This window comes from Trinickia diaoshuihuensis, assembly GCF_003390925.1.
GTDB classification, from domain to species: domain Bacteria; phylum Pseudomonadota; class Gammaproteobacteria; order Burkholderiales; family Burkholderiaceae; genus Trinickia; species Trinickia diaoshuihuensis.
Map to the genome: position 1 here is coordinate 1 of NZ_QUBS01000024.1, position 113,230 is coordinate 113,230.

General features: G+C 64.1%; 104 protein-coding genes, 1 tRNA gene, 1 other RNA gene, 1 pseudogene and 1 riboswitch (1 of these 108 cut by a window edge). Of the genes and pseudogenes, 59 read left to right on the forward strand and 48 right to left on the reverse strand.

The features are described from left to right. Positions 1-1,282, forward strand: a 1,282-nt coding sequence (locus tag DXT59_RS05990; protein WP_116136012.1) for a sulfate adenylyltransferase subunit 1, incomplete at its 5' end; no start/stop codon positions are given. 57 nt (positions 1,283-1,339) lie between these two features. Beyond that, on the forward strand, positions 1,340-2,128 hold the full coding sequence (gene cobA / locus DXT59_RS05995) for a uroporphyrinogen-III C-methyltransferase (protein WP_116136013.1): 789 nt from the start codon (positions 1,340-1,342) through the stop codon (positions 2,126-2,128). Positions 2,129-2,159: 31 nt separating this feature from the next. Here the strand turns inward: cobA and DXT59_RS06000 are convergent, their stop codons facing one another. Genes DXT59_RS06000 through lptF form a run of 3 tightly spaced genes read right to left on the reverse strand, consistent with a single transcriptional unit; the run spans position 2,160 to position 4,841 of the window. After that, on the reverse strand, positions 2,160-2,558 hold the full coding sequence (locus tag DXT59_RS06000; RefSeq protein WP_116136142.1) for a sirohydrochlorin chelatase: 399 nt from the start codon (positions 2,556-2,558) through the stop codon (positions 2,160-2,162). A 35-nt stretch (positions 2,559-2,593) separates the two neighbouring features. Further along, positions 2,594-3,745: an LPS export ABC transporter permease LptG gene (gene lptG, locus DXT59_RS06005; RefSeq protein ID WP_116136014.1), complete on the reverse strand. Its 1,152-nt coding sequence runs from the start codon at positions 3,743-3,745 to the stop codon at positions 2,594-2,596. A gap of 4 nt (positions 3,746-3,749) precedes the next feature. Continuing rightward, positions 3,750-4,841 (reverse strand): LPS export ABC transporter permease LptF, encoded by a 1,092-nt coding sequence (gene lptF, locus DXT59_RS06010; protein WP_116136015.1) that lies wholly within the window; start codon positions 4,839-4,841, stop codon positions 3,750-3,752. A gap of 118 nt (positions 4,842-4,959) precedes the next feature. Here lptF and DXT59_RS06015 point away from each other — a divergent pair, with 118 nt between their 5' ends. The 3 genes from DXT59_RS06015 to DXT59_RS06025 are packed head-to-tail and all read left to right on the forward strand — an operon-like array spanning position 4,960 to position 7,453. Beyond that, on the forward strand, positions 4,960-6,471 hold the full coding sequence (locus DXT59_RS06015; RefSeq protein WP_116136016.1) for a leucyl aminopeptidase: 1,512 nt from the start codon (positions 4,960-4,962) through the stop codon (positions 6,469-6,471). A 34-nt stretch (positions 6,472-6,505) separates the two neighbouring features. After that, positions 6,506-6,934: a DNA polymerase III subunit chi gene (locus DXT59_RS06020; protein WP_116136017.1), complete on the forward strand. Its 429-nt coding sequence runs from the start codon at positions 6,506-6,508 to the stop codon at positions 6,932-6,934. A gap of 54 nt (positions 6,935-6,988) precedes the next feature. Beyond that, positions 6,989-7,453 carry a DUF2486 family protein gene (locus tag DXT59_RS06025; RefSeq protein WP_116136018.1) on the forward strand — a complete coding sequence of 155 codons (465 nt, stop codon included), beginning with the start codon at positions 6,989-6,991 and terminating at the stop codon, positions 7,451-7,453. Positions 7,454-7,497: 44 nt separating this feature from the next. Here the strand turns inward: DXT59_RS06025 and ilvD are convergent, their stop codons facing one another. Then, complete coding sequence (ilvD, locus tag DXT59_RS06030) at positions 7,498-9,171, reverse strand: dihydroxy-acid dehydratase (protein WP_116136019.1); 1,674 nt, start codon at positions 9,169-9,171, stop codon at positions 7,498-7,500. Positions 9,172-9,362: 191 nt separating this feature from the next. Between ilvD and DXT59_RS06035 the strand changes: the two genes are divergently transcribed. Beyond that, positions 9,363-10,355: a LysR family transcriptional regulator gene (locus tag DXT59_RS06035; protein WP_116136020.1), complete on the forward strand. Its 993-nt coding sequence runs from the start codon at positions 9,363-9,365 to the stop codon at positions 10,353-10,355. 71 nt (positions 10,356-10,426) lie between these two features. Next, on the forward strand, positions 10,427-11,329 hold the full coding sequence (lgt, locus tag DXT59_RS06040) for a prolipoprotein diacylglyceryl transferase (RefSeq protein ID WP_116136143.1): 903 nt from the start codon (positions 10,427-10,429) through the stop codon (positions 11,327-11,329). Positions 11,330-11,429: 100 nt separating this feature from the next. On the opposite strand, the gene DXT59_RS06045 is transcribed toward lgt, so the two are convergent. The 5 genes from DXT59_RS06045 to DXT59_RS06065 all read right to left on the reverse strand — a co-directional run bounded on the left by DXT59_RS06045 (position 11,430) and on the right by DXT59_RS06065 (position 13,649). After that, positions 11,430-12,149 (reverse strand): SIMPL domain-containing protein, encoded by a 720-nt coding sequence (locus DXT59_RS06045; protein WP_116136021.1) that lies wholly within the window; start codon positions 12,147-12,149, stop codon positions 11,430-11,432. Between the two features lie 78 nt (positions 12,150-12,227). Continuing rightward, a complete protein-coding gene (locus DXT59_RS06050; RefSeq protein ID WP_116136022.1) occupies positions 12,228-12,686 on the reverse strand; it encodes an EVE domain-containing protein in 459 nt (152 codons plus the stop codon). Positions 12,687-12,767: 81 nt separating this feature from the next. Further along, positions 12,768-12,949: non-coding RNA, 6S RNA (gene ssrS, locus DXT59_RS06055), on the reverse strand. A 38-nt stretch (positions 12,950-12,987) separates the two neighbouring features. Continuing rightward, positions 12,988-13,302 carry a cell division protein ZapA gene (locus DXT59_RS06060; protein ID WP_116136023.1) on the reverse strand — a complete coding sequence of 105 codons (315 nt, stop codon included), beginning with the start codon at positions 13,300-13,302 and terminating at the stop codon, positions 12,988-12,990. After that, a complete protein-coding gene (locus DXT59_RS06065) occupies positions 13,299-13,649 on the reverse strand; it encodes an ATPase (protein ID WP_116136024.1) in 351 nt (116 codons plus the stop codon). Before DXT59_RS06065 ends, DXT59_RS06060 begins: the two co-directional genes overlap by 4 nt. 184 nt (positions 13,650-13,833) lie before the next feature. Beyond that, positions 13,834-14,071: riboswitch (cobalamin riboswitch) on the forward strand. Between the two features lie 69 nt (positions 14,072-14,140). On the opposite strand from DXT59_RS06065, the gene DXT59_RS06070 reads away from it, so the two are divergent. The 6 genes from DXT59_RS06070 (at position 14,141) to cobC (ending at position 20,590) form a co-directional block, all read left to right on the forward strand. Then, a complete protein-coding gene (locus tag DXT59_RS06070; protein WP_116136025.1) occupies positions 14,141-16,021 on the forward strand; it encodes a TonB-dependent receptor plug domain-containing protein in 1,881 nt (626 codons plus the stop codon). A 99-nt stretch (positions 16,022-16,120) separates the two neighbouring features. Next, a complete protein-coding gene (locus DXT59_RS06075; RefSeq protein WP_116136144.1) occupies positions 16,121-17,131 on the forward strand; it encodes a FecCD family ABC transporter permease in 1,011 nt (336 codons plus the stop codon). Further along, positions 17,128-17,943, forward strand: a complete 816-nt coding sequence (locus DXT59_RS06080) for an ABC transporter ATP-binding protein (RefSeq protein ID WP_116136026.1) — start codon at positions 17,128-17,130, stop codon at positions 17,941-17,943. Before DXT59_RS06075 ends, DXT59_RS06080 begins: the two co-directional genes overlap by 4 nt. 183 nt (positions 17,944-18,126) lie before the next feature. Then, positions 18,127-19,182: a nicotinate-nucleotide--dimethylbenzimidazole phosphoribosyltransferase gene (gene cobT, locus DXT59_RS06085; RefSeq protein ID WP_116136027.1), complete on the forward strand. Its 1,056-nt coding sequence runs from the start codon at positions 18,127-18,129 to the stop codon at positions 19,180-19,182. Continuing rightward, on the forward strand, positions 19,179-20,009 hold the full coding sequence (locus DXT59_RS06090; protein WP_116136028.1) for an adenosylcobinamide-GDP ribazoletransferase: 831 nt from the start codon (positions 19,179-19,181) through the stop codon (positions 20,007-20,009). The genes cobT and DXT59_RS06090 overlap by 4 nt, the downstream gene beginning before the upstream one ends. After that, positions 19,994-20,590: an alpha-ribazole phosphatase gene (gene cobC, locus DXT59_RS06095; protein ID WP_116136029.1), complete on the forward strand. Its 597-nt coding sequence runs from the start codon at positions 19,994-19,996 to the stop codon at positions 20,588-20,590. The genes DXT59_RS06090 and cobC overlap by 16 nt, the downstream gene beginning before the upstream one ends. Before the next feature lie 31 nt (positions 20,591-20,621). Here the strand turns inward: cobC and DXT59_RS06100 are convergent, their stop codons facing one another. Beyond that, positions 20,622-21,575: a cobalamin-binding protein gene (locus tag DXT59_RS06100; protein WP_116136030.1), complete on the reverse strand. Its 954-nt coding sequence runs from the start codon at positions 21,573-21,575 to the stop codon at positions 20,622-20,624. Then, complete coding sequence (gene cobU / locus DXT59_RS06105) at positions 21,572-22,132, reverse strand: bifunctional adenosylcobinamide kinase/adenosylcobinamide-phosphate guanylyltransferase (RefSeq protein WP_116136031.1); 561 nt, start codon at positions 22,130-22,132, stop codon at positions 21,572-21,574. The genes DXT59_RS06100 and cobU overlap by 4 nt, the downstream gene beginning before the upstream one ends. 105 nt (positions 22,133-22,237) lie before the next feature. Between cobU and DXT59_RS06110 the strand changes: the two genes are divergently transcribed. The 4 genes from DXT59_RS06110 (at position 22,238) to DXT59_RS06125 (ending at position 24,372) form a co-directional block, all read left to right on the forward strand. Next, entirely contained in the window at positions 22,238-22,795 is a 558-nt protein-coding gene (locus DXT59_RS06110; RefSeq protein WP_116136145.1) for an RNA polymerase sigma factor, read from the forward strand. Positions 22,796-22,807: 12 nt separating this feature from the next. Continuing rightward, complete coding sequence (locus DXT59_RS06115; protein ID WP_116136032.1) at positions 22,808-23,116, forward strand: hypothetical protein; 309 nt, start codon at positions 22,808-22,810, stop codon at positions 23,114-23,116. A 2-nt stretch (positions 23,117-23,118) separates the two neighbouring features. Next, a complete protein-coding gene (locus DXT59_RS06120) occupies positions 23,119-23,415 on the forward strand; it encodes a 4Fe-4S dicluster domain-containing protein (RefSeq protein ID WP_116136033.1) in 297 nt (98 codons plus the stop codon). Between the two features lie 63 nt (positions 23,416-23,478). Beyond that, positions 23,479-24,372: an SDR family oxidoreductase gene (locus tag DXT59_RS06125; protein WP_116136034.1), complete on the forward strand. Its 894-nt coding sequence runs from the start codon at positions 23,479-23,481 to the stop codon at positions 24,370-24,372. Positions 24,373-24,376: 4 nt separating this feature from the next. On the opposite strand, the gene DXT59_RS06130 is transcribed toward DXT59_RS06125, so the two are convergent. After that, on the reverse strand, positions 24,377-24,796 hold the full coding sequence (locus DXT59_RS06130; RefSeq protein ID WP_116136035.1) for a PaaI family thioesterase: 420 nt from the start codon (positions 24,794-24,796) through the stop codon (positions 24,377-24,379). A gap of 167 nt (positions 24,797-24,963) precedes the next feature. Here DXT59_RS06130 and DXT59_RS06135 point away from each other — a divergent pair, with 167 nt between their 5' ends. After that, entirely contained in the window at positions 24,964-25,587 is a 624-nt protein-coding gene (locus DXT59_RS06135; protein ID WP_116136036.1) for a ParA family protein, read from the forward strand. Between the two features lie 22 nt (positions 25,588-25,609). Here DXT59_RS06135 and panD read toward each other — a convergent pair whose 3' ends face one another. The 4 genes from panD to DXT59_RS06155 all read right to left on the reverse strand — a co-directional run bounded on the left by panD (position 25,610) and on the right by DXT59_RS06155 (position 28,037). Further along, positions 25,610-25,996, reverse strand: a complete 387-nt coding sequence (gene panD / locus DXT59_RS06140) for an aspartate 1-decarboxylase (RefSeq protein WP_116136146.1) — start codon at positions 25,994-25,996, stop codon at positions 25,610-25,612. A 28-nt stretch (positions 25,997-26,024) separates the two neighbouring features. Then, a complete protein-coding gene (gene panC, locus DXT59_RS06145; RefSeq protein ID WP_116136037.1) occupies positions 26,025-26,858 on the reverse strand; it encodes a pantoate--beta-alanine ligase in 834 nt (277 codons plus the stop codon). A gap of 118 nt (positions 26,859-26,976) precedes the next feature. Then, complete coding sequence (locus DXT59_RS06150; RefSeq protein WP_116136038.1) at positions 26,977-27,846, reverse strand: segregation and condensation protein A; 870 nt, start codon at positions 27,844-27,846, stop codon at positions 26,977-26,979. 2 nt (positions 27,847-27,848) lie between these two features. Next, entirely contained in the window at positions 27,849-28,037 is a 189-nt protein-coding gene (locus DXT59_RS06155) for a DUF3460 family protein (RefSeq protein WP_116136039.1), read from the reverse strand. 408 nt (positions 28,038-28,445) lie between these two features. Here DXT59_RS06155 and DXT59_RS06160 point away from each other — a divergent pair, with 408 nt between their 5' ends. From DXT59_RS06160 to DXT59_RS06170, 3 genes are all read left to right on the forward strand, one after another. Next, a complete protein-coding gene (locus DXT59_RS06160) occupies positions 28,446-30,131 on the forward strand; it encodes an autotransporter assembly complex protein TamA (protein WP_116136147.1) in 1,686 nt (561 codons plus the stop codon). Positions 30,132-30,166: 35 nt separating this feature from the next. Then, entirely contained in the window at positions 30,167-34,225 is a 4,059-nt protein-coding gene (locus DXT59_RS06165; RefSeq protein ID WP_116136040.1) for a translocation/assembly module TamB domain-containing protein, read from the forward strand. Positions 34,226-34,316: 91 nt separating this feature from the next. Beyond that, positions 34,317-34,901 carry a hypothetical protein gene (locus DXT59_RS06170; RefSeq protein WP_116136041.1) on the forward strand — a complete coding sequence of 195 codons (585 nt, stop codon included), beginning with the start codon at positions 34,317-34,319 and terminating at the stop codon, positions 34,899-34,901. A gap of 48 nt (positions 34,902-34,949) precedes the next feature. Here the strand turns inward: DXT59_RS06170 and metG are convergent, their stop codons facing one another. After that, a complete protein-coding gene (gene metG / locus DXT59_RS06175) occupies positions 34,950-37,133 on the reverse strand; it encodes a methionine--tRNA ligase (RefSeq protein WP_116136042.1) in 2,184 nt (727 codons plus the stop codon). 404 nt (positions 37,134-37,537) lie between these two features. Beyond that, positions 37,538-38,185, reverse strand: coding sequence for a YiaD family glycine zipper/OmpA-like lipoprotein (locus DXT59_RS06180; RefSeq protein WP_116136043.1), 648 nt, complete (start codon positions 38,183-38,185; stop codon positions 37,538-37,540). Between the two features lie 298 nt (positions 38,186-38,483). Here DXT59_RS06180 and apbC point away from each other — a divergent pair, with 298 nt between their 5' ends. From apbC to DXT59_RS06205, 5 genes are all read left to right on the forward strand, one after another. Beyond that, positions 38,484-39,572: an iron-sulfur cluster carrier protein ApbC gene (gene apbC, locus DXT59_RS06185; protein WP_116136148.1), complete on the forward strand. Its 1,089-nt coding sequence runs from the start codon at positions 38,484-38,486 to the stop codon at positions 39,570-39,572. Positions 39,573-39,741: 169 nt separating this feature from the next. Further along, positions 39,742-40,284 carry a superoxide dismutase family protein gene (locus DXT59_RS06190; RefSeq protein ID WP_116136044.1) on the forward strand — a complete coding sequence of 181 codons (543 nt, stop codon included), beginning with the start codon at positions 39,742-39,744 and terminating at the stop codon, positions 40,282-40,284. Positions 40,285-40,307: 23 nt separating this feature from the next. Further along, positions 40,308-40,877 (forward strand): dCTP deaminase, encoded by a 570-nt coding sequence (dcd, locus tag DXT59_RS06195; protein ID WP_116136045.1) that lies wholly within the window; start codon positions 40,308-40,310, stop codon positions 40,875-40,877. Positions 40,878-41,019: 142 nt separating this feature from the next. Then, the gene (locus tag DXT59_RS06200; RefSeq protein ID WP_116136046.1) at positions 41,020-43,299 is read left to right on the forward strand and encodes an arginine/lysine/ornithine decarboxylase; all 2,280 of its coding nucleotides are present in this window, start codon (positions 41,020-41,022) and stop codon (positions 43,297-43,299) included. A 2-nt stretch (positions 43,300-43,301) separates the two neighbouring features. Continuing rightward, on the forward strand, positions 43,302-44,168 hold the full coding sequence (locus DXT59_RS06205) for a lysozyme inhibitor LprI family protein (protein ID WP_116136047.1): 867 nt from the start codon (positions 43,302-43,304) through the stop codon (positions 44,166-44,168). Here the strand turns inward: DXT59_RS06205 and argH are convergent. The 4 genes from argH to DXT59_RS06225 form a co-directional block, all read right to left on the reverse strand. Further along, a complete protein-coding gene (gene argH, locus DXT59_RS06210; RefSeq protein ID WP_116136048.1) occupies positions 44,165-45,568 on the reverse strand; it encodes an argininosuccinate lyase in 1,404 nt (467 codons plus the stop codon). The two genes, DXT59_RS06205 and argH, sit on opposite strands and share 4 nt — an antisense overlap. Positions 45,569-45,664: 96 nt before the next feature. After that, a complete protein-coding gene (locus tag DXT59_RS06215) occupies positions 45,665-46,492 on the reverse strand; it encodes an anti-sigma factor (protein ID WP_116136049.1) in 828 nt (275 codons plus the stop codon). Position 46,493: 1 nt separating this feature from the next. Then, positions 46,494-47,084, reverse strand: a complete 591-nt coding sequence (locus DXT59_RS06220) for an RNA polymerase sigma factor (RefSeq protein WP_116136050.1) — start codon at positions 47,082-47,084, stop codon at positions 46,494-46,496. Between the two features lie 69 nt (positions 47,085-47,153). Then, positions 47,154-48,032, reverse strand: coding sequence for a helix-turn-helix transcriptional regulator (locus tag DXT59_RS06225; RefSeq protein ID WP_116136051.1), 879 nt, complete (start codon positions 48,030-48,032; stop codon positions 47,154-47,156). Between the two features lie 234 nt (positions 48,033-48,266). Between DXT59_RS06225 and DXT59_RS06230 the strand changes: the two genes are divergently transcribed. After that, positions 48,267-49,034: a class I SAM-dependent methyltransferase gene (locus DXT59_RS06230; RefSeq protein ID WP_116136052.1), complete on the forward strand. Its 768-nt coding sequence runs from the start codon at positions 48,267-48,269 to the stop codon at positions 49,032-49,034. Between the two features lie 40 nt (positions 49,035-49,074). Here the strand turns inward: DXT59_RS06230 and DXT59_RS06235 are convergent, their stop codons facing one another. The 4 genes from DXT59_RS06235 to ppc form a co-directional block, all read right to left on the reverse strand. After that, positions 49,075-50,283 carry an EAL domain-containing response regulator gene (locus DXT59_RS06235; RefSeq protein WP_116136053.1) on the reverse strand — a complete coding sequence of 403 codons (1,209 nt, stop codon included), beginning with the start codon at positions 50,281-50,283 and terminating at the stop codon, positions 49,075-49,077. Positions 50,284-50,308: 25 nt separating this feature from the next. Beyond that, positions 50,309-51,298 (reverse strand): response regulator, encoded by a 990-nt coding sequence (locus tag DXT59_RS06240; RefSeq protein WP_116136054.1) that lies wholly within the window; start codon positions 51,296-51,298, stop codon positions 50,309-50,311. A gap of 15 nt (positions 51,299-51,313) precedes the next feature. Beyond that, on the reverse strand, positions 51,314-55,054 hold the full coding sequence (locus tag DXT59_RS06245) for a PAS domain S-box protein (protein WP_116136055.1): 3,741 nt from the start codon (positions 55,052-55,054) through the stop codon (positions 51,314-51,316). 213 nt (positions 55,055-55,267) lie between these two features. Next, the gene (gene ppc / locus DXT59_RS06250; RefSeq protein WP_116136056.1) at positions 55,268-58,204 is read right to left on the reverse strand and encodes a phosphoenolpyruvate carboxylase; all 2,937 of its coding nucleotides are present in this window, start codon (positions 58,202-58,204) and stop codon (positions 55,268-55,270) included. Positions 58,205-58,451: 247 nt separating this feature from the next. Here ppc and hemC point away from each other — a divergent pair, with 247 nt between their 5' ends. The 3 genes from hemC to DXT59_RS06265 are packed head-to-tail and all read left to right on the forward strand — an operon-like array spanning position 58,452 to position 62,726. Further along, a complete protein-coding gene (hemC, locus tag DXT59_RS06255) occupies positions 58,452-59,435 on the forward strand; it encodes a hydroxymethylbilane synthase (protein ID WP_116136057.1) in 984 nt (327 codons plus the stop codon). Between the two features lie 16 nt (positions 59,436-59,451). Next, the gene (gene hemDX / locus DXT59_RS06260) at positions 59,452-61,530 is read left to right on the forward strand and encodes a fused uroporphyrinogen-III synthase HemD/membrane protein HemX (protein ID WP_116136058.1); all 2,079 of its coding nucleotides are present in this window, start codon (positions 59,452-59,454) and stop codon (positions 61,528-61,530) included. 2 nt (positions 61,531-61,532) lie between these two features. Then, positions 61,533-62,726, forward strand: a complete 1,194-nt coding sequence (locus DXT59_RS06265; protein WP_116136059.1) for a heme biosynthesis protein HemY — start codon at positions 61,533-61,535, stop codon at positions 62,724-62,726. A gap of 55 nt (positions 62,727-62,781) precedes the next feature. Here the strand turns inward: DXT59_RS06265 and DXT59_RS06270 are convergent, their stop codons facing one another. The 3 genes from DXT59_RS06270 to DXT59_RS06280 form a co-directional block, all read right to left on the reverse strand. Next, complete coding sequence (locus DXT59_RS06270) at positions 62,782-64,098, reverse strand: MFS transporter (protein WP_116136149.1); 1,317 nt, start codon at positions 64,096-64,098, stop codon at positions 62,782-62,784. Between the two features lie 56 nt (positions 64,099-64,154). Then, on the reverse strand, positions 64,155-64,913 hold the full coding sequence (locus DXT59_RS06275) for an SDR family oxidoreductase (protein ID WP_116136060.1): 759 nt from the start codon (positions 64,911-64,913) through the stop codon (positions 64,155-64,157). Between the two features lie 67 nt (positions 64,914-64,980). Then, complete coding sequence (locus DXT59_RS06280) at positions 64,981-66,420, reverse strand: aldehyde dehydrogenase family protein (RefSeq protein WP_116136061.1); 1,440 nt, start codon at positions 66,418-66,420, stop codon at positions 64,981-64,983. 218 nt (positions 66,421-66,638) lie between these two features. Here DXT59_RS06280 and ppa point away from each other — a divergent pair, with 218 nt between their 5' ends. Further along, entirely contained in the window at positions 66,639-67,166 is a 528-nt protein-coding gene (ppa, locus tag DXT59_RS06285; RefSeq protein WP_116136062.1) for an inorganic diphosphatase, read from the forward strand. Here ppa and DXT59_RS06290 read toward each other — a convergent pair. Together DXT59_RS06290 and DXT59_RS06295 are read right to left on the reverse strand one after the other, a co-directional pair. Next, positions 67,156-67,428 carry a GIY-YIG nuclease family protein gene (locus tag DXT59_RS06290; protein ID WP_116136063.1) on the reverse strand — a complete coding sequence of 91 codons (273 nt, stop codon included), beginning with the start codon at positions 67,426-67,428 and terminating at the stop codon, positions 67,156-67,158. The genes ppa and DXT59_RS06290 overlap by 11 nt on opposite strands. 71 nt (positions 67,429-67,499) lie before the next feature. Then, positions 67,500-68,663, reverse strand: a pseudogene (locus tag DXT59_RS06295) (GNAT family N-acetyltransferase); the annotation flags it as partial. Positions 68,664-68,758: 95 nt separating this feature from the next. Here DXT59_RS06295 and DXT59_RS06300 point away from each other — a divergent pair. Together DXT59_RS06300 and DXT59_RS06305 are read left to right on the forward strand one after the other, a co-directional pair. Beyond that, entirely contained in the window at positions 68,759-70,453 is a 1,695-nt protein-coding gene (locus tag DXT59_RS06300; RefSeq protein ID WP_116136065.1) for an NAD+ synthase, read from the forward strand. Positions 70,454-70,514: 61 nt separating this feature from the next. Continuing rightward, positions 70,515-70,853, forward strand: a complete 339-nt coding sequence (locus tag DXT59_RS06305; protein ID WP_102649078.1) for a P-II family nitrogen regulator — start codon at positions 70,515-70,517, stop codon at positions 70,851-70,853. A gap of 163 nt (positions 70,854-71,016) precedes the next feature. On the opposite strand, the gene DXT59_RS06310 is transcribed toward DXT59_RS06305, so the two are convergent. Beyond that, positions 71,017-72,144, reverse strand: coding sequence for a porin (locus DXT59_RS06310; RefSeq protein WP_116136150.1), 1,128 nt, complete (start codon positions 72,142-72,144; stop codon positions 71,017-71,019). Between the two features lie 669 nt (positions 72,145-72,813). Between DXT59_RS06310 and DXT59_RS31085 the strand changes: the two genes are divergently transcribed. The 11 genes from DXT59_RS31085 (at position 72,814) to DXT59_RS06350 (ending at position 82,320) form a co-directional block, all read left to right on the forward strand. Continuing rightward, positions 72,814-73,239, forward strand: coding sequence for a contractile injection system protein, VgrG/Pvc8 family (locus DXT59_RS31085; RefSeq protein ID WP_240324413.1), 426 nt, complete (start codon positions 72,814-72,816; stop codon positions 73,237-73,239). Next, entirely contained in the window at positions 73,173-75,035 is a 1,863-nt protein-coding gene (locus DXT59_RS06315) for a type VI secretion system Vgr family protein (protein ID WP_240324414.1), read from the forward strand. The genes DXT59_RS31085 and DXT59_RS06315 overlap by 67 nt, the downstream gene beginning before the upstream one ends. Positions 75,036-75,446: 411 nt before the next feature. Further along, a complete protein-coding gene (locus DXT59_RS06320; RefSeq protein ID WP_240324415.1) occupies positions 75,447-78,095 on the forward strand; it encodes a muramidase in 2,649 nt (882 codons plus the stop codon). Further along, positions 78,092-78,610: a hypothetical protein gene (locus DXT59_RS31090; protein WP_240324416.1), complete on the forward strand. Its 519-nt coding sequence runs from the start codon at positions 78,092-78,094 to the stop codon at positions 78,608-78,610. Before DXT59_RS06320 ends, DXT59_RS31090 begins: the two co-directional genes overlap by 4 nt. 132 nt (positions 78,611-78,742) lie before the next feature. Then, the gene (locus tag DXT59_RS06330) at positions 78,743-79,210 is read left to right on the forward strand and encodes a hypothetical protein (protein ID WP_162877967.1); all 468 of its coding nucleotides are present in this window, start codon (positions 78,743-78,745) and stop codon (positions 79,208-79,210) included. Continuing rightward, the gene (locus DXT59_RS30470; protein WP_162877968.1) at positions 79,210-79,578 is read left to right on the forward strand and encodes a hypothetical protein; all 369 of its coding nucleotides are present in this window, start codon (positions 79,210-79,212) and stop codon (positions 79,576-79,578) included. The genes DXT59_RS06330 and DXT59_RS30470 overlap by 1 nt, the downstream gene beginning before the upstream one ends. After that, a complete protein-coding gene (locus DXT59_RS06335) occupies positions 79,578-80,153 on the forward strand; it encodes a hypothetical protein (protein WP_116136068.1) in 576 nt (191 codons plus the stop codon). Before DXT59_RS30470 ends, DXT59_RS06335 begins: the two co-directional genes overlap by 1 nt. Next, positions 80,153-80,548 (forward strand): DUF5991 domain-containing protein, encoded by a 396-nt coding sequence (locus DXT59_RS30475; protein WP_162877969.1) that lies wholly within the window; start codon positions 80,153-80,155, stop codon positions 80,546-80,548. The genes DXT59_RS06335 and DXT59_RS30475 overlap by 1 nt, the downstream gene beginning before the upstream one ends. Before the next feature lie 181 nt (positions 80,549-80,729). Further along, positions 80,730-81,155, forward strand: coding sequence for a hypothetical protein (locus DXT59_RS06340; RefSeq protein ID WP_116136069.1), 426 nt, complete (start codon positions 80,730-80,732; stop codon positions 81,153-81,155). 192 nt (positions 81,156-81,347) lie between these two features. Beyond that, positions 81,348-81,785, forward strand: coding sequence for a hypothetical protein (locus DXT59_RS06345; protein ID WP_205417378.1), 438 nt, complete (start codon positions 81,348-81,350; stop codon positions 81,783-81,785). 130 nt (positions 81,786-81,915) lie between these two features. After that, a complete protein-coding gene (locus DXT59_RS06350) occupies positions 81,916-82,320 on the forward strand; it encodes an LAPAL motif-containing putative phage structural protein (RefSeq protein ID WP_162877970.1) in 405 nt (134 codons plus the stop codon). Between the two features lie 28 nt (positions 82,321-82,348). Here DXT59_RS06350 and DXT59_RS06355 read toward each other — a convergent pair whose 3' ends face one another. The 4 genes from DXT59_RS06355 to DXT59_RS06370 form a co-directional block, all read right to left on the reverse strand. Next, positions 82,349-83,116 (reverse strand): ABC transporter ATP-binding protein, encoded by a 768-nt coding sequence (locus tag DXT59_RS06355; RefSeq protein WP_116136071.1) that lies wholly within the window; start codon positions 83,114-83,116, stop codon positions 82,349-82,351. 3 nt (positions 83,117-83,119) lie between these two features. Beyond that, on the reverse strand, positions 83,120-83,833 hold the full coding sequence (locus DXT59_RS06360; protein WP_116136072.1) for an ABC transporter permease: 714 nt from the start codon (positions 83,831-83,833) through the stop codon (positions 83,120-83,122). Positions 83,834-83,851: 18 nt separating this feature from the next. Continuing rightward, complete coding sequence (locus DXT59_RS06365; protein ID WP_116136073.1) at positions 83,852-84,541, reverse strand: ABC transporter permease; 690 nt, start codon at positions 84,539-84,541, stop codon at positions 83,852-83,854. Between the two features lie 422 nt (positions 84,542-84,963). Next, entirely contained in the window at positions 84,964-85,584 is a 621-nt protein-coding gene (locus tag DXT59_RS06370) for a Spy/CpxP family protein refolding chaperone (RefSeq protein ID WP_116136074.1), read from the reverse strand. A gap of 204 nt (positions 85,585-85,788) precedes the next feature. Between DXT59_RS06370 and DXT59_RS06375 the strand changes: the two genes are divergently transcribed. After that, on the forward strand, positions 85,789-86,511 hold the full coding sequence (locus DXT59_RS06375; protein ID WP_116136075.1) for a response regulator: 723 nt from the start codon (positions 85,789-85,791) through the stop codon (positions 86,509-86,511). Then, positions 86,495-87,811 (forward strand): ATP-binding protein, encoded by a 1,317-nt coding sequence (locus tag DXT59_RS06380; protein WP_116136076.1) that lies wholly within the window; start codon positions 86,495-86,497, stop codon positions 87,809-87,811. Before DXT59_RS06375 ends, DXT59_RS06380 begins: the two co-directional genes overlap by 17 nt. A 40-nt stretch (positions 87,812-87,851) precedes the next feature. Here the strand turns inward: DXT59_RS06380 and DXT59_RS06385 are convergent, their stop codons facing one another. Next, positions 87,852-88,118 carry a double-stranded DNA-specific endonuclease gene (locus DXT59_RS06385; RefSeq protein ID WP_116136152.1) on the reverse strand — a complete coding sequence of 89 codons (267 nt, stop codon included), beginning with the start codon at positions 88,116-88,118 and terminating at the stop codon, positions 87,852-87,854. Between the two features lie 603 nt (positions 88,119-88,721). Between DXT59_RS06385 and DXT59_RS06395 the strand changes: the two genes are divergently transcribed. Together DXT59_RS06395 and DXT59_RS06400 are read left to right on the forward strand one after the other, a co-directional pair. After that, entirely contained in the window at positions 88,722-90,476 is a 1,755-nt protein-coding gene (locus DXT59_RS06395; protein WP_116136078.1) for an ABC transporter permease, read from the forward strand. A 71-nt stretch (positions 90,477-90,547) separates the two neighbouring features. Next, complete coding sequence (locus DXT59_RS06400; RefSeq protein WP_116136079.1) at positions 90,548-91,897, forward strand: ABC transporter ATP-binding protein; 1,350 nt, start codon at positions 90,548-90,550, stop codon at positions 91,895-91,897. Between the two features lie 62 nt (positions 91,898-91,959). Here DXT59_RS06400 and DXT59_RS06405 read toward each other — a convergent pair whose 3' ends face one another. Beyond that, a complete protein-coding gene (locus tag DXT59_RS06405) occupies positions 91,960-93,021 on the reverse strand; it encodes a sigma-54 interaction domain-containing protein (protein WP_116136080.1) in 1,062 nt (353 codons plus the stop codon). Positions 93,022-93,303: 282 nt separating this feature from the next. Between DXT59_RS06405 and DXT59_RS06410 the strand changes: the two genes are divergently transcribed. From DXT59_RS06410 to otsA, 4 genes are all read left to right on the forward strand, one after another. Then, a complete protein-coding gene (locus tag DXT59_RS06410; protein ID WP_116136081.1) occupies positions 93,304-93,588 on the forward strand; it encodes a hypothetical protein in 285 nt (94 codons plus the stop codon). A 179-nt stretch (positions 93,589-93,767) separates the two neighbouring features. Then, on the forward strand, positions 93,768-95,174 hold the full coding sequence (locus tag DXT59_RS06415; protein ID WP_116136082.1) for a sigma-54-dependent transcriptional regulator: 1,407 nt from the start codon (positions 93,768-93,770) through the stop codon (positions 95,172-95,174). Between the two features lie 493 nt (positions 95,175-95,667). Next, on the forward strand, positions 95,668-95,886 hold the full coding sequence (locus tag DXT59_RS06425) for a hypothetical protein (protein ID WP_116136083.1): 219 nt from the start codon (positions 95,668-95,670) through the stop codon (positions 95,884-95,886). 262 nt (positions 95,887-96,148) lie between these two features. Beyond that, entirely contained in the window at positions 96,149-97,570 is a 1,422-nt protein-coding gene (gene otsA / locus DXT59_RS06430; protein ID WP_116136084.1) for an alpha,alpha-trehalose-phosphate synthase (UDP-forming), read from the forward strand. A gap of 138 nt (positions 97,571-97,708) precedes the next feature. Here otsA and DXT59_RS06435 read toward each other — a convergent pair whose 3' ends face one another. Further along, on the reverse strand, positions 97,709-99,202 hold the full coding sequence (locus DXT59_RS06435) for an RNA polymerase factor sigma-54 (protein ID WP_116136085.1): 1,494 nt from the start codon (positions 99,200-99,202) through the stop codon (positions 97,709-97,711). 327 nt (positions 99,203-99,529) lie between these two features. On the opposite strand from DXT59_RS06435, the gene DXT59_RS06440 reads away from it, so the two are divergent. Then, entirely contained in the window at positions 99,530-99,901 is a 372-nt protein-coding gene (locus DXT59_RS06440) for a BON domain-containing protein (protein ID WP_116136086.1), read from the forward strand. Between the two features lie 17 nt (positions 99,902-99,918). On the opposite strand, the gene DXT59_RS06445 is transcribed toward DXT59_RS06440, so the two are convergent. From DXT59_RS06445 to DXT59_RS06460, 4 genes are all read right to left on the reverse strand, one after another. Continuing rightward, positions 99,919-100,509: a hypothetical protein gene (locus tag DXT59_RS06445; RefSeq protein WP_116136087.1), complete on the reverse strand. Its 591-nt coding sequence runs from the start codon at positions 100,507-100,509 to the stop codon at positions 99,919-99,921. 190 nt (positions 100,510-100,699) lie between these two features. Further along, positions 100,700-102,067: an MFS transporter gene (locus DXT59_RS06450; RefSeq protein WP_116136088.1), complete on the reverse strand. Its 1,368-nt coding sequence runs from the start codon at positions 102,065-102,067 to the stop codon at positions 100,700-100,702. Between the two features lie 139 nt (positions 102,068-102,206). Beyond that, a complete protein-coding gene (locus DXT59_RS06455; RefSeq protein ID WP_116136089.1) occupies positions 102,207-102,716 on the reverse strand; it encodes a YbhB/YbcL family Raf kinase inhibitor-like protein in 510 nt (169 codons plus the stop codon). A gap of 111 nt (positions 102,717-102,827) precedes the next feature. Beyond that, positions 102,828-103,745, reverse strand: a complete 918-nt coding sequence (locus tag DXT59_RS06460) for an NAD(P)-dependent oxidoreductase (protein WP_240324417.1) — start codon at positions 103,743-103,745, stop codon at positions 102,828-102,830. A gap of 146 nt (positions 103,746-103,891) precedes the next feature. Between DXT59_RS06460 and DXT59_RS30480 the strand changes: the two genes are divergently transcribed. Further along, a complete protein-coding gene (locus DXT59_RS30480; RefSeq protein WP_162877971.1) occupies positions 103,892-104,050 on the forward strand; it encodes a hypothetical protein in 159 nt (52 codons plus the stop codon). Here the strand turns inward: DXT59_RS30480 and DXT59_RS06465 are convergent. Beyond that, a complete protein-coding gene (locus DXT59_RS06465; protein WP_116136091.1) occupies positions 104,047-104,427 on the reverse strand; it encodes a DUF5594 family protein in 381 nt (126 codons plus the stop codon). The two genes, DXT59_RS30480 and DXT59_RS06465, sit on opposite strands and share 4 nt — an antisense overlap. Before the next feature lie 73 nt (positions 104,428-104,500). Continuing rightward, entirely contained in the window at positions 104,501-105,724 is a 1,224-nt protein-coding gene (locus tag DXT59_RS06470) for a CaiB/BaiF CoA transferase family protein (RefSeq protein ID WP_116136092.1), read from the reverse strand. Between the two features lie 314 nt (positions 105,725-106,038). Here DXT59_RS06470 and DXT59_RS06475 point away from each other — a divergent pair, with 314 nt between their 5' ends. From DXT59_RS06475 to DXT59_RS06490, 4 genes are all read left to right on the forward strand, one after another. Beyond that, the gene (locus DXT59_RS06475; RefSeq protein WP_420823366.1) at positions 106,039-106,869 is read left to right on the forward strand and encodes an IclR family transcriptional regulator; all 831 of its coding nucleotides are present in this window, start codon (positions 106,039-106,041) and stop codon (positions 106,867-106,869) included. 53 nt (positions 106,870-106,922) lie between these two features. Further along, positions 106,923-108,077: an acyl-CoA dehydrogenase family protein gene (locus DXT59_RS06480; RefSeq protein WP_116136093.1), complete on the forward strand. Its 1,155-nt coding sequence runs from the start codon at positions 106,923-106,925 to the stop codon at positions 108,075-108,077. A gap of 119 nt (positions 108,078-108,196) precedes the next feature. Beyond that, positions 108,197-109,459 (forward strand): MFS transporter, encoded by a 1,263-nt coding sequence (locus tag DXT59_RS06485; RefSeq protein WP_116136094.1) that lies wholly within the window; start codon positions 108,197-108,199, stop codon positions 109,457-109,459. A gap of 16 nt (positions 109,460-109,475) precedes the next feature. Beyond that, positions 109,476-109,634 (forward strand): hypothetical protein, encoded by a 159-nt coding sequence (locus tag DXT59_RS06490; RefSeq protein WP_205417379.1) that lies wholly within the window; start codon positions 109,476-109,478, stop codon positions 109,632-109,634. A gap of 1,263 nt (positions 109,635-110,897) precedes the next feature. On the opposite strand, the gene DXT59_RS31550 is transcribed toward DXT59_RS06490, so the two are convergent. The 3 genes from DXT59_RS31550 to DXT59_RS06505 all read right to left on the reverse strand — a co-directional run bounded on the left by DXT59_RS31550 (position 110,898) and on the right by DXT59_RS06505 (position 111,600). Continuing rightward, positions 110,898-111,005, reverse strand: a complete 108-nt coding sequence (locus DXT59_RS31550; RefSeq protein WP_420823364.1) for a hypothetical protein — start codon at positions 111,003-111,005, stop codon at positions 110,898-110,900. Positions 111,006-111,228: 223 nt separating this feature from the next. Further along, positions 111,229-111,303: transfer RNA gene (locus DXT59_RS06500), tRNA-Arg, on the reverse strand. 114 nt (positions 111,304-111,417) lie between these two features. Beyond that, on the reverse strand, positions 111,418-111,600 hold the full coding sequence (locus DXT59_RS06505; RefSeq protein WP_116136095.1) for a rubredoxin: 183 nt from the start codon (positions 111,598-111,600) through the stop codon (positions 111,418-111,420). A 207-nt stretch (positions 111,601-111,807) separates the two neighbouring features. On the opposite strand from DXT59_RS06505, the gene DXT59_RS06510 reads away from it, so the two are divergent. Continuing rightward, on the forward strand, positions 111,808-113,230 hold the 5' portion of the coding sequence (locus DXT59_RS06510; protein WP_116136096.1) for an ATP-binding cassette domain-containing protein. It continues 515 nt past the right edge of the window; only the first 1,423 of its 1,938 coding nucleotides appear in the window; its start codon is at positions 111,808-111,810; the stop codon falls past the right edge of the window.

Sequence of the window (113,230 nt, forward strand, 5' to 3'; positions counted from 1 at the left end):
GCGTTTCATCACGGCGGGCAGCGTGGACGACGGCAAGAGCACGCTGATCGGGCGCTTGCTGTACGACAGCCGCGCCGTGCTCTCCGACCAGCTCTCGGCGCTCTCGCGCGCGAAGAACAAGCGCACGGTGGGCGAAGACATCGATCTGTCGCTGCTCACGGACGGCCTGGAAGCCGAGCGCGAGCAAGGCATCACGATCGACGTGGCCTATCGTTATTTCGCGACGGCGCGGCGCAAGTTCATCATCGCCGACACGCCGGGGCACGAGCAGTACACGCGCAACATGGTGACGGGCGCGTCCACGGCGCACGCGGCGATCATCCTCGTCGATGCGACGCGCGTGACGAAGACGGACGACGGCCAGACGGTGCTATTGCCGCAGACCAAGCGCCATAGCGCGATCGTGAAGCTGCTCGGCTTGCAGCACGTGATCGTGGCGATCAACAAGATGGACTTGGTCGAATACAGCGAGACGCGCTTCAACGAGATTCGCGACGCCTACGTGGAGCTCGCTCGTCAATTGGGCATTGCGAACGTGCGCTTCGTGCCGGTATCGGCGCTCAAGGGCGACAACATCGTGCAGGCGAGCGAGCGGATGCCGTGGTACGCGGGCGAGCCGCTGCTCGACGTGCTCGAGGCGCTGCCGGTTGCGCAGCCCACGGGCGAAGCGCTGCGCTTTCCGGTGCAGTGGGTGGCGCGTCAAGACGGCTCGAGCGCGGACGACTTCCGCGGCTACATGGGCCGGGTGGAAGCGGGCGAGGTGCGCGTGGGCGATGCGATTGTCGTGTTGCCGGCGGCGCGCGAGGCGACGGTGGCCGAGATCATTGCGCCGGTTCCGGGCGGCACGGCGCAGGTGGACCGCGCGTTCGCGGGTCAGACGGTGACGATCCGCTTGGCGCAGGACGTGGACGTCTCGCGCGGCGACACGTTCGTGGCCGCGCAAGCGGCGCCGCAGCCGGCCAAGAAACTCGAAGCCGATCTGTGCTGGTTCGACGACGAGCCGCTTTCCACGCAGCGTAAATATCTGCTCAAGCAGACGACTAATACGGTATTCGCGCGGATCGGTTCGGTGAAGGAAGTGCTCGACGTTCACACGCTCTCGCATACGAGCGACGTACGCGACCTCAAAATGAACGATATCGGCCGCGTAGCGTTGACGCTGCAAAAGCCGATCGTCTGCGACGCCTATGATGCACAGCCGGCGACGGGCGCTTTCGTGCTCATCGACGAGGCCACGCATCACACGGTCGCAGCCGGTATGATTCGTGCATATTCCGCGTGATATAGAACGAGGCGGCGCGCGACGCGCCGTCCGGACACGCGAGAGGACGAAAGCGCAATGGGCAAGGTGTATTTGATCGGTGCAGGACCGGGGGCGGCGGATCTCATTACGGTGCGCGGTGCCCGCTTATTGGGCGCGGCGGAGGTCGTGCTGCACGATGCCCTCGTCGAGCCCGCGATGCTCGAATATGCGCCGCACGCCCGCAAGATCGCCGTCGGCAAGCGCTGCGGCCAGCGCTCGACGGCGCAGCAATTCATCAACAAACAGATCGTCGATGCGGCGCGTTCGCACGCGGTCGTCGTACGCCTGAAGGGCGGCGACCCGATGTTGTTCGGGCGGGCCGACGAGGAAATGCGCGCGCTCGAAGAGGCGGGCATCGACTACGAAGTCGTGCCGGGCATCACGGCGGCGCTGGCGGCCGCTGCGTCGGTGAAGCGCTCGCTGACGTTGCGCGGCGTATCGCGCAGCGTGGCGCTTGCAACGAAGAGTCGAGCGCCCGATACCGAAGCGATCCGCGAGGCCGTCAACGCCGATTCGCTCGTCTTTTACATGGGCCGCGACAGCGCGCCCGACATCGCCCAGCAACTGATCGACGCCGGACGTCCCGGCGCGACGCCCGTTGCGATCGTCGAGGCATGCAGCACGCCGCGCGAACGCACGCTGACGTTGACGCTCGAGGCCCTCGCCATGGGCGAGGCGCAGTCCTGGCTCGATGCCAGCCAGCCGAGCTTATTGATGATTGGAGAAGCGTTTGCACAGCGCACGCCGGCGACGGGCGATACGTCCCGATCCCATCCGGATGACACAAACGGCGTCGAACGCGACGGGTACGTGCACGCCGCCTAACCGTAGCCCGCGTCGAGGCCGAGCCTATCTGTCAGGCGCTCGCCCCGGGCGCCCCTTCGCCAAGCTGGCGTAAGCAGTAAGCCGCCAGCGCATCGAGCACGGCATCGTCTTCGCCGACGGGCACGGTGCCGCGGATATCGACGTCGGGATGCGCCGCCCGGCATGCGTCGATGATGAGCGGAAGATCGCGCCGTACGTGGCCGCCTTGCCCGAAAAACACCGGCACGACCGTAATCGACTTGCAGCCCGCCGCGACTTGTGCGGCGACGGCGCCCGCGAGATCTGGCGTCATCAATTCGAGAAACGCGAGCGATACCTGCGTGCCGGGCTCGCTCAGCGCGCGCAGCTTGGCGGCGAGCCGCTCGAACGGCTCGGCCCACCGCGCATCGCGCGCACCGTGCGCGAACAGTACGATACCGCGCGGAGCCATGACGTTTGCGTTCATCGGCGCCTGCCTTGCCGGCCTCAGTGCCGGTCGACCCACTTGAGCCCCGCCAGCCCGAGCGCGAGATAGATAAGACCCGGCGTGGCCGCCGTGACGGGCGCCGGCCACGTATTGAGCATGCCCACGTGCGAAAACAGCGTGTTGATGAGCTGGAAGCTCATGCCGAGCATGATGCCGCCGAACACTTTCGCGCCGACGACGCCCGCGCGCGTATGCAGATACCCGAACGGTAGCGCCAACACGAACATGACGAGCACCGCGAACGGATAGAGCAGCTTCTTCCAGAGCGCAATCTCATAGCGCTGCGTGTCCTGATGATTCTCGACGAGGTGCTCGATATAGCGGAATAGATTGAAGATCGACATGCGGTCGGGCGAAACCAGCAGCACCGACAGAATCTGCGGCGTCAGTTCCGAGCGCAGCGAGTACTCGGGCAACGTGACTTGCGCAGCGCGATAAACGGGATTGAGCGCGTCCGCGGGCGTGGCGGCCGCCGGCGTCGGCAAACTCTTGAGCTGGGTGTCGGTGACGCCCTTGAGCAGCCAGTGGCCGTTGCCTTCGTAGCGGCCTGTCTGCGCGGTGCGCAGATTCGTCAGCCGGAAGCCCGGATCGAATTCGTAGATCCGCACGTTGGCGATTGTCGTGTCGGGCATCAACTCGCCGACGTTCACGAAGCGCGTGACCTGTTGGCCGTCCTCGCGCGCCGTGAGCGTGTCCTTGACCCAGACGCCCGAGGCGAAATTGCTCGAGACGGCCGAGCCGAGCGCCTCGAGCCGCACCCGTTCGGACAGTTGATCGGAATAGGGGCCGACGACTTCACCGATGAAATAGGTCATCGCGACGAGCGGGATGCCGATTTTCAGCAGCGAGCGCAGGGCTTGCCCCGTGGACAAGCCCGACACGCGGAAGATCGTGTATTCGGAACTGGCCGCCATCTGCGCGAACACGTAGATCCCGCTGATCAGCGCGGCGACAGGAATGATCTCGTAAAAGCGCGACGGCGTTTGCAGCGCCACGCGCAGGACGGCGTAGCCGAATTTGTAGTTGCCGTGGCCGACCGTGTTCAGTTCATTGATCAGGTCGAAGAAGAAGAACAGACCCGAGAACGCAAATAGGATGAAGACGAACGCGAGATAGACCTGGCGCGCGAAATATCGTTCGTAGATGCGCATCGTGTCAGGCTCCTCGCGCGAACCATGCGCGCGGAATCAGCGGCCGATTGCGCACCCGCAGCCAAAACACGGCGACCACGACGAGCGCGGCCACGATGTGCAAGCCTACCAGCGCGACCACGAACGAGATCCTGCCCTGCTCGAGCCAAGACTGCACGACGTTGAGCAGGTTCGAATAGGTGAGGAAGATCAAGACGGCCATCACGAGATTGATCGTGCGTCCGCGCCGCGGGTTTTGATAGGCGAGCGGAATGCCGAGCAGCATCAGATTGATGGCCATGAGCGGCAACCCTGTGCGCCACGCGAATTCCGCGAGATTGTCGTGCGTGGGGTGGCGCAGCAGCGCGGCCGTCGAGAGGCTCGTCGTGCTCGGCGTGTTGACCACGGGCTGATGCGTGATTTTGACGCCGTAATTCTTGAATTCCATGATGCGGAAATCGGGCTTGCCCGGCTCGCCGTCGTACCGGCGGCCGTTCTCGAGGACGACGAAGCGCGAGCCGTCCTTCATCGTTTCCGTGCGGCCGTACTGCGACACGACGACACTGACCTTGCCGTTCTCCGTACTCGTGACGAATACGTTTTGGACGTGCGCTTGATCGGGCGTCATTTTTTCGATGAAAAAGACGCGATGCGAGGCGGGCGATTCGCGGAACTGGCCGGGCGCGAGCATCGACACCTCGTCGCGCTGCTGAAAGCGCGCGCGAATGAGCTTGCTCTGCGCGTTCGACCAGGGCCAGCCGACGTAGGCGAAAAATGCGACGAGCACGATCAGCGGCCCCGCGAATTTCGCGATCGGCTTGATGAATTGCGTGAGGCTCACGCCCGAGGCGAGCCACACGACCATCTCGGAGTCGCGATACCAGCGCGTGAGCACGAACAGAATCGAGACGAACATCGTGACGACGAGCATCACGGCGATGTAGCCGATGACGGTGAGGCCGATGAGGACGACGACGTCCTTGGGATCGACCTCGCCGGACGCGGCATAGCCGACGATGCGGATCATCATCGTCGTCAGGAAGATAGTGAGCAGCACCATGAATACGGCACCGGCCGTATACGCTAGCTCGCGCTGCAGGGAGCGTTCGAAGATCATCGTCGATGCGAGAGGGCGGCCGGCATTCGCGCGCGCGGTTCCGACGCCAAGGAAAAAATAGCGGATAATTGCGGCTTCGTTACCAAAGTTAAGCCGATTTTATCCGAGGACAAGCGCGATGGACTTTAGCATAAAAGCCTGTGACTGGACGAAGGGCACGACGGGCGGTTTTCTGACGGGGAAATCCGATTGCATCGTGATCGGTGTGTTTGAGGGGCAGTCGCTTTCGGGCGCGGCGCTTGAAATCGACGCCGCCACGAAGGGGCTCCTCACACGCATCGTGAAGGCGGGGGACATGCAGGGCAAGAGCGGCTCGACGCTGTTCTTGCATGAAGTGGAAGGAATCGGCGCCTCGCGCGTGCTGCTGGTGGGCCTCGGCAAGCAAGACGCGTTCGGGCAGAAAGCTTATACGGACGCCGCCCGGGCCGCCTGGCGCGCGATCCTCGGCACGAAGATCGTGCAAGCCACGTTCACCCTCGCGCAGTTGCCCGTCAAGGATCGCTCGGCCGAGTGGAACGCGCGCGCCGCGCTGCTCGCGTTGCGCGGCGAAACCTATCAGTTCGTGCAGCTCAAGAGCAAGCCGGAGCCGGCCAAATATGCGCTCAAGCGCGTCGTCGTGACCGTCGATCCGGCCGACGAAAAGCTCGCCAAGCTCGCGCTGAAACACGCGCAGGCCATCGCCAACGGCATGGATTTCGCGCGCGATCTGGGCAATCTGCCCGGCAATATCTGCACGCCGACCTACCTCGGCGAAACCGCGAAGCAGCTCGGCAAGGATTTCAAGCTCAAGGTCGAGGTGCTCGGCCAGAAGCAGCTCGAGGCGCTGAAAATGGGTTCGCTGCTGTCGGTCTCGGCCGGCTCGGTGCAGCCGCCGCAGTTCATCGTCATGCAATATCAGGGCGGTCCGGCCAAGGCGGCGCCGATCGTGCTCGTGGGCAAGGGCGTCACGTTCGACAGCGGCGGCATCTCGCTGAAGCCGGGCGAGGGCATGGACGAGATGAAGTTCGACATGTGCGGCGCGGCTTCCGTGTTCGGCACGCTGCGTGCCGTCGCCGAACTGGGCCTGAAGCTGAACGTCGTCGGCATCGTGCCGGCCGTCGAGAACATGCCGAGCGGCCAGGCCACGAAGCCCGGCGACATCGTCACGAGCATGTCGGGCCTCACGATCGAAGTGCTCAACACCGACGCCGAAGGGCGCCTGATATTGTGCGATGCGCTGACCTATGCGGAGCGTTTCAAGCCCGCGGCCGTGGTCGACATCGCGACGCTCACGGGCGCTTGCATCATCGCGCTCGGCCATCACAACGCGGGCCTGTACTCGAAGGACGACGCGCTTGCCGGCGAGTTGCTCGACGCCTCGCGCGAAGCGGTGGATCCGGCCTGGCGCATGCCACTCGACGAGGAGTACCACGAGCAGCTCAAGTCGAACTTCGCCGATTTGGCGAACATCGGCGGCCGTCCGGCGGGCAGCGTGACGGCGGCGTGCTTCCTGTCGCGCTTCACGCAAGCCTATCCTTGGGCGCACCTGGATGTCGCGGGCGTCGCGCACAAGGGCGGCGCGGCCAAGGGCGCGACGGGCCGTCCCGTGCCGCTGCTCACGCAGTTCCTGATCGATCGCGCGGGGCAATGATGGCGGTGGGTAGGCAAGCAGGCGGAGTGCCGCGGTGACGCGTATCGACTTCCATACGAACGTCGGCGATCCGTTGCTGTATGCCTGCCGGCTCGCGCGCAAAGCCTATCAGGCCGGCCAGCCGCTCGTCGTGCTGGCCGATCCGGGGCGGTTGCGCGCGTTCGACGAGCGGCTTTGGACGTTCTCGCCGCTCGATTTTCTGCCGCATTGCATGGCGGACAGCGCGCTGGCCGCGCGCACGCCGATCGTGCTGGCCACGGATCTTGCCCGCGTGCCGCATCATCAGATCTTGTTGAACCTCGCGCCTGCCGTGCCGGCGCAGTTCGCGCGCTTCGAGCGGCTGCTCGAAATCGTCGGCACGACCGACGAGGAACTCGGCGCCGGGCGCGAACGGTATCGTTTCTATCGCGATCGCGGGTATGCGCTCAACAATTACAAGCAGGGCGAGACCCAGGGCGCATGAGCGTTCGCGCTGGCGCATTTGCGCCGACGCGTTCAATGATTTAGGGAGACACCCATGACCGATCCCCACGACCCGAATTCGATTCCGATGTTGACCGACGTCATCGTTCCGGGCCGGCCGTCGATCGGCCGTCCGGGCGAGACGCAGGCGCATGGCGCGCCCGAGACGTCGAGTGCGCCTCGGAGCGCGTTCGCGCCGGCGCCTCAGGCCGAATCGCATCCTACCTCGGAGCCGGGTGCGTACACGCCGCCCGTTGCGAGCACCGGCGCGGCGCCCGTATTCGACGCACGCGATGTCGAATTCATCGCCGAGCGCTTGCGCGGACGTTTCGCGAGCTATTTGCGGCAGGACGCGCGCGCGGTGGTGGAAGCGCGATGCCGCGATGCGATCGAGGAGCACACGAACTGGCTCGTGCGGCAAGTGACGCGCGAGGTCCTCGGCGCGCTCGAGCAAGAACTCGGGCATTGGGTGCGCGATGCCGTGAGCGAGGAGTTGGCGCGGCATACACCGCGCCGTTAGTCCGCGTCGTTAGCCCGCGCCGCAACTTCGCGCCGTAAGTCCGGCTAGCCCGTCACGGCGCCCTTGTCGGCGGGCTGCGCGAGCGCCGCGAATTTCGCCAGAACGCCGCGCGTGTAGCGCGGGGGCGGCGGCGTCCATGCCGCCCGACGCCGCTCCAGTTCCCGATCGTCGACGTTCAGTTGCAGCAGCAGCTTGTGCGCGTCGATCGTGATCGAGTCGCCTTCTTGCACGAGGGCGATCGTGCCGCCCACGAATGCCTCGGGCGCGACATGCCCCACCACCATGCCCCAGGTTCCACCCGAGAAGCGGCCGTCCGTGATGAGACCGACCGATTCGCCGAGCCCTTTGCCGATCAACGCGGAGGTCGGCGCGAGCATCTCGGGCATGCCGGGTCCGCCTTGCGGGCCTAGGTAGCGCAGCACGAGCACGTCGCCTGCGCGAATCCGGTCGTCCAAGATCGCGGCGAGCGCGCTTTGTTCGTCTTCGAAAACGCGCGCGGGTCCCGTGATGACGGGGTTCTTCAGGCCCGTGATCTTCGCCACGGCGCCGTTTTGCGCGAGGTTGCCTTTCAAAATAGCAAGATGCCCTTCGGGGTAAAGCGCCCGGTCGATCGGAAAAATTACTTGCTGATCGGCGCGCGGCGCGCTCGGGATATCTTTCAGTTCCTCGGCGATCGTCTTGCCCGTGATCGTCATGCAGTGGCCGTGCAGCAGGCCCGCATCGAGCAAAATCTTGAGCACCTGCGCAATGCCGCCCGCGCGATGCAGGTCGGTCGCCACGTACTCGCCGGACGGCTTGAGATTGCAGATGACGGGCACGCGCTTGCGAATCCGCTCGAAGTCGTCGATCGTCCAAGGTACCTCGGCCGCGTGGGCGATGGCGAGATAGTGGAGCACCGCGTTGGTCGAGCCGCCCGTTGCCATGATCAATGCCACGGCGTTCTCGATCGATTCGCGCGTGATGATGTCGCGCGGTTTCAAATCGCGCTTCACGGCCTGCACGAGCACGCGCGCCGATTCGGCGCTGGAGGCGACTTTTTCCTCGTCGGGGTTGGCCATCGTCGACGAGTAGAGCAGCGACATGCCGAGCGCTTCGAACGATGAGCTCATCGTGTTCGCGGTGTACATGCCGCCGCACGAGCCCGTGCTCGGACAGGCATTGCGTTCGATGCCCTCGAAGTCTTCTTGCGACATCCGTCCGGCCGTGAACTCGCCCACGGCTTCGAACGACGAGACGATCGTCAGGTCTTTCCCCTTCCAATGTCCGGGCCGGATCGTGCCGCCGTAGACATAGATGCCGGGTACGTTCATGCGGGCGAGCGCGATCATGCCGCCCGGCATGTTCTTGTCGCACCCGCCGATCACGACCGCGCCGTCCATCCATTGGCCTTGCACGCAAGTCTCGATGCAATCGGCGATGACTTCGCGCGAGACGAGCGAGTATTTCATCCCCTCGGTGCCCATCGACATGCCGTCCGAGATCGTCGGCGTGCCGAACATCTGCGCGTTCGCGCCCGCTTCCTCGACGGCGGCCACGGCGGCGTCGGCCAGCTTTTGCAAGCCCGCGTTGCACGGCGTGATCGTCGAGTGCCCGTTGGCGATGCCGATCATCGGCTTGTCGAAGTCGTCCTTCTCGTAGCCGAGCGCATAGAACATCGAGCGGTTCGGGGCGCGCGCGACGCCTTGCGTGATGTGCTGGGACCGACGGTTGTAAGCCATATCAGAGCTCCGGTTCGTGGATCGGAAACGGGGACGGCGGGCCATGGTGCGGGAGTACGCCGCCGGCGCGGCGCGCGCCGCGCGTGAGGCGTGGGCCAGCATGCCGCGCTCGGTGGTGCGTGTCCAATATATGATTCATCACGCACTAAGTCGAATTCAATATCGAAGACGTCGCCTCCGGAGCCGCTGCCATGACCCCCGATCTGCGCCAATTGCGCTACTTCGTCGCCGTCGCCGAGGAGCGCCACTTCGGACGCGCGGCGCGCAGGCTGTCGATGACGCAGCCGCCGCTGTCACAGGCGATCCGCGCGCTCGAGGACGCGCTCGGGGTCGAATTGTTCGCGCGCACGAAGCGCACGGTCGAGCTGACCGCGGTGGGCGCCGACCTGCTGCCGGAGGTGCGCAAGTTGCTTGCCGCGGCCGAGACGCTGCGCCCGCTCGCCCAGAGCCTGGCGCGCGGCGAGGCCGGGGCGCTGGCGCTCGCGTTCGTTTCGACGGCCGATTACGGCTTGCTGCCGCAACTCCTACGCGAGTTCGCGGTCCGTCATCCGCGCGTGCGGTTGAACTTGACGGAGGCGACGAGCGACGTGCAGGTCGAGGAACTCGTCGCGGGCCGCATCGATGCCGGTCTCATCATTGCCCCGCTGCCGCCGCGCCACGCGGCCGCGTTGACCTATCTGCCCGTCATGCGCGAGCCGCTCGTGGCGGCGCTGCCCGCGTCCAGCGTGCGTCATCGCGGCCGCGGCGAGCCGCCCGATTGGGCCGACGAGCCCGTTTCGCTTGCCGATCTCGGACAATTGCCGCTCGTGATCTTCCCGCGCCGTTTGGCGCCGGGCTTTTATGACATCATTACGGGCTGCTACGGCGCGGCCGGGCTCACGCCGCGCATCGGCCAAGAAGCTATTCAGATGCAGACGATCGTGAGCCTCGTGTCGGCCGGGATGGGCGTCGCGCTGGTGCCGCAATCGTTACGTAATCTGCGGCGTACCGGGGTGGTCTACCGGCCGCTGGCCGAGCGGGCGCCGCTCGTCGAGACTGGCCTCGTCTGGCGGACGGCCGACGTGAGCCCGGTGCTGGCCGGTTTTATCGATATCGTGCGCGCGGTGCAAGGGCACGGCGTGCCGCGAGCGGGTGCCGCGCGCCGGCCGGCGCGAGCGAAGGATACGCGCGAACACGGTGCGTAAAGCGATGCTTAAACGCGATGCCTAAGCGCGGCGCATGCGCCGCCTCACTTTTCAATGCCGAAAGCCATACGATGCTGATTCATCCAAATTTCGATCCCATTGCGATTCATGCCGGTCCGCTTGCGGTGCGCTGGTACGGCCTCATGTACCTCGTCGGATTCGTGCTGGCGATCGTCGTCGCGCGGCTGCGTTTGCGTCTGCCGCACGTGGCGGCCCAGGGCTGGACGACCAAGGACATCGACGACATCCTGTTCTACGGCGTGCTCGGTACGATTCTGGGCGGGCGGCTCGGTTACGTTCTGTTTTACAAAGCCGATTACTACTTCGCGCATCCGCTCGATGTCTTCAAGGTCTGGCAAGGCGGCATGTCGTTTCACGGCGGCTTTCTCGGCGTCACGCTGGCGATGGTGCTGTTCGCCTATCAACGGGGACGCACCTGGCTGCAGGTGACCGATTTCGTGGCGCCCATGGTGCCCACGGGCCTCGCGGCGGGCCGCTTGGGCAACTTCATCAACGGCGAACTGTGGGGCCGCGTGACGAGTCCCGATGCGCCGTGGGCCATGCTGTTCCAGAACGCATCGGCCGACGATGCGCTTTGGCTCACGCGCCATCCGCAACTGGCGGCGCAGTGGCATCTGGCCGACGTGTTCGCGAAGTACCACATGTTGCCGCGTCATCCGTCCGAACTCTATGAGATCGCGCTCGAAGGGGTGACGCTCTTTTTCGTATTGTGGTTCTTCACGCGCAAGCCGCGGCCGGTCGGGGCGGCTTCCGCCGTGTTTCTGATCGGCTATGGGCTGGCCCGCTTCATCGTGGAATTCGCGCGCGAGCCGGACGATTTCCTGGGGCTGCTCGCGCTGGGATTCTCGATGGGGCAGTGGCTTTCGCTGCCGATGATCGTCGCGGGCATCGCGATGCTCGTGTGGTCGTATCGGCGCGGCCGTCCGGCGCCCGCGGGCGCCGCATCGAGCTGACGTTCACCGGATCGCGCGGCCAGCTCGGCCGTGCGATCGCTTAAGCGTTTCAGGAAGGCGCGACGACGGTCATCGCCGCCATCGTTGCCGATCGTTGCAACTACCGCGTCATCTGCACCGAGCCGGACACGTTCACGGTCACTGTGGACGTGCCCCCTTCCACCGGCACTGGCGCGGCGGCTTTGGCCTCGGCTGCCATCGCGCGCATCGCGAACATCGGGCGCGGCTGCGAGCCGCTATTGCTGTTCACGTCCACTTCGCGAATCGTGAAGCCCCCATAACCGAACGCCTTCGCGGCCGTCTGCGCTTGCTCCCGGAAGTTTTGAATGGCCTGGCCGGCTAGGCCTTGCGCCACGGTGCGCTGTGCCTCGGGCGACAGCGAGAACGTCACGTTGCCCACCTGCATGACAGACGCCAGCTTGCCCGCGAGCTTTGAGGCCGCGCCGAAATCGTGCGACTTCAGAACGATCTCCGTGCGGCCGCGCCATGCGGAAATCCGTCCGTCGCGATCGGTCATCGGGTAAATCGAGAAGGTCCCCGTGCGCGCCTGTACCTCGCTCACGCCTTTGGCTTGCGCAAGCGCGGTCTCGGCATGCGAATTGAGCGCGTTCGTCAGCGACGACGGATCCGCCGCCTCCTGTTCGTAGAACAGCGTGATTTCAACGGTGTCTTGCGCGACTTCCCGGCTTGCTTGCGCCGAGAGCGAGAGTACGCCCGAGGGCGGCTGTTGCGTGACGACGGTATCCGCACTCGAGCCTCGCGCAGCCAGCGCGAGCGGCAAGGCGGCCGCGAAAGAAAGCGCGGCGATTGTTTTTCTCATTGATTGGGCTCCACTTCATGACATGGCGTTGGGACCGGGACCATGCAAACCCGGGTAGGGCGCCTGCCTCGCCGCGCGCTACGCCAACCGCTCGGTGATGAAACGCCATTCGTCCTCGGTCACGGGTGTGATCGACAACCGGTTGCCCTTGGCGAGGACGCGCATACCGGCAAGCTCCGGGTAGGCGCGCAATTGCGCTAGCGGCACCAACGGCGTTTTCTTCACGAAGCGTACGTCCACGAGCATCCAGCGCGGCGTTTCGCGCGTCGATTTGGCATCGTAGTACGCACTCTTGGGGTCGAATTGCGTGGGATCGGGATAGGCGCCCGACACGACTTCGGCAATGCCGGCGATGCCAGGTTCCGCACAGCTCGAATGATAGAAGAGCACGCCGTCGCCGATTCCCATCATGTCGCGCATGAAGTTACGCGCCTGATAGTTGCGCACACCGGTCCAGGGCAGCGTGCGGTTCGGGGCCGCGTAGAGGTCGTCGATGCTTGCTTCGTCCGGTTCGGACTTCATGAGCCAGTAGCGCATAGGCGAATCGAGTCAGTCGAGCGAATCGAAAGGGGCGGGCCACAAATGAAAACGGCATCGGTAGCACCGATGCCGTCGAATAAAGTCCCCGCCTTAGCCGCTAGGCCGGCATCCTGAACCTGAGGTTCAGAATTGGTCGCAGTTAGCAGCACTTCGGGTACATCAGACAGAGTGACGCGCACACCCGTGCTACAAATTTCCGCAACCGTGCACATGGCATTGGTTCAAGGAATCTATGACCTTGGCGAACCAGGCAGGGAAGCCGTAAAACCTTTTATTGAAACCGTGGAACTGCCGCTCGTTACAGCGCCTCGTGTTGATCGAGCACCGCACCGAGTTTTTCGTTCATTTGCCGCATTGTACGCCGGATTTCTTCCGCGGGAAACGCCTCTCCGTGACGCACGCTTTGTTGCAGCTTCAAGAGCTCCGATGCGAGCGAGAGCGCGGCCATCACGGCGATCCGATCGGTGCCCCGTACGTTGCTCGCGTTGCGGATTTTCGTCATCTCGGCATCGACGCGCGCCACCGCTTCGAGCAGTGCGGCTTCCGTTTCGGGCGAGCACGCCAGGCGGTAGCTTTGTCCGAGTATCGTAGCTTCGATTTGTTTCGTCGTCATGCATCTTCTCCGTGCTGCACGGCGCCGGGTTCGACCTTCTCTTGCTGCGAAGCGAGCAGATCGAGTTGGCTGTCGGAATCGTACGGGCCTTTGCCGCGCGGCAGTTTCTCGAGAATCGCATTCAGGCGCACCTGCGCGTCGTCGATCTTCGCCACGAGCGCGTCGCGCTCCGCTTGCAGCGCGTTACGCGCTTCACGCAACTGTGCGAGCTCGGCCTGGGCCGTTTCATTTTCTTGACGCAATTGCGCGAGCTGTTCCTCGAGCGCGTGGCGTGCCTGCTGCTGGCGTTCGTTGACCGCGATCAGCCGGCCGATATTCTGTGAGAGGGATTCGAGTTCGTTGAGCATCTGCTGCGTCCTCTAAAGACCCCGCATTTTAGCGCTAAATAGCCGCAGTTCCGATCGTTCTCTCGTATCCAGACGTAACCGTGCTGCGTTTTCTTCTCGATCGCGCGTTTTAGCACGATGTTTGCAGGGTTTTTTTGACTCTCCGGCCGCGGGTGCGTTTCTTGACGCTCTCGCAACCCGCTCCTACACTGGCGGCACTTTGGTGCTCGCGCGCAGGTCTCACTCGCGCGCGGTTAAACGGGAAACAGGGAGCGAAGTCCGCCCGGACGAGCCAACCTGTGCTGCCCCCCGCCAACGGTAAGCGACTTGCGAGATAGGCGAATGCCTGTCGCGCACCCGCTCCATGGCCACTGCGCGTCCGCGCGGGAAGGCGGAGGCGGTTCGTCGTCAGCCCGGATACCGGCCAAAGGGGGAGCGCGATACGAAGCGCTCGATGACGGCGCGGTCTGCGGGGAGAGAGCCGCGCGCCGGCCCCACGGGAACACCATAAGATGTCCACGCCTACTGTCCGCGCGGCGCTCGTTGCGTTCGCGGCTTCGCCGTTCGTCGCGCTCGCGCAAACGGCATCCGCTCCTTGCGATGCATCGCTCGACCCCTCGGGATCTTGCCGCTCGCTCGAACCGATCGTCGTGACCGCGCAGCGCGGCCCGCAGCCGCTCTCCGAAGCCATCGCGCAAACGACACGCTTCTCGCGGCAAGACGTCGCCGATTCGACGGCCACCGATCTCCCCGGTTTGCTGTCGCAGGCGCCGGGTGTGCAGATTGTGCGCAACGGGCCGCCCGGGTCGAACGTGACGATGTTTTTGCGTGGGGGCTCGGGCCCGCAGTCGCTCGTGCTGATCGACGGCGTACGCGTCGATTCGGTCAGCCTGGGCCAGAGCCAGCTCGGGCAGATTCCGTTATCGGCGGTGGACCACGTCGAGGTGGTGAACGGCGACGTCTCGGCGCTCTACGGCTCGGGCGCGATGGGCGGCGTCGTGCAAGTGTTTACGAAGCAAGGCGGCGATCATCCGCCGCGTTTCGATTTCTCGCTCGGCTACGGCAGCTATCACACGCAGACGCAGCAAGCCGGTGTGAACGGCGCGCTCGATAAGGACGGCAAGACTACATTGAGCGTGCACGTCGCCCGTTCCAAGGACGACGGTTTTTCGGCGATCGACCCGGCGCTTGCGCCGAATGCGAATCCGGGCGCCGACGGGTATTTGAACGAGAGCGTGTCGGCCACGCTGCGTCATACGTTCGAGCACGGCTGGGACGCGGGCGCGCGCTACTTCCAGTCGAACGGGAAAAACTCGTTCGACAACGCCTATGGCCTGCCGACCGACGTCAACTATCTCTACAGCATGGTCCGCGTGGCTTCCGTATTCGCGAACGGCAAGCTGACCGATTGGTGGACCACGCACTTCACCGCGGGGCTCGGCGACGATCGCGCGGTGGACAAAACGAACGGCGTCTACAACAACCGTTTCGATACCGACAATCGGCAATTCAGTTGGCAGAACGATTTCAAGCTTACGCCGCGGCAAAAGCTCCAAGCCGGCTACGAGCGGCTCGATCAAAGCCTGCGATCGGATATGGTCAGCGCGCCCGATCGGCACGTAAATTCGGTGTTTGCCGGATACACCGCCCGTTTCGGCGCCAATCAAATCCAAGCGAACGTGCGGCGCGATCAGTATTCGGATTTCGGCGGCGCCAACACGTACTATCTCGGTTATGGGCTCGATTTCACCGAGCATTGGAAGGCTACCGCGAGTTATTCGAGCGCGTTTCGCGCGCCGAGCTTCGACGACCTTTATTTTCCGGGCAGCGGCAATCTGTCGATTCGGCCGGAGCGAAGCCACTCGGTGGAGGCGGCGCTGCAATACGCTTCGGATTCGCTCGGCGTCGTGCGGCTGACGGCGTTTCAGACGCACTACACCGATCTGATCAACTACGTGCCGACGCAGGGCGGAATGTTTTATCTCGCGGAAAACGTCGGCCGAGCGAAGGTGCAAGGGCTCGAAGGCTCCTTTAGCGGGCGCGTGGGCAAAACGGACGTGCGCGCCGCGCTGACGGTGCAAAATCCTGTCGACGAGATTGCCGATACCGACCTCACTCGCCGCGCCAGGCACTTCGCGTCCCTTTCCGCCAACCGCTCGTTCGGCGCGTGGCGGGCCGGCGGGGAATGGATCGTCAGCGGGCCGCGCAACGATAGCGGCACCCCGCTGGGCGGATTCGGTATCGTGAACCTATCGGCGCGTTACGACATCAGCAAGGCTTGGTACGTCAGCGCCCATATCGACAACTTGTTCGACAAGCACTATGAACTCGCCTATACCTACAACACGTCGCGTCGCGGCGCCTTTGTCACGATCGGCTGGCAGCAGCAGTGAAATGCGGGGCGGTTCGGATCGCTTCGCCTATCGGTCGCGCCGATGCCAAGCCGCGAGCGCGCGGCGATGAACCTATCGGCCTCGCGCGCGCATGCAGTGATGACGGCTAGGCGGGCCGCGCTCGTATGGATCGTCCTCGCGTTGGCCGCGCTCGTCGTATTCACGGCCGCGCTGATGCTCGGCAGCGTCCCCGTGCCGCCCGCTCGCGCCTTGCTTGCGTTGGTGCATTGGCCCACGCACGACGGCGCGGGCCCCGACCTTGCCGGCGAAATCGTGCGCACGCTGCGCCTGCCGCGCGCCCTCGCGGGGTTCGGGTGCGGGGCGTTGCTCGCCCTTGCCGGCGCGCTGCTGCAGGTGCTGCTACGCAACCCGCTGGCCGAGCCTTATGTGCTCGGCGTCTCGGGCGGTGCGGCCGCGTTCGCGGTGGCGGCGCTCCTCGCCGGCGGAGCGTGGTGGCTCGTCGATCTCGCCTCGTTCGGCGGCGCCGTGCTGTCGGTCGCGCTCGTATTGGGTCTCGCGCGCCGCGAGTTTTGGCGCGGCGAGCCGCAAGAAGCGTCGCCTCGGCTGCTGCTGACGGGTGTCGTCGTCGCGACGGGGTGGGGCGCTCTGATCACGCTTCTCATCGCGCTGGCGCCCGACGACCGGTTGCGCGGCATCGTGTTTTGGCTGACCGGCGATTTGAACGGCGCGGCCAATCCTAGCTGGGCGCTCGCCGCCCTCGTACTCGCGCTCGCGGTGTGCTTGCCCGTCGCGCCGCAACTGAACGTGCTGTTGCGCGGCGATGCGCTGGCCGCATCGCTCGGCGTCCCCGCGACGCGGCTGCGGCTGCGTATTTATCTCGTGGCCTCGCTCGCCGCCGCCGCCAGCGTCACGACGGCAGGCACGATCGGTTTCGTCGGCCTCGTGGTGCCGCATGCGTTGCGGCTCGTGCTCGGCAACGACCAGCGCATGCTCGTCCCGGCCAGCGCGCTGGCCGGCGGCGTGGCGGTTATGAGCGCAGATCTCGCCGCGCGCACGGTCATCGCGCCGGCGCAATTGCCGGTCGGCGTCGTGACCGCGCTCGTGGGCGTTCCCGTCTTTCTGTGGATGCTCGGTTCCGTCCGTCGATGAAATCGCTGACCCCGATCGATCCCGAACGCCGTCCCGCGTCCCTTGGGGCGCAGCATTTGACGTTGCGCGCCGGCTCGCGCACGCTGCTCGAGGACTTCACGCACACGTTCTATCCCGGCGAGATCTGGTGCATCGCCGGGCCGAACGGCGCGGGCAAGACCACGTTGCTGACGACGCTCGCCGGCCTGGCGCGGCCGGCCGGCGGCCGCGTGGCAGTAGACGGCGAGGACATCGAGGCATGGCCCGCCGCGGCGCTCGCGCGGCGGCGCGCATTGATGCCGCAGACGTCGCACGATGCGTTCGGCGCGAGCGTGCTCGACATCGTCTTGCTCAATCGTTTTCCGCATTTGACGGGCTGGGGATGGGAGGGGCCGGCCGACCGGGCGGCCGCGCTCGCGGCGCTGGCGCGCGTCGGGCTCGATGCGTTTGCCTCGCGCAACGTCCTATCGCTCTCGGGGGGAGAGCGCCAGCGCGTTGCGCTCGCCGCGGCGCTGTGCCAGGATGCGCCGCTGCTGCTGCTGGACGAGCCGCTCGCATTTCTCGATTGGCATCACCAGATCGAGTGCATGAACGCGCTGGTGCAATGGTCTCGGGCGTTGCCGCGTACGATCGTGTTTTCGTGCCACGACTTGAATCTCGCCCGGCGTTTCGCGACCCATGCGCTGTTGCTCGACGGCAACGGCAACGCGTATCCCGGCGCCGCGCGCGAAGTACTCGCGCCGGCGCTCGCGAGCCGTGTCTTCGGTTATCCGATGGTGCTGATCGAGCAGGGCGGCTACGAGGCGCTGGTGCCCGCGTTGCCCGCTCAGTGATCCCGGCGGCGCGCGGCGTGCCAGATAGTGACTCCGCCACAGCCGGCCGGGCCGCGTGGCGGTTTTACCGAATTGTGGTCAACCCGTGCATGCGAGTATGGTGAGTCCTTCGCTGAGCGCGATCAGGCCTTTTATGCGAGAGTCTCGCCGGCCTCGCAATCAGCTTCGATATTTGAACCGAGTATGAACGCATCACTTCCTTTGCCCATCGTCGAACCGCTCGATCGCTCGCTGCGCGGCGCGCTTTCGCACATGATCGACAACAAGACGAAGCCGCTCGGCAGTCTCGGTATGCTCGAGGTGCTCGCGCGTCAAATGGGCATGATCCAGCAGAGCACGCGTCCCACCGTCGAGCGCCCGGCCATGATCGTCTTCGCCGGCGACCACGGCATCGTGCAGGAGGGCGTGAGCCCCTATCCTCAGGAAGTCACGGCACAAATGGTGGCCAACTTCCTGACGGGCGGGGCGGCGATCAACGCGATCAGCCGCGTGTCCGAGGTGGCGCTCGAAGTCGTCAATGCGGGCGTCGCGACGCCCATCGCGCCGTTGCCCGGACTCATCGATGTGCCGATTCGCCCCGGTACGCGCAATTTCGCCCACGGGCCCGCGATGACGCGCGAGGAAGCCCTTGCGGCAATGCGTGCGGGGGCGGCGCGCGTACGTCACCATGCGGCGCTCGGCACGAACGTGATCGGCTTCGGCGAAATGGGAATCGGTAATACGTCGTCGGCCGCATGTTTGATGAGCCGGCTGTGCGGCGTGCCCATCGATGACTGCGTGGGCCGCGGCACCGGTCTCGACAATGCGGGCCTTGCGCGCAAGCGCAATGTTCTAGCGAACGCACTCGCGCTGCATAGCGGCGTGAGCGGGCCGATCGACGTGCTGGCCACGTTCGGCGGATTCGAAATTGCGATGATGACGGGCGCCTACCTGGCCGCCGCCGAGGCGAAGATGACGATCCTCGTCGATGGCTTCATCGCTACGTCGGCGCTGGTCGTGGCGGACGCGATCGCGCCGGCCGTGCGCGATTACTGCGTCTTCGCGCATCTGTCCAATGAGGCCGGCCATCGGCGCATGCTCGATTACTTCGGCGCGAAGCCTTTGCTGTCGCTCGATATGCGGCTCGGCGAAGGGACGGGCGCGGCGCTCGCCGTGCCGGTGTTGCGCGCGGCCGTCGCGGTCCTGAGCGATATGGCCAGCTTCGAATCGGCCGGCGTCGCTGGCCCCGAGGTTCGATGAAAGAAGAGCGATCGACGAGCGCATTAGCCGCTGTGCCGAACGACGGCGCCGCAGCGCTCGCGCACCGCGCGTTTTGGCGCAAGCAGGCGCGATATGTCCTCGCCGCGCTCGGCTACTTCACCCGTATCCCCATCCCGCGGTCGATCGCGCTCGACGCGGACGATCTCGCCGGCGCGGCGCGTTACTTTCCGCTCGCGGGGGCGCTCGTCGGAGCGTGGGGAGCGCTGATCTACCTCAGCGCAATGCGCGTCTTCCCCGCCGGTGTCTCGGTGTTGCTGTCGATGATCGGCACGCTCGCCGCCACTGGGGCATTGCATGAAGACGGGCTGGCCGATTGTTGCGACGGCTTCGGTGGGGCGGCGAGCCGCGACGATGCGCTGCGCATCATGCGCGATCCGCGCCTCGGCGCGTTCGGCGCGATCGGGCTTATGATGGCGCTCGCGCTCAAGTGGCAGACACTGGCCGCGCTGCCTGCGGCGACCGTCGCGTGGACGATGGTGGGCGCGCATGCCGCGAGCCGGGCGCTGGCCGTCAGCTATCTGGCCACGCACGAGTACGCGCGCGAGCAGGGCAAGGCCAAGCCGGTCGCGCAGCGTATGTCCCCGCGTGCGCTTAGCGTCGCCCTTGCGCTCGGTCTCGTGTGGCTTGCCATGCCGGACTGGCGAGCGGGAGTGGCCGGGCTCGCGCTCGCGTTGGTTCTACGCTTTTTATTGGGCCGGTATTTCACGCGCCGGCTCGGCGGCTATACGGGCGACTGTCTCGGATTCGCCCAGCAGAGCTTCGAACTCGTTTTCTACTTGACCGCACTCGCGTGGACCTCGTTCTGATCCGCCACCCGGCGCCCGCCATCGAAGCCGGCATCTGCTACGGAAGCACCGATGTGCCGTTGGCCGGCGATGCGGCCGAGTCGGCTCGTGCGCTCGCCGCCCGTCTCGCGGCGCTGGCCGTACCGCCGCCGTCGCGTTTCGCGACGAGTCCTTTACGTCGCTGCGCCGATGTCGCCCACCGGCTCGCGCTGCTGCTCGGCAAAGCGTGCGGCAGCGATATCCGCCTGCGGGAGATCGATTTCGGCGCATGGGAAGGGCAGCGCTGGGACGCGATCGATCGCGCGGCGCTCGACGCCTGGAGCGCCGATCTGCGTCATGCGCGTGCTCACGGCGGCGAGAGCGTCGCGCAATTCGAGGCGCGTGTCGATGCGTGGCTCGCGATGTGCCGCGAACCGGCGGCTGCATCCGGCGCGAGCGTACTGGCCGTGACGCATGCGGGCGTCATGCGCATGATTGCGGCGCTACTGCTCGGCGAGTCGATCGAGACGACCCTCAAATGGCCGCTCGAGATGGCCGCCGTCGTGTGGTTCCAGCGTGGCGAGCACGCGGGCGATTGGCGGCTGTTGCATTGGAATGTCTGACCGGGCCGAGCCGCGACGGTGACGTCGCGCCTCAGTGCGCGCCCGAAGCGTCGGCGCCCGGCCTGCGCGCTCGCGCAAGATCCAAATCGCGGCACAGTGCTTCGGCGCCTTGCGCGAGACGCGGCGCGGGCCGCGTGATCAGATCGCCGTCGATCGCGAACAAATTGCCGCGCGCGACGGCCGTCATGCGTGGCCAGGCGCGCCATGCCGCAAGGCTCGGCAGCACCGCATCGGGCTTCGTTGCGCCCGCGCTCGCGGTGACGATCGCTTCGGGATCGGCCGCGACGACCGCTTCCGTCGATACCGTCGGTACGAGCGGCGCGAGGTTCGCAAAGACGTTGCGTCCGCCGCATAGCGCGATGACGTCGCTGATGATTTGGGCGCCGTTCAACGTCATGAGCGGATCGGCCCATGCCTCGTAAAACACGCTGACGGGCGAGCGCCGCTCGTAGCGGGCGCGCAGCGCGGCGATCTTGCCGCGATAGTCGGCGGCCGCCGCTTGCGCTTGGCTTGCGGTGCCCATCAGCGTGCCGAGCGCGATCAAATCGGTGGCGACGTCGTCGATTTTGTGCGGCTCGCTCCGATACAAGGCAATGCCGAGTTCCCGCAGACGATCGAGTTGGCGTTGACTATTGCCGTGGCGCCAGACGATGACGAGGTCGGGCCTCAAGGCGGCAATGCGTTCGAGATCGAGCGTCGTATTCGTACCCACGCGCGGCAGCGTTTTCGCGGCACTTGGATAATCGCTGTAGGAGACGGCGCCGACGAGCTTGGCGCCGCCGCCGGCCGCATAGACCAGCTCGACTGCGTGCGGCGCGAGCGCAACGATGCGCTCGGCCGGCGCGGCGAGCGTGACGCGCTGGCCCCCGTCGTCGGTGACTGTGACCGAGGCCTGAGCCGAACGCGCGCCGAGCGCCGCAAGCGCGCATCCGAAGACCAACGCGGCAGCATGCCGCACCACGCCCGCATGCGCCGCGGCCTTCATTGGGGCCGCCCGCTTTTGACGGTCATCGGCAGGCCCGCCACCATCAGCGTGACCTCGCGAGCGATCGCCGCGACGCGTTGATTGAGCCGCCCCAGTTCGTCGACGTATTGGCGCGTCATCGCACCCATCGGTACGACGCCCATGCCGATTTCGTTGCTGACGACGATGAGCGGCCCCTTGGCTTGCAAAAGCGCGGTTTCGAGCGCATCCGCGCGGGCCGCGTAGTCGCGCGCCGGTTCCCCATCGGCCGGGCAGAGGACATTGGCGAGCCAAAGCGTGAGGCAGTCGAGCAAGATGCACGTGCGGCCGTCGTCGGCTTGCGCGATCGCGCCGGCCAGATCGACACCCGCTTCGACCACCCGCCAATGCGCGGGCCGACGGGCTCGATGCTGAGCGATGCGTGCGGCAAATTCGGCGTCGCCCGTCTCGCGCGCCGTCGCGACATAGGTGACGGGCGCGGTCAGTTCTGCCGCGCGCGCATGCGCAAGCTGCTCGGCGTGGCGGCTTTTGCCCGAGCGGGCGCCGCCGAGCACGAAGGTAAGGTCGGATAAGCTCATGGCTCGATTGTATCGAGGCTGGCGCAAATTTTTTTCGCTTGCCCACAATATTCGCGTGCCTGAAACGTCTTCAGAGGCATGCAATCGCCATCCACTTCGCGCACGATGACCGACCCAGACCGCGACATCACCGCGATAGTGATGCTTGAACGAACGAGGCTGGTGAACTTCATCCGGCGCCGCATACGCGACCCGGACGATGCCGAGGACATCCTCCAGGACGTGTTTCACGAATTCGTTCAGGCGTACCGGCTTCCCGCACCCATCGAACAGGCGAGCGCGTGGCTTTTTCGCACGGCGCGCAACCGGATCATCGATCGTTTCCGCAAGAAGCGGGAGCAGCCGCTGGCCGATCTGTCCGAGCCCGACGACGATCCGGACGGCGAGTATCGCCTGGACCTCGCACTGCCGGCGCACGACGCGGGCCCCGAAGCGCGTTACGCCCGAACGGTCTTGCTCAAGGCCTTGCAGGACGCGCTCGACGAGTTGCCGCCGAATCAACGCGAGGTGTTTATCGCGCACGAACTGGAGGGCCGCTCGTTCAAGGAGCTGGCCGCGCAAAGCGGCGTCGCGCTCAACACGTTGCTCGCGCGCAAGCGCTACGCGGTCTTGCATCTGCGCGGCAGATTGCAGCCCGTTTATGACGAATTGGACAATCTTTAAAGGAGTCGACGGATGAGTTTTCGAATCAGATGTGTGGGCAAAGCCGTGTTTGCGGTCATTGCCATCGGTGTGCTCGGATGGGTCGTCATGATGTTGTGGAATTGGGTGACGCCGGCGCTCTTCGCCGGCGCCCGCACGATCGACTTCGCCCACGCGCTGGGCCTGCTCGTGTTGAGCCGCATCTTGTTCGGCGGCTTCCGCGGACACCGCGGCTGGCACGGCCGGCGCCATTGGCGCAAATGGGAAGCCATGACCCCCGAGGAGCGCGAGCGCTTCCGGATGGCGGGCCGCTCGGGCGGCGACGAGCGCACGGGAGCGTGAACATGCGCGAGAAATCGGCGAGCGAGTGCAAACAGGAGCCCGGCGTCATTGCGCCGGTCGTCAATCTGAAACGGTGCGAAGGCAAGGGCGATTGCGTGACCGTGTGCCCGGAGAACGTGTTCGAGATCCGGCGTATCGATGCAGCCGATTACCGCGGCCTCGATCTCATGCATCGCTTGAAGCAGCGGGTGCACGGAATGAAAGTCGCCTACACGCCGAACGCGCACGCCTGCCGGTCTTGCGGGCTTTGCGTTGCGGCGTGCCCCGAACGCGCCATCACGCTCGCTCGAACGGCGTAGCGTGCTCGGCCTTCGCCGATCGACATCGGCCAACCCCGTTCAACTCATCGTGCAAGAGCAAGCATGCGACAGATAAGAAAAATCGCCGTCGTCGGCGCAACGGGCCGTCTCGGCGCACCGGTCGTCGCGGAGCTGGCAAAGACCTTTCAGGTACGGGCGATCGTGCGTTCTCCGGAGACGGCGAGGGCCAAGCTGCCGCCCAATGTCGAAATCGTCCGAGGCGATTTACGCGATGTTGCAAGCCTGCGCGCCGGCCTCGACGCGATGGACGCTATCTATCTCAATCTCGCGACCGAGACGGCGCAGTTGAACCTGCCGTTCTACGAGGAGCGCGAGGGCGTCCGAAATCTGATCGCCGCGACGCAAGGGCTGGACATCCAGTACATCGCGAAGATCGGCGCATTGGGCGCTTACCCGCCGGCCGTGGCGACCATGAAAAACAACATGGTGCCGAACCTGATCCGGATGCAGGGGCACGAGATCATCGCAGCCTCCGGGATCCCCCACACGTTCTTCGCGCCGACTCATTTCATGGAGCTCCTGCCGAACATGATTCAAAAGCGCGCGCTCCAATGGATCGGAAACACGAGCGTGAAAGTCTATTGGATCAGCGCGGCCGACTATGCGCGGCAAGTAGTCAAAGCCTTTCAGCACCCCGCGGCGATGCCCGAGCACTGTCCCGTCCAAGGACCTGAAGCCCTCTCCGTGAAGGAGGCGATGGAGCAATTCGTGCGGAACTACGACCCTGCGTTGAAAATCCGTGTGGCGCCGCTATGGGTGATCAAAGCGCTCGGCCTCGTCAGCCCCAGGATGAAGTTCGTCGCCCATTTGTTTGCCTATTTCGGCAACCATGAAGATCCGTTCTATGCGGACGGAACTTGGCGCGAACTAGGTAAGCCGGCGACCACGCTCGAAATGTTCGCCAAAGGCTTGCGGCAGACCCCGACAGCCCGATGACCGCCTAAGCGAGAATCATCTGCGTGCAGCGGAACAGCGCGATCGTGTGGCCGTCGGGATCGAAGACGCTCGCGTCCCACACGTGCGTGCTGCGGCCGAGGTGAACGGCGCTCGCGACGGCGCGCACGGTCCCCGCTCGGCAAGTGCCGAGAAAATTGCTTTTGAGCTCGATGGTCGTGAACCCGCGCGCGTGTTCGGGCAGATGCGCCATGCACGCATAGCCGCAGCAGGTATCGGCCAAGCCGATGACGGTCGCCGCGTGCAAATAGCCGTTGGGCGCCAGCAGTTGCGGCCGCACGGCCAGCTTACCCGTCAGCGTGCCTTGCCCGAGCGCGACGATGCGTACGCCGAGCAGATCGGGCAACGTGCCCTGCTGATGTTCATGAATGGTCTCAATCGTGTAATCGGGGCGTAGCGTCGACATCGAGAGAACCTCCTGGCGGCCGAATTTGCCGATATTATCGGGACCTGCGATGCTTTTTGATAGCTTAGCGGGCGGATAAAGGGCGAATAAGCATGCCCGAAGCAATCGGCCCGGCGGCGTAACCGGTTAACCGGCCGTATCCAGCGGTCTTCTACTCGGGAGTGTTCATGACGGTGATCGTGGTAGCGAACCCCAAAGGCGGCGTGGGCAAGAGCACGTTGTCGACGAACTTGGCGGGCGCCTTCGCGGCGAACGGCGAATGGGTGGCGCTGGCCGACCTCGATCGGCAGCAATCGTCGCATGGCTGGCTGGCCTTGCGGCCGGAAGCGCTGCCTCCCATCGAAACGTGGCAGGTCGATCCCGACGCGCCGGTCAAGCCGCCCAAGGGGCTCGAGCGCGCGGTCATCGACACGCCGGCAGGCTTGCACGGCGCGCGTCTGGCCGCCGCGCTGGAACTCGCCGATAAGGTCATCGTGCCGTTGCAGCCGTCGATGTTCGACATCCTGGCCACGCAGCATTTCCTCGAGCGGCTAACAAAGGAGAAGGCCGTCCGCAAGGGGGCGATCGAGGTGGGCGTGGTCGGTATGCGCGTCGATGCGCGCACGCGTTCGGCCGAGCAGTTGCACCGCTTCGTCGAAGGACTCGATCTGCCCGTGCTCGGTTTCTTGCGCGATACGCAAAACTACGTCCAACTCGCGGCCCACGGGCTGACGCTTTGGGATGTCCCGCAAAGCCGCGTCGAGAAGGATCTCGAACAGTGGGAGCCGATCTTGGCCTGGGCCGCGAAATAAAACGCAGCCCGCCCCCGCCCGCTTAACTCCAGCTTTGCACGGGCACGTGGCCGCGGCTGCCCTTGATCTTGTTCTCGTCGTCGACGAATACGAGCTTCGGCTCCCAGCCGGCCGCGAGCTCGGCGTCGTCCACGACCGCGAATGCGGCGATGATGACGAGGTCGCCGAGCTGAGCGCGCCGCGCGGCCGAGCCGTTCAGCGAGATCATGCCGCTGCCGCGTTCGCCGCGGATCGCGTACGTCGAAAAGCGCTCGCCGTTGTTGACGTTCCAGACGTCGATTCGCTCGTTCTCCACGATGCCCGACGCGTCGAGCAAATCTTCGTCGATGGCGCACGATCCTTCGTAGTGAAGCTCGCAATGCGTCACGACAGCGCGGTGGATCTTCGATTTCAGCATGTGTCGCTGCATGGTCGTTCCTTCGGACACCGTGGCGGCGTCAGATTTCAAGGTTATCGATAAGGCGCGTCGCGCCGAGCTTGGCGGCCGCCAGCACGACGAGCGGGGCGTCGAGTTCGTGCGCGGCCGGCGCAATCAGGTTCGAGCGCTTGCGCACGGCGATGTAATCGGGCGCCCAGCCCCGCGCCGCCAGGCTTTCCATCGCTTCGCGCTCGATCGCGGCGAAGTCGCGCCGGCCCGATAGAACAGCTTCGCGCACGCGGGCAAGCGTCGCGGCCAGCATCGGTGCTTCGGCGCGCTCCACGTCGGTCAGATAGCGGTTGCGCGAGCTGAGCGCGAGGCCGTCGGCGTCGCGCACCGTTTCGGCGGCCACGATGTCGGTCGGCAGCGCGAACTGCTGGCACATTTGCCGCACGATCATGAGCTGCTGGTAATCCTTCTTGCCGAACACGGCCACGCGCGGTTGTACGCACGACATGAGCTTCATGACGACCGTGCACACGCCCGTGAAAAAGCCGGGGCGGAACTCGCCTTCGAGGATATCGCCGAGGTCGTGCGGCGGATGGACGCGGTACTCCTGCGGCTCCGGATACATATCGCGCTCGGTCGGCGCGAACAGCACGTACACGTTTTCCTTTTGCAGCTTCTCGATATCCGCTTCGAGCGTGCGCGGGTATTTGTCGAAATCCTCGTTCGGTCCAAACTGCAGACGATTGACGAAGATGCTGGCGACGACGGGATCGCCGTGCTGGCGCGCGAGGCGCATCAGCGACAAATGGCCTTCGTGCAGGTTGCCCATGGTCGGGACGAACGCCGTACGGTTCTGGCCGCGCAACTGGTCGCGCAATTCGTGGATCGAGCTGATGACTTTCATCGTACTGAAGGGCGCGACGCCCGCGAAGTTGAAGGCGCGCCGATTGTAGTGGATTTGACGGCCACTGACATCGAAAAAAGACGATCGTTCGATGAGCGGGGCGGGGCGGACGCTCGCGCTAGGCAGGCAGGTATGCGAGACGCACGTATATCGGGGCGAACGGTTCCGGCTGGGTGATTTCGACGAGCGATTCGCGCGCCAGCTCGAGCATGGCGATGAAATTGACGACGACGACGGGCACGCCGCGCGATACATCGAACAGTTCGGAAAATTCGACGAAGCGCGCGTTTTGCAGACGGCGCAGGATCAAGCTCATGTGCTCGCGCACCGAAAGCTCTTCGCGCGAGATCTTGTGATGCTGCACGAGCTTGGCGCGTTTGAGCACGTCGGCCCAAGCGGCGCGCAAATCGTCGATCGCCACGTCGGGAAAGCGCGGCGCCATGCTTTGCTCGATGTAGACCTCGGCGCGCAAGAAGTCCCGCCCCAGTTGAGGCAGTTGATCGAGCCGCTGCGCCGCCAGCTTCATGCGCTCGTATTCGAGCAAGCGCCGGACGAGCTCCGCGCGCGGATCCTCGGGCTCCTCGCCCGTGTCGGCCTTCTTGACCGGCAGCAGCATGCGCGACTTGATCTCGATCAGCATGGCGGCCATCAGCAGATACTCGGACGCCAATTCGAGGTTCGTTTTGCGCAACTGCTCCACGTAGCCGAGGTACTGCGCCGTCACGTCCGCCATCGGAATGTCGAGCACGTTGAAGTTCTGCTTGCGGATCAGATACAGCAACAGATCGAGCGGACCTTCGAACGTTTCGAGAAACACTTCGAGCGCGTCCGGCGGGATGTATAGATCCTGCGGCAGCTTGAACAGCGGCTCGCCGTATAGGCGCGCAAACGCAATGCCGTCGACGGTGTCGGGCGTCGTGTCGGTGGCGGGTGCGGTCAGCGCCGCGTCGGGCGCCCCCGCGCGATGCCCTTCGTCGGCGGCGGTCACGTTCAGAAGTTTTGGTAGTACACGTACGGCGTTTGGTTGACGCGCGAGAGCTGCTGGGCCGAGCGCTCTTCGAGATCGATCGGCTGTTTGTCCCACAGCAGCGCGCGGCCGCGGCGCTGTTCTTCTTCCAACGTCGGCTTTTGCTCTTTCAACTGATTGATGAACTGCGTGATATCCGATTGATACAACATGATCCGGTCATCCTGAAAATAGGGACAGAGCGGCAGCGGGCCGTCTCCAGCAAAGTGGGATTTTAGCGCATGCCGCTCATGCGGAACACTGGCCGGCTTTCGCCGTCGAAGCGGGGCACGCGAATCGTGGGCCGCGGCGCCGGCCGGGGCGGCTGTGCAAGGGGCGGACCTTGGCCATATGGCCGGCATTCGCGCGCGCGATGGCTCGTTCTCCGGCGGTTATGTTCAAATGTCCGCTTTCGTCAGCGTTTTGCCCGTGGCCGGGCGCCAATCAACTCGGGAGGGGGTTTGCGGGGAGTCGTGATTGCTTCGTCTCGCGGCGCGCGGTGTGCAAGGCGCCGGCCCGCGCCGGCCGCGAGAACGTTTTGGCCGTCGGTCGCGTGCGCGCTTGTGCTGGCGCTGGCGTCGATGCCCGCGGCGGCCAAATACGACATCACGATCGATGCGCCGCGCGCCATGCGCAAGCTGCTCGAAAAGCATCTCGATCTCGCGCGCTTCGCGCCGCGCGACGACGTCACCGACGATCAATTCGATTTCCTCGTCACGGCCGCCCCGCAACAAGTGCGCGATTTGGCCGCGACGGACGGCTATTTTTCCCCGATCGTGCGCACCGACGTGCGTACGGCGGCCGAGGGCAAGCGGGCCGTGACGGTGTACGTCGAGCCGGGGCCGCGCACCATCGTCTCGTCGGTCGATCTGAGCTTCGAGGGCCCGGTGCGCACCGAGGAACCGGCGCGGGAAACCGCCGCGCGCTTCGCCTTTTCGCTGCGTACGGGCGACCCCTTCACCCAGGCCGGATGGAGCGATGCCAAGGATGCGGCGCTCAAGGCATTGCAGGCGCGCCGCTATCTGGGTGCCAAGATCGTGCGCTCGCAAGCGCGCATCGATCCGCATACGCGCCAAGCCGCGCTGACGGTGGCGTTCGCGAGCGGCCCCACCTTTACGCTCGGGCCGCTCGACGTATCGGGCGTGCAGCGTTACCCGGGGCGGATCGTGACGAACGTCAATCCGCTCGGAGTCGGTGAGATATACGACGTCGAGCGGATCGCCGAGTTGCAGCGGCAACTGCAGAACACGCCCTATTACGCGAGCGTCGCGATCGACGTCGGCAGCGATACCGCGAAGCCGAACGAGACGCCCATCCACGTGAAGGTCAGCGAGTATCCGTACAACAGCGTGCGCGGCGGGGTTGGGTATGCGACCGATACGGGCGCCCATGTGCAAGGCTCGTACACGTATCTCGATACGTTCGGCGCTGCCTGGCCGCTTTCGGTGCAGGGCCGGCTCGATCAGATCCAGCAATACGGCCAGGTTCAACTGTCGATGCCGCCGGGGCAGCGCGGCTGGGTCAATAGCGCGCTCGCGTCGTACACGAACACGCAGGTGTCGGGTACGCGGATCTACAGCGCGCGCGCCGGTTTGCAGCGGGCGCGCACGGCGCAATTCATCGACTACGCGTATTCCCTGCAGTACTACGCCGACCGCCTCGATCAAAACGCATCGGGGCCGACGACGAGCCATGCGCTCGTGCCGCAGTGGTCGTGGACGCGCCGCAACGTCGACGATCCGCTGTTTCCGCGCAAGGGCAATCTCGTCCACGTCGAGACGGGCTTCGCCGTCAAGGGAATCGCAACCGATCAGACGTTCGTGCGCGGCTATGCGCGCGGCGAACAGTACGTGCCGCTCTTCAAACGCGACCTGTTTCTCGTGCGCGCGGAATTGGGCGGCGTATTCACGAGCGGGAGTTCGAGCGGCATTCCGGCCTCGCTGCTGTTCCGGGCGGGCGGCTCCAATTCCGTCCGCGGATACGGCTTCCAGAGCATCGGCAACAATGTCGACGGCTCGGTGTTGCCGACGAAGTACCTCGTGACTGCCACGGCCGAGTATCAGCACTGGTTTACGCACGATTGGGGCGCGGCCGCTTTCTACGATATCGGTACGGCGACGGATACTTGGGGGGAGCGCGTCTTTTACCCGGGTGCGGGCATCGGCGTGCGCTGGCGCAGCCCCGTCGGTCCGATCAACGTCGATTTGGCCTACGGCATGCGCAACCACAGCGTGCGGCCGTATTTGACGCTAGGCATCGCATTTTGAGCCTCGCGACCGGATAAACGTATGGATCACGACGCATGACGCACGAATCGCCGTCCACACCGCACGAGCCGTCCGACGGCGCCGCGCCGGGGACGGGCGGGCCGGGTGAGTCCGGCGCGCCCGAGCCGCCGCCGAAACGGCGGGTGCGGCGCAGCCGGCGCGCGCTGCGATGGACCGCGCTCGCGCTCGTGCTGGCTATCGTGCTTATCGCGGCGGCGCTTTACGGCGCCGTCGCCACCGAGCCCGGTACGCGGCTCGTTTGGCGGACGGCCGTTGCGGCGACCGGCTCGCGCCTGACCGGCCGGTTCGTCGGCGGCACGCTTGCGCACGGCGTACGCCTCGCAAACGTGCGCTGGCTCGACAGGGCCGGTGCGGCCGGCGCACCGCCGACCGATATTCGCATCGATCGAATCGAGGGGCGCTGGGCGCTGACGCGCTCGCCTTGGCGGCTGACCGTGGATGCGCTCGAGGCGGGGACGATCGACGCGCGGCTCGCCCCCTCGACGAGTACCGCGCCGATGCGCCTGCCGAGCGAGCTGCGTTTGCCGATACAACTGGAGGTCCGCACGCTCGCCCTGGGTAAGCTGATCTTGCGCGACGGTGCGTCGGCGACCGAAATAGACCGGTTGCATGCGCGCGCAAGCAGCGACGGCGTTCATCACACGCTGTCGATCGACGGCTTGGACACGTCTTACGGCGCGCTGGCCGCTCGGCTTTCGCTCGGTGGACAGCGCCCGTTTCCGCTGACGGGCGCGCTGAACGCCTCGGGCGCGCCGGATGGTACGCAGGTGACGTTGGACGCGCGTCTATCGGGCACGCTCGAAGCGCTCGCGGCCGATGTGGCGGCCAGCGGGATGAAGCTGTCCGGCCGCGCGCATATCGAAGCGCAGCCGTTTGCGCCCGTGCCCCTGACGCGTGCGACGATCGCTTTCGATCACGTCGACCCGCGCGTGCTCGACCCGGGCGCGCCGCAGGCCGACCTTTCGCTGGCCGCGACGCTTGCACCGGTGCCGGGCGGCGGGCCGCTCGTGGTTGCGGGGCCTGTTGCGATCGTCAATGCGAAACCCGGGCTGCTCGAGGAGCATCGGCTGCCGCTCGTGCGCGCCGGCGCGGACCTGCGTCTGTCCGCCCGCGAGCAGCGGCTCGACCATCTGACCGTGCAACTCGTGCGCCATGCCACGCTTACGGGGAGCGGCACGTTCGCGGGCGGACGCGGGCAACTCGCACTCGATGCGCGTGCGCTCGATTTGACGACGCTGACCCCGTACGTCCGGCAGACCGCTCTCTCCGGGCCGATCAGGGTCACGCTCGACGGCCCCGCGCAATCGCTTTCGCTCGACTTGGCCGATGAGGCCGCGCGCCTTCGCGCGCGAGCGCGTGTCGCCTTGGAACACGGCCGCATCGCGCTGCACGACGTGCGCATCGACGCGGGCGACGGACGCCTGGAACTAAAGGGCGCGCTGGCGCCCGGCGCATCGGCGCCCGGAGCGTTGTCGAGCTACGACCTCGGTGCGGTCCTGACCAATTTCGATCCGCGCTTGGTGATCGCGGCCGAATTGCCGGGGGTGCACTCGGCCGCGGCTGGCTCGGCTAAGTCCGCGCGCGCGGGGGGCAAGCCGCCCGGCGCCCGCGTCACGGGGCGTTTGAGCGCGGTGGGCACACTCGGCGAACCGTTCTCCACCAAGCTGAAGTTCGAACTCGGCGACAGCGTCTACGACGGCTTCCCGCTGACGGGCGAAGGGACGGTCCAGCTCGCGGGCGCGCGTTTGCTGCCGAGCAACGCCACGCTCTCGATCGCGGGCAACGACGTCGAGCTGCACGGCAGCTTCGGCGGCCCCGGCGACCGGCTTCGCTTTCACGTCGATGCGCCGCAGCTCGATCGGCTCGGCTTCGGCATCGCGGGCACGGTGCTGGCGGACGGCGACCTCACGGGCTCGCTCGCCCATCCCGATGTCACGCTGCGTTACGATGCTCGAGCGGTGGCGATCGGTGCGAACCGGATCGGCGCCGCCACGGGCAGCGCCCGCATTCGGGACGGCGCGACGGGCGCGCTCGAATTCACAACCGACGCGCGCGACGTCCACGCGGGGCCGGTCGATCTGACGACGCTGTCGGCCCACGTCACGGGCACGCGCGGGAAACACGCGTTCGACGCGCAAGCGAAGGGTTCGGTCGGCGCGCGTCCCATCGATATGGCCCTGGCGGGCACGGGCGCGTTGACCGATACGCGCGCGGGTCCGCGCTGGGATGGCATGCTCGCGCGCTTGACGAACCGCGGATTGCCGGGCGTCGAGTTGCAGGCGCCGGTGGCCGTCTCCGCTGGGGGCGAGCGTGTCACGCTGGGCCCGACGCGGCTCGCCATCGAGGGAGCAACGCTCGATCTGAAGTCGATCGTCTACGACCATGGGGCGATCAGTTCGGCGGGCAGCGCTTCGAACCTCTCGGTGGCGCGGTTCATTGCGATCCGGCAAACGCTGACGGGACAGCCGTCGCGGCTCTCGAGCGATCTCGTGTTCGCGGCGGATTGGGACTTCACGCTGGGCCGCACCGCGAGCGGCTATGCCCGGATCGAGCGCCGCAGCGGCGATGCGACGCTTTCGACAGGGTACGGCACGGCCTCGTTCGGCATCACGGCGCTGTCGGCGCGCGTGGACCTGAGCGCGGCCCGCGTGGCCGCGACGGTGCGCGCGGCGGCGAACCGTGTCGGCACGCTCGACGCGAACGTCAGCGCGGGGCTTTCCCCCGATCCGGCGCGAGGCGGCTTATTGGGATTGACCGACGAGGCGCCCTTGGCGGGCAGGCTCGCGTTCGATATTCCCGCCTTGAAGGCGACCGGCGGGCTGTTCGGTCCCAGCTACGTGTTGGACGGCCATCTTGCGCTGAATCTCGTCGTCGCGGGCACGCGGGCAAAGCCCGCGATCTCGGGCGCGCTAGTCGGCGACGATCTCTCGGCGACGCTCGTCGATCAAGGGATCCAATTGAAGGACGGCATCGTGCGCGTGGCGTTGACCGAAAACCTCGTGGACTTGCAGCGCGTCGAGTTTCACGGCGGCGACGGGACGATCCGCGCCACGGGGCGCATTCGGCTCGATAGCGCCGAGCCCGATCTGACGGCGCGCATCGTGGCCGACAAGCTCGAACTGTTCGCGGCGCCCGATCGGCAATTGTCGCTCTCGGGGAGCGCCACGGTCGCGAACGGCGGTCCTGCCGGCGGGCTCGACATCAACGGCAAGTTCACCGTCGACCATGCGCTCTTCGATCTGCCGGAGCAGAGCGCGCCGCGCTTGTCCGACGACGTGGTGATCGTGCGCGATCACGGTTTCGTGCGCGGTTCCCCGCAGCCGGTGGAGCCCACGAATAAGCCGGTCGGCCGGTTTGCCCCCCGTGCGAGCGTCGACATCGATTTGGGCAGCGATTTCCGTTTCCGCGGCCAAGGTGCGGATCTCGGATTGCGCGGTACCGTGACGGCGCTTTCCGCGCCCGATCAACCGCTGCGCGCGATCGGCAACGTGCGGGTGACCGAAGGATCGACCTATACGACCTTCGGCCGCAAGCTCGCGATCGAGAACGGCTATTTCACGTTCAACGGGCCCGTCGCGAATCCCGGCGTCAATATTCTGGCCATGCGACGCAATCAAGAGGTCGAAGCGGGTGTGCAAGTAACGGGTACCGTCCGGGCGCCCATCGTCAAGCTCGTGTCCGAGCCGAACGTAACCGACAACGAAAAGCTCTCGTGGCTCTTGTTCGGCCACGGCACCGATCAGGGCAACAACCTCAGTCAGCAAAGCTCGATGACGACGGCGCTCGCGTTGCTGGGCAGCGCGACGGGCAAGCGCGTGGCGCAGACGTTCGGGCTCGACGAGTTCTCGGTCGGCCGCAGCGACGTGGGGCTCACGGATTCGCAAGTGGTCGCGCTGTCGAAGGCGATCAACGACCGGCTCGTGCTCGGCTATGAGCAAGGCCTGCAATCGGCCAGCAACGCGTTCAAGGCGACGGTCAACTTATCGCGCTTTTGGTCCGTGCTCGTCTATACGGGGACGTTCCAAGGCATGGACGTCAACTACACGCGGCGCTTCGACCGCTGGCGGCGGTGACGCTCCGCGCGATTTTTGCGAAAAATGCCCGTGCGCGAGCCGGGGGTAACGTGGTCTGATTTGCGCTCGATTCACTTGAAGGAGTTATGCGATGACGACCGCATCGATGTGGCGCTGGCCCGTGTCGGAGGTGAAGCTCGGCAAGGGCGGTTCACTGCTCGAGGACCGGGGTTCACTGCGAAAGGCAATCAAGAACAGCCGTGGCTGGTTCCAGCTTTCGGAGCAAGGGGAAGGGCGCAAACCGCTGGTCGTCATCGGCAGCCCATCGCAAGTGCTCGCGTTTTTCAGGCGGCACGCCGCGAGCGGTATCGAAAACACGGTGCCCGAGCTGCCTCAAATCTATATGGGCGTGTCACGCTACGTCGAGACGGCGCGCTATCGCAAGCTCACGCCTTATCACGACACGGCGCTCGCGCTCGCGAACATGGCCACATGGACGGGCGCGGGACCCTATATGCAAGATGCCGGCAACGTCGCATCGGTGGTCGGCACGGTGTACGACTATGTGCGCAAGGCGCTGCGCCCGGGGATCGTGGAGGCGCCGCGCGACGCGCATGCTTTGTGCGTGACCTTCAGCTATTTGCCGGGGCCGGGTATGCGCGCGGTGGGACGCCACAAGGTGGCGTTCGGCGCGTACGAAAACGGTATCGGCCTGCAGACGCTGTTCGAGGACTGACGGTTGGCAACCGGCAGGCGCCGCTTCGCGCCTGCCGGCCCCTCATCGTCAGCGTACGCGCATGCCGGGCTTCGCGCCGCTGTGCGGCTCGAGGATATAGAGACCCGGCTCGGCCTTCTCGTCGGCGCTCGACGCGGCGAGCACCATCCCTTCGGACAGACCGAACTTCATCTTGCGCGGCGCGAGATTGGCGACCATGACCGTCAGCTTGCCCACCAATTCCTCCGGGCGATAGGCCGACTTGATGCCCGAGAAGACGTTGCGCGTTTTTGCCTCACCCACGTCGAGCGTCAGTTGCAGCAGCTTGTCGGAGCCTTCCACCGCCTTGCAGTCGACGATCAGAGCAACGCGCAAATCGATCTTGGCGAAATCGTCGATGGAGATCGTCTCGCTTTGCGCATCGCTCGCCGCGCCGGCCGTTGCCGCGCCGGCCGTTGCCGCGGCGGGCGCTTTTTGCTTCGCTTTTGCGGCCGCTGCCGCGCCAGCCGCTGCCGCCGCCGCGGCGCCGGTTTCGGCCGGCTGCAGCGACCCGCGATTGGCGGCGACCAGCGCTTCGATCTGCTTGGCGTCGATGCGCGTCATCAGATGCTGGTAGGCGTTGATGGGCTGAGCCGACGAGAGCGGCGTGCCGGCATCGGCCCATGCGAGCGGGGTCACGCCGAGGAACGCTTCGACCTTGGCCGCGAGCGCCGGCAACACGGGCTTGAGCGCGATCGACAGTAAGCGGAAGGCTTCGAGGCTGACGCTGACCGTTTCATGCAGCAACGCGGCATTGGCGGGATCCTTCGCCTGGTCCCATGGCTTGGCTGTATCCACGTAGGCGTTGACGGCATCGGCCAGCTCCATCGTTTGACGCACGGCACGGCTGTACTCGCGCGCTTCGTAATGGGCCGCGATTTGCGGGATCGCCGCGCGCAGCGTCGCGAGCAGCGGATGATGCATTGCGCTGTCCTGCACGCGCGCATCGAAGCGCTTGATCAGGAAGCCCGCCGCGCGGCTCGCGATATTCACGTATTTGCCCACCACGTCGCTGTTCACGCGGGCGAGGAAGTCGTCGAGATTCAAGTCGAGATCTTCCATCGTCGCGTTCAGCTTCGCGGCGAAGTAGTAGCGTAGCCACTCGGGGTTCAGGCCCGTGTCGATATAGCTGTTCGCGGTGATGAACGTGCCGCGCGACTTCGACATCTTCGCGCCGTCCACGGTCAAGAAGCCGTGGGCGAACACGTTCGTCGGCGTGCGATAGCCCGCGAATTCGAGCATGGCGGGCCAGAACAGCGTATGGAAATACAGGATGTCCTTGCCGATGAAGTGGTATTGCTCGGTGTTCGTGCCGGGCGTGATCCATTCTTCGAAATCGAGGCCGCGCTGGGCTGCCAGATTCTTGAAGCTCGCGTAGTACCCGACCGGCGCGTCGAGCCAGACGTAGAAGTACTTGCCGGGGGCGCCCGGGATTTCGAAGCCGAAGTAGGGCGCATCGCGCGAAATGTCCCAATCGCCGAGCTTCGCCTCTCCGGCGTCGCCGAGCCATTCGCGCATCTTGTTGGTGGCTTCGGGCTGGGCGAGGCCGCTTACCCATTCGCGCAGGAAATTCTCGCAACGCGAATCCGACAACCGGAAGAAGTAGTGTGTCGACTTGCGGCGCACGGGCGTCGCGCCGGAAATGGCCGAATACGGGTTGACGAGGTCGGTCGGCTGGTAAGTCGAGCCGCACACTTCGCAACTGTCGCCATATTGATCCTTCGCGCCGCATTTCGGGCATTCGCCCTTGATGAAGCGGTCCGGCAGGAACATCTCCTTGACGGGGTCGTACGCCTGCTCGATCTCGCGCGCGTCGATGAGGCCCGCTTGCTCGAGCTTGGTGTAGATCGTTTCGCACAACGTCTTGTTTTCTTCCGAATCGGTCGTGTAGTAGTTATCGAACGAAATCAGGAAGTTATGAAGGTCGCGCGTGTGCTCGCGCCAGACGCGCTCGATCAGTTGCTTGGGCGTGACCCCTTCCTTTTCGGCGCTCAGCATGATCGGCGTGCCGTGCGTGTCGTCGGCGCCGACGTAATAGACCTCATGCCCGTGCATTCGCATCGCGCGCACCCAGACGTCCGTCTGGATGAACTCGACCAGGTGGCCGAGGTGGATCTGTCCGTTCGCATAGGGCAAAGCGGACGTCACGAGAATGCGGCGGCGGGCGGCGCCCGTGCCGGCTTGCGCGGCGGAATGAGGGGCGGATACGGTCATGTGCGTAGGGGAAGGTGTGCTGCTTGAGGGAAAACGACGATTTTAGCAGGCACGAGGGCGCTCGCTCGTCGATGTCAAGCGGTTGCCGGGATCGGCGGTCGCACGGACCCGTTTTGTATGGAATTTCTAACAAAACGGCCGCGCCGAGCCCGAAATGTAGGAAATATCAGTCACGGCGGCGAGGCGAGCAGGGAACACAGGCAAAAAAAACCGGGGCGTTTGGCCCCGGAGCAACAACGACAAGAGGAGAATGGTGACGCGGCGGCGTTGGCCAGCCACGTACCGAATATACAGACAAGCGAAATGCCGGCGAGTTCGAAAAATTTTTTCGGAACGTTTACCGCGCGCTTCTCGCCGGCTTCCGGCGCGGCTTGCGGCCCGCGCCGCCTGCCTTTGGCCGCTGCTTAGCCCTGCGGCGCCGTCGCCCGCAGGTAGATCTCGACGCGGCGGTTTTGCTCTCGGCCCGCCGCGGTGTTGTTGTCCCCGATCGGGTTGCTTGCGCCGAAACCTTGCGCGTCGAGGCGGCCGGGATTGACGCCGCGCTGCGTCAGATAAGTCGCGACGCTTTGCGCCCGATTCACGGATAACGTTTGATTATGCGAAGCGCTGCCCGTGCTGTCGGTATATCCGCGAATCTGTGCGATGACTTGCGGGTTTTGATTCATCTGCGTCGCCAGCTCGTTCAGCGTGGCGTACAACTGCGGGTTGATCTGGTAGCTGTCGGTGGCGAACGTCACGTTGCTCGGGATATTGAGCTTGAGCGAGCCGTCGGGCTGCTCGGTAATCTGCGTGCCGGTGCCCTTGGACGCGCCCGAAAGCTTGTTGTGAATGTTCTGCCAGTTGTAGCCCGTGACGCCGCCGGCCAAGGCGCCGACGCCGGCGCCGATCGCGGCACCCTTGCCGCCGCCGGCCAGCGCGCCGATCCCGGCGCCCAGCGCGGCGCCGATGCCGGTGCCCGTGGCCGTATTGGTTTGCTGCTGCGTGGCGCAGCCGGCGAGAATCGAGCCGGCAACGGCCAAGACGGTGAGACGGGTGACGATTTTTGCGTTCATATTGGTGTCCTCTCTCGAAACGGTCGCTCGCGCAATGCGGCGACAAAACCGGCCAGCGGAGGCAGTTGCTATGCCGCGGCGAGGCGCGCGCCTCCGCTAACCACTACAATAGTGCCTGTGAGCGCCGATGCGGCACTCTCTTTGCTTGCCGCTGGGCGAAGGTGCCCGTCGGCTCGGCGTTTGGCAATGGTACGCAACACTTTCTTTCACTTTTCCGCGGTTTGGCCATGCTTTTCGAGCGCGTCGCGCTTATCCGCGAGCATGGCGCCGCGTGCATTCCTCCCTCGGAGTCGAATCGATGAGCATTGATCGGGCCTTGGTCGACGCCGCGCTCGCGGCCGTCACCGATCCCAACACGGGCAAGCCCGTAACAACCGGCAAGGGCGTGAAAAACGTCGCGATCGACGGCGCCGCGGTGAGCGTCGAAATCGTGCTCGGCTATCCCGCCAAGAGCCAGTTCGATACCGTTCGCTCGCTCGTCGAAGCGGCGCTCTCGAAGGTGCCCGGCGTCGAGCGCGCCGAGGTCGCCGTGTCGCAGTCGATCGTGGCGCACACCGTGCAGCCGGGCGTCAAACTGCTGCCCAACGTCAAGAATATCGTGGCGGTGGCCTCGGGCAAGGGCGGCGTCGGCAAGAGTACGACCGCGGTGAACCTCGCGCTCGCGCTCGCGAGCGAAGGCGCGGCCGTCGGCATTTTGGATGCCGATATCTACGGCCCGTCGCTGCCCATGATGCTCGGCATCGAAGGTCGGCCGGAATCGCCGGACGGCCAAACGATGAACCCGATGAAAGGCCACGGCGTCGAGGCCAACTCGATCGGTTTTCTCGTCGACCAAGACAACCCGATGGTCTGGCGCGGCCCGATGGCCACCTCGGCGCTCGAGCAGTTGCTGCGGCAAACGCGCTGGGGCGAGCTCGATTACTTGATCGTCGACATGCCGCCCGGCACCGGCGATATCCAGCTCACGCTGGCGCAGCGCGTGCCGCTCACGGGCGCGGTCATCGTCACGACGCCGCAGGACATCGCGCTGATCGACGCCAAGAAGGGCCTCAAGATGTTCGAGAAGGTCGGGGTGCCGATTCTCGGTCTCGTCGAAAACATGAGCATCCATATCTGCTCGAACTGCGGGCACGCCGAGCACATCTTCGGCGCGGGCGGCGGCGAGCGGATGGCCAAGGAGTACGGCGCCGAGCTGCTCGGCAGCTTGCCGCTCGATATCGCTATCCGCGAACAGGCGGACGGCGGGCACCCGAGCGTCGCGGCCGATCCGCACGGGGCGATCGCCGAGATGTACCGCGCGATCGCCCGCAAGGTGGCGATCCGCATCGCCGAGCGTGCCCGCGACATGAGCGCGAAGTTTCCGACCATCGTCGTGCAGGACACGTGAAAGCGCGTTCCCGCCCACGTTCGCGCGCGCGGCGCCCCGCGTCGCCGCCCGATCGCCACGGCGTACCGCCTAGATGGTGCTTGTGCGCCGCGCGTCGCGGTATCATGTCGCCTTCGCTTGAGTCCGGCTCGGCGGCGCGACTGGCGCCGCGCGCCGGCATGAGGATCGCATGAGAGAAACAACCGGTTGGCGGTGCGCCGGCCGTCCGAGCATGGTCATCGCCGCGTTGGTGCTGGCGAGCACGGCGCTCGGCGGCTGTGCCGCCTTCTTCGGCCCCCACGAAAAACGCGCGGACGCGCAGGTATTGCCCACGGTCGGCAATACGGCGCGCGGCACCGTCACGTTCATCGAGCGCGCGGACGGCGTGCAGGTAACGTACAACCTCGTCGGTCTGCCGCCGAACAGCGACCATGCCTTGCAGGTGCATGAGCGCGGCGATTGCAACGCGGCCGACGGTTCGAGCGCGGGCGCCGTATTCGCGCCGGCGGCCGACCGCCTGAAAACCGGCGTTCGGCGCGCGGGGGATCTCGGCAACATTCATGCGGACGCCACGGGGGTCGCCGCGGGATTCGTGGTGGCTACCGAGGTCTCGCTCGACGGGGTGCGCTCGGTGATCGGCCGCTCGGTGCTCGTCGCCCGCGAACCGAGCGATCCGGAATTCCCCGATCGCGGCGTCGGAGCGGCGCTCGCGTGCGGCGTCATTCGGCAGTAAATCCGCTTATTCAGCGTCTTTTTATGACCATCAAATCCGACAAGTGGATTCGGCGCATGGCCGAACAGCACAATATGATCGAGCCGTTCGCGCCCGATCAAGTGCGTAGGGGCGAGGACGGGCGCAAGCTCGTGAGCTACGGGACGTCGAGCTACGGCTACGATATCCGTTGCGCCGACGAGTTCAAGATTTTCACGAACATCAATTCGACGATCGTCGACCCGAAGAACTTCGACGAAAAGTCGTTCGTCGACTTCAAAGGCGACGTTTGCATCATCCCGCCCAATTCGTTCGCGCTCGCGCGTACCGTCGAATACTTCCGCATTCCGCGCAACGTGCTGACGGTCTGCTTGGGCAAGTCGACGTATGCGCGTTGCGGCATCATCGTGAACGTCACGCCGTTCGAGCCCGAATGGGAGGGCTACGTGACGCTCGAGTTTTCGAATACGACGCCGCTGCCGGCCAAGATCTACGCGAACGAAGGGGTGGCCCAAGTGCTGTTCTTCGAGAGCGACGAGGTGTGCGAGGTGTCGTACGCCGATCGCGGCGGGAAATACCAAGGGCAGCACGGCGTCACGCTGCCCAAGACGTAGCGTTCGCCGCCGTCACATTCCGGACGCGCAACGCGTAGAGACTCTAGGGTTCGACTGTGCGACCCTATGCACGGACAGCGGCCGCTGGCACGTGGGATGCGATTACCCCGTGCCCGCGGTCCTTGTTTTTGGAGATTCGTCCATGAAGTTTCGTTTCCCCGTCGTCATCATCGACGAAGATTTTCGCTCCGAGAACATCTCGGGCTCGGGCATCCGCGCGCTCGCGGAAGCGATCGAAGGTGAGGGCGTGGAAGTGCTCGGCCTGACGAGCTACGGCGATCTGACTTCGTTCGCGCAGCAGTCGAGCCGCGCGTCATGCTTCATATTGTCGCTGGACGACGACGAACTCATGCTCGGCGAAACGGGACCGGATGGGGAGCTTCCCGAGCTGGCCACGGCCATTCTCGAATTGCGCGCGTTCGTGACCGAGGTGCGCCGCCGCAACTCGGACATCCCGATCTTCCTATACGGCGAGACGCGCACGTCACGGCACCTTCCGAACGATATCCTGCGCGAGCTGCACGGTTTCATCCACATGTTCGAGGACACGCCCGAATTCGTCGCGCGCCACATCGTGCGCGAGGCGAAGGTCTACCTCGATTCGCTCTCGCCCCCGTTCTTCAAGGAACTCGTCAAGTATGCCGACGAAGGTTCGTACTCGTGGCACTGCCCGGGGCACTCGGGCGGCGTCGCGTTCCTGAAGAGCCCGCTCGGCCAGATGTTCCACCAGTTCTTCGGCGAGAACATGCTGCGCGCGGACGTTTGCAACGCCGTCGACGAGTTGGGGCAATTGCTCGATCACATCGGCCCCGTGGCGGCGTCCGAGCGCAACGCCGCGCGCATCTTCAGCGCCGATCACCTGTTCTTCGTGACGAACGGCACTTCGACGTCGAACAAGATCGTCTGGCATGCGACCGTCGCGCCGGGCGATATCGTCGTCGTCGACCGCAATTGCCATAAGTCGATCCTGCACGCGATCACGATGACGGGCGCGATCCCGGTGTTTCTCACGCCGACGCGCAACAACTTCGGCATCATCGGCCCGATTCCGCGCGACGAGTTCAAGCCCGAAAACATCCGCAAGAAGATCTTGGCGAACCCGTTCGCGCGCGAGGCGCTCGAAAAGAACCCGAATCTGAAGCCGCGCATTCTGACGATTACGCAGAGCACCTATGACGGCGTCGTCTATAACGTCGAGATGATCAAGGAGCTGCTCGGCGATTTCCTCGATACGCTGCACTTCGACGAAGCGTGGCTGCCGCACGCCGAATTTCATCCGTTCTACCAGGACATGCACGCGATCGGCGCCGGGCGTCCGCGCACGGGCGCGCTCGTGTTCGCGACGCATTCGACGCACAAGCTGCTCGCGGGGATCTCGCAGGCCTCGCAAATCGTCGTGCAGGACTCCGAGCACGGCGTGTTCGACCGGCATCGCTTCAACGAAGCCTATCTGATGCACACGTCCACGAGTCCGCAGTACGCGATCATTGCCTCGTGCGACGTGGCCGCCGCGATGATGGAGCCGCCGGGCGGCACGGCGCTCGTCGAGGAATCGATCGCGGAGGCGCTCGATTTCCGCCGCGCGATGCGCAAGGTCGACGCCGAGTACGGCGACGATTGGTTCTTCCAGGTGTGGGGGCCCGAAGCGCTGGCCGACGAAGGCATCGGCTCGCGCGAGGATTGGATCTTGCATGCCGACGATCAATGGCACGGGTTCGGGCCGCTGGCCGACGGTTTCAACATGCTCGACCCGATCAAGGCCACGATCGTCACGCCTGGGCTCGACATGGCCGGCGACTTCGGCGAAACGGGTATTCCGGCTGCGATCGTCACGAAATACCTGGCCGAGCACGGCATCATCGTCGAAAAAACGGGGCTTTACTCGTTCTTCATCATGTTTACGATCGGCATTACCAAGGGCCGTTGGAACTCGATGGTGACCGAGCTGCAGCAGTTCAAGGACGATTACGATTCGAACCAGCCGCTCTGGCGCGTGCTGCCGGAGTTCGTCGCTCAACACCCGGCTTATGAGCGCATGGGCCTGCGCGACCTGTGCCAGGCGATCCATAGCGTCTATCGCGCGAACGACATCGCGCGCCTGACGACGGAGATGTATCTGTCGAACATGGAGCCCGCGATGAAGCCGTCCGAGGCGTTCGCCAAGCTCGCGCACCGGGAAATCGATCGCGTGCCGATCGACGAACTCGAGGGGCGCGTGACGAGCATCTTGCTGACGCCGTATCCGCCGGGCATCCCGCTCTTGATTCCGGGTGAGCGCTTCAACAAGACGATCGTCAACTATCTGCGCTTCGCGCGCGAGTTCAACGAGCGCTTCCCGGGCTTCTCGACGGATATCCACGGCCTCGTCGCCGAGACGACGGCCGGGCGTACCGAATATTTCGTCGATTGCGTGCGCGGCTGACAATGTCCAAGCGGAACCCTTCTCTCGGCGCGTTCTCGGCATCGGTCATGCGGTGCGCGCTGCTCGCGGCGCTCTCGATCGCGCCGTTGGCGGCCCGTGCGGAGGCGGCCCGCGCCGATCCCATCGATACGGCGATGCAAAACTGCTCGGCGCGCGCGGATCGCTCTTCCACACCGGGGCAAGTGCAGTGCATCGAGGCCGCCCGCGATGCGTGGCAGCAAGCGATCGATGGCGCGATGCGCGTCATCGCGGCCAATGCGCCCGACGATCAGAAGCGCGGATGGGCGCTCAGCCAGGAACGGTGGCTCGCCTGGCGCAAAGACGAGCAAGCGCTGTTGCGTGCGGTATTCGCCACGACGCGCGGCAGTTCGTACTCGATTACCGAGGCTAACGTGTTGCTTCAGTCGGTGCGCGATCGCGCCCTTGCGGTACGACACGCCGCCTCGCGCTTCGCTCCTGTCGCGCCCGCGGTGCGGGGAACGGCTGCGTCGGGCGCGCTAGCGCCCGGCAGCTCGTCGACGGCTACATCGGCGGCCGGCGCAAGCGCTGCCGCCGATGCGCCGGCCGTCGCGAGCCCAGCCGCGACGCGCGTTCAGAGCGACGACGCCCGCGCGCACTATGCGCGCTTGCGTCCGTGCAATGCCGATGGCGCGTGCGAGCACGCCCAGTTCGATTTGCGGCGTTACGAGCGCACCTTGCGCGAGAAGCTGCCGGTGCGCGCGCGTTCGACGCTCGCGCGGGCGCAGCGGGCGTGGTCGTCGTATTTCGATGCCACGTCGCCGCTCGGCACCGAGGCCGAGCGCGCCGACTTGATCGGCGAGCGCGTGGCGACCATCAAGCGATTGTCCGAGACGGTGGGCGGCGATTAAAGCGTCTTGCGTGCTGCCTCGATGGCGGCGCGCACTTGCGCGGGAGCCGTGCCGCCCGGATGGTTGCGGCTGGCCACCGATCCTTCGAGCGTCAAATACCCGAACACGTCCTCGCCGATGAGGTGCGCCACGTTCGGCAACTGAGCGCGCATTTCGTCCAGCGTCAGATCGGCCAGATCGCAGCCGCGATCGACGCAAATGCGCACCGCGTGGGCCACGGCTTCATGCGCGTCGCGGAACGGCAGGCCCCGCTTGACGAGGTAGTCGGCCAGATCCGTCGCCGTCGAGAAACCTTGCAGCGCCGCGGCCCGCATGGACTCGGGTTTGACGGTGATGCCGGCGACCAGCTCGGCAAAGATGCGCAGCGTGTCGGCCACCGTATCGACCGTGTCGAACAGCGGCTCTTTGTCTTCCTGATTGTCCTTGTTGTACGCGAGCGGCTGGCCCTTCATCAGCGTGAGCAAGGCCATCAGATGACCGTTCACGCGCCCCGTCTTGCCGCGCGCGAGCTCGGGGACGTCGGGGTTCTTCTTCTGCGGCATGATCGAGGAGCCCGTGCAGAAGCGATCGGCCAGATCGATGAAGCCCACGCGGGGGCTCATCCACAAAACGAGTTCTTCCGATAGACGCGAGACGTGCGTCATGACGAGCGCCGCCGCCGCCGTGAATTCGATCGCGAAATCGCGGTCGGATACGGCATCGAGCGAATTCGCGCAAATACCGTCGAAGCCGAGCGTTTTCGCGACGGCGTGCCGGTCGATCGGGTAGCTCGTGCCCGCGAGCGCCGCGGCGCCGAGCGGCAAGCGGTTCACGCGCGTGCGGCAATCGCGCATGCGCTCGCTGTCGCGCCCGAACATTTCGACGTAGGCGAGCAAGTGATGGCCGAACGTCACGGGCTGCGCGACTTGCAAATGCGTGAAGCCCGGCATGATCGTTTCGGCGTGCTGCTCGGCCAAGTCGACGAGTGCGGTGCGCAAATCCGTGAGCAGCGTGCCGATCCGGTCGATTTCGCCGCGCAGCCATAGGCGGATGTCGGTGGCCACTTGGTCGTTGCGGGAGCGGCCCGTGTGCAGGCGCTTGCCGGCATCGCCGATCAGCGCAGTGAGCCGGGCCTCGATGTTCAGGTGCACGTCTTCGAGGTCAAGCTGCCAGACGAATTCGCCGCGCTCGATTTCACTCTTGATTTGCGCCATGCCGCGCTCGATCGCCGCGAGATCGTCCGCGCCGATGATTTTTTGCGCGGCCAACATCTTCGCGTGCGCGAGCGAGCCTTCGATGTCCACGAGGGCCATGCGCTTGTCGAAGAAGACCGACGACGTGTAGCGCTTGACGAGCTCCGACATCGGCTCGGAGAAGCGAGCCGACCAGGCTTCGCCTTTTTTGTGCAGTTGAGACGTCATGATGATGGGCGGTGAAAAAATCAGCGGATGGGCGGTGGGCCGAAGCGGCGGATAAGCCCTCGATTTTATCACCGCCGCCCGCGCGGCCGGCCCGCTTCAGGCCGTGGCCATCAATGCGCCTTCGCAGAGCACCGGGCCCGTGGGGCCGTCGGCGCGGCGCGAGCCGCCCATCGGCTCGACAGACACGGCCAGCTTCACGTAGGCGTTCATGCCGCGCACCTTCATGGCGACGACTTCGCCGGCCGGCAACATGCCGAGCGAGACCATACGGCCGTCGCGCATCACGCCCCATAGCTGTTCGCTTTTGCCGGGCGGCGGCGCGTTGCCCCCCGTCATGCGATGCACGCTCGCCATCGCATTCTTGTCGTCCCACATGACGAAAGCCATCGTCGCGCTTTTCGGCTGATCGGGCGGCACGAGCGCCGCCACGTAGGCGACGCGTTCGATTTTCGCGCCGCTTTCCTGGGCCGTTTGCGCCGTCTGGGCCACCTGCTGGGCCGGCGAACCTTCCGGGGCCAACGGCCGTAGCGTCACGGCGAGCGCGAGCGCCGCGGCGAGCGCCAGGCCCGTCGCGCCGATCGACCAGCCGCGCCAAAACGCGAGCGACTCGAACCAGCGTGCGCGCGCCGGGCGAATCGACGCGCGAGGATGCGCCGACGGCGCGGGCGCGGCCGCGCGGGCGGTGGCCTCGCTCAGACCGAGCCTGCGTTCCACGCCTTCCCATGCGCCGGCCGGCGGCGCCACGCTCGGCGCGAGTTCGCTCATCGCGCCGATACGCGCTTGCCAGCTTGCGGCCGCTTCGCCGATGCGCAGGTCTGCGCGGGCAAGCGCCTCGAAACGCTTACGCGCGCCGCCGCGCAACACGCCGAGCGCGTATTCGGCGGCGAGGCGGTCGATCAGTTCAGGATTCCGGTGCAAGTTCATCTCACTTGCCCCCCATGCAAATCTTCAGTTTTTCGAGCCCCCGGCGGACCCACGACTTGACCGTGCCGAGCGGCACCGACAGTTGCTCGGCGATCTCGCTGTGGCTTTGATCGCGCAGGTAGGCCAGCGCGACCGCCTGGCGCTGGCTCGCATCGAGCCGCGACAGGCATACTGCCAATTGCTTCGCCTGTTCCGACAATAGCGCCGTATCGGCCGGATCGCGCTCGTCGCCCGCGATGATTTCGTCGAGCGAATCGCTCCATTCGGTGACGAACGCGGTACCGTCGGACGCGACCGTTTTTTGCCGGCGCAGGCAGTCCAGCGCACGATTGCGCACGATGGCGGCCATCCACGTGAGCGGGGCCGCGAGCGCCTCGCGGTAATCGTCCGCGTGGCGCCAAATGCTGACGAACGATTCTTGCAACGCTTCCTCGGCCCATTCGCGCTTCACCAATATACGGAGCGCGACGCCAAACAGTTTCGCGCCGGTGAGTTCATAGAGCGTGCGCAGCGCCTTGGCGTCTTGCGCCGCAACGCGTGCGAGCAGGGCCGCGAGAACGGGCGGCGTGGGTTCGTTCGGCAGTGTCGTCATAGGGCGGCATGCGAGCCGTCATCGGTTTAGGGCGCTATCTTACCGCCTGTGCGCGGCCGTGCCGTTGGCTTACACGCGCACCAGCACGACGAGCAGCAAATCCTCGCGATGCGCGGGACGCAGCGTGATCTGATCGTAGACGATGCGCCCCTGGCGAGGATGATCGAACGCGCGGCTGCCGCCTTCGCGCTCACCGACGTCTTGCGAGGACCAAAATCGGACGAATTCATCGCTTTCGGCGCTGAGCGCATCGATCAACGCGCGCGTGGGGCCGTCGTTCAGGTGGCGGATCGAGTCGGCGCGAAATTCGGCCACGAGGCGGCGCGCCCGCGCTTCCCAATCGACGATGAGCTTGCGGGCCGCCGGTTCGGTGAACGTAAAACGCAGCAAGTTGCGTTCGCCCGGAGCCTCGGGCGCGCCATCGAGCCAGCCGACGAACAGCTCGGCCGCCTGCGTGTTCCATGCGAGCGCATTCCATTGGCGATCGAGTACGTAGGCGGGTGCGTCGACCAACCCGACGGTCGCGATCAACGAGGCCGGCGCATCGTTGGAGGCCGGCGTCGGTTCGGCCGGGTCCCGTTCGCCGGCCAGCTCGAACAAGTAGGCGCGCTCGGCACGCGAGAGCCGAAGGGCCACGGCGATGCGGGCGAGCGCGTCGGCGGAGGCCGAGACGGGACGCCCTTGTTCGATCCAGGTGTACCAGGTCGGGCTCACGCCGCACATTTGGGCGACTTCCTCGCGGCGCAGCCCCGGCGTGCGCCGGCGCGGGCCCGGCGGCAAACCGACGGCCTGCGGCGTGAGCCGCTCGCGATGCGCGCGAATGAAGTCGCCGAGCGCGCGCGCCGGCGACGCTTCGAGCGGCGTGGCGCAAGCCGCGCTTGCACCGGACGAAGCCGCGGCGGCGGGATGCGCGCTCGCGCGGGGACGGGGCGGCTGAGCGGTGGTCATAGGATCTGGCAAATGCGTTGAATCGAGGGGTGAGTCGGGCAAATCGGCTGGACCGGCGGTGAGGCCGCAGCCGGGTAGATCCGATACCGGGATATTTGCTTGGCTTGTACCGGTACCGGCGTGGCCATATTGTAGCGGGACGCGTCGTCGATTTGGCCGCTTGTATGGGCCGCGCGGCGGCGCCCACGCCGGTTTTCCGGCTTTTCCCTCATTCGCCGCCCAAGGAGCGCATCGATGAAACATCACGACCAGGTTGCCGACGCATTCGGCTCGACTGCCGCCGCTTATTTGACGAGCCCGACCCACGCGAGCGGCGCCGACCTGGATACGCTCGCGCAAGCGATCGCATCGACGCCGGGCGCCGAGGTACTCGATCTCGGATGCGGAGCCGGTCATGCGAGCTTCGCCGTTGCCGCGCACGCACGCTCGGTCGTGGCCTACGACATCGCCGAACCGATGCTCGCCACGGTCGTCGCGGCCGCCCGCGACAAGGGCCTTGCGAACATCCGCGCGCAGCAAGGCCCTGCCGAACAATTGCCGTTTGCCGATGCGTCGTTCGATTGGGTCGTGAGCCGTTTCAGCGCGCATCATTGGCGCGATTTGCCGCGCGCGTTGGGAGAGGTGCGACGCGTGCTGAAACCGGGCGGACGCGTGCTGTTCATCGACGTGGCCGGCGCCGACGATCCGTTGTTCGATACGCACTTGCAGGCGGTGGAAGTGCTGCGCGACGGGTCGCACGTGCGCAACTATCGCGCGGACGAATGGGTCGCGTTCTTTGGGGCGGCGGGTTGTCCGGCGAGCGTACGGCAGCGCTGGCGCATTTCGATCGAATTCGCGTCGTGGATCGCCCGGATGCGGACCCCGGCCGAGCGCGCCGCGGCGATTCGCTCGCTGTGGGCGAATGCGCCGGACGAAGTGCGCGACTACTACGGCGTGCAGCCCGACGGTTCGTTCATGCTCGATGTCGTCATGATCGAGGCGCGTTTAAGCGCGGCGGTATGACGGCATGGGCGGCGCACCCATGGCGCGCCGTCCGTCAGTGTCAGTGCGTGAGCGAGGCGTAGCGCGCCGCCCATGTTCGAGCCCAATCGGCGAGCGCGTCGCCCGGCATCGGCGCGCCGACGAAATCGCCTTGCGCGACATCGCATGACAAGTCGCGCAAGACCTTCCAGTCGTCGAGATCGTCGATGCCTTGCGCAATGGTGCGCATGTTCAACTGGCGCGCGAGCAGCAAGCTCGCCTTGACGATGGCGCCGAGCGAGGCGTCCCGGCTCGCGCCGTGTACGAAGCCGCCGTCCAGCTTGAGCTCGTCGAACGGCACGTCGCGCAGGTGCGCGAGCGACGCTTGTCCGGTGCCGAAATCGTCGAGCAGCAAGCTAATGCGCTTCAAGCGCAAGCGCGTCAGCACATCGAGCGAAATGAGCCCATCGCGCGTCATATGCGAGGTGTTGATTTCGAGCACGATGCGAGAAAGCGGGAAACCCGCGTGCTTGGCGGCATCGACGATGAAATCGGGAAAATCGAGCGCGGCGAGATCCTCCATCGACAAGTTGACCGCGACGCGGAAATCGTCGCCCAGGCCTTGCCATCTCGCAGCCTGTTCGAGGGTGGAGGGCAGCGTCGTGCGCGTCAAATCGTTGAGGACGCCATAGAATCGCTCATTGGCCAGCAGGCGATCGGCAGGGATCAGTCCGTCGCGCGGGTGGCGCCATGCGATCATCGCTTCGACGCCCGTCAGCTCGCCGGTCGCGAAGGCCACTTGCGGCTGAAAGCAGGTGACGACTTCCCCGGCGGCGATCGCGGCGCGCAGTTCCTCGGGCAGATAGGCCCCGCATATTTCGCTTGCCGACACCGGCGGCTTCACGCAGTGCAGCCGCTGCTGCAATTGCTCGCGCGTGGCCGGTTTCGCGAGCGACCCCAGCACGTGCAAGCCCCGCGAGTAGGCGAGCTTTTCCGCGCTCTTGAGCACGCGCGTGTCTTCGCCGCTGACCAGCACGACCTGTCCGTCGTAGCCGCGCTGCACGAGTTGACGGAGAAATTCGACGCCGTCCATGCCGGGCATTTGCAGATCGGTGAAAACGACGTCGATTTGGTGGTCCTGCGTTTCCAATACCGAAAGCGCGTCTTGCGCGTGCTCGTAGGACAGGATGTCCTCGTAGCCGAGGGCGGTCAATTGCCGCACCAGAACCTTCAATACGAACGGTTCGTCGTCCACCACGAGGATCTTGCGGGGGCGTGTGGTTTGCTCCATGTGCTGCACCAATGATGATCGACGGTCACACCGCCAAGGCGGGCAAGAACTGACGAAGCTTCTCGTGCAAGGTGTTTTTGTCGAACGGCTTGACGAGAAAATCGGCGGCGCCGGCCTTCAGGCTTTCGACGACGACGTTGCGCTCGCTGTGGCCCGTGACCATCAGGATCGGCACATGTCCGAACTGGCCGATCGACTTCAGCTTGCGCGTGGCCTCCACGCCGCTCGTGTCCGGCAAGCCCACGTCCATGAGCACGAGATCGGGCTTGTGCTCCCACATCTGTTCGATCGCTTGAGCGCCGGTGCCGGCGAACAAAACGTCGAGGTCCAGGCCGTTCATCAACCGGCCGATCAGCTTTTGCTGGAATTCGTCGTCCTCGACGATGAGCACCGCCAGTCGCCGCGGCGCTGCGGGAACTGCTTTCGGCGGCGGCGACTGCGGGCTCGCAGCCGATTGCGCCGGTTGTGCCGCGCTTGCCTGCGAGCCGGCCACGACGGTGTCGGTTTCGGCTTCGAGCGGCTTCGCCGCTTGCGTTCGCGGCCCGCTCACGCCGGCCGGGGCCGCGCGCGGCGCGACGTCGCCGGCTTGCTCTTTGGCCGTCATGATGCGCAGCGCTTGATGCACGGACATGCGCAGGCGCGGCGCGTCGTTGGTCGCCGGCCAAAACAGCACGTAATCGTCGAAGTGGCCGGTGCTGCACAAATCGTAGACGGTCCACACGTCGTGCTTGTTGCAGAGCACGACCACGCGATGCCGCGTCTCATGCACCACGCTGCTCATCCGATAAAGCCCGATGTAATAGCGCTGCGCCGCGTCGAGGGTATCGAACGCGAGGACGAGCACCGTCGGACGATGGGCCTCGAAATCGTCGACGGCGAACTCGGGTTTCGTCGATAGCCGCACGTTATGAAATTCGTCTTGCAGCAGTTTGCCTACGAGCTCCGCGTCGGCCACCGATTGGCTGGCGACGAGGACCGCCGCGTGCTTGGGCGTCAGATCGTTAAGTTCCGTCATGATTGACTGTCCTGATTATCTTGATTCCATGGCCAGCAGCCGATCGAGCGAATGCTCGACCGCGGCCAGTGCCGAATCGAACTGCTTGGCCCAGTTGGCCAGCAGCGCGAGGTCGCCGGCTTTGCCGGCGTTTTCGAGTTCGGCGCACAGATCGCCCAGCGTCAACGCGCCGACCGAGCGCGACGACGATTTGAGCTTGTGCGCGATGGCGCCGGCTTCGCGCCCACGGCCCGCGTCGCAGTGGGCGCGCAATTCCCCGGCCAAACGTCCGACGGACTGCTGATAGTCGGACAGCAGTTCGCGCACCGTGTCGGGATCGTCGCCGACGATGCCCTTGAGCACTTCGATATCGACCGCGCAGGCGTGTGCGGGCGCGGGCTCCGGCGCAGGCGCGGCCGGCACGGCGGCGGCGCTGTCGTGCAAGGGGAAGTGGGCGTCGAGCACGGCCTGCAAGCGCGCGAGTTGCAGCGGCTTGGTTAGGTAGCCGTCCATGCCGACGGCCTTGGCGCGAGCCGCTTCGCCCTGCACGGCGTTGGCCGTCAGCGCGATGATCGGCAAGCGCGCGGCGGGCTCTTCCTCGCGGCGAATCGTCTCCACGAGTTCGTAACCGTCCATCTCGGGCATATGCAAGTCCGTCAGCAGCAACGCATATCGGTTGGCGCGCCACAGCGCCAGCGCCTCGCGTCCGTCGCCCGCGATCTCGGCGGCATGGCCGAGCAACGCGAGTTGGCGCAGGATCACCTTTTGGTTGATCGCATCGTCTTCGGCCACGAGGATCAGCCGCCCGAGTTCGCGCGCTTGGGCGATCGACGGCGCGGTTCGGTTCGCACCCAATGCGCCCGCGCCGCGGACGGCGGCGTTCGAATTCGACAGCGCGCGGTGAACGTCGGGCGCCGCTTCGCCGATCTCGAGCGGCAAGCTGACCGTGAAGGTCGAGCCGGCGCCCAATTCGCTTTGCGCGGAGACTTCGCCGCCCATCAACTCGCACAGGCGCCGGCAGATCGCGAGGCCGAGGCCGGTGCCGCCGAAGCGGCGCGTCGTCGATGCTTCGGCTTGCGTGAACGGCTTGAAGAGCTTGGGCAGCGTGTCGGCGGACATGCCGATTCCGTTATCGGCGACATGGAAGCGAATTTGCACGCGGCGCGCCTGCGACGGGTGCGGCTCGGCCTCGACGGTGACGCTGACCGCGCCGGGCTTCTCGGGCCGGCCGCCCGAAAATTTGATGGCATTGCCGACGAGGTTGTAGAGCACTTGCCGCAGCCGCGTGTCGTCCGAGAGCACGACCTTCGGCAGATCGGGCGAAACGGATTTCGACAGTTTCACGCCGGCTCGGTCGGCCACGGGCATCAGCGATTGGCACAAGCCGTCGACGAGGTGAGCGATGGAAAGCGGGACGCGTTCGATATGAAGCCGTCCGGCCTCGATCTTCGAGAAGTCGAGGATGTCGTCGATCAGCGTCAGCAGGGCATTGGCCGATTCGCGGATCGTGGTGACCATGTCGCCCTGATCGGTCGAGAGCGGCGATTGCGAAAGCACTTCGATCATGCCGATGACGCCGTTCATCGGCGTACGGATCTCGTGGCTCATCGTGGCCAGGAACGCGCTCTTGGCGCGCGACGCCGATTCGGCATCGGCGCGCGCCTGCTCCAGTTGCCGAGTGGCGCGACGGCTTTCGGTCACGTCGCGCGCGGTCGCGTAGACGAGGCCCTCGAGTTGGATTGCCTTCCAAGCGAGCCAGCGCGTACTGCCGTCCTTGCAGAGGTAACGATTCTCGAACTGGTCGATCGGCTCGCCGGGCCGGCGGCTTTCGATCTCGTGCATCGTGCGCGTACGGTCCTCGGGATGGACGAATTCGATGAACGGACGCGAGAGCAATTCGTCGGCGGTCCAGCCAAGCACCTTCGTGAACGCCGGGTTCACGCGCTTGAATCGGCCTGCCGGGTCGGCGAGACACGTCAAATCGAGCGAGAGGTCGAAGAGCCGGTCGCGCTGGGTCTCGGCTTCCTTGCGCCCCGTGATGTCTTGCAGCATGACGAGAGCGCCGCGCACGCCGTCGAGCTCATAGGGCACGGCGGTCATTTCGCCGATAAAGGCGGTACCGTCGAGCCGCAGCCATTTCTCTTCGCGAGCCGGCGCGGCGGTGAAGCGCCGCAGGAGCCGGCCGATCCGCTCCTCGATGACTTCGCGATGCTCCGCGTGCACGAACTCTACGATCGACAGCCCGCGAATTTGCGTGGCCGAATACGCACCGAGCATTTCGAGCGCCTTGGGGTTGGCGAACGCGATCTTGAACTCTTGAATCAGAAATACGGCGTACGGCGACAGTTCGATCAGTTGCCGGTAACGCGACTCGCTCTGCATCAGCGCTTGCTCGTTCGCATGTTCGCGGCTCACGTCGCGGATGAGGGCGACGACGCCGCTCGAGTCCGCACCGCGCCGCTCGACGCGCATTTCGTAGACGCTCGGGAAGGGCGTCTCGAGATGGAAGACGGCATTGGCCGAATGCGCGAGCGCCGTGCCGTCGAGCATCTGCGCGAACTGGCGCGCTTTGCCGTCCCGCTGGGCGCTTGGGTCCGCGCGGAAAAACGCTCGGGCGATCTCAAAGGGCGTTGCCGTCGCGATTTCGCCGTCGCTCCAGCCCAAGAGTTCGAGCAGGCGAGGGTTGTAGCCGTCGATATGGCCGTCGGCCGACAGCCCGATCGCACAATCGGGAATCGCCTTGAACAGGGCATCGGCCCGCTTTGCTTCGGCGATCGTGCGCTCATGCGCTTCGCGTTCGCGGCCCGAGGCGGCTTGCAGACGACGGAAGAGCCGGCTCTGTCTGGCTTCGGCCGCAAGGATCAGAGCAGTGAGGACGACCCCGGCGATGACGAGCGCGAGCATGCGCATGCGAAACGCCGCCAGGAACTCGGCATTCGAGAAACCGACCATCACCACGAGCGGGTAATCGGGCAAGGTTCGATAGCTCACGCTGCGCCGGACATGATCGATCGGGCTCACGGCGTCGAAGTGCCCCCGCGGCGACGCCGAGAGTGCGACGCGCAACGGCGAGTTTTCCGGCAGCCGCAGCCAATCGAGGTTGCTTCGATCGCCGCTGCGGCGGGCGCGAATGGAGAAGTCCGCCGTGCCGACGACCGAGACCAGGCCGTTATGGCCGAGGCGTAGCGTATCGTAAAGCTCGGTCAAGTACGAGGGCGGCATCGAGATGACGATGACGCCGAGAAACCGGCCTTGCGGGTCGTCGACGCGCTGCGAAAGCTGAATCGAGGCTTCGCCGCTGATGCGCCCGATCACGGGCCGGCCCACGAACAGGCGAGTGCTCGGATCATCCAAGTGCACGCGGAAATGTTCGCGATCGGACAGATCGATCGGTTTGAAGCCCGGAATGGTGGAAGCGCGCAAGACGCCGTGTTTGTCGATGACGGCGATTTGGGAGAATACGTCGAGATCGAGCAGCCCGGAATGGACGTAATTCTCCAGCGACAGATCGACGCCGTCGCGGCGCACGAGCCACGCGACGACGGAGGCGGCCTGGTTCGCCTCGCGCAGCACACGCGACGTATGCGCCGAGAGCGCATCGGCGAGCGTATCCGCTTGTAGTCGCTCGTTCGTCAATTCGGTTCTGACATCCCAGGTCGAAAAGGCGCCGAGGGCGAGCCACAGCGCAAAAATCAAACCGAGGGCCGTCGCGTGATTAACACGCAACGTATGCGGGATTTTTGTCAGCGAGCGAAAAAGGGACGAAACGTTAATCATGGTACGTCGAGCAGTTTTATCGGCTTCGCGTGCCGCAAAACCGGCTATTACGTTTTCTTTAACGACTGCATTTCGAGAAAACTTAAGCGAGCGGGGGCGGTATAAACACCTAAGGGTCATCGACCCTAATTTCGCAAAGTAATAAAAAAGGCTGTCCGCTTTCGCGAACAGCCTTTTTAAACGCGGCAGCGGTTTGCCCGTGCCGTTATGGACTTAGCCCGTATTGCGCAGTCCGGCTGCGATGCCGTTGATGGTCAAATGAATACCGCGCCGCACCCGCGCATTCGAATCCCCCGCGCGATGCCGCTTGAGTAGCTCGACCTGCAAGTGATTGAGCGGGTCCAGGTACGGAAAGCGGTTCTTAATCGAGCGCGCGAGCAGCGGATTATCGGCGAGCCGCTCGTCTTTGCCCGTAATTTCGGCGAGCGCATGCGACGTCCGTTCCCATTCGGCGACGATGCGTTCAAACACGTGTTTGCGCAGTTTCTTGTCGTCGACGAGTTGGGCGTAGCGCGAGGCCACGGCGAGATCGGTCTTGGAGAGCACCATATCCATGTTCGAGAGCAGTGTCGAAAAGAACGGCCAGCTCTTGTACATCTTGCGCAACATGGTCAGGCGCCGCGTACGGTCGGCCTCGCTCGCCGCGCCTTCGAGATGCGCGGCAACGGCGCTGCCGAAGCCGTACCAACCCGTGAGCAGCAGGCGGCATTGTCCCCAGGAAAAGCCCCAAGGAATCGCGCGCAGATCCTCGATGCGGCGGTGCTTCGGATCTTGCAGCTTGCGCGAGGCCGGACGGCTGCCGATATTGAGCTCGGCGATCTCTGAAATCGGCGTGGACGAGAAGAAGTAATCGGTAAAGCCGGGCGTCTCGTAGACGAGCGCGCGATAGGCGGCCATCGCCGCATTCGAGAGCGATTGCATCGTCTCTTCGAACGCGGCGAGATTGGCCGGCGCGTTGCCCTGCGGCACGAGGGACGCTTCGAGCGTGGCGGCCACGACCGTCTCCAAGTTGCGTCGCCCGATTTCGGCGTTGCTGAACTTACTCGCGATGACTTCGCCCTGCTCGGTCAAGCGGATTTGGCCGTTCACGGTGCCCGGCGGCTGCGACAAGATCGCCTGATAGGTCGGACCGCCGCCGCGGCCGACCGTGCCGCCGCGGCCATGGAACAGACGCAGCGTGATGCCGCGCTCGCGGAACAGCGCGACGAGCGCGAGTTCGGCACGATACAACTCCCAGTTCGACGTGAGAAAGCCGCCGTCCTTATTGCTGTCCGAGTAGCCGAGCATGACTTCTTGTTCGCCGCCTTGATGCGCGAGCAGCGCATCGACCCCCGGCAGCGCGAAATACTCGCGCATGATGACGGGCGCGTTGCGCAAATCGGCGATCGTCTCGAACAGTGGGATGACCATCAAGCCGTTCTTGGCGCGGGCGCCGAGCGTACCTTCGAGCAGCCCGGTCTCCTTTTGAAGCAGCAGCACTTCGACCAGATCGCTGACCGTCTCGGTATGCGAGATGATGTAGTTGCGCACGGCGCGCGAGCCGAAGCGTTCACGCGTCACGCGGGCCGTTTCGAGGACGGCCAGCTCGCTCTTCACGAGCGGCGAGTAATCGAGGTAGGGCGAGCGCAGCAGGCGCGGTTGTTCGAGTTCCGCGAGCAGCACGCGCAGCTTGTCGGCTTCGGAAAGCGACGCGTAGTCGTTTTCGACGCCCGCCCGTGCGAGCAATTCGGCGATGACGGCTTCGTGCACGTCGGAGCTTTGGCGCAGATCGATCGACGCCAGGTGGAAGCCGAACACTTGCGCGGCGCGCGCGAGCGGCGCGAGCCGCGGCGCGGCCAGCGAGCTGCCGTGATGCGCCGCCAGCGAATCGACGAGCACGCTCAGATCGCGCGCGAACGCTTGCGCGTCGGCATAGGGCTCGCAATCGCGATGCACGCCGCTGCGCGTGTGAACGGTGCCTTCGCCGAGCAAGGCGCGCGCGGTCGCGGCGAGCCGCGCATAGACGCCGATCAGCGCGCGGCGATACGGTTCGTCGACGCGGTGCGGCGATTGATCGGGCGAGGCGGCGGCAAGCGCCTTGAGCGCGTCGCTCGAGCCTGCCAGCAGGTTCGACACGGACAGTTCGGCACCGAGCGCGTGCACTTGTTCGAGGTAATGTTCGAAGATGACCGTGGCTTGCCGCGTGATCGCATGTTCGAGCGTGGCCGCGGTCACGTTCGGATTGCCGTCGCGGTCGCCTCCGATCCAACTGCCCATCTGGAAGAACGCCGGGACATGGGCCGGCGTACCGGTATGTTCGTCGAGCGCCGTCTCGATGTCGTCGTAGAGCGCCGGGATTTCATTGAGGAACGTGGCCCGATAGTACGACAAGGCGTTTTCGATTTCGTCGGCCACGGTCAAACGCGAATCGCGCAGCATGCGGGTTTGCCAAAGCGTCGTGACGCGCGCGCGCAGCATCGCTTCGTTGTGCGCCCGCTCGCGTTCGGTCAACGGCTGATCGCGCTCCGCCAGCAAACGGGCGATGTCGTGCTGCGCGTCGAGAATGCTCTTGCGTTGCACTTCCGTGGGGTGGGCCGTCAGCACGGGCACGATCAGTGCGTCGTCGAAGAAGCGCTTGAGCGTATCGGCGTCGAGATTGCCCGCGAGCGCGAGACGGCTCAACGCGTAGGCGATCGTGCCGGCCTGCGGCGCCGAGCCCGCCATCGCATGAATGCGGCGGCGGCGGTTGTGGTGGCGATCTTCGGCGATATTGGCCAAATGCGAGAAAAAGCTGAACGCGCGCACGACGCTGACCGTTTGTTCGGGCGTGAGCGTGCGCAATTGTTTCTCGAGCGCTTGCGCCGCGCTCGTGTCGTCCTCGCGCCGGAACTTGACGGCGTTCTGACGAATCGTTTCGACGACGTCGAAGACGGCGTCGCCTTCCTGCTCGCGCACGACGTCGCCGAGCAGGCGGCCGAGGTAGCGAATATCCTGGAACAGCGGCTGATCTTTGTCCTCGCGTCCGCGCGCGGACGCTTTAGCCGGCGTGGCGCCGTCGGCGCGCGCGGTGGCGGCGGGGGCCGCTGCGGCTAGCGCGGCGGATTTCTTTTTGGACGAGCGAGGCGATGCATCGTTGCGGCGGGCGGTGCGCGCCGATCCGGAAGACGTCACGGTGGGTTCCTCAGTGAAGCCAGGGTGAAAAAGGGGGCTGACTGCCGACAACTACTCAAAACTGACCAAACGACTGCGAACGTGCTGGCTTGCGCTCAAGTTGCCGTGGGCGAAACGCTCGTGGCGATCGCGCCGGGCGCCGGGATCCGCGTTGCGCGCAGCGATCGCCGGCTAGCGCGAAAAATGGGGCAAGGCGTGCGTGCTACCATTTCTCGATGTTCGATCCCGTCCTTCGAAGTGTTGACTCATGAATTCCGAGACGCTTTCAGCCGCACCGCCCACCGAACTCGTCATTGCCTCGCGGGAAAGTCGTCTCGCGATGTGGCAGGCTGAGTTCGTGCGCGATGCGCTGCGGAAATTATATCCATCTTGCGACGTCCGAATTCTCGGAATGACGACGCGCGGCGATCAAATTCTCGATCGGACGCTCTCGAAGGTCGGCGGCAAGGGCCTGTTCGTCAAGGAACTCGAGAATGCGCTGGCGGAGGGCAGCGCCGATTTGGCCGTGCATTCGCTCAAGGACGTGCCGATGTCGTTGCCGGAAGGGTTCGAACTCGCCGCCGTCATGGAGCGAGAGGACCCGCGCGACGCGTTGGTCTCGAACGCATACGACTCGCTCGCCGCGCTGCCTGCCGGTGCCGTGGTCGGTACGTCGAGCTTGCGGCGCGAGTCGATTTTGCGCGCGCGCTACCCGCATTTGATCGTGCAGCCTTTACGGGGCAACCTCGACACGCGGTTGGCCAAGCTCGATCGCGGCGATTACGCGGCGATCATCCTGGCCGCCGCGGGGCTCAAGCGCCTCGGGTTGGCGGCGCGCATTCGCGCCTTGCTCGACGTGGACGATAGCCTGCCCGCGGCGGGGCAAGGGGCGCTCGGTATCGAAATTCGCGCGGGGCGGCGCGAGTTGCAAGCCTGGCTCGCGCCCTTGGAACATGCGCCGACGCGGCTCGCCGTCGAAGCGGAGCGGGCGGTCTCGCGCGCGCTCGGCGGGAGCTGCGACGTGCCGCTGGCCGCGCACGCCGCCTGGCAGGGCGGGCAACTGCATCTCGCGAGCCGCGTCTCGATGCCCGACGGCAGCCGTCCGGCGTTTGGCGAGGCCTCGGCGGCCGTGGCGAGCGCGGCGGACGCGCGCGCGCTCGGCGATGCCGTGGCGCGCTCGCTCGTAGCGCAAGGCGCGCTTCAGGTCGTAGCCGAGCTAGCGAGCGCCCGCGGCGCCGAGCCGGCCGCCTGAACGCCGGCCCGGATCGATGGCGAGCGCCGAGCGCGGCAGCCCCCCGGGTGAACGCCCCGGTCAAAGCCCTGGCGGCGAGCGGTTCACGGCCGTGCTCACGCGCCCGGCCGGACAGTCGGCGTCGCTTGCCGCGGCACTCGAGCGCGCCGGCATCGCGGCGTTCGACTTTCCTCTGATCGAAATCGCGCCGGTGCTGGACGACGCGCCGCTTCGGGCGGCATTGGCCTCGCTCGAGCGATATGCGCTCGTGATCTTCGTTTCGCCGAACGCGATCGAGCGGGCGCTTGCCGCCGCGCCCGCGCTCGTGTGGCCCGCGCAAGTGCCGATCGGCGTCGTGGGACCCGGCAGCATTACCGAGTTGGCTCGCCATGGCATCGCGGCGCCCGCGCACCAGGTGATCGCACCGGCGGGGGCGGATTCGAGCGAAGACGGCGAGGGCAATGGCAATGGCGACGCGAACACGCGCTTCGACTCGGAAGCGCTTTTTGCCGCGCTGACGGCTCGGCTCGGCTTCGCGGCGTTAGACGGGCAATCCGTGCTGATCGTGCGCGGCGACGGCGGCCGCGAGTGGCTGGCCGATCGGCTGCGCGAAGCGGGCGCGCTCGTCGAAGCCGTCTGCGCCTACCGGCGCGTGGTTCCCGCGCCGCCTGCCGACGCCTGGGCGCGCGTGCGCGCGCTACTGGGAGGCGCGCCGCATGCTTGGCTGCTGACGAGTTCCGAAGGCGTGCGCAATCTCGATGCGCTCGCGCAAGCCTGGCTTGCGCCCGCCGAGCGCGCCGCGTTGCTGCGCGCGCCGCTCGTCGCGCCGCATCCGCGCATCGCGGAGACGGCACGGGCGGCTGGTTTTGATACGATTACGGCATCCGGCCCCGGCGATGCGCGCATCCTCGCGGCCTTGCGCGCCTTATCCGCATCGTCTCGCGCCGCACTCGACCCACCGGTTTGGGCCGCCACGGCTCAGGCCTCATCCTCGACTCATTCGCGCATGACTGATACGAACCAAGAATCGTCTTCCGCCTCGTTCCAGCCGGCCGCGACGCCGCCGTTTCCTCCGCCGATGCCGCCCGTCTACGACGCGCCGCGCCGGCGCGCAAGCGGCTTCGTCTGGATCGTGCTGATCTTGCTGGCCGTGGCAACCGGTATTGCCGCCTTTGCGTTCAACCGCAAGCTCGACCGGCTCGATGCCGCGTTGGCCGCCCGGCAGCAGGCGCTCGTCGCGCAAACGGCCGAACTGCGCATGAAAACCGAGCAGGCGACGGCGACGGCGCATCAGGCCGAGGCCGAATTGCAGCAGCTCCAAGGCAAGCTGGCCGACGCGCAGACGGCGCAGCAAGCCTTGCAGCAGCAATATCAGAATCTCGCCGCCAACCGGGACGATTGGACGCTCGCCGAAGTCGAGCAAATGCTCTCGAGTGCGAGCCAGCAATTGGAGCTCACGGGCAATACGCAACTCGCGCTGTTCGCGCTGCAAAGCGCCGACACGCGCCTGGCCGCGTCCTCGAGCCCGCAGGCGCTCCTCGTGCGGCGGGCGATCGCGCAGGATATCGACAAGCTGAAGGCGGCGCCGTCCACCGACCTGACCGGGCTGGCGATCAAGCTCGACGATGCGATCGCGCAAGTCGACACCCTGCCGTTGCTCGGCGAGGTCCAAAGCGAGGGCGCGCGGGGCAAGGCAGCCGCGCCCACGCCGGGGGCGGCCAGTGCCGCGGCGCCCGGCGAATCGCGCGTCGCGCATTGGTGGCGCGTGTTCTCGAGCGCGGCGGGCGAGCAATTGCGATCGCTCGTGCAAGTGCGCCGGCTCGACAACGCGGACGCGATGCTCAACTCGCCGCAGCAGGGCGAATTCGTTCGCGACAACGTCAAGCTGCGTCTGTTGTCGGCCCGCTTGGGACTGCTCTCGCGTAACCAGGCGACGCTCGAATCGGATTTGAAGGATGTCGATGCCGCGCTCGCGCGCTACTTCGACGGTGCTTCCAAGCGGACGCAGACGGTGCGCGCGTTGATCAAGGACGTGATGCAGGGCGCGCAAGCGGTGACGGTGCCGAACCTGAACTCGAGCCTCCAAGCGATCCACGACAACAAGAGCCGAGGCTGACGATGGCACTCAGAGGACTCTTGTGGCTTGCGTTGCTGTTCGTGCTCGCGGTCGTGCTGGCGACAGTCGGCCATTTCGATGCGGGCCAGGTGCTGATCGTCTATCCGCCGTACCGCGTGGACGTCTCGCTCAATCTCGTCGTGGTCGGCATCGTCGCGCTGTTCATCGTGCTCTACGCGGCGATTCGGATCGCGCGCAACGTCTGGACCATGCCGCAACGCGTGGCAGCGTATCGCGCGCGGGCCAAGGAGGCGAAGGCGCATGCCGCGTTGCGCGACGCGATCGGTAATCTCTATGCCGGGCGTTTCTCGCGCGCGGAAAAGGCGGCGCGCGAGGCGCTCTCGCTCGAATCGAACAAGGGCGCGGCGGGCATCGTCGCGGCCGTCGCCGCGCACCGCATGCGCGAGTACGTGCGGCGCGACGAGTGGCTGGCCGCCATCGACGCGCCCGATTGGCAGGATGCGCGCCTCATGGCCAGCGCCGATATGCGCGCCGACGGACGCGATCCGGAAGGCGCGTTGTCGGCGCTGACCGAGATGCAGGCGCAGGGCACGCGCCGCATCCACGCGCAACAGATTGCCTTGCGCGCGCAACAGCAACTGAAGAACTGGGCGGAGGTGCTCAAGCTCGTCAAGACGCTCGAGAAGCGCGAGGCGCTGCATCCGACCGTCGCCGTGCGTTTGCGCCAGCAGGCGGTCGAGCATTTGCTGCGCGATCGCCGCCACGACCCCGATGCGCTGCTCGCGCTATGGAATTCGCTGGCCGTGGTCGAGCGCCAGTCGCCGCGCCTGGCCGATTTGGCCGCCGAACTGCTGATCGCTTTGAACCGCCAGCAGGACGCGCGCAAGATCGTCGAGGAAGCGCTGGCCCATAACTGGGACGCGCGCCTCTTGCGCCGTTACCCCGAGACGGCGCAAGCCGATGCGCTGCCGCTGATCCAAAAGGCCGAAGGCTGGCGCAAGGAACGCACGGAGGATCCCGATCTGTTCTTCGCGCTGGGGCGCCTATGTTTGCATCAGAAGCTCTGGGGCAAGGCGCAATCGTTTTTGGAATCGGCGCTGCGGCTCGCCGGCGACAACGACGCGCTCGTCATCCGCACGCACCGCGCGCTCGCGCGCTTGTTCGAGGAGCTCGGCGAGCCCGAGCGCGCGGCCGAACACTACCGCGCCAGCGCGCTGGCCATGAAAATCGTTTGAGCCCTCGCGCCGCCCGCGCGGACCGCGGGCGGCGCTTTTTCGCTCCCTCTCCACATTACTTGTTCACGAGCCGCGCCGGGACGCTGAGCGCGAGCACGGCGCCGAGCACCATGAAGGCGGCGAGCATGTACATCCCCGAGTCGTTCGCGCCGGTCGCTTGCTTGAGCCAGCCGACCGCATAAGGACTCAGAAATCCGGCCAGATTGCCGATCGAATTGATCATGGCGATGCCGGCAGCGGCGCCCGCGCCGGCGAGGAACGCCGTCGGCAGGCTCCAGAAAAGCGGCAATGCGGTGATGATGCCGGCCGTCGCCAGCGTCAGCGCGGCCATCGCGAGCACTGTGTCGTGCGCCCATCCGACCGATAGCACTAACCCAAGCGCGCCGGCCAGGCCCGGGACGGCGACGTGCCAGCGGCGCTCACGCCGATGGTCCGCGCTGCGGGCGACGACGATCATGGCGACGACGGCCGCAGCGAACGGAACGGCCGATAGCAAACCGATCGAGAAAGCGTCGGTGACGCCCGTGGCCTTGATGATCGTGGGCAGCCAGAAGCTGACGCCGTACAGGCCCATGACGAACGAAAGGTAGATGAGGCTCATGAGCCAGACGCGTCCGCTCGCGAGGACCGTTCCGAGCGGTAGCTCCTCCTTCTGGGCATCCTCCGAGCGGATATTTCGTTCGAGCAATTGTTTCTCTTCGTTCGACAGCCAATGCGCGTTGGCGATGCGGTCGTCGAGCAAGAAGAACACGAGCACGCCGGCCAGCACCGAGGGCAGGCCTTCGAGCAGGAACAGCCACTGCCAGCCTTGCAGGCCGCTCGCGCCGTCGAACGTTTTGAGGATGTAGCCCGAGACGGGGCCGCCGACCACGCCCGATAGCGCGACGGCCGTCATGAACCAAGTCGTCATGCGCCCGCGCCGGTGGGCCGGATACCAATAGGTCAGGTAAAGGACGATGCCCGGGAAGAAGCCCGCCTCGGCGAGCCCGAGCAAGAAGCGCATGGCATAGAACATCGCGGGCGTCGTGACGAACATCGTCAGCGCCGAGATGAGGCCCCACGACACCATGATCCGGGCGACCCAAAGCCGTGCGCCGACGCGGTGCAAGATCAGATTGCTAGGAATCTCGAACAGAAAGTAGCCGAGAAAGAAGATGCCCGCGCCGAGGCCGTATACCGCATCGCTCAGGTGCAGCGCAGAGGCCATTTGCAGCTTCGCGAAACCGACGTTGACGCGATCGAGGTACGCCACGAGGTAGCACAGGAGGAGCAGCGGCAACAGCCGCCACGAGACCTTGCGGTAAGTAGCGGCTTCGACGCTGGCTGTGGGCGCGGGCATCGAGACGGGATCGACGGGATTGGGGCTTGCCATGGGTGTCTCCTCTTCGTTCTTCATTGTGATAGTGGTTTCGATCGCCGGTAGGGCGATCAGACGCAGCGTCCGCCATCCACTTCCAGACTCACGCCGGTGATGAAAGCGGCGTCGTCGGAGGCGAGGTAGAGCGCGGCGTTCGCCACATCCTGAGGCGTCGAAAAGCGGCCCAGCGGGATGCCGGCGAGAAAGCGCTTGCGGTTTTCGGGGGTATCCTCGCAGCCCATGAATTCGGTGAGCAGCCCCGTTTCGCCGATGACGGGGTTCACGCAGTTCACGCGGATCTTGTCGGGGCCGAGTTCCGCCGCGAGCGCCCGGCTCGCGACGATGACGGCGCCCTTGCTGCCGTTGTACCAGACGAGGCCCGGGCGCGGACGCACGCCCGCCGTCGAGGCGATGTTGACGAACGCGCCGCCGCCCTGTTCGCGAAAGTACGGTACGAACGCCTGCACGCTCCAGTAGATGCTCTTGACGTTGACGGCGTAGACCCGGTCGAATTCGGCTTCCGTCACGTCCATGACCGGCTTGTTGCGATGCGTCGTGCCGGCGTTGTTGACGACGATATGCACGTGGCCGAAATCGCCGAGCGCCGTTTCGCGCAGCGTGTGCCAGTCGTCGATTTTCGTGACGTCGCCCGTGACGGCGATCGCACGTCCGCCCGCAAGCGCGATCTCGCTGGCGACGCGCTCGGCCGCCGCGCCGTTCAGATCGTTGACCACCACGTTCGCGCCTTCGCGCGCGAATGTCTTGGCGATGCCTTCGCCGAAGCCCGAACCGGCGCCCGTGACGACTGCCGTTTTGCCCTCCAACCGCATGATGTCTCCCTCCTGGCCTGCGTGGCCTGTCGATATGTCGCGCGATGTATGTTGCAGGCCGGACCGGCTAGCCGTGTTTGATCGCGATGGTTTTGAGCGTGGTGAAGCCGTATAGCGCTTCGAAACCTTTTTCGCGTCCGTGGCCTGATTGGCCCGTGCCGCCGAACGGCAGTTCGACGCCGCCGCCCGCGCCATAGTTGTTGATGAACACTTGCCCCGCGCGCAGGCGCCGCGCCAGGCGCATTTGCCGCCCGCCGTCGCGCGTCCACACGCCGGCGACGAGGCCGTAGCGCGTGCCGTTCGCGAGCGCGAGCGCCTCTTGCTCGTCCGCGAACGGCAGCAAGGACAGCACGGGGCCGAAAATTTCCTCCTGGGCGATCCGATGTTCGGCGGGTACGTCGGCGAACAGCGTCGGCGCTTGATAGAACCCGCCGCTCGGCGCATCGGCGGCGATCTCCCCGCGCGCCGCGACGCGAATCCCGTCGCGCTCGGCATCGGCGACGAATTGCGCGACGCGGGCTTGCTGCCTCGCGTTGATGAGCGGCCCGCAATCGAGGCTGCGCTCGCTCGGGCCGACGCGCAGTGCGCCGAATGCCTTGCTCAGACGCTCGAGCAGTTCGCCATAGACGGCGCGCTCGATCAAAACGCGGCTACCGGCCGAGCAGGTTTGACCGGCGTTCTGAATAATGGCGGCCATGAGCATCGGCAGCGCGGCATCGAGATCGGCATCGGCGAAGACGATTTGCGGCGACTTTCCGCCGAGTTCGAGCGTGACGGGCGCATGGTGTTCGGCGGCCAGTTGGGAGACGAGCGTACCGACGCTCGGCGATCCCGTGAACGAAATATGGTCGACGCCGGGGTGGCGCGCAAGCGCGGCGCCCGCTTCGGTCCCATAGCCCGTCACGATGTTGAGCGCACCCGCCGGCACACCGGCTTCGGCGGACAGTGCCGCGACGCGCAGCAGCGACAGGCACGCGTCCTCGGAAGGTTTGACGACGCACGCGTTGCCCGCGGCCAGCGCGGCGCCGACGCTGCGCCCGAAGATCTGCATCGGATAGTTCCACGGGACGATATGGCCGGTGACGCCGTGCGGTTCGCGCACCGTCATGACCGTGTACCCGGCTTGGTAGGGCAGCGTCGCGCCGTGCAGCTTGTCGCAGGCGCCCGCGTAGAACTCGAAGTAGCGGGCGAGCGCGGCGGCGTCGGCGCGCGCCTCGCGCAGCGGCTTGCCGGTATCGCGCGCTTCGAGTCGCGCAAGCTCCTCGCCGCAGGCCGCGACGAGCATCGATAGCCGGCTGAGGATGCGGCCGCGCTCGGCGGCGCTCGTATGACCCCACGCGCCCCCGTAGGCGGCACGGGCGGCATGGACGGCGGCGTCGATGTCGGCGGGGCTGCCGCGCGCAATGCGCATGAACGGCTGGCCGTCGGACGGATCGACCATCTCGATCGCCTCGCCCGAGGCGGGCGCTGCCCAGTTGCCGTCGATGAAGTGCTTTGCTTCTTCCATCCAGCCCTCCTCGGGGTGAATTCGGAACTCGGTCACTAGCGCGATTATGGCGCGATCCTTGCCGGAAGTGCGCACGCGCCGCTCGGCTATAATGGCGCGCAATGCTTACCCAGCCGCTCGCGCGAGCGGCGCGGCGTCGCGATCAGCCGTGCACCCGCTGCCGCGTGCGGCGGCGCGAGCCTCACGTTTTCCCGTTTTTATTTCCACTAGAGAACGCCATGAGCTTCAATCACGTCCCCGCGGGCAAAGATCTTCCGCAAGACTTCAACGTCGTCATCGAAATCCCCGCGCAAAGCGATCCGGTCAAGTACGAAGCGGATAAGGAACTGGGTCTGCTCGTCGTCGATCGTTTCATCGGCACGGGCATGCGCTACCCGGTCAACTACGGCTACATTCCGCAGACGCTCTCGGGCGACGGCGATCCCGTCGACGTGCTCGTTATCACGCCGTTCCCGCTGATTCCAGGTTGCGTGGTTCGCTCGCGGGCCCTCGGCATGCTGCAAATGACCGACGAATCGGGCGTCGATGCCAAGCTCGTGGCCGTGCCGCACGACAAACTGTGCCCGATGACGGCGCACATGAAGTCGATCGACGACGTGCCCGCCTACCTGAAGGACCAAATCAAGCACTTCTTCGAACAGTACAAAGCGCTCGAAAAGGGCAAGTGGGTCAAGGTGGAAGGCTGGGCCGGCATCGACGCCGCGCACAAGGAAATCACCGAAGGCGTCGCGAACTTCAAGAAGTAAGCACCGAGGCGAGCGTGCGCGCGCCGGCCGCGAGCGCACGCTTGTCGGCCGGCGACAATTGTTTGACGCGGTATTCGGCGCGCAATGCGCTGGAGCGATCGGCAAGCTCGAAAGAGGCAAGCAGCGCGACGGGCTTGCGTGCGCGCGTATAGCGGGCCCCCTTGCCGGTCGCATGTTTCGCATAGCGCGCTTGGACGTCGGTGGCGATGCCCGTATAGACGCTGCCGTCGTCGCATTCGATCAAATAGAGAAACCAGGTCATCGGCGCTTGGGGCTCGTTATCTTTCCTTCTTCCATCGGCTGCGATTCGCATAAGCCGCGCTCGGCGCGCTTCTTGAACGGATCGTGCTCGCGCAGTTCATCGACATGCGCGTGAATCAGATTCGCTTCATTGTCGAGAAACCGCGCGACGGCGTCGGCGAACGCGGGATGCGCGAGCCAGTGCGCCGAGTGCGTCACGGTGGGCATGAAGCCGCGGGCCATCTTGTGCTCGCCTTGCGCGCCGCCTTCGAATACGGCTAGCTTTTCCTCGATGCAAAACTCGAGCGGCTGATAGTAGGCCGTCTCGAAGTGCAGGCAGGGCACGTGCTCCAGCGCGCCCCAGTAACGGCCGTACAGCGTTCCGCCCGTCTTCGCGTCGCGTTGATAGACGAGCAATGAGCTTGCGATAGGCCGTCCCTCGTATTCGGCGATAACGAGCAGAAGATTCTCGGGCATCGATTGCCCGATCGTTCTAAAAAAGTCGAGATTCAGATACGGCGAGGAAAAGTGCTCGCGGTACGTTTGCCGATAGCAGCGGTTGAAGAAGCGCCAATCGGCATCGGTCGCGTCTTCGCCGCGTACGCGCCGGAACGTGACTCCGGCGTCATGGACCTTGCGGCGCTCCGCCCGGATGTTCTTTCTCTTTTTCTGCTCGAGCGTCGAGAGGAAATCGTCGAAGTGGCGGTAGCCGTCGTTGAGCCAGTGAAACTGGATTCCTTGGCGCCGCATCATGCCCATTTGCGCTAGCGCATCGGCCTCTGGCTCGGTCGGGAACAGGACATGCAGCGACGAGACGTCCGATTGCTCGGCCAGCGCGACGAGCGTCGCGGCGAGTTGGCGCCGCGCGGCTTCGTCCACCGCAATCAGACGCGTGCCTTGCACGGGCGTGAAGGGCACGGCGCAGACGAGCTTGGGGTAGTAGGCGAGGCCGTTGCGCTGATAGGCGTCGGCCCAGGCCCAGTCGAACACGTACTCGCCGTACGAATGGTTCTTTACGTACAGCGGCGCGGCCGCCGCCAGCGCGCCCGTTTTGTCGTCCACCAGCGTGACGAAGCGGGGGCCCCAGCCTGCGTCCTCCGTCGCGCATTTCGTGCTCGTCAGCGCGCTCAGGAATTCGTGGCGCAGGAACGGCGTTGGCTGATCCTGGCGCGCAACGAGCGCGTTCCACTCACGTGCGTCGACTTCGGCCGGCGAGCCGAGGAGCCCCATGCGATAATCGATGCGTTCCTGTTTCAACTGTCTAACCGTGTTCAGCGGGACGGCGCGGCGCGCCCGTCGTTCCTTTTTGTCGAGTCATCCGGCCGCACAAAGCCGCTTGCCGCTCACTGCCCATGAAGACCCGTATCGCTTTAGCTCAAATCAACGTTACCGTTGGCGACTTCGCCGGCAACATCGCGAAGATCGTCGAATGCGCGCAAGCCGCGCATCGCGACGGCGCCAAGCTCGTGATCACCCCCGAGCTTTCGCTATCGGGCTACCCGCCCGAAGACCTGCTGCTTCGCCCCGCGTTTTATGCGGCGAGCGCCGCGGCACTCGCCGAACTCGCGCAGCGGCTCAAACCACTGACGGGGCTGCACGTGATCGTCGGCCATCCGCATCGCGGCGGCGATGGCGCGAGCGGTCATGGTAATGCAAACCGGCCCATCGAGCGCGGCGCGGCACCTGTCGATACCTATAACGCCGCTTCGCTGCTCGTCGACGGCCAGGTGATCGGCACTTACATGAAGCAAGATCTGCCGAACACCGAGGTTTTCGACGAGAAGCGCTACTTCGCCGCCGCCACGACGCCGTTCGTGTTCACGCTCGACGGCGTCAAGTACGGCATCATCATTTGCGAAGATGCCTGGCATGCGTCGGCCGCGCAACTGGCGAAGGCGGCGGGTGCCCAAGTGCTGCTGATTCCGAACGGTTCGCCGTTCCACATGAACAAGGAAGCGACGCGCGTGGATATCGTGCGCTCGCGCATCGCGGAAACGGGCTTGCCCGTGGCCTACGTGAATCTGGTCGGCGGCCAGGACGAGTTGATTTTCGACGGCGGCTCGTTCGTGCTGGACGGGCAGGGCCGGATGGTCGCTCGGATGCCGCAGTTCGTCGAGGGGCATGCGATCGTCGAATTCGAGGATGGCCGCCCGCTGCCGGGCGAAGTAACGCCGGCCGATTCGCTCGAAGCGCAGGTGTACGCGGCGCTGGTGCTCGGCGTGCGCGATTACATCGGCAAGAACGGATTTCCGGGTGCGATCATCGGCCTCTCGGGCGGCGTCGATTCGGCACTCGTCTTGGCTATCGCCTGCGACGCGCTCGGCGCCGATCGCGTGCGGGCCGTCATGATGCCGTCACGTTACACAGCCGACATCTCGACCTCCGATGCGGCTGAAATGGCGCGGCGCGTCGGCGTGCGTTATGACGAAATCGCCATCGCGCCGATGATGGAAGCGTTCCGTGGGGCGCTTTCGAGCGAATTCGAGGGCTTGCCGGAAGATGCGACGGAGGAGAACATCCAGGCGCGTATTCGCGGCACGCTGCTGATGGCGCTGTCGAATAAGTTCGGCTCGCTCGTCCTGACGACGGGCAACAAGAGCGAAATGGCCGTGGGCTATTGCACGCTGTACGGCGATATGGCCGGTGGCTTCGCCGTCATCAAGGACATCGCCAAGACGCTCGTCTATCGTCTATGCCATTACCGCAACGGTACGCCGTTGTTCGCCAAACGCGATGTGATTCCCGAGCGCATCATCACGCGTGCGCCGTCGGCCGAGCTGCGCGAGAACCAGACCGATCAGGACAGCTTGCCGCCCTACGAGGTGCTCGACGCAATCATGCGGATGTATATGGAAGAGGATTGCTCGCTTGCGCAGATCGTCGCGGCCGGTTATGCCCGTGAGGACGTCGCGCGCGTCACGCGCTTGATCAAGCTCAACGAATACAAGCGGCGTCAGGCGCCGATCGGCATTCGCGTCACGCATCGCGCATTTGGGCGCGATTGGCGCTATCCGATCACCTCGCGCTATACCGAACCGGTGCAATGAACCTGCCGCGCCGCGGCGTAGAATCGATCCACTGTTTGTCGGACTCCCCACGAGGCACATTATGAAACGCATCACAGCCATCATCAAACCGTTCAAGCTCGACGAAGTCCGTGAAGCGCTGGCCGAAGTCGGCCTGACGGGGCTGACCGTTACCGAGGTCAAGGGCTTCGGCCGTCAGAAGGGCCATACGGAGCTTTACCGCGGCGCCGAATACGTCGTCGATTTTCTGCCGAAAGTGAAGATCGAGGTCGTGGTGGCGGCGGCGCAATGCGACCAAGTGATCGACGCGATCATCGGCGCGGCGCGCACGGGCAAGATCGGCGACGGCAAGATTTTCGTGACCGAAGTCGAGCGCGTGATTCGGATCCGCACCGGGGAAGAGAACGAAGCGGCGGTATGACGGTCGAACCGTTTTCGTTTCGCCGATAACAAAAAACGTAGATACAAAAAAAACGGTGCGACGCCCTGACGGGACACCGCACCGATACGCGCCTCTCGCAGCAGCGTGAAACTTGAAACTGTAAGACTCAGTTAAATCTGTTCTTTTCGGCTACCCCACTCGCTTAGAACGAGTGTTGGATACCGGCGTAGACGCCCGTTTGGCTGTGGCCGGGCAGCGGGTTTTCGTTGTACGACGTCGTCGTACCCGAAGTCACGTTGCCGCCGTTGCCGAACGCGTTTGCGTCGAGACCGAAGTTCGCCGACTTGCTGTTATGCACGTGTGCGATCTGGATATCGAGCAGCGTGCGCTTGGACAAGTTGTACGTGCCGCCGATCGTGTAGATCGTCGCGTTGCCGAAGCCGTTGTTCGCGTTCACGTGATAGACGGCGGCGATTGCGGCGGCAGCCGGCGTGGCTTGCCACGTGACGCCACCCCATTCGTGATCGAGCGAGGTCGGAGCGGCAGCGGCGCCGTTGTAGCCCGACGTGCGCAGCGCTTGATAGACGCCTTGGATCTTGAATTGACCGAGGAACACGTTCACGCCGGCCGTGTATTCGCGCGAGTACGAGAATGCACCGTCGCCGCCGTTGAGCATACCGTTGGCCGGGTTGCGGATTTCGTCGTACATGCCGCGCACTTGGAAGAGCGGGCTCGTGTACGTCAATTGGAGACCTGCTTCGCGGCCTTGCGACGTCGTGCCGTTACCGTTCCAGTTCGTCGCGTTCGACAGCGCGTACTGGCCGTAGACGTCAAAGCCGGCGAACTTCGGCGACTGGTAGGCGATGTTGTTGCTCGACTGCGGCCAGTTGCGGCCACGGACCAGCGACGCCGACGACCAGTTCGATTGACCGAACGGGTCGAAGTCCCACACGCCGTTGGCGATGTAGAGCATGCGGCCCAACGACAGCGTACCGTAGGTGGGGTTCGACAGACCGATCGTGGCCCAGCGATTGAAGAGACCGCCGCCGCCGGGGCCCGTACCCGTCATCGTGTTGAAGCTGCCTTCCAACTTGAACAGGACTTGGTTGCCGCCGCCGATGTCTTCGACACCCTTCATACCCCACAGGCTCGTGCCCCAGTCGCCGCTTTCCGCGCGCCAACGCGAGGTCGAACCCGTGTAGCTGGCGTTCGGCAGGCCGCTGATGTACTCGAGGCCGGCATCCAAGCGGCCATACAACGTCACGCTGCTTTGTGCGTGCGCGATGACGCCAGCCGACATGAGCGCCGCGGCGAGCAATGCTTTCTTCATCTTCTCCTCCATTTACCCTGTCAAAAGTGAAGCCACTACTGCGAATAGCGCTCGGGCGAGGCCATCGCCCGAGCGGGAATCCAGTAATCAGGGAGATCCTTCGGAACGCTCGAGGCGGGCTGTGGGCTGGTGAGCCTGACGCGCCGCGCTCGGGTTCGAGGCCGCTCGTGGGCGGTGTCTCCTCGTTTGAAGTAAAACTACATTTGCAGAACTTTGTTTTGCTACTTTGGTTACTAATTTAGCAAAAATACATGCCTGTGGCCAAGCAAATCGTAGTCTTGCTAGCAGGTGTCTCTTAATTGCCATATCCATATGCTGGGACCGCCCGCCGCGCCGGGCTGGAGTGCCTTGTCGTTCGTAGTGCGACAACGGACGCACATGTTGCGCAAACTTGTCGTTCAGGGTTTCGGGGATTGACGGGGAATATTGTTGGAGGTAATCGCGAGGCGCAGCCTGGGTGGTGCAAGGAGCGCGAATGGTGCTCGTTTTGGTGCGCGGTTGTGCGGTTGTCTTACATCGCGCCTACAGTGGTGGGTGGACGAAACAACCTGTTAGTGAGACGGATCGGGCGCGAGGCCTCGTCCCTGCGGGGTTTCGCCGCCTTTGCTACGACGATTCGATACAATCGGCTCCCAATAAAAGGAAGAAGAACTGAGAGGGCCGGTCTCCATGGGACTCAATGCGCTATTTGAAGCCGCCTTTGCCGGTGGTGCTCAACGCAGCCGACTGATTCGGCTCGATACGCCGCTCGGCGAGGACTGGCTATTGCCTCTGTATGCCAAGGGCGTGTCGCGACTCGGACGCGACTACGAATTCGTCGTCGAAGCCGCTTCGGTCAAAGGCCGTGAAATCGACCTGCAAGCCATGATCGGCAAAGCCGTCACGTTGTGGCTGCAGCAGACCGACGGCACCTATTTGCCGCACCACGGGTTCGTCAAAACGTTTTCGCGGTTGGGCAGTGACGGCTATCTCTCGTTCTATCAGTTGTCCAACTGCACGACAAAACCGTCCGCTTCATTCGTACGGGCTTGCGCGAAGAAGTCGATGGAAGCACTCAGTGGTCGGAGCGCCAGCGGATCCAAAGCGCCGCACTGACGACTCGGACGTTCGACTATAAGCGCCCCGATCTGCCTAAGCAGGTGGATAGCGCGGTGGTCTCAGATGCCGATGGCGCGGCGCAAGGCGAGGTGTACGACTACACCGGTGCCTATACATGGGGCGTGCGCGAGCACGGCGAGCAGCAAGCGACGGCGCGAGTCGAGGCGTGCGAGTCGGAAATGAAGCGCTTCCATGCGATCGGCAGCCTGCGTTCGGCGATGCCGGGTTACTGGTTCACGCTCGCCGGGCATCCCGTTCATGACAAGGAGCCCGAGCAAGATCGCCAATTCGCGATCCTCGAAACGCGCTGGACGATCCGCAACAATTTGCCTGGGATGGACGAGATCGCCGACATTCCGGAAAGCTTGAGCGCGCAGGTGAGACGTGCGATGGGATCGGGCGGCGGTGTGAAGGTTCGCCACCCCGACGGCGGCGAGGGCTACTTCCAAGTGGAAATCGAAGCCCAGCGGCGACGCACGCCGTTTCGCAGCCCGTTCGAGCATCACAAACCTGTCATGCAGTTGCAAACAGGCATCGTCGCCGGTCCCGAGGGCGAGGAGATCTATACCGATGCGCTCAACCGCGTGAAGGTTTGGTTTCCATGGAACCGGCGCAATGAAGGGGACGAGCGCGCGTCGGTTTGGGTGCGTGCGGCGTTTCCCGATGCAGGATCGACACGCGGCGGGCATTTTCCGTTACGCAAAGGGGACGAAGTCGTCGTCGGATTCATGGGCGGCGACTGCGACCGGCCAGTGATCCTGGGCCGGATGCACGGCGGGCCGACGCCGCCCGTCTGGCATTCGAACGGGTTGCTGTCGGGAATTCGCTCGAAGGAATATGCGGGCAGCGGCTTCAACCAACTCGTCATGGACGATGCCACGGGGCAGAACCGGATCCATCTCTATTCGTCGAGCGCCGACTCGCACCTACATCTTGGCTACCTAGTCGCTCATACCGCGAATACGCGCGGTGCGTATCTGGGCAGCGGCTTCGATTTGAAGTCGAGTGCCTACGGTGCGATTCGGGCGGAGCAGGGCTTGTATATATCGAGTTATCCGGCATCGCCCAAGCAGCCGATGGACGTGCGGCAAGCGCGTGAGCAGCTCGTGAATGCGGAGAGCGTCATCGAAGCGCTGTCGGATGCCAGCGCGACGCATCAGGCGGAGAGCCTCAAAGATGGATACGACGCGTTGAAGGCGCTGACCGATGCGACACAAAAATCCGTTGCAGGCGACGCCTCGGCTCCAGGCCGGACAGCGGGCGGCGGGACCGGCAACGCCAATGGGTTTGCCGAGCCCGTGATGTTGATGGCGAGTCCGGCGGGCATTGCGTTGTCGACGCAGGCGTCGGCGCACGTTGCCGCGGATCGGCACGTCAACCTTGTTAGTGGCGGCAGTACGCATATCGCAAGCGGGAAATCGTTGCTGGCCTCCATCGGAGAAAAGCTGAGCCTGTTCGTGCAGAACGCGGGGATGAAACTCATTGCCGCGAAGGGCAAGGTCGATGTGCAGGCGCATGCCGACGGCATCGAATTGCAGGCGCAAAAAAGCGTGAAGCTGATTTCGATCGCGGACGTAATCGAAATGGCGGGCAAGCGTGAGGTCTTATTGACGTCGGGCGGCGCGTATATCCGGATTAAAGACGGCAACATCGAGATGCATGCGCCTGGGACGATCGATATGAAGGGGGCGAAGCGGGTGTTTGCGGGGCCGGTCTCCGGCAACTATCAGATGCACGGCGTTGAGGGACAAGGCGGCATGAAGACTGGGCGAGCGACGGATTTTTCTGGGTGATCGATGCGGCTTACTTGTCAGCCCGCTGTGCCGTTAGACCCATTCATATGGGCTTCGATAGACTGAATCAGAAACCAAGTGGCCATGAGTTCGACGAAAGATCATCCGCTTCATAAGAGCGCGCCCGTGCAGCCATCGCCGGCAGCGGCGACCCAAGCGCCGGCCTATGTGCCGCTGAAATGGAGCTACCCATTTACGACGGCGGCCGACAAGGACGGCAATGACGCGCACGCCTATTTCGAGGCGCTCAGCAATGCCGAGGACGGGTTTTATCCGCACGGCGCGAACGGCATTTGGCATGGCGGCATTCACTTCGGACGCGAGACCGGGCAGATTCTGAAACAGGAGAACGGTTTTCGTGCGATTGCGGACGGTGAGGTCGTCGCTTATCGGCTCGATTCGGCTTATCCGGTGCTGAAGTACGAAGACGGCAAGCAATGTATGTATTCGACAGGGTTCGTGCTGGTCAGGCATAAGCTGCAATTGCCGCCGGCGCCATCGACGCCGAACTCGGCGGGCGGCAGCAAGGCTTCTACGCCGGGCGGTGCGTCAACAGTGTCGGTGCCCGCGTCTACGTCCACGCCTGCCCCCGCTTCGGCGGCGCCTGCCGATGAAACGCTGACGTTTTTCAGCTTGTATGTGCATACGCTGGATTGGCGAGGCTATAAGGCGGCGATCGAAGCGGGGTCTGCTGCCGATGCGACGCCGTCGCCGATCAAATGCATGCCTTATTGGAAGGGCGACAAACACTACCGCGTCGGGCCGAGCGCAGCCGATACGCAGCGCCAACCGAGCACATTCGATTTTTCCTTGCCCGATTCAATGCGGCTTGATGCGCCCGATGGTGATATGAGCATGGCGAGTGGTCTGGGGGACCCTTTGCAGACGAATCCGCCGACGCTCAAATGGCTCGAACCGGTTCAATTTCCCGCGGGGATGAGTTGGCCTGAGAAGTTCCGTTTGATTGATCAGCATGCATCGGCCGATAAACCGAAAGCCAAGCAGCCGGCCGCCAAGGGCACGTTCGTCTATAGCAAGGCGAACGGCGAAGCGATCGGATTGCTGCCGCAGGGCCGCGATGTGCAATTGGGTCTGCCTTCGACGAAAGCCAAAGGCTGGGCGCAGATTACGAAGGTGCTGAAAGGCGAGCCGGTGGGCGTGGTGATCGGCGACCCGGCGGACCCGCGCGTGGCGACTGGATGGGTCAAAGTCGAACAGTTCGAAGTCCTTATCGATCCTCAGCCGCTCGATACGGTGGTCGTTCTCGATACGCCGTATCCGGTGGCGGCGGGCGCGGTGTTAGGCTACCTCGGTGAATATCAGCGATACCGTGAGGCGTCGAAACTGCCGCCGACGCCGCAGCGGCCGATCCTGCACTTGGAGGTGTTCGCGGGGCCCGACTTGCCTGCGTTCATCAAGAAGAGCCAAGCGCGGGCTAAGCAACTGCCTGACAAGAACTCCTTCCTTGAAATCTCGGCCGGGGCGATGCTTGTCGACGTGGCCGGGGCGACGCAATCGGTCGATGGCGGGCTGCTGCTCAAGCCGGTTGCGACGGGCGGGGGAGAAGGGCCGTGGGTGAAGGTGCAGCCGACCCTGATCAAGATGCCGGCCGCAGCGCCGCCGCAGCCGGGGCATGGACATGCTGCCGCGCATTCGAAGCATCCGAAGGTGAAGCCCGAGGAGACGAGCGTAGGTTCGCCGGTATGGGTTGAGCGTGCGATGGCCGGCAAGCCGGCGCCCTCGGGGTTCAAGGTTTGGCGTGACTTCCCTTTGCAGGTATCGAATGCGAAATCGCCGGCGGCGGGATTCGACGAAGTGTATTCGCGTGGCGAGTTGGATAAGCTCGGCGCGGATGCCAAGGCGCAGGACGATAAAAAGGCGCATTGGTGGAAGGTGACGGTGGGCACCTCGGACGGCAATAGCCGCGAGGGTTGGGTGTGCGACACCGGACATCCGAATGTGCAACCGCGCGGTGCGTGGGAATGGCCTGGGTTCGAGCTCATCGATAACACTAGCGTGTCGGTGCTCGATTCGTTCAAGCGGTTCTTGTACGTTCAGGAGCTGTTGTTCGACGGCGATAAGGAGTCGTTCGAACCGAGCGCGGTGAGCGTGAACGGCAGTGCGTTGGTTGCGCGACTGGAGAAAGTTGTTGACCGGCTCGGGAACAAAGACGGGAAGGTGACACCCGATGAACTCGCCCGGGCGCAGCGCACTCGATGGGTGGCGCAAGCGATGTCGCATCTAGTCGTGCGTTATGAAAGCGAATGGGGCGGGGATCTGAGCAAATGGGAATCGCTATCTTCGTTGATGAAGGAGCGTAAGTACATTTGGCAAGGGGAGTTGGAGCGGATCGGGAAGTTGAGGTGGTGGGATCAGGTGCGCGGGGTCGAAGGGTTGCCGGGGGATGCGGCGGTTTATCATTTGCATCCGGTGGGTATCGTCGCGAATTTCTACGCGCCTCATGATGGTCTAGCGGCACTAATTCAGAGGATAGGGGATGTCATTTCTCTAGGAGAGGGAACGTACGAGTCGTACAACACCGGCACACATGGCAAACACGGCAAGGTGGTGTACGCGCTGTTCCGTGCACCAGAAGGAACGGTTACCGGCAAAACCATCAACGAGATACTCGCATCGGTCTCACTCCCGCCAGAGGATCATGGCCGTTTGTTCACGACCGGAAAATACCAGACAATCATTCCGACGCTGGCCGCCGCAAAAGAAGCATTGGGACTAAGCGGCGACGAAAAATATGATGCGCAAATGCAAGAACGAGTGTTCAGGGACTTCTTGTTCGATCAAACGCCCGGCCTGTCAAATTTTGTTAAGAAGGGGAGGGGCTCGGTCGATGATGCTCAGTATGCTGCGGCCAGGCAATGGGCGTCGATCGCTGTTCCAAATGGCCTTAAAATCAGTAAGGATTATGGTGGTGCAGTGTCTGATGGGACGACCTCATATTATGAGGAGCCGGGTCAAAACGGCGCAAACATGAAGTCGACCAATAAGTTGCGTGAAATTTTGATTGAAATAGAGCAAATGCGAGCGAATGGTGGTCTATGAGAAAGTTGCTTTTATATTGCATTTCTTTTTGTGTCCCGATCGTCGCTTATGCAGGAGAGGGGGGCATTGAGCCGAACAATCATCCCTATGCTAATGTGCGAATTGCATATCCAAGTGACGAATGCTCGTTTCAGTTTTCGAGCGTCGATTTTTGTGATGAAAAACATTTGACCGAAATCAAGAGGGCGATTGCTGAGCGAAGGCCGGATTTTGGTGGAAAATACATTCTCCTTTCCATTCCCGAGGGGTCTCCATCCTTCTTTCAACGTTCGCTTGTCGCTATAGATACCACGACGGGAATAGTTTACCCGGTGCCGATTGATGCCTATTCCGGAGCGACGGATGGCAACGGATATGCAAAAAGCGTGGGAAAACTGAAATACAATATACATTCAAATCAAGTATGTATTACCGGTGCAATCTTTATGCATCGTATGGTCGAGGATGGAAATTTTTGCTTTGCTCTCAAGGAAGACCGTTTCGTAGGCCACCATACGCCGTATATGGACCCATGAATTCCATGTCTAGATGCCCCGGGGTGGCTGCGGTCGCGGTTATGATTTCGTTCGCTCACATCATGTCCCAATAGCGGATGTCGCTCGTCCCGCCGACAAGTATAAGAAGGCCACCCTTTTGGGAGTGACGCAATGAAGCGGATCTTATTTGCATTTTTGTCGATTGTCGGTGCAGCGAGCTGCGCTTCCCCATGCGCATCAGCTTCAACTGTCGAGGACGGCGATCTAGGTGCTATGACCGATGTTGTCGCTTCGATAATCTACAGCGACCGTTCCTTTGACATATTCAGGAGTCTATCTTGCAAAATGATTGGCGAAAAGATTCCGTTGTCCAGTGCGCCGGCAGTCACGACTTACTTCGTAACAACTGCAGACGCTTGTGGCTGGGGCGCGGCGCTAGGGCCCATTTGGTTGATCGGCGTTTCGGGGGGAGTTGCTTCAATCCTGCTTAGTACAGGGGGCTATTCCGTTGATGTGCTTAACGAGGAGGGGAACGGAATGCGTAGCGTGAAAGTTGGCGGCGATGTTGCCGGCAGAACTGCCCTCGTCGGTTATAGATTTGATGGCAAGAAGTACCGCATAAAAAAGGAGGGCAATTGATGATCCGATGCCCTCAGATTGCAGTACTCTTTCTCGTTTTGCTCGCGCATCATATCACTGTCGAGGCTTCTGCTTGCAAAGCGTTGAATGAAGTCGCCTCCAAAACCGGTGTTTTTATTCCGGGTAACAATGCCGGGCGGGTTGTGATCGGGAAAGGACGACTTCAGTTCTACTCTGCGCCAAGTTATGAGTGCAAGATGCAGGGCGTTTTTGTAATCGAAGATCAGACCGTAGATGCGTACACCGAATACAAGGGATTTACGTCTGTTGTGTATCTGGGAAGCAAAAAACTATCGCCGGTACTCGGGTGGGTGAGATCTGATCGCCTGAGGCCAAATGGACTTGGTATTGCGCTGTCTCAAAAATAATGTTCATTAGATCGTTTATTCTGCTTGTTGTCGCCGCGCAGCCGCTGCTTGGTTATGCGGAGACGCGCGAAATCACAAATTTTCGGACTTCGGATGTCCAGCTAGAGACAAGTTGCATAAAAACAAAAACAGTCGATACCTGCGTCGTATACCGTTTGATGAAGAATGAACGAAAGAAGCTCATTTCGTTTCCGTTTCCGCCATCTAATATAGCTTACGAGGATGGAGTTTTTGCTATCGCTTTTCCGTGTGGAACCGAATGTTCCGCGACCTATTTTTACAAGCCCACTAATAAGCTTGGTGGGCCGTTCCCGCTGGTCGTATCTTATGATGCCGGGCGCGGCATTGTGCTCGGTGTTTCGGGGAATTCTCTTGAGATGTATGACATGTTTTCAAGCGGGAAAATGAAAGCAATTGAGAGCATTACTCTAGACGTGGGGAATTCCAGCATTGTTGAGGCGATCCGCGATGTCGAACTGAAAAACCATACCTTCGTGATAGCTTACACTGATCGAAGGGGTGATATTGTGAAAATTAATAAGATAGTTCCAGTACATAGACCGGATAAATTGTGATGAGCTCGAAATTGCGATTTTTCGTGAGCGTGAGGTGGATCGGGATCTTTTTATTGGTGATTGCCAGCCGCTGGAGTCATGCCGAGGTGTTGCCGGAAAAGTGGGTTGGAAGTTATTCATATCAGCATGTTATGGGGCATGCTGTAGGAGAGGCGGCACCGGCATGGGCTTTTAATTTAACTGTAACCGCTAACGGAGATTGCGAGCTGACGTGGCAAGGGTATCAAAAAAACGATGATATTCTTTGTAAAGCGTCCGGAAATACGAATGGTTTGACGATTTATTACACCGGCTCTGCTGATGGCGGTGCGGGAGGTCCTGCTGCACCACTATTTTATAGACGAAATGAGAAATTGATGAGGCTAGAAGTAATTAAAGGCAGTGCCAAATTTTGACAAAATGGGCCGCCTTGAATAAGGCGGGTGTCTTGACGGATGGGGTGCGCTTCGGGCATGAATGATCGGACGGTTGATGTCTTCTATTAAGGCCGGTCCTCTGGCACACGATATAGAGAAGAAGCGATGAAGATCGCTAGTCAAGCGCGATCGGAGGTGGGCATACAAAGGACGACGTTAAATGAAAACCTACGCTTGCAAATCGCTGGTTGGCCAAGCGATGCTGAGTCTGGCCCTCCAATCACTCGTCCACCCCTCTTTTGCCGGGCAGGTGTCCACCTGCGACACCGCGCTACGGCAATTGATCGTCGCGCCCCTACATAGCATTGCGATGAAGAAAGAAAACGTCCGCGTCGCGCTCGAAGATAGCAACGACGGCGTGTATAGCGTAAGACTGTTCGTTGCCGCCGATAGTCCTGATAACCGCGATAAGTACGTGACGATCGGCTGGGTCAACTTGGACACTAATACGATGAAGGCATTCGACGTGACGGATGATCCCGACAACCCCGTGACGCTCAACGTCGATGTAGCGAGGTATCGAAGCTATGTCGACCGATGCCTTCCTCGGCAGCGCCGACGCGCGCTGCTCTCCGGCCGAGTTTAAAAACCGCATGGTGACAATCAAACTGCATACGGTACCGGCTGCCTTGCTCTCCATGTTGGCCGCGCTGTCCTCGCAGGCGGAGGGCTCGCCGCCGATGCCGAAATTCTCAGATCATCCAGTGCCTGTCTATGCCGGGCCTTTGCGTACCCTTCGTACTACGCACATGACTCGGGCGATGTTTGGCGAGACGAGATGGGAAAGGAAGTTGCCCCAGTCCGCATCAACTTCGCCGGTAGGTACTACATGGGCTTGCATAGCTGCGGCACACAGTGTCGCTATTTCACCCTGTCCGACTTATCGACCGGACAGGATTCGAACGCATTTGACATGTTCTCGGCGGCCGACGGCAAGCGTGCGACAACGCGAGACGGCCGTAGCTATGTGACCGAGCTTGTCGTACATCCAAACAGCACGATGGTGATTGCCCGATACCACATCGATAGTTCGGCAGCGCGTCCATCCGAATGTCGCGAGCGAGTTTTCGTTTTGGCGGACGATGGCATGCAGGTGAACCCGATCACCGCTACGGTAGAAGGGTGCGAGCAACCCCTGGACACGGAAATTTCGGCGTTGCCGATTTCGTCCGAATTTGAGTCGAAGCGCGGTGGTCCAAGCGTCAGCAGCCGATAATCGCCTGCTCGTCTGCGCACCGGCAGGTCTGGGACCGTCGTGTTTTCAATCCACGTCGCGGCCGTCTCGCAAGGCGGAGGCGAGTCAATCCCAAAAACTCAAACCGAACGCTGCCTTCTCGACGATGCAAATGTCTCCCCACCCCAGCGAGAGAATCGACGATTCCGGCGTCGTGACGAACGGCCAGACGGTGCTCGAACTGCACACTGAGGACGTACCGTCGTTCGATGCCGGCGTCACCGATGCGGAGATCGTTTCCGACATAACCGGCCGCAAGCTTCTCCAAATCGAGTCGCTGACGTTCAAAGATGGCAACAAATGGCGCGTGAGCGACGGCAACGCAACCTTCTACGTTACCATAGAAGACAAAGCATTCCTGGCCAAGATCGATGCCGGAGAATGCTTTGGAAAGGCCGACGTGCTCTTGGTGAACCTACGCCAAGTGCAGCGCATAGAGGGGGCGAAGCTGGTCACCGAGTCGGTGATATTGGAGGTCATCGAGCATCGGCAGCCGCTGCAGCAAAGCCTGCTTTAACTGCCGGCCGCAAGCCTGCAACGCCCCCTTACTTCAAACTCCCCGCCAAGAACTGCCGCAGCCGCTCGCTCTTCGTATTGCCGAATACTTCTTGCGGCGCGCCTTGCTCCTCCACGCGTCCTTGATGCAGGAACATGACGTGATTCGACACGTTGCGTGCAAACCCCATCTCATGCGTGACGACGATCATCGTGCGGCCTTCCTCGGCCAGCTTTTGCATAACCTTGAGCACTTCGCCGACGAGTTCCGGATCGAGTGCCGAAGTCGGCTCATCGAACAACATTACGTCGGGATCCATCGCCAGCGCGCGCGCAATGGCTACGCGCTGCTGCTGCCCGCCCGACAAATGCGACGGGTACTGCTTCTCGAACCGAGGCGCGAGCCCCACCTTCTCTAGATAGGTCCGTGCGCGCTCCTCGGCTTCCTTGCGCGAAAGCCCGAGTACATGCACCGGCGCCTCGACGATGTTCTCGAGCACGTTCATATGCGCCCAAAGATTGAAGTGCTGAAACACCATCGACAGCTTCGTGCGAATCCGCTGCAACTGCTTCTGATCGGCAACGCGCAGCGCGCCGCCCTTGTCTTTGGCCGTACGGACTTCCTCGCCGTCGACGAAGATGCGCCCCGCGCTAGGTTGTTCGAGGAAGTTGATGCAGCGAAGCATCGTGCTCTTGCCCGAGCCCGACGAGCCGATGACGCTGATTACGTCGCCGGCATTGGCCTTGAGAGAAACGCCCTTGAGAACTTCGTTGCTGCCGTAATGCTTGTGCAGCTCGTCGATGAAAAGCTTATGCATGAGTTACTTGCCTTGCGGACGCAGGTAGGCGAGCCAGCGCCTCTCGGCGCGGCGAAACAGCGCGACGAGCGCGAACGAGATGCCCAGATAGAGCAACGCCGCGATGCCGAACGCCTGGAACGACAGGTAGGTAGCCGAATTGGCGTCGCGTGCGATCTTCAAAATGTCGGGAACGGTGGCCGTGAATGCAACCGTCGTCGCATGCAGCATCAGAATGACTTCGTTGCTGTACAGCGGCAATGCGCGCCGCAGCGCCGAAGGCAAAATCACCCGCCGGTAAAGCGTAAACGTCGACATCCCATAAGCGCGCGCCGCTTCGATCTCGCCGTAGGCCGTCGCCTTGATCGAACCCGCGAAGATTTCGGTCGTATAAGCGCAGGTATTGAGCGTGAACGCGAGCAGCGTGCAGTTCATCCCCTGACGGAAGAACACATTGAGCATCTCGTGGTTGCGGACTACGTCGAGGCTGTAAAGCCCCGTGTAGCACAGCAGCAGTTGCACGTAGAGCGGCGTGCCGCGAAAGATGTACGTATAGAGCCAAACGGCGCCCGAAACCACCTTGTTGCGCGAGACGCGGGCACACGCCAGCGGCACCGACAGACAAAAGCCGATGCCGATCGACACGACGAGCAGCCAAAGCGTGATGGCAAGGCCCGTGGTCTGATAGCCGTCGGTGAAGAGGTAATTGCGCCAGTAGTCGTGAATCAGCTCGATCATGGTGGATGTGGACAGACCTTATAGCTCGGCTTTACGCACGCCGATCGAATACCGCTTCTCGAGCCAGAGGAGCACCAGATTCGAAATCGTCGTGATCGCGAGATAAATCGCCCCCGCGATCAACGTGAAAAAGAAAAATCGCAGCGTGCCCTTGCCCGCATCCTGCGAGGCCTTCACGACATCGGCCAAGCCGATGATCGACACGAGCGCCGTGGCCTTGACCATCACTTGCCAGTTGTTGCCGATCCCGGGCAACGCGAATCGCATCATCTGCGGGAACATGATCCGCGAGAACGTCTGCCAGGCCGTCATTCCATAAGCGGCCCCCGCCTCGAGCTGCCCGCGCGGAACGGAAAGGAAGGCGCCGCGGAAGGTTTCGGTGAAGTAGGCGCCGTAAATAAAGCCCAGCACGATCACGCCCGCCACGAACGGGTCGATGTCGATTTGATCGAGGCCGGCCAGATCGGTCAGGTTGTTGAGCCAAATCTGGATGCTATAAAAGAGCAGCAGCATCAGGACAAGATCGGGCACGCCGCGCACGAGCGTCGTGTACACCGTCCCGATGCCGCTCGAGACGGGGTTTTTCGACAGCTTCGCCGCCGCGCCGATGAGGCCCAGGATGAAGGCCAGCGCGAGCGACAGCAGCGAGAGCTTGACGGTCTGCCAAGTGCCGGCGAGGATCAGCGGGCCGTAGCCTTGAAGAAACATGGTTGGAAGTGCAGTCCTTGACGGCGTGCGCGATCGTACGCGCACCATGAAACGAAATACTAAACGGCCAAAAATGGGGTGCGGCCGATATCGGGGCCAGCGTCCGCGATCTGAGCGGGCGGCGGCGATAGGCCGAATCCGGTCATGGCTACCTGGCTGCCGCCGCTCGCGCGAACGGGCCGCGGTGCACCGCAACGCGCCTCGGCAAACCCGTGCCGCGGTAGGAAAAAATGCGCCCAGCCGGAAAAGCGCGGTATTTTACCTGAAGCCGGCCGGCGCGCTACTGCGGCGAACCCGCGTTCGCCGTCCTCGACGTGAGGGCGCGCGCAACGAAAAAACGCCGCGGCCGGTAAGGGGCGCGGCGAAGCAATGCGTGCGCGAAGGGGATGCGCACACTAGGGGGTGGGTGGTGTTCCTTGCGGCTAGTCGTTTTGCGATGGCGCGGAGGCGGGCGCGCCGTCTCCGCCGCGATGCATCATCCATTCGTGGTGGTGCGCCATATGAGCGAAGTGCTGCTTGAGGTCGTCGCTGACGACTTTCTTCTGCTGGTCGTTCAAGCTGTCGTAGACCTTGAGCCACGCCGTCGTGACTTGTTCGCGCCGTTGCCGTTCTTGGTCCGCGAGCTTTTGATGCGCGTCGTGCATGGCGTCGAGATCGATCACGCTCTGCCGCGCCAGCGCTTCGAATTGTTTGCGCGCCGCCTCGTGCTCGGCCCGTGCCGCCTCCCGGGCCTGCGTCATCGTTTGCAGCGCGTTTTGCCAGAGTTGCTCCTGCGCGGGCGTGAGCGTGAGCTTAAGCTCGTTGTGCAGCTTGCCGAGCTCCCCCATGATCATCATGCCGTCGTCATGGTGATGGCCGTGCCACCCATGATGCCAGCCGGGTCCGTCGCCGCCGGGGCCAAGCACATTGTCGGCGGCGTAAGCCGTACCCAAGCCGAGCGCGACCGCTGCCGCGGCCGCCGCCAGCCAGCGCGGCGAGAGGCGGTTGAGCTTGGTTGCCGGCGTGCGCGCCGCGGCGCTCGGCAAGCGCGAGAGTCGTTTCATCGGATGCTCCTGAACAAAGAAGAAAGAGCCGTCGCGGGGCTTGGGCTCGGTGATGCCAGGCTAGGCCCTGAGCGCCGGCCGCGTGTTACGCCGCGTCCGCCGCCTATTACGCGTGGTTACGGGCTACTTGCCCGGTAACGGTCGGTAACCCTTTGCGTGGTTTGTCACGCTCTTGCCGGGGTGGCTCGCGTTAAACTTCACGCCATGGCTACTCAAATTCTGGTCGTCGACGACGACGCCGAACTGCGCGATCTCCTGCGCGACTACCTGGTCCGTCAAGGCATCGAGGTGTCGGTGCTGCACGACGCCGCCACGCTGGAGCGCCGCCTCGAACGGGAGCGTCCCGACCTCATCGTGCTCGATCTGATGATGCCGGGCGTGGACGGTCTCACCGCGCTGCGCAAGCTGCGGGCAACCGGCGACGACATCCCCGTGATCATGCTCACGGCGCGCGCGGACGACGTCGATCGTATCGTCGGGCTCGAACTGGGCGCCGACGACTACCTCGGCAAGCCGTTCAATCCGCGTGAGCTGCTGGCGCGCGTGCAAGCGGTGCTGCGCCGGCGCCGGACGATTCCGTCCGCCGCGCCCGAGCAGCGCGAGCCGTTTTCGTTCGGCCGCTTCCAACTCGACTTTCAGGCCCGCGCGCTGAACCTCGAGGGGCGTCCGCTCACGCTGTCGGGCAGCGAATTCGCACTGCTCAAGATTTTCGTGAACCACCCGATGCGTACGCTTACGCGCGAGCGGTTGCTCGAATTGCTGCACGGGCCGGAATACGACGGCACCGATCGCGGCATCGACGTGCAAGTCTGGCGGTTGCGTCGCATCCTCGAATCCGACCCTTCGACGCCGCGTTTCATCCAAACCGTCCGCGGCCGGGGCTATGTCTTCGTCCCTAACGGCGAACCGAATGCGGCGCCCAATTGATTCGCTTTTCGGCCGGCTCGCACTGCTCGTCGTCGCCGTTCTGCTGATTTCGCACTTCGCGTGGTTCGTGCTGATACGCGTCGAGCGTAGCCAGTCGCAGGCGCGCTACGCGGTCGAGGAGGAGACGTTTCTGATCGACGCCGTGCGCCAGCACGTCGCCCGCTCGCCGTCGGTGCCGTTGCCGTCGCGGGTGAGGCTCGTCGATCCGTCGAGCCCGGAGGTCCCGCCCGAGAAGCAGGACCTGCCCAAACCGCTGAGCCGGTTCCTCGAGGATATCCGCGACCGCCTGCCGCCCGGTTCCCTCGTGCGGATCGGCCCGCCGGCGCGCCCGCCGACGCTGTGGGTGCACGAGGCGACGGATTCGAACTGGATCGTGCTGCCGATGACTTCGCTGCATCCGCCGCGGCCGCGCGACCAAATGCTGGAATGGCTCGCCATCATCTTCACGCTCGCAGTCATGTGCGCGCTTTTCGTCGCGTGGCGCTTACAGCAGCCGCTCACCGCGCTGGCGCAGGCTGTCGTGCGTTTCGGGCGCGGGCAGAGCGTGCCGCCGCTGCGCGAGCGCGGCCCGCGCGAATTGCGCGAACTCACTCACGGCTTCAATCAGATGGTGCGCGAGGTCTCTCGAACGGAGCAGGATCGCGCGGTGATGCTCGCGGGCGTGGCCCATGATTTGAAGACGCCGCTCGCGCGGCTGCGTTTGCGCGCGGAGATGATGGAAGAAGCCAAGTTGCGCGACGGCGTGGTGCGCGACGTCGACGCGCTGGCCCATATCGTCGACCAGTTCCTCGTGTTCGCGCACGACGGCTCGGACCGCAGCGAGCCGGTAATCGTTGATGAGCAATGTGCCCGCATTGCGCGGACATACCGCGCGGTGGCGCCGGGTAACCCCGCGGTCCGCACGGAATTGGCGGCCGGGCCGGGTTTTCGTTTGCCGACGGCCACGCTCGAGCGGATCTTGTCGAACTTGCTCGATAACGCCCATGCCTACGGGGCCCCGCCCGTGGTCGTGGCCACGGCGCGCACGCAAGCGGGCTGGACGCTCTCGGTCAGCGACCACGGCCGCGGCATCGCGCCGCTCGATCTCGTCAACGCGAGCCGCCCTTTCGTGAGGCTCGATCCGGCGCGCGGCGGCAACGGCCACAGCGGGCTCGGTCTGGCGATCGTCGAGCGGCTCGTACGGCGGCAGGGCGGCACGTGCGAGATCGGCAACGCGCCGGACGGCGGGCTGCGCGTGACGATGACCTTCCCGCTCGCCGCCGCGGCGCGTCCGGCGCAACAATCCGAAAGCGCCTGGTAACGCTTCGCGCCGCGCCGCCGCGCGAGGGGCGGCGCCCGGCTTATTCGGCGAACAGGGCGTCCAACGCGGAGGCCGCCTCGCTATCCACGGTGTTGTAGGTGACGCTGTTCGCTTCGAAGATGTAGTGCGTGGTGTACTTGCCGAGCCGCGCCAAGATCTCTTCCTGGATTTCCTCGGGCTCCGTGTCGAGCTTCAAATACCATGAGGTGGACGACAGCCTGGTCTGGAACGCGCCGTATTCGGCCATGAGCTGATCGAAGGCGTTCGCATCCTGGTCGCGACAGACGATGACCAGATTTCCTTTCATGCGCATCTCCCGGTAGATCGGTAGTTTCATTCGCCACGAGAGACTGATCATACCTGCTCTCGGCCAAGCGCCGTTCGTTCTCCGTTTTCGATTGGAACGCGGCTTCGGTCGGTCGGGCCGTGGGTTTCCCGCGCCGCCGGTTCGGGGCATAATTTCGCGTTCGCGTCGCTTTGCCGTGCATTTTTTGCGTACCGGGGCCCCGTTTGCGCGAGCGTTTGCAGCGCCGAGCCGCGGTGGCAGGCAATTTTCGGCGGCCTCGGCCGAACGTTGGGCGGGCGCGCGCTAGGACTTGCCGCACGGATCGGGCCGCGAGGCGCGAATTTTGTGACCGGCGCGGTTGTGCCTGAAACATAGGTTGTAGTAGTGTCGTGCCGTCGTAAAGGCGGCAAGGGCCGGCAGCTAGGACGGACGGCTCAACAATCAACGATTCGCGCTCAAAACGCATCACCGCAACCATACGCTCGTCATGCTTGTATTTCGTGTCTCGGATCGCTATGCCGCCCCGCGCGCGCCTCGCCGCGCCAGTTTGCCGGCGGCGCCCGGCCGTCCGCTCGGCCTGTCCGCGCGCCTCTGCCAAGCGCCGTGCGGCGTGAAGGGGGCCTAATGGATTTCGGCTTCAATCTGAATCGCACCGCGAACGCGTCCGCCTGGCGGCTCGCCCCCAATCGCTGGGATTTCGTCGCATTTCCGCTCATCATCTGCGTCATCGCCATGGCGGCCATCGGCTTTCACCAGACGATGGCCCCCATCTCGACGCTCAAGACGCAAGTCATTTCGCTGAATCCGGCGATGCTGCCCGAATACGCGCTGCGTACGACGCTGCGCATGCTAGCGGCCATCGTCGCTTCGCTCTTGTTCACGCTCGTCTATGGCACCGTGGCGGCCAAGAGCCGCCGGGCCGGCATGGTGCTCGTGCCGATCCTCGATATCCTGCAGTCGGTGCCGGTGCTCGGCTACATCTCGTTTACGGTCACGTTCTTTCTGGCGTTGTTCCCTGCACGCGTGCTCGGAGCCGAATTCGCGGCGATCTTCGCGATTTTCACGGCTCAGGCTTGGAACATGACGTTCAGCTTCTATCAGTCGCTGCGCACGGTGCCGCGCGATCTCGATGAAGTCTCGCGCGGCTTCCATCTGACGGCTTGGCAGCGTTTCTGGAAGCTCGAGGTGCCGTTCTCGATGCCGGGCCTCATCTGGAACATGATGATGTCGATGTCGGGTAGCTGGTTCTTCGTCGTGGCCTCGGAGGCGATCACGGTCGGCAACAATACGATCACGCTGCCGGGGATCGGCGCCTATCTCGCGCAAGCGATCGCCGAGAAGAATTTGGCCGCGATCGGTTGGGTCATCGTCGCGATGGCGGTGGTCATTCTGGCCTACGACCAATTGATGTTCCGGCCGCTCGTTTCGTGGGCCGATAAATTCCGGATGGAGACGACGAGCTCGGGTGACGCCCCGGAGTCGTGGCTGCTCGACCTCGTGCGTCGCACGCGCCTCATTCACTTGCTGCTCGTGCCGGCCGGCTGGATCTTCGCCAAGCTCGCCCGTTTGCCGTTGCGCTTGCCGCGGGTCGACAACGTTTCGTTCGCGCGCATGGCGGGCCGCCGGAAGCGATCGCTCGCCGGCGATATCGCCTGGGCGCTGCTTCTGCTCGTGGGGACGCTGTACGTCGCTTGGCGTGTCGTCGCCTACGTCCGTACGGGCGTGACGGGCGCGGAAGTCGGCCATGTCTTCCTGCTCGGCTTCTTCACGCTCGCGCGCGTCGTGGTGCTGATCGCGCTGTCGTCGCTGCTGTGGGTGCCGATCGGGGTGAAGATCGGCTTGAAACCCTCCCTCGCCGAGAAAGTGCAGCCGCTCGCGCAGTTCCTCGCGGCCTTCCCGGCGAACTTGCTGTTCCCGGTGTTCGTGATCGTCATCGTCCGGTTCCACTTGAACGCCGACATCTGGCTGTCGCCGCTCATCGTGCTCGGGACACAGTGGTATATCCTGTTCAACGTCATCGCGGGTACGACGGCCTATCCGAACGACTATCGCGAAGCGGCGACGAACTTTCGCATTCGCGGCTGGCAATGGTGGCGCCAAGCCATGCTGCCGGGCATTTTCCCGTACTACGTGACGGGTGCGATCACGGCATCGGGCGGCGCGTGGAACGCGAGCATCGTTTCCGAACTCGTTCAGTGGGGCGACACGAAGATCACCGCGCACGGGCTTGGCGCCTATATCGCGCAATACACGGCGGCCGGCGACTTCCCGAAGATCATTCTCGGTATCGCCGTCATGTCGCTGTTCGTGACGTTGTTCAACCGGCTGCTGTGGCGGCCGCTGTACGCCTATGCGGAATCGAAGCTGCGGCTCGATTGACCGATGCCGTCGAAGGCGCGCGGCCACGCAAGGCCGCGCCGACCGAGTGCTCAAATCAAGAGTGAAGCGCAATGCAAAATCCCAAAGCTGACCTAAGCGCCGCGCCGTTCGCGGGCACCGCCGCAGCCGCCCCGCGTTTGGGCGGCGAAGTCTTGAACGTGAAGGGCGTGTGCCGCGGTTTTTCCAAGGCTCAGGGCGAATTGCTCGTGCTCGACGATGTCAATCTTTCGCTTCGCGAAGGCGAGATCGTCGGGTTGCTCGGGCGTTCGGGGTCGGGCAAGTCGACGCTCCTGCGTATCATCGCCGGTTTGATCGAGCCCACCGCCGGTGAAGTCAGCTACCTGGGCGCGCCGCTGTCGGGCCCGGCGGAAGGCGTCGCGATGGTCTTCCAAACCTTCGCGTTGTTTCCGTGGCTCACGGTGCTGCAAAACGTCGAGGCGGGCCTGGAGGCGCTCGGCGTCGGTGCCCGCGAGCGGCGCGAGCGGGCGCTGGCCGCGATCGACTTAATCGGCTTGGACGGTTTCGAAAACGCATATCCGCGCGAACTCTCGGGCGGCATGCGCCAGCGCGTGGGTTTCGCGCGCGCGCTCGTCGTCGATCCGACGCTGCTCTTGATGGACGAGCCGTTCTCCGCGCTCGACGTGCTCACGGCGGAGACGCTGCGCACGGACTTGCTCGATCTGTGGACGCAGCGGCGCATGCCGATCAAGTCGGTGCTGATCGTGACGCACAACATCGAGGAAGCGGTGTTCATGTGCGACCGGATCTTGGTGCTGTCGTCGAATCCCGGGCGGGTGCTCGCCGAAATCAAAGTGCCGTTCGCGCATCCGCGCAACCGGCTCGATCCCGCGTTCAGACGGCTCGTCGACGAAATCTACGCGAAGATGACGGCACGCCGCACCGACGAGGCCACGAAGAAGGGGCTCGAACTCGGTAGCTGGCTGCCCAGCGTGTCGACGAACTTGATGGCCGGTTTGATCGAAACGCTGGCCGCGCCGCCCTACCACGGCCGCGCGGACATGCCCGAAATCGCCCGCTCGCTGCACTTGGAGGTGGACGATCTCTTCCCGATCGCCGAAGTGCTCCAGCACCTGGGCTTCGCCGATGTGCGCGAAGGCGACATCTTCCTCACGCCGCCCGCGCGCGTGTTCGCGGAGTTCGGCACGCAAGAGCGCAAGATGATGTTCGCCGAGCACCTGTTGCGGCATGTACCGCTTGCCGCGCGGATCAAAAAGGTCCTCAACGAGCGGCCCGGTCATCGGGCGCCGCGCGTGCGGTTCGAACAAGAGCTCGAGGATTTTCTGTCGGACGGCGCCGCCGAAGAGACGCTCGATGCCGTCATCAACTGGGGTCGTTACGGCGAGATTTTCTCGTACAACGACCAGACTGAAATTTTCAGCCTCGAGGACGTCGAGTCCTAAGCATCGCCCTGAACGCGCCGCACGCGTCCTCCTGTGTCTGGGCGCGTGCGGCGCGTTCGTTTTCAACCGTCGGATGCGGGGCTGTCGTCCTCGTCTTCGTATGCGCCGAGACGGTTATAAAGCGTTTTCAGACTCACGCCGAGCGCCTTGGCCGCACGCCGCTTGTCGCCGCCGCAATGCTTGAGCGTACCGAGGATGATCTGCCGCTGCGCCTCGGCGAGCGGTGTTCCTACCCAAATGCTCATCGCATCGCCTTGCGTAACGGCTTTTTTCGACCGGGCGGCGAGCCGCGGATGCTCGATCTCGACCGTCTTTTCGGCGAGGATAAACGCTCGGTAGACGCTGTTTTTCAGCTCTCGCACGTTGCCGGGCCATGAATAGGTCCGCATCGTCTCCCTGGCGCGTTTGCTGAATACCTTGTTCGTCCCTTCCTGAGCGTTCAACTCGGCAAGAAAATGCTGCGCGAGCAGCTCGCGGTCGCCTTCGCGTTCTCGCAACGGCGGCGCGCGCAACGGGAACACGGCGAGCCGGTACATCAAATCCTCGCGCAGGCCGTTTTCCTTCACGGCCACCATCGGATCGCGGTTGGTCGCCGCGATCACGCGCACGTCGCTGCGCAGCAGCTCCGTGCCGCCCACGCGATAAAACGTACCGGTCTCGAGCGCGCGCAGCAGTTTCACTTGCCGCACCGGCATCATTTCGGTGACTTCGTCGAGAAACAGCGTGCCGCCGTTCGCATGTTCGAAGTAACCGGCGCGACCTTGCACGGCGCCCGTGAAGCTGCCGCGTTCATGACCGAACAACTCGGCTTCGATCAGGCTGTCGGGAATCGCGCCGCAGTTGACGGCGACGAATGGTCCGTCCTTGCGCGAACTGCGGTCGTGGATCGTACGGGCAACGAGTTCCTTGCCGGTGCCGGATTCGCCCACCACCAGCACGGTCGCATCGGTGGACGCGACCCGCTCGATCTGCTCGTACAACTCCAGCATCGACGGCGAGGAACCGTAGAGCATGCCGTACGATTCGAGCCCCGCCCCATCGCGGGCCAGGGTTTTGGCGAATCGTGCCGCTGCGTCTTGATCCCGCGCCGCGGCTGGCGTTTCAACATCGGTAGACTCGGGCATGTGATTGAAATCCAAAGGGCGTCATCGCCTTCCAAAAAAATGGTTTGACCTTCCTTCGGCGGCAATGCGCGTGGCTAGTTCCAAACAAGTATTTAACCATGCAACGCGGCTCCGGCGCACGCCTATCGTCCGCGCGGATCAGGCACGAAAACTGCGATTGGCGGAATTCGACGGTAAGCGGAACTTGGCGCGCCTTAAGCGATCGGAATATGATCCGGGCGGTGCGCAAAGCCGCCTTACCTCGCATTCGCCATTGCAACGAGTAATGCTAGGGGGATTCTCATGGCTCGTCCTAAAATCGGCATTTTTGGTGCACTCGTCGCCGTCGGCGGCGTGTTAGCGTTGCGTTGGGCGCAAAAACATCGTGCCGCGCAAGCGCGGCTCGCAGGCGAGCTGACCCGGTGGGAGGGCGAAGGCGGCGCTGTCGCCGCGGGCCCGAGCCCCACGCCGGCCATGTCCGATAGCGGCCCAGGCCGCGACGTGATGCCCAACGGTGCCGGTCACGGCGCCTTTGGGCGCGTCGGCGGTACGCGCGACGCGTGGATCTTTCCGCACGGGCATAGCTGACACCGGTCAGTAGCGCTGGGCTGCCGAAGGCGCCGCCGGTCCGGCGGTGCCGATTTCGTATTGGTGTGCCGAATCGCTCGCCTCGCTCGCTGCGTCTAGGCACAATGTCGCACCGAGCCCGGGAGCGGTTCGCGCTTTTTTGTTTCCAACCGTTATTCACCACAGACCAGCGAAAACAGATGCCACATGTGCTGATAGTCGACGACGACCCCGAAACCCGCGAAGCGCTCGTATCGATCATCGCCGCCGACGGCTTGACGACTGCAACGGCCGGCGATCTACGCGAGGCTCGCATTCAGCTCGTACGTCAAACGCCCGATGTCGTGTTCACCGATCTGCAATTGCCGGACGGCAGCGGCGTCGATTTGTTCGAGGACCTCGATCCGCGCTCGGGCGTTGAAATCATCGTCATTACGGGCCATGCCACGGTCGAATCGGCCGTGACGGCGCTGAAGATGGGGGCGTCGGATTACCTCGTCAAACCGATCAACATGCAGCGGGTCAAGGCTGTGCTCGATCGCCTGCCTCGGGCGGGCGATCTGAAAGCGCAGATCGGCACGCTGCGCGGCGAGTTGCGGCGGATGGGCCGGTTCGGCTTGATGCTCGGCAACTCGCCGGCCATGCAATCGGTCTACGACCAGATCGGCCGCGTCGCGCCGACGGCCGCCTCTGTCCTGCTCGTCGGCGAATCGGGCACCGGCAAGGAAGTGGCCGCTCAAACGATTCACGAACTCAGCTTGCGGCGCAAGCACGCATTTCTTGCCGTGAACTGCGGCGCGATTTCGCCGAACTTGATCGAGTCCGAGATGTTCGGTCACGAACGCGGCTCGTTCACGGGTGCCGATCGGCAACATAAGGGGTATTTCGAGCGTGCGAGCGGCGGCACGATTTTCCTCGACGAAATCACCGAGATGCCGGCCGAGTTGCAGGTGAAGTTTCTGCGCGTGCTCGAAACCGGGATGTTCATGCGCGTGGGTACGACCAAGGAGATCGAGACCGACGTGCGGGTCATCGCGGCCACGAACCGCGATCCCGAAGAGGCCGTGCTCGAAGGCAAGCTGCGCCTCGATCTCTATCATCGGCTCAACGTCTTCCCGATCAGCTTGCCGCCGTTGCGCGAGCGCGGCAACGACGTCTGGCTGCTCGCGCAGGCGTTCCTCGACGAACTCAACGAGCGCCACGGCTCGCGCAAGCAATTCCCCCCGGCCGTGCGGGACATGATGCTTTCGTACCCTTGGCCCGGCAACGTCCGTGAATTGAAGAACTATGTGCAGCGCGCGTTCATCATGGCGGCGCCCGACGCCGACAGTACCGCCGCGGTGCCGCTGCAGATCTCGCTGTCGAAGCCTTCCACCGGGACGGCCGTGACGATTCCGTTCGGCACCTCGCTCGCGACGGCCGATCGTCAACTGATTCTCGCCACGCTCGAACAATGCGGCGGCGTAAAGACGCGTGCGGCGGAGATTCTCGGCATCAGCCTTAAAACGCTCTACAACCGGCTGGTTGAATACGGCGAGGATGCGAAATCGGCGGCAAGCGAAAGCGACGCGGCCGGCGAGCCCGGCGAGGCGACGACGGGGGGCTGAAACACCCGGGCCGTTGCTTCATCACGAACCTCACGCCCGGATTCGGGCGTGAGGTTCGCTCGCGTGGCAAGAAACTTGCTCGCCAATCGTCCCAATTCCATTGGGTCGACCCGGCGAGGTGTGTTTCGATGTCCGTAACGAGTAGCACATGTTTGGCCACTCCGGCTTGTTTCCGCCTGAGACGGCGGCCGCCGCATTCTTTGCATACTCCCGAGCCCGATCCGCCCGTGCCGCCGCCGCAGGAACCGCCTGGACCCGAACCTAGTCCCGTTCCCGAACGCGAGCCGCCGGAGCCGGGGCAGCCGCCGATCGGCGATCCGCCGCCGGTGCCGTCCGACGTGCCGCCGCTGCACTGACGAGATGAGCGGCGCGCGGCGGTACCCGTTACAAATCTGACGCAATTGTTACCGCGCGTTCGTCCGCTCGGCGTCCTAGACTTGAAAACAGTTGCTTTGCCTGCGCGGGCATTCGCCTGCTCTTGGAGATCCGTTCCATGAGACATCCTGCCTTGCGGCGCTCCGCGCGCCATGCGCTTAGACGCGAAGCGAAGAACGGGGGCGGTTTTCCCGCCCGTTCGCCGTCCTCCGACGACCCGTCCGCGCAAAATCGCCCCGCGCCCGGTACGCCCGCGGACGGCGAACACAACCAGGGCGGTGCTCGCGTCGAAGGATTGGACTATCAGCGCGACCTGGGCTCGGAGCAAGACGCCTAGGACGCTACCGCGGGAGCGGCGAGGAGCGGGCAGCACGCGTGTTCGCAGCGTCTTGCGTCATGCCGCGCGTTCCTTGCATTTCGTGCGCTTTACCAATGTGTGCTTGATCGTTCCGACAAGCGCGGGCGCAGTATCGGCTGTTCGTTCCGCTAGCGATGGCGGCATCGAGGTGAGATTGCGGCACGGCCCTTGCGTATCTCATGCCTAGCGACGGCGAGATGGTTCGCCGCGCGAGAATGCCAACCGAAGAGGTGGAGCCGCAATGAGCAGACTTATCGTGGTGTCAAACCGCGTCGCGCCGACGCAAGAGGGCCGCCCCGCAGCGGGAGGGCTCGCGATTGGCGTGCTAGACGCCCTGAAGGAAACGGGCGGCGTCTGGTTCGGGTGGAGTGGAGAGATCGTCGGCGAAGCACAAGCGCCGGCCATCGAGAAACAGGGCAAGGTCACTTACGCGACCGTTGGCCTCACGCGACGCGATTACGATCAGTACTACCGGGGGTTTTCGAACGCGACCCTGTGGCCGACGTTCCACTACCGCACCGACTTATCCCGTTACGACCGGCAGGAATACGCCGGTTATCTGCGGGTCAATGCGACGATGGCCAAGCAACTGAAGGCCATGCTCGAGCCCGACGATATCATCTGGGTTCACGACTATCACCTTCTGCCATTCGCGCGTGCATTGCGCGAATTGGGCGTGAACAACCCTATCGGCTTTTTCCTGCATATTCCGTTTCCAGTGCCGGAGATGCTGCGTACGGTCCCGCCTCATGAAGAACTCGTCAAGGCGATGTGCAGTTTCGACGTGCTCGGTTTCCAAACGCAGGCCGATCGTCAGTCGTTCGTCGACTACATCGAACGCGGAGGCTTCGGCACCGCCAGCGACGATGGGATGATCCACGCGTTCGGACGGGTGCTCAAGGTCGGCGCCTACCCCATCGGCATCTATCCCGACGCAATCGCCAAGGCGGCGCAGCAATTCGCCGATCGCAAGCAAGTCGGGACGCTGCGCGACGCGATGCGCGGACGCAAGCTCATCATGAGCGTCGATCGTCTCGATTATTCGAAGGGGCTCGTCGAACGTTTCCAAGCGTTCGAGCGGCTCTTGCTCGCCGCGCCTCATTGGCACGGACGCGTATCGCTCGTGCAGATCGCGCCCCCGACGCGCTCTGACGTCCAGACCTATCAACGCATCCGGCAGACGCTGGAAGGCGAGGCGGGCCGCATCAACGGACGTTTCGCTCAACTCGATTGGACGCCGATCCAATACTTGAACCGCAAGTACGAGCGCAATCTGTTGATGGCGCTCTTCCGTCTCTCGCAAGTGGGCTACGTCACGCCGCTGCGTGATGGTATGAATCTCGTGGCCAAGGAATACGTCGCGTCCCAAGATCCCGAGGATCCGGGCGTACTCGTGCTCTCGCAGTTCGCCGGCGCGGCCGAACAGTTGCCCGGCGCGTTGATCGTGAATCCGTTCGATCTCACGCAGATGGCCGAGGCGCTCGAGCGCGCGCTTTCCATGCCGCTGGAAGACCGCAAGGCGCGCCACGCGGATATGATGGCGCAGCTTCGCTCGGGCGATCTATCGACCTGGCGCGACGCCTTCCTGGCCGATCTGCGTCACGTCACCACGGCCGCGTCGGTCACCCGTAAAGCCGTCAAACTGGCCGATATCGCCGCTTAGGCCACCGGCACTGCGGCGGTATCGCCGCCATACGTATCATACGAATAGGGCCGACATCGCAGTCGGCCCTTTCCTTTTAGGACTGCAAATCAAACGGTTTGCAGTCCTAATCGATGAATGGACGCCCGCGGGAGAGCGTCAGGCTTGGCGTCGCAATTGAGCCGGCGGCACCTTCAACAGGTTGCGATATTTGGCGACGGTGCGGCGGGCGACGATCATCCCTTCCTGCGACAGCATTTTTGCGAGTGCGACGTCGGACAGGGGGTTGCGTACGTCTTCCTGATCGATCATTTCCTTGATCAACGCGCGCACCGCGGCGGCCGAGCAGCGGCCGCCCGTTTCGGTCGCGAGCTCGCGCGGGAAGAAGTGGCGGAACTCGAAGATGCCGCGCGGCGTGGCCATGTACTTGTTGCTCGATGCGCGCGATACGGTCGATTCGTGCAGCCCCAACTCTTCGGCAAGCTTGCTCAATACGAGCGGTTTTAGCGCGATCTCTCCGTAATCGAAGAAGGCTTTCTGATAGGAGACGATGCATTGCGCAACGCGTTGAATGGTCGTGAAGCGCTGCTCCGCATTGCGAAGCAGCCAACGCGCTTCCTGCAATTGCTGCCCGAGCGGCGAACCCGCGCCGCCCGATTGCGCGAACAACTCCGCATAGACGCGATGGATGCGTGCCCGAGGCAACACGGCGGGATTGATCGTGGCGACCCAGCGGCCTTTGACCCGGCGCACGATGACGTCGGGAATGACGTAATTGTCGTCGGAACGCGCGTAAAACTGACCTGGCTTGGGGTCGAGCCGCCGCACGAGCGCGCACGCCGTGCGCAGTTCCTCGGCGGAGCAGCCCAGTTGCTTTTGCAGCTCGGCATGCTCGCGCCGCGCGAGCCGCTCCAAATGATGTTCGACGATTTCGCGGGCGGCCGCGCGTCCGGGAGTATCGGACGACATCGCGTCCAATTGGAGACTCAAGCATTCGGATAACGAACGCGCGCCCACGCCGGGACGATCGAGCGTTTGCACGAGACGTAACGCTACGCGCAACTCCTCTTCGGTGAGCGGCGGATCCGCTTCGAACGCGCCGGCGAGTTCCTCGAGCGACTCGCGCAGGTACCCATCGTCGTCGAGCGCCTCGATTACGATCTGCGCGGCCGCGCGATCGCGTTCGGTCAGCGGATAAAGGTGCAGCAGGTTATGCAAGTGTTCGTGCATCGTCGGCTGGGCGTGCGCCCAAGCGCCGGGATCGACGTCGTCGGAATCGCCGTTGTTGCGCGACGCTCCGCGCGTGCTCCAGTCTTGGCCGAATTCGCCGATCGGATCGTCGCCTGGCGCGGACACGGTGGCGTCGGGGCCAGCGAGCCCATCGTAGGGGTCGGCGGCCTCGACCGGCTGCGGCGCCTCGGCCGCGATGCCGGGCTGCAATTGCTCGCCATCGGCCGTATGCGAGCCGTTGGTGGGGCTATCGGACTCTTCGGCGATCGGATCGTCGTATTCGAGGAACGGATTGTTATCGAGCGCTTGCCGCAATTCGTGCTGGAACTCCAACGACGATAGTTGCAGGAGGCGCACCGATTGTTGCAGGCGCGGCGTCAGTGCCACGTGTTGTTTGCTGCGTAGCTCGAGTGTCGGTGGCATGTCGAAAGTCCTGTGGAATAGTCCTGGCTGTTAAAGCAACCGCCATACCAGTTGTTGCAACATGGGCTATGCAGACGATTGGACGCTGCAGGAACCGTGCCGCGAAGGGCGCAACGCGGCATGTTTTACAGAGTGCAGTGCAAAAGCGCGGCGCGCGACGCTTTGGATGCGCGAACGATCGAGCGGAAGGCGAGATGATCGCACCCCGCAAAAACCGGCACGCTGCTTGCAGAAAGGGGAATGCGCACAAAACGCAGGGCGGCAATTCATTGCCGATCGCGCATGCCGGCTTCGGCAATTTCTTCCATCTTTGAGCAGGAGAAAACCGTGAAAGCGCTCCCTTTACTCAAAATCGCAACCGTTATTGCTTCTCTTTCGCTAGCCGCCGGAGTGACGGCTCAGACCATGGCTTCGTCCGGCGCCTCCACGACCGAGAGCGCCTCGGCGCCCTCGGGCAGCTCCGAGTCGCTCGGCCAACACATTAGCGACGGCACGATCACGACCAAGGTGAAGGCGGCGCTGATGACCGCGAAGGACGTGAAATCCACGCACATTCACGTGAAGACGCGTCGCGGCATCGTTTGGCTCACGGGCAGCGTGCCGACCAGCGACGACAAGACGCGCGCCGAGCAGGTCGTCGCCGGCGTGGACGGCGTGCACGAAGTCAAAAACCGCTTGAAAGTGCATGCCACCGAGTGATGCGCGAGGCTCCCGCGCTACGCGTGGCGCTGCGTGAACTCCGCGATGGGCTGCGGCGGCAGGGTGGGGTCGAAGTCGGCCCAACGGCCTTGTTGCCAACGCCCCGTCGCGCGTTCGACCGCTAGCGCGCCCGCATCGTCGAGCGCTTGGGCGGCTTTCGCCTGATTGTCGGGCGAGACATGGACGGCGACCAGCACGCCGGACTCGCGCGTTTCATGATGGACGGCATGGTGGACGCGTTCGCGCAAATCAGGCGAGGTGCCGATGAGTCCATGCGCACGGCCGCCGAGCAGCGCGCCCGCATAGGCGCCGATGCCGGCCGCCGTGACCGCGGCGATGAACGATGCGGTCAGCGGTGCGCAAACGGCCACGCCCACGACGGCGCCCGCGACCGCGCCTGCCGTGCGCCACTCGTCCGTCCGCCCCATCGAGCGCGGGGCGGGTGGGATCATATGGAGACTGTCGGCCGCGCGGTGAGCGTGCTGTCCCCGCGGATTGACGAAAAAGAGGCTGACGTCCTCTTCCAAGAAGCCTTGCGCGAACAGTTGCCGGGCGGCGGATTGCGCCGCGGCGAACGTAGTGAAACGTCCAGCGACGATGAGCGACATGGCGGCTCCTTCACGGCGTTGCCCTCGGGCAAGGCCGAATGAGCAAAGCGAACAACCGCGAGCGCGGCGGCGCATGCATGCCGTGCCACGGGCCATTTGCTTGGACACATTTTTCTCGCGTTGGTGCGGCCGTTGGGGTTTTGTCCCCGGGGTGCGCGAGCGCGCCGAGCGCGGCTTAGGGCTGCCCGTGTCAAGACGCCGCGGCGACAGCGGGCGTGCGAAGACGCATCAGACTCACGACCGATGCAAGCCCGGCCACGGCGGCGGCGAGCGTGAGCGCGATCACCGGACCATGCTGCGGCGAAACGCCGAAGATCAGCGCGACGAGCGCCGCTCCGACCGTTTGGCCCGTGAGCCGTGCGGTGCCGAGCATGCCGCTGGCGCCACCGCTGCGTTCGCGCGGGGCGGACGAAAGCATTTGCCGGTTGTTGGGCGATTGAAACATGCCGAATCCGGCGCCGCACAGCGCCATGCGCCAGGTAATCGAAAAGACGCTAGGATGCGCGCCCAACGTCGCAAGCAGGGCGAGCCCGACCGTCAATGCAATCAGGCCGATGCCGCCGAGGATCCCCGCCGAGTAGCGATCGGACAGCACGCCTGCGATCGGCGCGGCGAAGACGATCACGAACGGCCAGGGGGTAATCAAAAGCCCCGTGCGGACTTGATCGAAGCCCAGGACGTTTTGGAAGAAGAACGGCAGCGACACGTACGCGAGCATCTGCGCGCAAAACGAACAGACGGAGGTCGCGATCGACAGCGCGAACACGGGAATCTTGAGCAGATCGATCGGCAGCAACGGAGCGGGGCGCGTTAGTTGACGCCGCACGAACAAATAGCCGACGACAAGAACCGCGAGTACTTGCGCGATTAGCCAGCCGGGCGCTTCACCATGGCCGAGCCCGTCGATCGTAAAAATCATGAGCCCGAACACGATCGCGTTCATCGCGGCGCTGAGGTAATCGTACGGCGCATTGTGTCCGGGGTTCGTCGGCAATGCGCGCAGCGCGCCTGCGAAGGCGACGATGCCGATCGGCACGTTGACCGCGAAAAGCCATGGCCAAGGAGCAACCGCGAGGATGGCCGAGGCGGCCGTCGGGCCCACGGCGGATGAAATGGCGACGACCATTGCATTGATTGCGACGCCGCGACCGAGCCGGCTGACCGGATAGATCGTGCGTACGAGCGCGGTGTTGACGCTCATGATGCCCGCGGCGCCGAATCCTTGGACGACGCGCACGAGCGCCAGCGAGGTGAGCGAACCTGCAAGCGCGCAGCCGAGCGAGGCGACCGTGAATAGGGCAAGTCCGCCTAGATAGACGCGCCGATAGCCGATCCGATCGCCTAGCGAGGCGAGCGGCAACAGCGAAATCGTGACGGAAAGCTGATAAGCGTTGACCACCCAAATCGAGGATGCCGCGCTGGCGCGCAGGTCTTTGGCGATGGTGGGCAGGGCGACGTTGGCGATGGCGCCGTCGAGCACGGCCAGCGTGATGCCCAGCGCAATGACGACGATCGCCCAATAACGCTGGGGAACGGGAATGCCTTGTTCTGCTTCCATCACGAAGAAACTCAGGGTAGCGGGCTGCGGGGGACGTACCCCCACATTCTAAGCGCGCAACCCTTCGACAGGCTTGCGGGCTCACCGGGCGAGGTTGGTTGCATTCGCAACGACCGTGCCGATGCGGCCCGCGCGCATACTATTTGAGTTCGTAAAGCCCGGTGTAGGTCGTCGAGTCGAGTTCGTTCAGATGCGTCATGAACCGGGCGACCGCATTGGTCGTCTCGGGCGTGATCGGGAGGCGATCCACCTTAAGGGCGTGCAAGCGGAAAATATAGCGATGCGGCTTGTCGCCGCGCGGCGGGGCGGCGCCGCCGAAGCCTTGCGTGCCGTAGTCGTTGCGCACTTGGATGGCGCCGGCCGGAAGAAGGCTGCCATCGGCCTTGCCCGCGCCGAGCGGCAGCGAGCGCACGTCGGCCGGGATGTTGACGACGACCCAATGCCAGAAGCCGCTGCCGGTCGGCGCATCGGGATCGTAGACGGTCAACGCGAGGCTTTTCGTGTCCGCGGGCGGCGCTTCCCATTGCAGCGCGGGCGAGAGGTTGCCGCCGTCGCCGTCGACGCCGAACGATTTGTCGTTGCACTCCTGAGCTTTCGGCATGAAGCCGTTGCTCGGGAAGTCATCGGACCAGATTCTGAACTCAGCCATCGGATGCCTCCTTCTTCTTAACGGTGGGCTGTACAGCTCGATGAAAAGTGCGGTGCCGCTTGCGTGCCGAGTGTATCACCGCACCCGGGCAGCGATCGGCGGGTACCCGCCTCAGCGCGGCTCATGCAGCTTGCGCAATCTCCAAATCAGGCTGGACGTATCCAAGCGATTGCCGCCGAGCGCCTGAACGTCGCCGTAGAACTGGTCGACGAGTGCCGTGACCGGCAAAGAGGCCCCATTGCGCTTGGCCTCGTCCAAACAGAAGCCGAGGTCCTTGCGCATCCAATCGACGGCGAAACCGAAATCGAATTTGTTCTCGATCATCGTTTTGCCGCGATTATCCATCTGCCAGCTTGCGGCGGCGCCCTTGCCGATGACCTCGAGCACGCGCGTCATATCGAGTCCGGCGCGCTCGCCGAAATGGATCGCTTCCGACAGACCCTGCACGAGGCCCGCGATGCAGATCTGGTTGACCATTTTCGTCAGTTGGCCCGAGCCGACGGGCCCGAGACAGGTGACGGCCACCGCGTAATGCTTCAATACGGCCGCGGCGCGCTCGAAGTTCGGCGCATCGTCGCTGCCGCACATGATCGTGAGTTTGCCGTTTTGGGCGCCCGCTTGGCCGCCCGAGACCGGTGCGTCGATGAATCCGATGCCGTGGGCGCTTGCCGCTTGAGCGAGCTCGCGTGCGACGTTGGCCGAGGCGGTGGTGTGGTCGGCGAACAGCGCACCGCTCGTCATGCCGGCGAAGGCGCCGTCTTGGCCGAGCGTGACGCCGCGCAAGTCGTCGTCATTGCCGACGCAAGCCAGCACGAGTTGCGCGCCTTGCGCGGCTTCGCGCGGGGTGGCGGCCGCCCGGCCGCCGAATTCGGCTACCCACTGCTGCGCTTTGGCCGCGGTCCGGTTATAGACGGTGACGTCGAACCCGGCTCTGGCCAAGTGGCCGGCCATCGGGTAGCCCATGACGCCGAGCCCGATAAAGGCGACACGGCGAATGGCGTTGACAGGAGAGGAAGTCGGCTCGCTCACGGCGGCTCCTTGACTGGGACGTTGGGGTGGGATGGGGACCTTAATTATCGCAGCGATGCGGCGTGCGGCGCCGCACATTCGCGGATGCGCTCCGGGAGCCTACAATAAGCCTAAGTTCGATAGCCCGCTGAAGCGTGGAGGCGGCCATGTTCGATTCGTCGTTCGCAATGGTGCTGTTTTTGGCGCTGGCGGCCTGTGCGGCGCTTGCCGTGGCCACCCGCTACCATACCGATCATCCTGTTGCCGACCTGATGCATTGGGTCCAAGCGCACCATTGGCTCGATCGGCTCCATCACCGGCACTAGCCTTCCAAGTCGAGATTGCCGAGCAGAATGAAAGGCTCGGCCTGCGACCGCGTGGCCAAATCGAAATCGCGCGCGATTTGCCAGGCGGCAAGCTTGCGCGGCAGCGCCTCCAGATAATGTTCGAATCGTTGCGGGCCGTTGTGCTCGGTCAGCGACGCGATCTCGCATTCGTCCCATGTCATCCGCAGATTGAGCGGATGCCGCGCGCCGCGTATGCGCTCGGCGGCCGGCGCGGTGATCTCCAGCGTGGTGGGCCGATCGGGGCCGCCATAAGGTACGAGCCGCACTTCGGCGTCGCGGCCGATGACGTCTTGGATCGCTTGCGCAATGCGAGGTGCAAATTCGGTATCGAATTGATGAGCTATCGTCGGGTTCATTGATGCGCTTCCGTGGTCGGACGATGCTAGCACGGAGCGGCGGGCCGTAAAGCCGGTTGCGTCGCCCGTTTCGTCAGACGATCCCGTTGCGTCGAAGCAGATGAAGCTCGTCCTCCTCGATCCCGCACAGCTTTTGCAGTACATCGTCCGTGTGCTGCCCGAGCGTCGGCGGCGCGCTGGTGTAACGAATCGGCGAACCCGACATCTTGATCGGATTGGCCACGCTCGGGGCAGTGCCGGAAAGCGGGTGGGGCAAGTCCACGCGCATGCCCCGATGACGCACGTGCGGATGCGCGAACGTTTGAGCGATGTCGTTCACCGGACCGCAGGGCACGCCCGCGGCCGCGAGCGGAGTGACCCATTGCTCGACCGTGCGCGCCGATAGGATCTCTCGTATCAACGGAACCAGCGTCTCGCGATGGACGACGCGCGCCGCGTTCGTCGCGAACCGCGGATCGCTCGCGAGCTCCGCGCACTGCGCCACTTCGCAAAATTTGCGGAACTGACCGTCGTTGCCGACGGCCAATACGATCTTCCCGTCTCGAGCGTCGAACGCTTCGTATGGAACGATGTTCGCGTGCGCGTTGCCTTGGCGTTGCGGCGTCTTCCCCGAGACGAGGTAGTTCAGATTCATGTTCGCGAGTGCCGCGACCTGCACGTCGAGCAGCGCCATGTCGATGTACTGGCCGTCACCGGTGGCGGTGCGATAGGCGAGCGCGGCAAGGATGGCCACCGTGGCGTACATGCCCGTCATCAAGTCGGCGAATGCGACGCCGACCTTTTGCGGTCCCCCGCCCGGCAGTGCGTCGCGCTCGCCCGTGATGCTCATGAGGCCGCCCATCGCTTGGACGATGAAGTCGTAACCGGCCCACGACGAAAGCGGACCGTCTTGTCCGAATCCGGTGATCGAGCAATAGATCAACCGAGGATTGAGCTCGCGCAGATCGCTGTAGGCGAGTCCATAGCGGGCCATGTCGCCCACCTTGTAGTTCTCGATGAAGACATCGCTTTGTTGCGCCAGCTTGCGCACGATCGCTTGTCCCTCGGGCGTCGCGATGTCCAACGTGACGGATTGCTTGCCGCGATTCGCGGCGAGGAAATAAGCCGATTCGCCCGTCGGATCGCCGTCGGCGTCGGCGAGATACGGCGGGCCCCAGGCGCGCGTGTCGTCGCCTGTTCGCGGCCGTTCGATTTTGATCACTTCCGCACCGAGATCCGCCAGAGTCTGGCTCGCCCAGGGGCCGGCCAATACGCGCGACAGATCGAGAACGCGAAGCTGCGAGAGTGCTCCTTGCATGGGGACATCCTGAAGTCGAGATCGGTCCGCTATGCGAACCGTCAATGTAGAATTGGATCGTATGCGCACAGTATCGAAGCACTGGAGGAATGTAAACGGTATTCGGATCCAATGAAACATAGGCCGATTATGGGGATAGGGTGATCCCGGATGCAACGAAATCGCAATTGGTAAGCGGAATACTTAAGTTCGAAATGTCGATCCGCTGTGCGAACCAAAAATGGAAATTGTTTGACACGGAGATTTGCGCCATGACAGGATCCGCCAAAACCAAGGGCTCGGATGAACAAAAGCGGGGAGCAACGATGCCGAGAATGAAGAGCGCGGCGCAGCGATCGGCGGCTCGGATCGAGCCGCGCGATATCGCTCGGTTCGATGACGAAGGGGCCGACCGGCAATTCGTCACCGCATTGGCGCGGGGGCTCGAGGTGCTGCGCTGTTTCGAGCCGCGCGAGCGTTACTTGGGCCTCTCGGAACTTGCGCGTCGAGCGGGTTTGCCCAAGGCGACGGTAGCGCGCTTGGCCGGGACGCTCGCCAAGCTCGGTTACCTGCGGTACTCGGAGTCGCTCGGCAAGTACAGCCTCGGCACCGGCGTGCTTTCGCTCGGCTATTCGATGCTCTCGAATCTGGATATCCGCGATGTGGCGCGCCCGTTCATGCAGGAACTGGCCGAGTATGCGCGCGCGTCGGTGGCCATCGGCGTTCGCGACCGCCTCTCCGTGGTCTACGTCGAATGGGTCCGCAGCAGCGCGCCGATTACCGTGATGCGCAGCGTGGGGGTGCGTTTGCCGCTTGCAACGACGTCGATGGGGCGGGCGTACCTGGCCGCCGCATCCGAGCAAGAGCGTAACGACGTCTTGCAACAGGTGCGTGCTCGCGACGAGGCCGATTGGCCGCGGATCGAACGCGGCGTCGAGCAGGCGGTGAAGGATTACGAGGAACGCGGCTTTTGCCTGTCGGCGGGCGATTGGGACAAAGACATCGCCGCCGTCGGTGTTCCGTTCACGGCCCCTGACGGCACGCGCATGGCCTTCAATTGCGGCGGCCCCGCGTTCGTGATGAGCCGACAGACGCTGGAAGAGGACTTGGGTCCGCGCCTAGTCGATCTCGTAAAACGTTTAGGTGCCGCCCTAGGGCGGCGATGACCGGCAATGGCGGCGCGCGTGCGGAGCGCCCGTCGTGAAAACAGGAATGGCAGATGATCCGTGACGATGAAACGCTCAACCTTCTTCTCGACGCGATTTCGCGCTTCGTACGCGAGCGCCTCGTGCCCGCCGAGGAGCACGTCGCGCAGACCGACGAAATTCCCGCCGATATCGTGGGCGAGATGCGTGAGCTGGGTTTGTTTGGCCTGTCCATTCCGGAGCAGTACGGTGGTCTCGGGCTCACGATGGAAGAGGAAGTTTTGGTGGCGTTCGAAATTGCGCGCACTTCGCCGTGCTTTCGGTCGCTGTTCGGCACCAACGTCGGCATAGGGTCGCAGGGTCTCATCATCGACGGAACGGACGAGCAAAAGGCCCATTACTTGCCGAAGCTCGCGTCGGGCGAACTCATCGCCTCCTTCGCGTTGACCGAGCCGGGCGCCGGTTCCGATGCGGCTTCGTTGCGCACGCGGGCCGTGCGCGACGGCGATCACTACGTCATCGACGGCACCAAACGCTTCATCACGAACGCGCCGGAGGCGGGCCTATTCACCGTCATGGCGCGCACCGATCCCGAGATAAAAGGCGCGGGCGGGATTTCGGCGTTCATCGTCGAAAGGGGAACGCCGGGTCTGTCGCTTGGCAAAGTCGATAAGAAGATGGGACAGCGCGGCGCGCACACGTGCGACGTCATCTTCGAGAACTGTCGAGTGCCCGCGCGGAACTTGATCGGCGGCGTCGAGGGCATCGGCTTCAAAACCGCGATGAAAGTGCTGGATAAGGGGCGTTTGCATATTGCGGCCATTTGCGTCGGGGCGGCTGAACGCATGCTCGACGATGCGCTGCGCTATGCGCTCGAACGGGCGCAGTTCGGCAAGGCGATCGCCGAGTTCCAACTCATCCAGGCGATGCTCGCGGACAGCCGCGCGGAGATTTACGCCGCGCGGTCGATGGTGCTCGACGCGGCTCGCCGGCGCGACGCGAACCAGGACGTCGCCACGCTCGCCTCATGCTGCAAGCTGTTTGCATCGGAAATGTGCGGGCGGGTTGCCGATCGTGCCGTGCAGATTCACGGCGGGGCGGGCTATGTCTCGGAGTATGCGGTTGAACGCTTTTACCGCGACGTTCGCCTGTTTCGCATTTACGAAGGCACGACGCAAATCCAGCAGATCGTCATCGCGCGGGACATGATGCGCAAGGCGAGCGTTTGATGCGGCCGATTCGCTTGCAATAAATAGTCAGGAGTACGCGGTGCGCGTCGCCGCTTATCGTTTGGTGTTATGGCGCCGTAGAGCGCTTGCCGAGAACTTTGGTGCATGGAGGAGGATAGATGGAAATCGATTCGCTGAGCCGGCGAGGCTTCATCGCATCCGAACGCATATGGATTGCGGCGTTCGTATTCGCGTTTTTGGGTTTGATGGTCGATGGGGCGGACTTGATGTTCCTGTCCTATAGCCTTTCGAGTCTTAAACGCGAGTTTGGGCTTTCGAATGTCGAAGCGGGGGCGCTCGGGAGCATCACGCTCGCGGGTATGGCGATCGGGGGCATTTACGGCGGGTGGGCCTGCGATCGATTCGGGCGCGTGAAGACCGTCGCTTGGACCATCGCGCTGTTTTCGTTGGGGACGGCGGCGCTCGGTTTCACCGAGAATTTCGCGCAATTTGCCGCGTTTCGCTTTATCGCGTCGCTCGGGCTTGGCGCGCAGTACGTCGCGTGCAATACGCTGATGTCGGAATACTCGCCGACGAAATCGCGCACGACGATCCTCGGCACGTTGCAGGCGGGATGGTCGGTCGGATATCTGGTAGCGACCTTGTTGGCCGGTTGGATTTTGCCCGCTTGGGGTTGGCGGTATCTGTTCTTCATTTCCATCGTTCCGGTACTGCTGGCGTTGACGATGCAACGCATGGTGCCCGAGCCGCAAAGTTATCTCGCCTCGCGGGGTGTCCGTGCGCGCGTCGAGGGCGCGGGCGAATCCCGGAGCCGCGGCGGGCAGATGAAGCGGGTGTTCAGCGATCGATCGAACCGCCGGATGTTCATCCTGTGGTCGGTTACGGCGGGCTTGCTGCAGTTCGGCTACTACGGTGTCAGCAATTGGATGCCCACTTATCTGGAGAAGGAGCTTCATCTGAAGTTTTCGTCGATGACGAGCTATATGGTCGGCACCTATGTCGCGATGATTCTCGGCAAAGTAGTAGCGGGTTGGTTGGCGGACAAATTCGGCCGGCGAGCGGTATTTGCGTTCGGCGCGTTCGGTTCAGCCGTCTTTTTACCGTTGATCGTCTTGTGGCATACGCCGGGGAACATCGCTTATTTGATGACGGTTTTTGGGCTGCTGTATGGGATGCCCTATGGCGTCAATGCGACTTATATGACGGAGAGTTTCGAGGCTCGAATTCGTGGATCGGCTGTCGGCGGCGCATATAACGTCGGGCGGGTGGGGGCGGCGATCGCGCCGGCTGCGATCGGGTGGCTGGCCACGGGCGGCACGATCGGGCTGGGCTTCTTGGTGATGGGTGGGGCTTATTTTCTGTGCGGTGTCGTGCCGGCGCTTTTCATCAAGGAAAAGCTTTACGACCCGCAGAAGGCGTGATCGTTCCGAGGGGTGGATGAGGGCCGCGGATTCGATGGTGGATGCGATGGGGCGAGCGCGAATCGAGGCGGCGGCACAGGCGAACGCCGCCGACGCCGCGCTCTGGCGGTGGTTCACGGCGATGCTCGAGGATCGCCGAATCAATGGCGGTACTGCTTCGGCAACTGGGTTGTGAGCGCCGACCGATGCTGCGTTGCGACCGAGGCGAGCTTCGATCGGGCCATTCGGACGGCGAAGGAGAATGGCGAACGCCGGGGATTGGGGGCGTTGGATGCCGTATCGTTTGGCCTATTGTGCAGAGGTGGCCTCGCTGTGGGCGAAATTCACGAGCCGAACAAAGTGAATCATGCACTTGGGGCGTACGTTGTCGGCAACGCAGTCACTCGGGCAGTAGGCTTCGAGCGCATGGGCAAGGGAACCCGAATCTTCACAGATCAAGAGACGGCCCTTCACATATTGGAAGTCCGGCCGAAAGAGACTTTCCAACCGCTCATCGACCCATTGACAGGCAACGCTGTCGATGAATGGATGTGGTACATGCCGGTCGAATCACTACAAGACGAGCAAGACCTCAATGTACTACGTCAAGTCGTCGAACGGCTGGTGCGCAGCCACAGCATGCTTCTATATTCCCCGAAGTTGAATTGGAGCGCGACGACGCTTGAGGGACGCCGACAGATCGCGTGCTCGATCGTGCCTGTATCCGATGCGATGTTCAAGATCTCGCGACGGGAAGAATACCGGTTCGGTGCCGAACATCTATTGCAACCCGGCCCTGGGCGCTCTGTTCGTATTCGCAAACGCGTAGCTGAGCAGTTCACAGGGGAAATTCTAGCCGCGTTAAAGGCTATAACCCGGATATGGCCGGACCCAAAGCTTTTGCCTGCGGATAGGTGGTGGCGTGGCTTGCCGTTGAGCAGGGGCGGGCTACTTTTGCCCACGAAGCTTAATCCTAGAGGGGTTTTGCGGCGTTTCGTGGTGTTGCGTTGCTTCTCCGTACTCACTTGCAACACTGCCGACGCTTTTCCCTTTGCTCCGTTGCTTGCGGACACTCCCCCGTCGTTTCTTAGTTAATAATCTTGCACATCCCAAGCGTCGACCCAGCTAACAATCGCCCATGCGTGAACGCGCCGCGATGTCCAAGGCGGCGCGCGGAGCTTATCAATTGGGCGTGGCTCGATGCGCTCGAACCCGGTCGAGCACCGCTCCAGCGCACCATAAGACTACGGCTGCGACGATGAAGCTTAGCGCGAGCATAACGCCCGCGACGACGCCCTCGTCGCCCTCAACCCCGATAGCGCCGAACAGCACAAACAGAGGATGCAATAAGCGTAGCCGGTGCTGCTGAAAAGGAATCTTGGAATCGCGTCAATGCGTGCAATGCCCACGAACACCGGGACCGTGAGCAGCGCGGCAAGTGCCAGAAGCCGAATCTTTTTCATCGCACCGTTACTGTTCCGTAGTAAGGGATGCTCGTGCCAGGAATCATCTTTGTTTCCTGGGACAGCAGCCACGCGCGCAACTTGTCGAACTGCTGCGTCGACATCAACGTGATGCAGCCTTCGCTAACGCCGAACCGACCATTTGGATGCAGCCGGAAGTTCCCCGCTTCACCCCACCCACGAAAGTGTAGTCGTCCACAACATTGTCGTTCCGGTAAAGCGCGGTGCCGCGTGTAGTCACGCAGTTCCTCGATGGCATGCGGGGCCGACGAACGCAAAGCTCAGCGCGGTTGTTATATGAAACGTCGCCAAACCTTGCGGCATTTGTGGTCCCCCCGACAGGAATCGAACCTGTATCTAGCGCTTAGGAGGCACTTGTTCTATCCATTGAACTACGGGGAGGATCCGCTGCCCAGGCGGTGAGCCCGGATGCGCCGGCGCGCGCAGCAGTATATCAAAGCCGGGCCGGTTGCCCATTGCGGTCGCGCGAACGGTGCGATCCGGCCCGGCTAGCCCTCAAAACTCCACGACCGCAAACTCGCCCTTGCTCACATCGCAGAGCGGGCACCGCCAGTCTTCTGGAATGTCCGCGAACCGCGTGCCAGGCGCGATCCCCTCGTCCGGCAGGCCTTCCTCTTCGTTGTACACCCAGCCGCAAATCACGCAGACCCAGCTTTTGTATTCGATAACGTCGCTCACAGCGTCCTACCCTAATTCATCTCAAAAAGTCGCTACCTTAGCGCCGCTCGGCGGCCTTGCGGCGTTTTGGCGGCGAGACGCATTGTCGCACTCTTTTACTCACGGGCGTTCCGAGGGGCCCCGGTAGGCCGAACGGCCAGCGCATGCCGGTCCACGGTCCGCGGCCGGTACAATGGATGTTTCGATTTTTCGCAGGCGCGCTCTTTCATGTCGCTTTACTCCATCGTCGACGCACAGCTCGCGTTCGGACACGTCGCGCTGCTCGATCACGCCGATTTCTCGCTCGAAGCCGGCGAACGCGTCGGACTCATCGGCCGCAACGGCGCGGGCAAGTCGTCGCTGCTCAAGATCGTCGCCGGTCTCATGCATCCGGACGACGGGCTCGTTACGCGCCAGCAAGACCTCTCCACGGTCTACGTGCCGCAAGAGCCCGAGTTCGATCCCCAAGCCTCGGTGTTCGATGCCGTCGCCGGCGGCTTGGCCAACGTACGCGCTTCGCTCGACGAATACGACGCCGTCGCGCACGCCCTGGCGGATACGCCCGAGGGCGCGCAGCACGACGCGCTCCTTGCGCGCATGAACACGCTGCAGTCGGCGCTCGATGCGGCCAATGCATGGAATTGGCGCACGCGCGTATCCACCACGATCGCGCAACTCAACCTCGATGGGCAAGCGCGCATCGGCGCGCTCTCGGGCGGGATGCAAAAACGCGTCGCGCTCGCCCAGGCGCTCGTCGTCGATCCCGATGTCCTGCTGCTCGACGAGCCCACGAACCACTTGGATTTCGACGGTATCCGCTGGCTCGAGGAGTTGCTCGTCAATTCGCGCGCGGGCCTGCTCTTCATTACGCACGATCGCGCATTTCTGGATCGTGTCGCCACCCGCATCGTCGAACTCGACCGCGGACGCCTGCTGTCATATCCGGGCAATTTCTCGGCTTATCAGACGCGCAAGGCTCAGCAACTCGAAGTGGAGCGCATCGAGAATGAAAAATTCGACAAACTGCTGGCGCAGGAAGAAGTCTGGATCCGCAAGGGCGTCGAGGCGCGCCGCACGCGCAGCGTCGGCCGTATCGCACGGCTCGTCGAAATGCGCCAGCAGCGCGCCGAGCGCCGCAACGTTCAGGGCAACGTCAAGCTCGACGTGGGCCAAGGCGAGCGCTCGGGCAAGATCGTCGCCGAATTGACCGATGTGACGAAACGCTATGGCGAACGGACCGTCGTCGACCGTTTCTCGACGACGGTCATGCGTGGCGACAAGATCGGCTTTATCGGCCCCAACGGCGCCGGCAAGACGACCCTGCTGAAGCTCATTCTCGGTGAGATTGCGCCGGACGAAGGTACGGTCCGGGTCGGCACGAATCTGCAGGTGGCCTATTTCGATCAGATGCGCGCGCAGCTCGATCAGGAAAAGAGCTTGGCCGATACGATCAGCCCGGGCAGCGATTGGATCGAGGTCAACGGCACGCGCAAGCACGTCATGAGCTATCTCGGCGATTTCCTGTTCGCCCCCGAGCGGGCTCGCTCGCCTGTCAAATCGCTCTCCGGCGGCGAACGCAACCGGCTCCTCTTGGCGCGGCTATTCGCACGGCCCGCGAACGTCCTCGTGCTCGACGAGCCGACGAACGATC

Coding starts and splice junctions, on each gene's coding strand:
- apbC (WP_116136148.1), top strand. CDS start 38,484: ATGAGCATTGATCGGGCCTTGGTCGACGCCGCGCTCGCGGCCGTCACC.
- DXT59_RS06480 (WP_116136093.1), top strand. CDS start 106,923: ATGATCCGTGACGATGAAACGCTCAACCTTCTTCTCGACGCGATTTCG.
- DXT59_RS06130 (WP_116136035.1), bottom strand. CDS start 24,796: ATGTCGACGCTACGCCCCGATTACACGATTGAGACCATTCATGAACAT.
- DXT59_RS06435 (WP_116136085.1), bottom strand. CDS start 99,202: ATGCCACCGACACTCGAGCTACGCAGCAAACAACACGTGGCACTGACG.
- DXT59_RS06355 (WP_116136071.1), bottom strand. CDS start 83,116: ATGCATAAGCTTTTCATCGACGAGCTGCACAAGCATTACGGCAGCAAC.
- otsA (WP_116136084.1), top strand. CDS start 96,149: ATGAGCAGACTTATCGTGGTGTCAAACCGCGTCGCGCCGACGCAAGAG.
- DXT59_RS06045 (WP_116136021.1), bottom strand. CDS start 12,149: ATGAGAAAAACAATCGCCGCGCTTTCTTTCGCGGCCGCCTTGCCGCTC.
- DXT59_RS06035 (WP_116136020.1), top strand. CDS start 9,363: ATGACCCCCGATCTGCGCCAATTGCGCTACTTCGTCGCCGTCGCCGAG.
- DXT59_RS06465 (WP_116136091.1), bottom strand. CDS start 104,427: ATGAACCCGACGATAGCTCATCAATTCGATACCGAATTTGCACCTCGC.
- DXT59_RS06280 (WP_116136061.1), bottom strand. CDS start 66,420: ATGGAAGAAGCAAAGCACTTCATCGACGGCAACTGGGCAGCGCCCGCC.
- DXT59_RS06110 (WP_116136145.1), top strand. CDS start 22,238: ATGACCGACCCAGACCGCGACATCACCGCGATAGTGATGCTTGAACGA.
- DXT59_RS06385 (WP_116136152.1), bottom strand. CDS start 88,118: ATGAAAGGAAATCTGGTCATCGTCTGTCGCGACCAGGATGCGAACGCC.
- cobU (WP_116136031.1), bottom strand. CDS start 22,132: ATGAGCTTATCCGACCTTACCTTCGTGCTCGGCGGCGCCCGCTCGGGC.
- lptG (WP_116136014.1), bottom strand. CDS start 3,745: ATGCGCATCTACGAACGATATTTCGCGCGCCAGGTCTATCTCGCGTTC.
- DXT59_RS06015 (WP_116136016.1), top strand. CDS start 4,960: ATGGACTTTAGCATAAAAGCCTGTGACTGGACGAAGGGCACGACGGGC.
- DXT59_RS06470 (WP_116136092.1), bottom strand. CDS start 105,724: ATGCAAGGAGCACTCTCGCAGCTTCGCGTTCTCGATCTGTCGCGCGTA.
- DXT59_RS06050 (WP_116136022.1), bottom strand. CDS start 12,686: ATGCGCTACTGGCTCATGAAGTCCGAACCGGACGAAGCAAGCATCGAC.
- ilvD (WP_116136019.1), bottom strand. CDS start 9,171: ATGGCTTACAACCGTCGGTCCCAGCACATCACGCAAGGCGTCGCGCGC.
- DXT59_RS06340 (WP_116136069.1), top strand. CDS start 80,730: ATGAAAACCTACGCTTGCAAATCGCTGGTTGGCCAAGCGATGCTGAGT.
- DXT59_RS30480 (WP_162877971.1), top strand. CDS start 103,892: ATGTTCGATTCGTCGTTCGCAATGGTGCTGTTTTTGGCGCTGGCGGCC.
- DXT59_RS06075 (WP_116136144.1), top strand. CDS start 16,121: ATGACGGCTAGGCGGGCCGCGCTCGTATGGATCGTCCTCGCGTTGGCC.
- DXT59_RS06155 (WP_116136039.1), bottom strand. CDS start 28,037: ATGTTGTATCAATCGGATATCACGCAGTTCATCAATCAGTTGAAAGAG.
- DXT59_RS06360 (WP_116136072.1), bottom strand. CDS start 83,833: ATGATCGAGCTGATTCACGACTACTGGCGCAATTACCTCTTCACCGAC.
- DXT59_RS06065 (WP_116136024.1), bottom strand. CDS start 13,649: ATGCTCAACGAACTCGAATCCCTCTCACAGAATATCGGCCGGCTGATC.
- DXT59_RS06300 (WP_116136065.1), top strand. CDS start 68,759: ATGAAGACCCGTATCGCTTTAGCTCAAATCAACGTTACCGTTGGCGAC.
- DXT59_RS06240 (WP_116136054.1), bottom strand. CDS start 51,298: ATGACGGAACTTAACGATCTGACGCCCAAGCACGCGGCGGTCCTCGTC.
- DXT59_RS06485 (WP_116136094.1), top strand. CDS start 108,197: ATGGAAATCGATTCGCTGAGCCGGCGAGGCTTCATCGCATCCGAACGC.
- DXT59_RS06220 (WP_116136050.1), bottom strand. CDS start 47,084: ATGACGACACTGCCGAACGAACCCACGCCGCCCGTTCTCGCGGCCCTG.
- lptF (WP_116136015.1), bottom strand. CDS start 4,841: ATGATCTTCGAACGCTCCCTGCAGCGCGAGCTAGCGTATACGGCCGGT.
- DXT59_RS06405 (WP_116136080.1), bottom strand. CDS start 93,021: ATGCCCGAGTCTACCGATGTTGAAACGCCAGCCGCGGCGCGGGATCAA.
- DXT59_RS06180 (WP_116136043.1), bottom strand. CDS start 38,185: ATGAACGCAAAAATCGTCACCCGTCTCACCGTCTTGGCCGTTGCCGGC.
- DXT59_RS06375 (WP_116136075.1), top strand. CDS start 85,789: ATGGCTACTCAAATTCTGGTCGTCGACGACGACGCCGAACTGCGCGAT.
- DXT59_RS06245 (WP_116136055.1), bottom strand. CDS start 55,054: ATGATTAACGTTTCGTCCCTTTTTCGCTCGCTGACAAAAATCCCGCAT.
- DXT59_RS06395 (WP_116136078.1), top strand. CDS start 88,722: ATGGATTTCGGCTTCAATCTGAATCGCACCGCGAACGCGTCCGCCTGG.
- DXT59_RS06270 (WP_116136149.1), bottom strand. CDS start 64,098: ATGGCAAGCCCCAATCCCGTCGATCCCGTCTCGATGCCCGCGCCCACA.
- DXT59_RS06310 (WP_116136150.1), bottom strand. CDS start 72,144: ATGAAGAAAGCATTGCTCGCCGCGGCGCTCATGTCGGCTGGCGTCATC.
- DXT59_RS06125 (WP_116136034.1), top strand. CDS start 23,479: ATGCGACAGATAAGAAAAATCGCCGTCGTCGGCGCAACGGGCCGTCTC.
- DXT59_RS06205 (WP_116136047.1), top strand. CDS start 43,302: ATGTCCAAGCGGAACCCTTCTCTCGGCGCGTTCTCGGCATCGGTCATG.
- DXT59_RS31090 (WP_240324416.1), top strand. CDS start 78,092: ATGAGAAAGTTGCTTTTATATTGCATTTCTTTTTGTGTCCCGATCGTC.
- hemDX (WP_116136058.1), top strand. CDS start 59,452: ATGGCGAGCGCCGAGCGCGGCAGCCCCCCGGGTGAACGCCCCGGTCAA.
- dcd (WP_116136045.1), top strand. CDS start 40,308: ATGACCATCAAATCCGACAAGTGGATTCGGCGCATGGCCGAACAGCAC.
- DXT59_RS06100 (WP_116136030.1), bottom strand. CDS start 21,575: ATGAAGGCCGCGGCGCATGCGGGCGTGGTGCGGCATGCTGCCGCGTTG.
- DXT59_RS06400 (WP_116136079.1), top strand. CDS start 90,548: ATGCAAAATCCCAAAGCTGACCTAAGCGCCGCGCCGTTCGCGGGCACC.
- DXT59_RS06475 (WP_420823366.1), top strand. CDS start 106,039: ATGAAGAGCGCGGCGCAGCGATCGGCGGCTCGGATCGAGCCGCGCGAT.
- DXT59_RS06235 (WP_116136053.1), bottom strand. CDS start 50,283: ATGGAGCAAACCACACGCCCCCGCAAGATCCTCGTGGTGGACGACGAA.
- DXT59_RS06190 (WP_116136044.1), top strand. CDS start 39,742: ATGAGAGAAACAACCGGTTGGCGGTGCGCCGGCCGTCCGAGCATGGTC.
- DXT59_RS06455 (WP_116136089.1), bottom strand. CDS start 102,716: ATGGCTGAGTTCAGAATCTGGTCCGATGACTTCCCGAGCAACGGCTTC.
- DXT59_RS30475 (WP_162877969.1), top strand. CDS start 80,153: ATGAGCTCGAAATTGCGATTTTTCGTGAGCGTGAGGTGGATCGGGATC.
- ppa (WP_116136062.1), top strand. CDS start 66,639: ATGAGCTTCAATCACGTCCCCGCGGGCAAAGATCTTCCGCAAGACTTC.
- DXT59_RS06120 (WP_116136033.1), top strand. CDS start 23,119: ATGCGCGAGAAATCGGCGAGCGAGTGCAAACAGGAGCCCGGCGTCATT.
- argH (WP_116136048.1), bottom strand. CDS start 45,568: ATGACGTCTCAACTGCACAAAAAAGGCGAAGCCTGGTCGGCTCGCTTC.
- DXT59_RS31550 (WP_420823364.1), bottom strand. CDS start 111,005: ATGTCGACGCAGCAGTTCGACAAGTTGCGCGCGTGGCTGCTGTCCCAG.
- DXT59_RS06425 (WP_116136083.1), top strand. CDS start 95,668: ATGAGACATCCTGCCTTGCGGCGCTCCGCGCGCCATGCGCTTAGACGC.
- DXT59_RS06330 (WP_162877967.1), top strand. CDS start 78,743: ATGAAGCGGATCTTATTTGCATTTTTGTCGATTGTCGGTGCAGCGAGC.
- hemC (WP_116136057.1), top strand. CDS start 58,452: ATGAATTCCGAGACGCTTTCAGCCGCACCGCCCACCGAACTCGTCATT.
- cobT (WP_116136027.1), top strand. CDS start 18,127: ATGAACGCATCACTTCCTTTGCCCATCGTCGAACCGCTCGATCGCTCG.
- DXT59_RS06350 (WP_162877970.1), top strand. CDS start 81,916: ATGTCTCCCCACCCCAGCGAGAGAATCGACGATTCCGGCGTCGTGACG.
- lgt (WP_116136143.1), top strand. CDS start 10,427: ATGCTGATTCATCCAAATTTCGATCCCATTGCGATTCATGCCGGTCCG.
- DXT59_RS06025 (WP_116136018.1), top strand. CDS start 6,989: ATGACCGATCCCCACGACCCGAATTCGATTCCGATGTTGACCGACGTC.
- DXT59_RS06170 (WP_116136041.1), top strand. CDS start 34,317: ATGACGACCGCATCGATGTGGCGCTGGCCCGTGTCGGAGGTGAAGCTC.
- DXT59_RS06365 (WP_116136073.1), bottom strand. CDS start 84,541: ATGTTTCTTCAAGGCTACGGCCCGCTGATCCTCGCCGGCACTTGGCAG.
- DXT59_RS06450 (WP_116136088.1), bottom strand. CDS start 102,067: ATGGAAGCAGAACAAGGCATTCCCGTTCCCCAGCGTTATTGGGCGATC.
- panD (WP_116136146.1), bottom strand. CDS start 25,996: ATGCAGCGACACATGCTGAAATCGAAGATCCACCGCGCTGTCGTGACG.
- DXT59_RS30470 (WP_162877968.1), top strand. CDS start 79,210: ATGATCCGATGCCCTCAGATTGCAGTACTCTTTCTCGTTTTGCTCGCG.
- DXT59_RS06275 (WP_116136060.1), bottom strand. CDS start 64,913: ATGCGGTTGGAGGGCAAAACGGCAGTCGTCACGGGCGCCGGTTCGGGC.
- DXT59_RS06490 (WP_205417379.1), top strand. CDS start 109,476: ATGAGGGCCGCGGATTCGATGGTGGATGCGATGGGGCGAGCGCGAATC.
- DXT59_RS06305 (WP_102649078.1), top strand. CDS start 70,515: ATGAAACGCATCACAGCCATCATCAAACCGTTCAAGCTCGACGAAGTC.
- DXT59_RS06290 (WP_116136063.1), bottom strand. CDS start 67,428: ATGACCTGGTTTCTCTATTTGATCGAATGCGACGACGGCAGCGTCTAT.
- DXT59_RS06000 (WP_116136142.1), bottom strand. CDS start 2,558: ATGGCTCCGCGCGGTATCGTACTGTTCGCGCACGGTGCGCGCGATGCG.
- DXT59_RS06060 (WP_116136023.1), bottom strand. CDS start 13,302: ATGACGACGAAACAAATCGAAGCTACGATACTCGGACAAAGCTACCGC.
- panC (WP_116136037.1), bottom strand. CDS start 26,858: ATGAAAGTCATCAGCTCGATCCACGAATTGCGCGACCAGTTGCGCGGC.
- DXT59_RS06410 (WP_116136081.1), top strand. CDS start 93,304: ATGGCTCGTCCTAAAATCGGCATTTTTGGTGCACTCGTCGCCGTCGGC.
- DXT59_RS06080 (WP_116136026.1), top strand. CDS start 17,128: ATGAAATCGCTGACCCCGATCGATCCCGAACGCCGTCCCGCGTCCCTT.
- DXT59_RS06160 (WP_116136147.1), top strand. CDS start 28,446: ATGCCCGCGGCGGCCAAATACGACATCACGATCGATGCGCCGCGCGCC.
- DXT59_RS06265 (WP_116136059.1), top strand. CDS start 61,533: ATGGCACTCAGAGGACTCTTGTGGCTTGCGTTGCTGTTCGTGCTCGCG.
- metG (WP_116136042.1), bottom strand. CDS start 37,133: ATGACCGTATCCGCCCCTCATTCCGCCGCGCAAGCCGGCACGGGCGCC.
- DXT59_RS06135 (WP_116136036.1), top strand. CDS start 24,964: ATGACGGTGATCGTGGTAGCGAACCCCAAAGGCGGCGTGGGCAAGAGC.
- DXT59_RS06165 (WP_116136040.1), top strand. CDS start 30,167: ATGACGCACGAATCGCCGTCCACACCGCACGAGCCGTCCGACGGCGCC.
- DXT59_RS06345 (WP_205417378.1), top strand. CDS start 81,348: ATGGGAAAGGAAGTTGCCCCAGTCCGCATCAACTTCGCCGGTAGGTAC.
- DXT59_RS06115 (WP_116136032.1), top strand. CDS start 22,808: ATGAGTTTTCGAATCAGATGTGTGGGCAAAGCCGTGTTTGCGGTCATT.
- DXT59_RS06335 (WP_116136068.1), top strand. CDS start 79,578: ATGTTCATTAGATCGTTTATTCTGCTTGTTGTCGCCGCGCAGCCGCTG.
- DXT59_RS06415 (WP_116136082.1), top strand. CDS start 93,768: ATGCCACATGTGCTGATAGTCGACGACGACCCCGAAACCCGCGAAGCG.
- DXT59_RS06215 (WP_116136049.1), bottom strand. CDS start 46,492: ATGAACTTGCACCGGAATCCTGAACTGATCGACCGCCTCGCCGCCGAA.
- DXT59_RS06445 (WP_116136087.1), bottom strand. CDS start 100,509: ATGTCGCTCATCGTCGCTGGACGTTTCACTACGTTCGCCGCGGCGCAA.
- DXT59_RS06070 (WP_116136025.1), top strand. CDS start 14,141: ATGTCCACGCCTACTGTCCGCGCGGCGCTCGTTGCGTTCGCGGCTTCG.
- DXT59_RS06090 (WP_116136028.1), top strand. CDS start 19,179: ATGAAAGAAGAGCGATCGACGAGCGCATTAGCCGCTGTGCCGAACGAC.
- DXT59_RS06230 (WP_116136052.1), top strand. CDS start 48,267: ATGAAACATCACGACCAGGTTGCCGACGCATTCGGCTCGACTGCCGCC.
- DXT59_RS06380 (WP_116136076.1), top strand. CDS start 86,495: ATGCGGCGCCCAATTGATTCGCTTTTCGGCCGGCTCGCACTGCTCGTC.
- DXT59_RS06200 (WP_116136046.1), top strand. CDS start 41,020: ATGAAGTTTCGTTTCCCCGTCGTCATCATCGACGAAGATTTTCGCTCC.
- DXT59_RS06370 (WP_116136074.1), bottom strand. CDS start 85,584: ATGAAACGACTCTCGCGCTTGCCGAGCGCCGCGGCGCGCACGCCGGCA.
- cobA (WP_116136013.1), top strand. CDS start 1,340: ATGGGCAAGGTGTATTTGATCGGTGCAGGACCGGGGGCGGCGGATCTC.
- DXT59_RS06225 (WP_116136051.1), bottom strand. CDS start 48,032: ATGACCACCGCTCAGCCGCCCCGTCCCCGCGCGAGCGCGCATCCCGCC.
- DXT59_RS31085 (WP_240324413.1), top strand. CDS start 72,814: ATGGGACTCAATGCGCTATTTGAAGCCGCCTTTGCCGGTGGTGCTCAA.